The following is a 90,069-nucleotide window of genomic DNA, read 5'->3' as shown; positions in this document are numbered from 1 at the left end:
CGCGGCCTGATCGAATTGACGCGCGATCGTCCCCCTCATCCGCCCTTCGGGCACCTTCTCCCCCCTTCGGAGGGAGAAGGGAGCAACCCGTTGATGGATCGTGAAAAAGCCGGCCGCCGATCTCTCGGCTCCATCCCCTTCGCCCCCTGCAAGGGGGAGAAGGTCGCCGAAGGCGGGATGAGGGGGTGCGATGCCGCGGCATCCTTGGAACCAGCGGTCCCGACCGCGGCCTGATCGAATTGACGCGCGATCGTCCCCCTCATCCGCCCTTCGGGCACCTTCTCCCCCCTTCGGAGGGAGAAGGGAATAACCCGTTGATGGATCGTGAAAAAGCCGACCCCGATCTCTCGGCTCCATCCCCTTCGCCCCCTGCAAGGGGGAGAAGGTCGCCGAAGGCGGGATGAGGGGGCCGGAGGCTGCAGCAGCCTCGGAAGCGGCGGTTTGGACTGCGGCATGATCGCAGTCCCATCGCGGCCTGATCGAATTGACGCGGGATCGTCCCCCTCATCCGCCCTTCGGGCACCTTCTCCCCCCTTCGGAGGGAGAAGGAGATAACCCGTTGATGGATCGTGAAAAAGTCGGCCACCGATCTCTCGGCTCCATCCCCTTTGCCCCCTGGGGGGAGAAGGGGATAACCCGTTGATGGGCTGTGCAAAGGGGGTGTTCGATCCCGTGGCCTGGCTGTCCGGGCTTGGATCCGGGATCCCATTCTCCGCATCCCTGAACGCCGGGGCCTGGTTCTCCGCGTCCCCGATCCCGCGGCCCCGTCCCCTATACCCGACCGGAGCTCCGCCTGACGATTCGCCTTGCCGCCCGTGCGCCGGTTCAACGACCGGAGCCCCGCCCGCTCGGGCGGCCCGGATGGCGGCCGTCTTCCTTCCCGGGCGGCCGCCATCCCCCTTTTCGCGGAGAACCGATCCGATGACCGACAGCCTCGGCGATGTCGCCGCCACCTCCGACCAGATCGCCGGCACGCTCGGCGAGCTCGGCACCCTGTCGCGCAGCTTCGGGCTGGCGCTCTCCTCGGCCTTCCGCGGCGCGGTGATCCAGGGGCGCGAGCTCGATTCGGTACTGCGCGGCATCGCCTATCAGATGTCCGACGCCTCGCTGGCGCGCGCGCTGTCGCCGATCACCGGCGGCATCACGTCGGGGCTGGAAAGCACGGTGTCGAGCCTGTTCAAGCCGGCGACCGGATTCCGGCTCGGCGGCGTCCTCGATGGCGGACAGGTGATGCCCTTCGCGGCCGGCGGGATCGTGTCGCGGCCGACCTATTTCCCGCTTGCCGGCGGGCGCACCGGGCTGATGGGCGAGGCCGGCGCGGAAGCGATCATGCCGCTCAGGCGCGGCCCGGATGGCCGGCTCGGCGTCGCGGCGGCGGGTGGCGCCGCCCCGGTCTCGGTGACGGTCCATATCGAGACCCCGGACATCGAGGGCTTCCGCCGCTCGGAGGGGCTCGTCGCAACGAAATTAGCCCGCGCCGTCGGACGGGGACGGCGCGGGCTGTAACACCGGGCCAAACGAGGAGGGGCTCTGGCACCGGTGTGTTCGGATCACGGGACGGCTTCGAGTGAAGTCGCCCCGCTTCTCCCGAACGCGTCAATCTCTCGTCTTCGGTCGATCCCGGCGCTCAGGATGCAGGGGAAGCGCTCAGCATCGACTGGATTTCGTCGAGCAGTTTCAGCCGCTGCTTCTTGGCCTTTTCGATCTCTTCGTCGGCTGCCGGCTCGATATTGGTTTCCATGCGATGAACCTGGCGGTTCAGCTCGTGATATTCGTCCGCGAGGCGGGCGAAATGCCGATCCGACTGCTTCAGTTCGTGGATCCGGTCGGCAAAGTCGGGCAGCTGGTCCGCCAGTTCATTGTGCGTATGCGTCATCGGCTCTCCCTTGGGGCCGCTTGTCTCCGGCCCTTCACGGGATCCGGACGCGGCGCTGGTCTTGAGGCCCACCCGCTGCCGCCCGAGGGCTGCGCCGGGGCGCGGTGTCGATGGTCGATCGATAGCCCGGCGGAATGCGGCGGGCGTTGAGGAAGATCAAATCAGACGCGGAGTTTGCCCATGACGGCGCCAGTCGCCTTCCACGAGGTGCTGTTCCCGGCGCCGGTCGCCTTCGGGGCGAGCGGCGGGCCGGAGCGGCGCACCGACATTGTTCCGCTCGCCTCCGGCTTCGAATCCCGCAACCAGCGCTGGGCCGATTCGCGCCGCCGCTACGATGCCGGCACGGGACTGCGCAGCCTCGACGATCTCGCCGAACTGGTCGCCTTCTTCGAGGCCCGCCGCGGCCGGCTGATCGGCTTCCGCTTCCGCGACGGCCTCGACGACCGCTCCTGCCTGCCGTCAGGCCTGCCGGGCCCGCTCGATCAGGCGATCGGCATCGGGACCGGCGCGTTAGCCGTCTTCGTGCTCGCCAAGACCTACGGAACGGGCGAGGCGGCCTGGATCCGGTCGATCGCCAAGCCGGTGGCGGGTTCGGTCCGTGTTGCCGTCGGCGGGGTCGAACAGACCGAAGGGGTGCATTTCACGGTCGATATCACGACCGGCCTCATCACCTTCTCGCCCGCGTCCATCCCGGCGGACGGCGCGACGGTCACGGCCGGGTTCCGCTTCCATGTGCCGGTGCGCTTCGACACCGACACACTCGACATCGATGTCGCCGGCTTCCTGGCCGGCCAGGTCCCGTCCGTGCCGCTGGTGGAGATTCGCCCGTGAAGACGCTCTCCGCCGGCCTTGCCGCCCATGTCGCCAGCCCGGCGACGACCCTCGCCACCTGCTGGACCCTGACCCGGCGCGACGGCGTCCGGCTCGGCTTCACCGACCACGACCGGCCGATCACGCTCGACGGCGTTGTCCACGAGGCGGCGAGCGGGCTCGGCTCGAGCGAGGACGTGGCCGCCGCGGGACTTGCGGTCGGCGGCGCCGAGGTCTCAGGCGCGCTGGCCTCGGCGGCGATCGCGGAAGCCGACATCGCCGCCGGGTTCTATGACGGGGCGCGCGTGACGGTGACCCGGGTCGACTGGCGCGATCCGGCCGAGCATGTCGTGCTGCGGATCGCCACCATCGGCGAGATCGTCGAGCGCGACGGCGCCTTCCGAGCCGAATTGCGCGGGCTCGCCGCCGAACTCGACCAGCCGCGCGGGCGGCTCTACGGCCATCGCTGCGACGCCGCCCTCGGCGACGCGCGCTGCGGCATCGATCTCGCCGCGCCGGCCTGGCGCGGCACCGGCACGGTCGTCGCGGCATCGAGCCCGCGCAGCCTGACCGCCTCCGGGCTCGCCATTTTTGCGGCTGGCCTGTTCGACCGCGGCCAACTCGTCTTCACCGGCGGCGCCAATACCGGCCGCGCCGTCGAGGTCAAGTTTCACGACCTCGCCGCGGGTCTCGCCACGCTCGAACTCTGGCAGCCGATGGCTGCGACGATCGCCCCCGGAGACGGCTTCACGGTCACCGCCGGCTGCGACAAGCGCTTCGCCACCTGCCGCGACCGCTTCGACAACGCCCTCAATTTCCGCGGCTTCCCCCACATCCCCGGCAACGACTTTGTGCTCGCCCATCCGGGCCGGTCGCGGCTGCCCAACGACGGCAAGGCGCTGGTGAAATGACCGGTGTCCGGCGGTCCGCCGCTGGTGCGGGGTCGGCAGCTGCCGCATCCCGGCCGGTCACGACCGGTCGGGGCGGGCCGGTTCGACGGGGACGGAGGGGCCGCCTCCCTTCGGGAAAGTTCGGACGCGACCGCCGCCCTGTGGCGCCGGCTTAGCCGTCACGCCTTCGGCCAGCTCCAGAAATGCGCCGTCCTTGGCGTCGCCTTGGTGAAGTCTTTCGATGTCCAATGCGGAAGGCGATGCAGTTCGCCAGCCGAAGGCAGCTGCAGGTCCTCGAGTCGAAACTGGGTACGACTGCGGTGCCAGCCCTTGAGCCTGTCTTCCTCGGAGAAGTTGCGTCCGAGATATTTGTCTTGCGCGTGCCGAGCGCTCAGGACGATGTAATGGCGCAGGATGAAATCTTCCGAATGAAGACGCAGGGCGGCGCCGGTCAGCTTGTGGCCGGCTCTCGTCTGGTTGTCGAGACCTGCACTGCGTTTCCAGGCGCGCATGAGGCGCGGATAGGATGGTTGAAAGAAGTAATACTGAAGCATCTCCTCGTGGCAGGTTCCTGCATCGAAGTGTTGCAGGCCCGTCGGCACAAACACGAACTCATCGAAATTGATCGCGTTGGCTCCCGCCTCGTCGGCTGCGGAAATTCCCTCCAGCAGGGTCTGGCCGGGATGCGGTGAGGAGAGCCATTCATCGGCGTCGACATGCACGATCCAGTCATGGGGCACTTGCCGGCCGAGTTCCGCCTTCATCCTGAGCTGATCCGTCAGCGAAAACGACCCGCGCCAGGGCTGGTGTTCGATCGACAGCAAGCCCCGACCCAGATGGCGCGCCGCAGCGGCCCGGGTGCCATCGGCCGAATCGTGATCAATGAGAATGACGTCGATGGCGTTCTCAATCAAAAGTTGGATGGCGCGCAGAGCATGGTCTCGCTCGTTGCGTGCACAGAGAATGGCGACTGCGGAAACCACCGACGACTCCGTCACTGTTCACAACGACGCTACCGAATGCGTTCGCATGCCACGCAACAGGCGCGCTCACAGGAAGGCAAGGCGGGTCGTTTGTCCCATTTTGGGTTCGGCTGATTAAGACTGCCCCGCGTGCGCGTCAGGCGGTTCGGAACGGTCGTCCACCCGGAGGGCATGCAGGGCCGCGATCGTCTCGGCGTCCCCGCTCAGCGCATAGGTGCCGATGGTCCAGGCGCCACGCGTCTCGACCGCGCCGTCCACGACCGCCGGAAAGTAGTCCCGGATGCGCTCGTCGGAATAGTCCTCGACGACATGGCGCTCGAACGGGTTGTCGAACACCGAGCCCTGCGGACAGAAGCCCAGGGGGATGGATATGAACAAGAGCCGGCAACGCGGGAGCAGCCTCTCGACGAGCTGTTGTGCGTCCGAAGCCGACATGTGTTCAAGAACATCGCCGCAGAAACAGACATCGAAAAGGCCGAGGCGAGCGAGATCGACCCAGCGGACATCGGAAATGATCAGCTGATCATATTTCTGCGCAAGTCCGAACTGCTCGACATAGGGCGCCCAGATCTCCACGCCGACCCACTCGGCATCCGGGTGCCGCTCTCTGAAGAGCGAGGAGTAGCGACCGACGCCCACACCGACGTCGAGGATGCGGCGCACCGTGCCCGCCGCGGCGATTTTGGAACCAATCCAGCTCTTGCCGGCGATTGAGCTATACGGCATCGGTCAACCTTCGCAGATCGTCAACGGGATGGCCGCGGCCTTCGGACATCGGCCACGGACGATTGCCGTCGCCGGCGCCACGATGCCTGCAGCTTCGGGAGGGTGCCGCGGCTGCGCGACGGCTTCGCGCCGCACCGCGGCCGCTTTCGGTCGGCCGATCCATGGGATGTCTGTGCCTCCGGCAAGGCGGATGCGGCTGCTGCGGACCCGTCAGGTTGCCTCGAATCCCAAGCGAGCCCGATGACGTCTTCGAGGCGAGTGAGGACGCGCGTCGGCTGCGCGATCGCCTCTTCGTAATGCACATCGAGAGTGCGGGGAAGAGAGGCTGCCCGGCTCCCGCCGGACGGCGCGCCTGCGCTCCCGCCACAGACCGGCCGCGAACCGCCTTCCCGCCGCCTGACGAAAAGCCAGGCGATGCGTCGGCTTTCGCCTGGGCAGGAAAATCGGGAGGCGCGCCGCCCTGCAGGCGATCCGGGCCGCGGCTGTCCGGATCGCGCGGCAATCAGTGCGAGAGTTTCGGCAACGGAGGACGTCGATGGCGGGTGTGGCGCGGGAGCGGATCGTGGCGGTGGCGCGGTCCTGGGTCGGGACGCCGTATCGGCATCAGGCATCGCTGAAGGGCGTCGGGGCGGATTGTCTCGGGCTCATTCGCGGGGTGTGGCGCGAGGTGATCGGGCCGGAGCCGGAGGCGCCGCCGGCCTATGCGCGCGACTGGGCGGAGGCGGGCGGGCGGGAGGCCTTCGCGGAGGCCGCGGCGCGCCATCTGGTGCCGGTCGAGACGGCGGCGATGCGGGCCGGGGACGTGATCCTGATCCGCTGGCGGCCGCACCTGCCGGCCAAGCATGCCGGCATCCTGACCGGGCCGGACAGGTTCCTGCATGCCTATGAGGGCGCGGCCGTCGTCGAGAGCCCGCTCGGGCCCTGGTGGCGGCGGCACGTCGCCCATGTCTTCGCCTTTCCGGGAGCGACCGACTGATGGCCACAATCCTGCTTTCCGCCGCCGGGCAGACGCTCGGCGCCTCGCTCGGGCCGGCCGGCGCGATCGCGGGCCGGGCGCTCGGCGCGATCGCCGGCGCGCTGATCGACCGGGCGCTGATCCGCTCGACGCTGCCCGACCTGAAGGGTCCGCGCCTGTCGGATCTGGACATCCAGACCTCGACCGAGGGCAAGGCGATCCCGCGCGTCTACGGCCGCGTGCGCCTGACCGGCGAGATCGTCTGGGCGACGCGCTACGAGGAGACCTCGACCGAGCAGTCGACCGGCGGCAAGGGCGGGCCGACGCTGACCACCTACAGCTATTTCGCCAATTTCGCGGTCGCGATCTGCGAGGGGCCGGTCCACCGGATCGGCCGCATCTGGGCCGACGGGGTCGAGCTCGACCAGCAGGACTATGCGATCCGGTTCCATCTCGGGGCCGAGGATCAGGCGGCCGATCCGCTGATCCTCGCCCGCCAGCCGGGCGGGGCGCCGGCCTATCGCGGCGTGGCGATGGCGGTGTTCGAGCGCATGGCGCTGAAGAAATTCGGCAACCGCATCCCGCAACTCGCCTTCGAGGTGATCCGGGTGGTCGACCGGCTGGAGCCGCTGATCCGCGCCGTCACGGTGATCCCGGGCACGACCGAGTTCGGCTACCACACCGCCAGCCTGCTGGGCGGGCTCGGCGCGGCCGGGTGGGTGCGCGAGAATGCCCATTCGAGCCTCGGCATCACCGATCTGGAAGCCTCGCTCGACGAGTTGCAGGCGCTCTGCCCGAAGCTGGAGACGGTCGCGCTGGTGGTGTCCTGGTTCGGCGACGATCTGCGCGCCGGCCTCTGCCGGGTGAGGCCGGCCGTCGAGGCCGCCGACAAGGGCGGCAACGGCGTCTGGTCGGTCGCCGGGCTGACGCGCGCCGACGCAGCCGTCGTCAGCCGTGTCGACGGCAAGGCGGCCTTCGGCGGCACGCCGTCGGACGAGTCGGTCGTCGCCGCGATCCGGGCGATCCGGGCGCGCGGGCTCAAGGTCTGCCTCTATCCCTTCCTGACCATGGACATTCCGGCCGGCAACGGATTGCCCGATCCGGCCGGCGCGGCCGAGCAGCCGGCCTATCCGTGGCGCGGGCGGATCACCTGCCACCCCGCCGCCGGCCAGATCGGCAGTCCGGACGGCACGGGGGCTGCGGCCACGCAGGTCGCGGCCTTCGTCGGTACGGCGGCGGTCGGCGATTTCGACGCGGACGACGAGGCGGTCGCCTATGACGGGCCGGCGGAATGGTCGTTCCGGCGGATGATCCTGCACTATGCGAAACTCGCGTCGATCGCCGGCGGGGTCGACACCTTCCTGATCGGCTCGGAGCTGCGCGGGCTGAGCACGGTCCGATCCGCGCCGGGCACCTATCCGTTCGTGGCGGCGCTGACGGCGCTCGCCGCGGACGTGAAGGCCGTGCTCGGCAGCGCGACGGCGGTCTCCTACGGGGCGGACTGGTCGGAATGGTTCGGCCACCAGCCGGCCGACGGGTCCGGCGACGTGCATTTCCATCTCGATCCGTTCTGGGCCAGCCCGGATGTCGATTTCGTCGGCATCGACGCCTATTGGCCGCTCGCCGACTGGCGCCATGGCGGCGGCCCGGACGCGGATGCCGCCGACACGCCGCACGATCTCGGCGCGCTGGCCGCCGGCTTCGGCGCCGGGGAGGGGTTCGACTGGTACTATGCCTCAGCGGCGGACCGGCAGGCCGGCACGCGCACGCCGATCACCGACGGGGCGGCCGGCAAGCCCTGGGTGTTCCGCCCCAAGGACCTGAAATCCTGGTGGTCGAACCCGCATTTCGACCGCCCCGGCGGGGTCGAAAGTGCGACGCCGACGGCCTGGCTGCCGCAATCGAAGCCGTTCCGGCTGGTCGAGATCGGCTGTCCGGCGGTCGACCTCGGCGCCAATCAGCCGAACATGTTTCCGGATGCCAAATCCACCGAGGCCGGGCTGCCGCATTTCTCGCGCGGCGGCCGCGACGACCTGATGCAGCGCCGCATGCTGGAGGCCGTGCTGGCGCGCTTCGATCCGGACCATCCGGATTTCGAGGCCGCCCACAACCCGGTCTCTGAGCTCGACGGGCGGCGCATGGTCGATCCCGGCGGCCTGCAGTTCTGGACCTGGGACGCACGGCCCTTTCCGCACTTCCCGGCGCTCGCCGGCGTCTGGGCCGATGCGGCCGCCTGGCCGACCGGCCATTGGCTGACCGGCCGGCTCGGCGGGACCAGCCTCGACGGGCTGATCCGGGCCGTGCTGGCCGATACCGGCTTCGCGGCGGTCGCCACAAGGGCGGTGCCGGGCCATGTCGACGGTTTCGTGATCGACGATCGGATGGCGCCGCGCCAGGCGCTGGAACCGTTGCTCGCCGCCTTCCAGGTCGATGCCCACGATGCCGGCACGCATGTCCGCTTCGCCGGCCGGGCGCGGCGGCGCGACGGCAGCCTCGGCCGCGACGATCTGGTCGACCGCATTGACCGGCCGCTCGTCGAGCGGCTGCGCGCGGAGGCCGGCGACCTGCCGGGCGGCATCGACGTGACGGTGTCGGATGCCCTGCGCGATTTCCGGCGCACCACGGTGGCCTCGCACCGGCTGACCGAGGCGAGCCGGCGCGAGACGCGGGCCGACCTGCCGGTGGTGCTGCCGGTCGACGTGGCGGCGGGTTTGGCGGAGACCTGGCTGCAGGATGTCTGGTCGGGCCGGGAGAGCTGCGGCTTCGCGCTCGGGCCGGACCGGATCGCGGTCGAGCCGGGCGATATCCTGGCCTTCGAGGCCGGCGACCGAACGATGGATGTGATCGTCGAGCGGATCGAGGACGGCGGCGTGCGCACCATCGAGGCGCGCCGGGTCGACCGCGATCTCTACAGCCCGCAGCGCAGTGCCGGCCGGCTCGACAATGCCGAGGATGCCGCCGCCTGGGGGGCGCCCATCGTGCATGTGCTGGACATCGCCCATGGGGCGGCCGACGAGCGGCCCGATCGCGCCTTCATCGCCGCCGCCGTCTCGCCCTGGCCGGGTGCACTGGCGATCTGGCGCAAGACCGGCACGGCCAGCTTTGCGTCGATCGGCACCATCGAGGCGCCGGCGACGCTCGGCACGCTCGCCGAGGCGCTGGCACCCGGGCCGGTCGGGCTATGGGACGACGGCCCGGGTCTGCTGGTCGATCTCCAGTCCGGCTCGCTCGCCGCCCACGAAGACGACGAGGTGCTGGCCGGCGCCAATCTGGCGGCGGTGCGCCATGCCGGCGGCCTCTGGGAGGTGCTGCAATTCGCCCGCGCCGAGCTGGTCGCCGCCGGCCGCTACCGGCTGACCCGGCTCCTGCGCGTCCAGGGCGGCTCGGAGGATGCCTGGGCGGCGGGCGCGCCGGCCGGCAGCGCCTTCGTGCTGCTCGATGCCCGCGTCGTCGCCCTGCCGACGGCGCGCGACGATGTCGGCCGCGACGTGACGCTGAAGGTCGGCCCCGAGCCGCGCGGCTATGACGATGCGGCCTATGTCACCGTGACGGCGACGATCGGCGGGCGCGGGCTCACGCCCTGGAGCCCCTGCGCGCTGAAGGCGACGCGCAGCCGCGCCACCGGCGACGTGACGCTCTCCTGGATCCGCCGCTCGCGGCTCGCCGGGGCGGACGCCTGGACGGCGGCCGACGTGGCGCTCGGCGAGGAGAGCGAGCGCTACCGGCTGGAGATCCTGGCCGGGCCGGTCGCGGTCCGGACGATCGAGATCGCGGCGCCGTCCTATCTGTGGACCGCGGCCGCCCAGATCGCCGATGTCGGCGCCACACCGGTTTCGGTGACGCTGCGCGTCGCCCAGATCGGCACGGCGCTCGGCCCCGGCATTGCCCGACACGCCACCATCCCGATCGAAGAGGGACGCCCATGACCGCGACCGCCCGTCTCGGCCTGCCGCTGATCGAAGCCGGCCAGGCGCAGAAGCACGTCACCCACAACGAGGCCCTGGCCGCGCTCGACCGGCTGGTCCAGGCGCTGGTCATCGATCGCGATCTGGCCGCGCCGCCGGCAAGCCCGGCGGAGGGCGCCGGCTACATCGTCGCGGCCAGCCCGACCGGGGCCTGGACCGGCCAGGCCGGCCGCATCGCCACCTGGGTCGATGGCGGTTGGACCTTCACGGTGCCGGCCGCAGGCCTGCGCGTCTGGCTCGCCGACGAGGCGCGGCTCCTGGTCTGGACCGGCAGCGCGTGGGTCGACCCGGTTGCCGGGGCGATCGGGGCCATCTCGGCCCTGCAGAACCTGACCCGGCTCGGCATCGGCACCACCGCGGATGCGACCAATCCTATCGCGGCCAAGCTCAACACCATGTTGTTCGCCGCGCTGGCGACCGGGGAGGGCGGCACCGGCGACCTGCGCCAGACCGCCTCCAAGGAGGCCGCCGGCAACACGCTGTCGCTCCTGTTCCAGACCGCCTATTCGGGCCGCGCCGAACTCGGCCTCGTCGGCAGCGACGATCTCACGCTGAAGGTCAGCGCCGACGGGGCAAGCTGGATCGAGGCCCTGAAGCTCGTCGCCGCCTCGGGCGACACCGTCGCCCGGGTGGTGCGGCCGGATGCCGACAATGCCCGCACGCTCGGCACGGCGAGCGCCCGCTGGTCGCAGATCTACGCCGCCAGCGCGACCATCAACACCTCCGACCGGCGCGAGAAGATCGACATCGCCGCGGCCGATCTGGGGCTCGATTTCGTGCGCCGGCTGCGGCCGGTCAGCTACCGCTGGCGCGTCGCCGAGCAGGTCGCCGATCCGGCCGATCCGGCCGCGCCGCCGGTGCCGCGCGAGGGCCGGCGCCGGCATTTCGGCCTGATCGCCCAGGAGGTCGCGGCCGCGCTCGACGGGCGCGATGCCGCGCTCTGGGTGCGTGACGCCGAGACCGGCCTGGAAGGGCTGCGCTACGCCGAATTCGTCCCCGTCCTGGTCAAGGCGGTCCAGGACCTCGCCGACCGGTTCGACCGGCTCGCCCGCTGATCCGGGCTTCCCCTCCCTCCCGCCGCAGGAACGCCAAATGCCGACCGAAACCCAGTCCGTCACCGGACAACGCCTTCTCGTGCGCTCCGACGGGCGCGCCGTGCCGGCCGTCGTTATCGACGCCAACAGCGACCCGCTGCCGATCGTCGGCGGTGCCTCCGAGGCCCATCTCGGCGAGGTCGGCGGGCGGATCATCCGTTCGGCGCCGGCCAGCCTGCCGGCGACCTCGACCACGGCCTATGCGTCCGGCGATGCGCTCGGCGCCAAGATGCCGCTCGCCGGCGCCCTGCGCGTCGCCGGCGGTTCGGGCTACCTGCAGGACCTGACCGTCGCGCTGAAGACGGCCGGCCTGACGGCGGCGCTCGACGCCATCCTGTTCCGCGCCGATCCGGCAGCCTCGACGATCACCGACAATGCCGCCCTCGCGGTCGCGGCCGCCGATCTCGACAAGGTGATCGGGGCGGTCTCCCTCACCCGCATCACCAGCCTCGGCGGCGGCACGCTCTACGAGGCCAACCAGCTTGCCCGCTCGATCAAGCTTTCGAGCGGCCAGGACATCTGGCTGGCGCTCGTCTGGCGGGCCGCTCCGACGCTCGGCACCGCGGCCGACCTCGCCGCCGTGTCGGCCAACATCGCGGTGGACTGAGCCATGGGCCTGATGCTGCCCCCGCGTCGGCTGCTCGCCGGCGCCGCGCCCTGGTGGCGCCGGCCGGAGCACCTGCTCGACGGCGTTGCGCCGGGCTTCGTCGCCGATATCGCCGGCCGCCGGTGCGTCGTCGGCGGCGCGGCCGTGCCGCTCGCCGCGGTGCTGGGCGTCACCTCCGGCGCCGGCAAGACCTATTGCGATGCCGACGGCAGCCTGAGGGCCGCCGGCGCCAACGAAGTCCGGATCGACTGGAGCAATGGTACGCCCGAACTGCTGCTGGAGGGACCGGCGACCAACAAGATCACGGCGCGCAAGCACAATCCGGTCGACACGTCGAATGTCACCAAGACCGGCGATGCCGCCGCGGTGCTCTCGGTCGTCGACGACAGCGCCGCCCTGACGGCGGCCGGCCTGTCGGCGATCTGCACCGGCGGGACGGTCTACAGGTTAGACAATTCCGCCGGCACGGGCGCGGCCTGGGCCAAGGTCTCCGGCGCGGTCGGCAACACCAACGCCCATTCGTTCGGCATCTATGCCCGGCGCACCGGTGCAGCCGCATCCGTGTTTCTGACCGGCGGGACCGGCTCGGCCTCCGTCGCCGGCAGCGCCTATGCCTGGACCGGGTCGGCCAATGTCACCCCGGCCAGCACCGGCGCAGGGCTGGAGATCGGGGCCAATGCCGGATCGGTGGTCCATTTCATCCTGCCGCAGCTCGTCGAGGCGGTGTCGCAGGGTTCGATCATCCCGGGCGACACGCTGGCCGCCGTCACCCGCGCGACCGACCTCTGCCAGATCGCCGCCGGCGCGGCCGCGGCCATCCAGGGCGCCTCGGCCGCGATCGCCTGGCGCGGCACCATCCCGGTGGCGCAGGCCGGGCAGCAGATCGTCGGGCTCGGCGACGGTCTCAATCTCATCAGGGCGACCAATACGCCGAACACCCGCGTCGCCATCTTCAATGCAACATCGGCGCTGGCGCTCGGGGTCGGCACGGATGTCATTCCCGGCGCGCTCGGCATCTGCGCCGGTTGGGGCGCCTCGGGGGCACGGCTCGCCGTCAATGGTGCGGGCGCCTCCGCGGCGCAGACCAATTCCTGGCCGACGACGGTCTATATCGGAGCATCGACCGGACTTTCGACCGGACAGATCCTGCGGCTGCGCCAACTGGTCGGCTGGATGCTGACCGATCAGCCGTCGGCGGCCGGCGCCGTTGCCCAAGCGAGGCTCGCGGCATGAGGACGATCTTCCTGCGCTTCACCGATCGCACCGAAGCCCTGGCCCTGCTCGGCGCGGCCGGCCTGACGGCCGTGCCACGGACAGAGACAGAGACCGAGACCGGCCCGGTTCTGCCGCCGCTGGTCATGACCGCGGCCGGGCCGGTCTATCCCGACCCCGTCTTCGGCACCGGCATCGTCGCCCTGCCGACCGGCGCGCTCGATGCCGACGGCCTGCCGATCTTGGCGCCGGCCGAGGGCTGCCACGTCAACCTGCTCGCGCCGGACGGCTGGGTGGTGCCGGAACCGCTCGCCGTCAAGCAGGTGTCGCCGGACAGTCCGGCCTGCGTCTTCGCTTGACCGCGGACCGCCCGCGGTCGGCCCATCCATGCCCGGGCTGGCCATATCCCGCCTGGCCATGCCCTGCCTGCCAATTGCCTGCCCGCCAATCTGCCGGCTGGCCGATGCCGAGCCGCGCGCCATTCCGGCCAGTCCTCGCGGGCATTCGGGCCTGCGGACCCGTGCCGGCCGATCCGGCGGCTTCGGGCGGTCCAGCCCCCATTCCATCCCATCCCGTTCGTCCTCTCCCGGAGGTGTCCCATGACGTCCGCCGCCCCTTGGCATGCCCGGCTCGCCGCCACGATCGGCCTTGCCGAAACGCCCGGCCCGGGCTCGACCCCGCGCATTCTCGCCATGGCGCGCAAGGTCGCGGCCGCGCATCCGCGGCTCGACTGGATCGGTGCCTATTACGAGGACGACGACATTCCCTGGTGCGGCCTGGCCGTCGCCTGGGCGGTGGTCGACGCCGGGTTGATGCCGCCGCTGCCGAACCCGCTGGCCGCACGCAGCTGGGGGGCCTGGGGCCGGCGGCTGGAGCGGCCGGTGCCGGGGGCCGTGCTGGTCTTCACGCGCGAGGGCGGCGGCCATGTCGGGCTCTACGAGGGCGAGGACGCGACCCACTACCACGTCCTCGGCGGCAACCAGGGCAACCGTGTCAGCCGTGCCGCGATCGCCAAGAGCCGCCTTCTCGTCGACGACGCCGGGCGTCCGACCGGCATCCGCTGGCCGGACGGCGTCGCCCTCGTCGCCGATGCCGTGCCGGCCGCACGTCCGGCCGGCCTCGCCGTCTCCACCCAGGAAGCCTGAGGACCGCCATGACCGAGACCAAGACCCTTCTGCAGTCGCGCACCGTCTGGGGCGCGCTCCTCGCCATCCTGGCCTCGATCGCCGGCCTCGGCGGCTATGCGATCGCGCCGTCCGATCAGGCCGCCGCGCTCGATCTGATCGGCAGCCTGATCGAGGTCTGGGACCGGCTGATCGTGATCGCCGGCGCCGGCCTCGCCATCTGGGGCCGGGTGCGCGCCACCAAGGCGATCGGCTAGCCCGAGATGGGATGGCTCGCCCTGGCCCGCGCGCTGGTCGCGCTCGCCGCCGCACTCATCGCCCATGCGGGCCGGCGCGGCGGCGCCGATCCGCTTGCCGAGGATTGCGCCCGCCGGATGGAGGAGATGATCCGTGCCGTCGATCTTGCCCGCGCGGCGCGCCGCGCTGCTGTTCGTTCTCTCGACGATCCCGACCGCCTGCGCGCCGACGACGGCCACCGTCGCGACTGACCGCGCGACCGACCCGACGCGCCCGGCGGCGGTCTATTGCCGCCTCGCCGAGCCGATCGCCTGGTCGCAGGCCGACACCGACGAAACCATCCGGGCGATCAAGGCGCACAATGCCGTGGTCGCTGCGTTGTGCCCGCCGGGGTGACCGGCGCCGGGGGGGCCGCAATCCGGCATTCGCGCCGGGTCGCGGACTTCGAGCTCGATCCCGCCTGCGGCGGCGGATGCTGGCATCCGGGACGGAGATGCCGTATGGCGGACGTTCATCCCCGGTTCAGTCCCGCCGGACTAGATCTGCGCCCATGGTCAGGAAAATCGCCTCCCTCTGTCTCGCGGCCGTCACGGCCTGCGGCATGCTCGCGCCGGCGCTCGCCGCCTTCGCGCCGGGCAATGTCGTGGCGCAGACGCCGGTCGGCGAGTGCCTGACCTTCGGGGCGATGCAGGAGGCCCTGCTCGAAGGCCGGGCGCGCAAGCTCGCCGAAATCCGCCGCCAGCTCGAAGGCGATATCGTCAAGGCCGATCTTTGCCTGGATGCCGGCAAGCTCGCCTACCGGGTCACGGTGCTGACCCGCGACGGTCTGGTGCGCAAAGTGGTTCTCGATGCCAGCTCTGGACAATTCATGTACGATAAGCGCTGAAGTCGGACGGACTCGGGGTTTATCGAGGGGAGCACGGCGTGCGGCTGCTGGTTGTCGAAGACGATGCCAATCTGAACACACAGATCGTCGAAGCGCTGAAGGAGGCGGGTTACGCGGTCGATCAGGCCCGGGACGGCGAGGAGGGGCACTTCCTCGGCGATACCGAGCCCTATGACGCGGTGATCCTCGACATCGGCCTGCCCAAGATGGACGGGCTCTCGGTGCTCGAACAATGGCGGCGGGACGGGCGCAAGATGCCCGTGCTGCTGCTGACCGCGCGCGACCGCTGGTCCGACAAGGTCGCCGGCATCGATGCCGGCGCCGACGACTACGTGGCCAAGCCGTTCCACATGGAAGAGGTGCTGGCCCGGGTCCGGGCGCTGGTGCGCCGCTCGGCCGGCCACGCGTCGAACGAGATCGAATGCGGCCCGGTCCGGCTCGATGCCCGATCGGGACGCGTCACCGTATCGGGCCATCTGGTCAAGCTGACCTCGCACGAATACCGGCTGCTCAGCTACATGATGCTGCACCAGGGCCGGGTGGTGTCGCGCACGGAACTGGTCGAGCACCTGTACGATCAGGATTTCGACCGCGATTCCAATACCATCGAGGTTTTCATCGGGCGCCTGCGCAAGAAGCTCGGGGTCGACATCATCCAGACCATACGCGGCCTCGGCTACACGGTGGGTTTGACGGGCGATGCAGGGTAGCTCGCTCGCCCTCCGCCTGTTCGTCCTCGCCGCGATCTGGAGTGCCCTGTCTCTGGCCGCCGCCGGCTCGGTGCTGATCGCGGTCTATCGCGGCTCGGCGGAACGGGCCTTCGACGAGCGGCTCGGTGTCTATCTGAAGACCCTCGTCGGAGCGATCGCGGCGCAGTCGGACACGGCCGGATCCTTCCGCGAGCCGGACAATGTCGGCGAACCGCGCTTCGAACTGCCGCTGTCCGGCTGGTACTGGGTGGTGCGGCGCTCGGCCGACAACAAGGTCGTGGTGGCCTCGAAGTCGCTGGTCGGCGACGTGCTCGTGCTGCCCTCCGATGTCGGCATCGCGCCGGGCGCCGACCGGACCGCCAAGGGCTACATCCAGGGGCCGGACCGGCAGGATCTGCGCATCATCGAGCGCGAGATCTCCTTCGACGAGCAGAACGCCTTCCGCCTCGCCGTGGCCGGCAATGCGGGCGATCTCAACGAGGACATCACCGTCTTCTCGACCCGGACCGCGCTGATCCTGGCGCTGGTCGGCTTCGGCCTCGTCATCACCACCTATTTCCAGGTCCGCCTCGGCCTGTTCCCGATCGAGCGCATGCGCCGCGCCCTGTTCGCCATCCGCTCCGGCGAGGCGGAGCGGCTCGAGGGCACCTTCCCGTCGGAAATCGAACCGCTCGCCCAGGAGCTCAACGCGCTGATCGAATCCAACCGCGAAACCATGGAGCGGGCGCGCACCCATGTCGGCAATCTCGCCCATGCGCTGAAGACGCCGCTTTCGGTGATCACCAACGAGGCGCGCGGGACGGAGGGGACGCTGGCCGCACGCATCGCCGAGCAGGCCGGCCTGATGCGCGAATATATCGACACCCATCTGGAGCGCGCCCGCATGGCGGCGCAGCGCCGGGTGATCGGCGCGGTGACCGACGTGGAGCCGGTGGTCGAGCGGCTCGCCCGCGCGATGCGCAAGATCTTCGAGCGCAAGGGCGTGGTCGTCGAGACCGACATCCAGCCCGGCCTGCGCTTCCGCGGCGAGCGGCAGGACCTTGAAGAGACCCTCGGCAACCTGATGGACAACGCCTCCAAGTGGTGCATCGGGCGCGTCTCGGTCACCGCGCGCATCGAGGGCAATCCGCGTGCCGACGACCGCCGCTTTCTGACCATCTGGGTCGACGACGACGGCCCCGGCCTGTCGCCGGAGAAACGGCTCGAAGCGGTCAAGCGCGGCCAACGGCTGGACGAGACGGTGCCCGGAACGGGGCTCGGCCTGTCGATCGTGACCGATCTCGCGGTGCTCTACGGCGGGCGCTTCCAACTGCTCGACAGCCCGCTCGGCGGCCTGCGCTGCGAACTGGTCCTGCCGGCGCTTTGACCGGGTTCTGGGCCTCGGCGGGCGGTCGCGGGCGGCAGACGGAAGCGTCGTGTTGCGTTGCAAAATTGTATCAGCGCAAGGGCTTCCGGCTCACGGACGCGGCATCGGCCGTCGGTGGGCGCGGGACTTGTGCTATTCGTTTCGGCGCGCCCCGATGTGGGCGGCGCTGCATAATTCAGCCATAAGGTCGATGCAGAGCGCAGGTCGGTGAAGGTGACGGGAAGGTTCCGGACCGATTGCGATGAGGGTCGCGGTCGGCCGTCGGGACCGTTTGAACGAGAGGTCAGGGCGATGGCTGCGGCTCGTTTCGCCGGCGTGGTGATGGTGACGGTCTGGCTTGCCGGATGCGGCGGGGGCACGGACGAGAAGCCGTCCGGCGACCGGTTCGGCCTCGGGGCGACGCTCGGCGCACTGCTGGGCAGCGAGACCGGGCGTGCGCTCGACGACAAGGATCGTGCGCTCTCGGCGGATGCCGAATACGACGCGCTGCAATATGGCCAGCCCGGCACGGCGCGGGAGTGGAAGAACCCGCAGAACGGCCATTCCGGCAGCGTGACGCCGGGACCGGCCTATTCGGTCAACCAGTATACCTGCCGGGACTACACCCATAAGGTCGTGCTCACGGCGGCCAAGCAGGATGTGGTCCGCTCGACCGCGTGCCGGCAGCCCGACGGCAGCTGGCGGCCCCTGCAGTAATTCCAGACCGTTTCCGAGTGTTTCCCGGTGCAAGGATATTCTTAACGGTTTCTGGTCACGCTGGGGAAGAATCCAGGTCCTGCCGAGGCCCCCAGAGACATGTCCGACAACGGGCTCGTGACGTCCAAAGTCCTGGCCTACATGGAATCGCTGTCGCCGGCAGCGCGCAGCCTGATCCTGCGCGCCATGCAGAATGCCGGTGCGCGCGGCGACGAGGTGCTGGCCACCGAAGCCGTGATCGCGGCCATCGGCAATCTCCCCGACGCCGCCCGCGCTGCCGCCACGCCCCCTGCCGCCGCAGCGCCTGCCGCGCCGGTGCCGGCAGGAGCGAACTGGCGTGAGCGGCTCGAGGCCGCCGGCCTCGCCCCATTCGCGGCCATCACCATCGATACCGTCCTGCCGCTCAAGCAGACCGGCCGCATCGCGCGGGCCGCGATCGAGCCGATCTGGACCTGGATCATCCGCGACGTCGCCCGGCGCGAATGGGAGGAGGCGCTCGCCGCCGATCCCGGCGACCCGGCGGCCGATGCCGGTCCGGTTGCCCGCCGATTCCGCAAGGCCGCGGTGCCGCTGGTGCTGACCCGCCTGCGCGAAACGGAAGCCGATCCCAAGGGCTGGCAGAAACTGACCGTGCATCTCGGCGGCGAGACGGTCGCCCGCGAATTGCGCGACGTGATCTATGTCCTGCAGCGCGACGGCCAGTTCCTGACCCTGTCGGCGCAGCTGCCGAAATCCATCGGGCTCGCCGAGGCGAGCGATTCCGCGCAACTGGTCGCCGTCGTGCGCACCGCGGTCGAGCAGGTCCAGATCGACGCGGCCTTCGTCGGTGCCGCGATCCTGTCGCGCGTCACCGCCCCCTGGCTGCTCGGCCCGCTGGCACTTCGTCTGGCGGCCACCCAGGATGCGCGGCTTCTGGCCGGCAGCCGCTATGCGCGCATGATCGACATCGCCCTGTCGGAAACCGAGCGCCAGGTGACGCTGGTGCGCGGCAGGATCGCCGACCGGCGCGAGCGCATGAAGGTCGGCGGGGCGCTGCGCGACTTCCACGAGGTGCTGCGCAATCTGCAATTCGCCTTCGAGATCGAGACCGTGCCGCACTGGTTCAAGCGCATCGGTGCGGCCCGGCGCGACATGTCGGAACTGATCGGCAAGGAAATCGAGGCGGCCCCCGGCCTGATCCGGCGCGCGCTCCGGGTCGAATCGCTGGCCGGATCGTTCGGTGGCGGCTTCGATGTCTCGACCTACGAGGATGCCGAATTCGCGGTGCGGCTGCTCGGCGAGGCGCGGCTGGCCTCCGACAATCTCGCGCTCAACGACCTGATCGTGCGCACGCGCAAGCAGGTCGAACAGACGCTCGAAGTCCTGAACGGCAAGCTCTTCGCCGACCTGAAGTCCAATCAGGCGGTCGACCGCGCCGCGCTGATCGCCGCCGTGGACGGGGCGGTCAAGCTCAACGGCCTGGTCTTCGGGGAGGACTATGCGGCCGTGCTGCGCAAGTCGCGCGAGCAGGGCGTCGCCAAGGCCGCGACGCGCTTCGGCTGACGGGCCGCCTGCGGATGCATCCTGCCGGCAAATCGGGCCTGCCGTCACGCGGCCGCGTCCTGACGCCGATTTGACCGCCGTCAAACCTGCGTCAGCCGGTCTCGTGTAGGAGTTCGGCCATTGCAGCGCCGCGTTTCCGACGATACCTGAGACGGGAATGCGAGGGGAGGAGACCGGAGGGGCCGGTCATGCCGCCCCGGCGTCGCATCAGCGCAGGACCCGGCGGGACGGTCCGTCCGGCCGCAAGGTTCTGCGCCGAACCCATGGGAGCCCGATGCGCCCTCAGCGCGACGGTTCCGAAAGGCGGACGGCCGGACGACATGATGCTCTGGATCATCCTGGCGGCAATGACCGCGATCGCCGCCCTGGCGGTACTGGGGCCGATGGCCCGCGCCCGCCAGACGAACCTGTCGGCGGCCGACCGCGACCTCGCCGTCTACAAGGACCAACTGGCCGAGATCGACCGCGATCTCGAGCGCGGCGTGATCGGCATCCGCGAGGCCGAGGCGGGCCGCACGGAAATCTCCCGCCGCATCCTGAAGGCCGCCCGCGGCGCGGCGGCCGAGGCGGGCGGGGGATCGGGCCGGCGCGGCCGGATCGGCGCGATCGTGGCAGCGGTCGGCCTGCCGGCGGTGGCGCTCGGCGTCTATCTGTCGACCGGCGCCCCGGATCTGCCCGACCAGCCCTTGTCCGAACGCCTGGCGGCGCGGCCCGAGCAGGCCGACATCGACAATCTGGTCGCCCGGGTCGAATCCCACCTGATGCAGAATCCCGAGGACGGACGCGGCTGGGAAGTGCTCGCCCCGGTCTATCTGCGTCTCAACCGGCCCGCCGATGCGGCCCAGGCCTTCCGCAACGCCATCCGCACGCTCGGCGCCTCGCCGCGGCGCCAGTCCGGGCTCGGCGAGGCGCTGACGGTGGTCGCCGGCGGCATCGTCACGGCGGAGGCGCGGGCGGCCTTCGAGGCCGCATTGGCGCCCGAACCCGGTCTCGTCGCCGCGCGGATGTATCTGAACCTCGCCCTGACCCAGGAGGGCCGCCACGCAGAGGCGGTGGCGGCATGGCAGACGATGATCGCCGGCGCCGGGGCCGACGCACCCTGGCTGCCGACCGCCCGGCGCGAACTCGCCGCCGCCGAGATTGCCGCCGGACGCCCCCCGTCAGGGCAGCCGGCCCCTGGCGGCCAGCCGGCCCCGTCCGGCCAGGCTGGCACCGCGTCGACCGACAAGGCCGTCGCCGCGCCGGGGCCGAGCGCCGAGGACATGGCGGCGGCTGCCGGCATGGCGCCCGAAGACCGCACCCGCATGATCGAGGGCATGGTCGCGCGACTGTCCGAACGGCTCGACCAGGGCGGCGGCAGTGTCGACGAATGGTCGCGCCTGATCCGCTCGCTGGCCGTGCTCGGTCGCAAGGACGAGGCGCGCGCCGCCGCCCTCAAGGCGCGCGAGGCGGTCAAGTCCAGTGCCGACGACCTCGCCCGCATCGACGATCTTTCCAAGGGATTGGGGCTGGCGCTCTAGTCCTTCGGCTGCGACGCTCCAATTCACCGCCGGACGCCGTCCGGCCGACAGCCCCGAGGGGAGCATGACCCGCAAGCAGCGCCGCCTGACCATGATCGGAACCGCCGGAGCCGTCCTCGCCCTTGCGGCAGGACTGATCTTCTGGGCTTTGTCCGACTCGGTCGCCTTCTTCAACTCGCCCTCCGACGTGATGGCCAAGCGCCTGCCGCCCGAGCAGCGGATCCGGCTGGGCGGCCTGGTCAAGGAGGGATCGGTGGTGCGCGGGGAGGGGACGACCGTGCGCTTCGAGATCACCGACAAGGCGGTCTCGATTCCGGTCACCTATACGGGCATTCTGCCGGACCTGTTCCGCGAGGGGCAGGGCGTGGTGGCCGAGGGCCGCATGACCGGCGAGGGCAGTTTCCGCGCCGACCATGTGCTCGCCAAGCACGACGAGAACTACATGCCCAAGGAAGTGGCCGACAGCCTCAAGGCGCAGGGCCACTGGCAGGGCGACAAGGGTGCTGACGCGCCGAAGTGATCGGCATCGCCGGCCGGGGCCGGCACGCAAGGGAAATGCCGCGGCCTTGCCGGTTCGGCAGGGACGGCGGACGGGCGAAGAGAACGGACGGATGCGATGATCGTCGAGATCGGACACTACGCCCTGGTGCTGGCCTTCGCGCTGGCGCTGGTCCAATCGATCCTGCCGGTCTGGGGCGCCCGGACGCGCGACGCGCAGCTGATGGCGGTGGCCGGCCCGGCCGCGCTGGCGCAGTTCCTGTTCGTCGCGATCGCCTTCGGCGCGCTGACCTGGGCCGCGGTCGTCTCCGACTTCTCGGTCGCCAACGTCTTCGAGAACTCCCATTCGGCCAAGCCGCTGCAGTTCAAGATCAGCGGCGTGTGGGGCAACCACGAAGGCTCGATGCTGCTCTGGGTGCTGATCCTAGCCCTGTTCGGCGCGCTGGTCGCCGCCTTCGGGCGCAATCTGCCCGAGACGCTGAAGGCCAACGCGCTCGGCGTGCAGGCCTGGATCGCAGCCGCCTTCCTGCTGTTCATCCTGGCCACATCGAACCCGTTCCAGCGCCTGTCGCCCGCCCCGATGGAGGGCCGCGACCTCAATCCGATCCTGCAGGACTGGGGCCTCGCGATCCATCCGCCGCTGCTCTATCTCGGCTATGTCGGCTTCTCGATCTCCTTCGCCTTCGCGGTCGCCGCGCTGATCGACGGCCGCATCGACGCCGCCTGGGCGCGCTGGGTGCGGCCCTGGACGCTGGCCGCCTGGGTCTTTCTGACGCTCGGCATCGCGATGGGCTCCTACTGGGCCTATTACGAGCTCGGCTGGGGCGGCTGGTGGTTCTGGGATCCGGTCGAGAACGCGTCCTTCATGCCCTGGCTGTCGGGGACGGCCCTGCTGCATTCGGCGATCGTGATGGAGAAGCGCAACGCGCTGAAGGTCTGGACCATCCTGCTTGCGATCCTGACCTTCTCGCTGTCGCTGCTCGGCACCTTCCTGGTCCGCTCCGGCGTCTTGACCTCGGTGCATGCTTTCGCGACCGATCCTGCCCGCGGCGTCTTCATCCTGTTGATCCTGACCCTGTTCATCGGCGGCTCGCTGGCGCTGTTCGCCTGGCGCGGCTCGACGCTGACGCAGGGCGGCATCTTCGCGCCGATCAGCCGGGAGGGCGCGCTGGTCTTCAACAACCTGTTCCTGACCGTCTCCTGCCTCGCCGTGTTCGTCGGCACGCTCTATCCGCTGGTGCTCGAAGCCGTCACCGGGGACAAGATCTCGGTCGGCGCGCCCTTCTTCAACGTCGTCTTCGGCATCATCGTGGTGCCGCTCCTGCTGGTCGTGCCGATCGGACCCTTCCTGGCCTGGAAGCGCGGCGATCTCGGTGCGGTCGCCGAGCGGCTGTCCGTGGCGCTCGTGGTCGCGCTGGTGGTGGCGGCGATCACCGGCTGGATCAGCCGCGGCGCCTCCCCGGTCCTCGCGGCGCTCGGCTTCGGCCTTGCGGCCTGGCTGGTGATCGGGGCGCTGGCCGAATTCGCCTTCCGCATCCGGCTCTTCGCCGAACCGCTCGGGACCAGCCTGCGGCGCGCCCGCGGCCTGCCGCGTTCGGCCTGGGGCATGACCATCGCCCATATCGGCGTCGGCCTGTCGGTCGTCGGCATCGTCGCCGAGAGCGCCTGGAAGACCGAGCACATCCTGATCATGAAGCCGAACGACACCGTCGAGGTCGCCGGCATGACGGTCCAGTACCAGGGCTCGGCGCCGCGCAAGGGACCGAACTTCCAGGAACAGGCCGGGGTCTTCGCCGTGTCGCGCGCCGGCGTCGTCCTGACGACGCTGCGGCCGGCCAAGCGCTTCTATCCGGCCCGCCAGATGCCGACCACCGAGGCCGCGATCGGCCAGTTCGACCTCTATGCGTCGAACCTCTACATCTCGCTCGGCGACGCCCAGACCGACGGCGGCATGGCGGTGCGCATCTACTGGAAGCCCTTCGTGAATTTCATCTGGTACGGCTGCGTCGTGATGGCGCTCGGCGGCTTCGTCTCGCTGTCCGACCGGCGCCTGCGCGTCGGCGCACCGGTGCCTGCGCGTCTCGCCGGCCGCGTCCCGGCGGGAGCGGCCGAATGAGCCCGGCCCCGAAGGACCGGTCCGGGCGCCGCGCCGGACGTGTCGTTGCCGGGATTGCTGCCGGGGTCTGGCTCGGCCTTGCGCTTCTGGTGGTTCCGGCGGCGGCCGTGCAGCCGGACGAGATCCTGAAGGATCCGGTGCTGGAGAAGCGGGCGCGGGCGATCTCGGCGGATCTGCGCTGCATGGTCTGCCAGAACCAGTCGATCGACGATTCGGACGCGCCGCTGGCCAAGGACCTGCGCGTGCTGGTGCGTGAGCGTCTGGTCGCCGGCGACAGCAATGCCGCCGTCAAGGACTTCCTGGTCGCGCGCTACGGCCAGTTCGTGCTGCTCAATCCGCGCTTCGAATGGGAGACGGCGCTTCTCTGGGTGACGCCCTTCGCGGTCCTGGGCATCGGCGCCGGCGTGCTGGTCGTCGGCGCCCTGCGCCGGCGCCGGGTGCCCGCCGGGGAAGCGGCCGGCGGCGATCTGACCGCGGAGGAGCGCGCGGCGCTCGCCGAGATCCTGCGCGATCGGCCCTGAGGGCGACGCTCCCGGCGACGCGGTGCGACGGCCGGGATTCGGCGGTCCATGACATGGTTCAAGGCGCGCAGGCCGCACGCCGCTACGCTGCAGGCCGTGCAATACCTTGCGAGCGTGACGGCTTTCCGATCGAAGCGGTCATGCTCTAAAAGGGCCTTCACATGCTTCGGACCGCGGCCTGAACCGACGGCGCGGCCGGACCCCGATCAGAGAGCCCCGATGATGGACATGTCTGCCAACACGCCGCGCATCGAGCCGGTCCGCCTCGCGGACTATCGGCCGACGCATTATGCGATCCGCACGGTGGCGTTGGATTTCCGCCTCGACCCGGAAGCCACCGAGGTGACCGCCGACCTGCGCCTGGAACGGCGCGACGGCACCGCGCCCGGCACGCCGCTGGTGCTCGACGGCGACGAACTCGAGCTGGTGGCGGTCGAGATCGACGGCGCACGGCTGAAGCCGGACGCCTACGAGGCCGGTCCGTCGCAGCTCACCCTGCTCGATCCGCCGGCGGGCGCCTTCACGCTGCGCATCGTCACCCGCATCGCTCCGGCGCTCAACACCAAGCTGATGGGCCTCTACCGGACCAGCGGCAACTACTGCACCCAATGCGAGGCGGAGGGCTTCCGCCGGATCACCTATTTCCTCGACCGGCCCGACGTGCTCGCCGTCTATCGGACGCGCATCGAGGCGCGCAAGGCGGAGGCGCCCTATCTGCTCGCCAACGGCAACCGGATCGAAGGCGGCGACATTCCCGGCACCGACCGGCACTATGCCGTCTGGCACGATCCGCATCCCAAGCCGAGCTATCTGTTCGCCCTGGTCGGCGGCGATTTCGACGTGCTGCGCGATCGCTTCGTGACCATGTCGGGCCGCGACGTGGCGCTCGAGATCTATGTCGAGCACGGCAAGGTCGAGCGCGCGGCCTACGCGATGGATTCGCTGAAGCGGTCGATGAAGTGGGACGAGGAGGTCTTCGGGCTCGAATACGATCTCGACATCTTCATGATCGTCGCGGTCAGCGACTTCAACATGGGGGCCATGGAGAACAAGGGCCTCAACGTCTTCAACGACAAATACGTGCTGGCGGCGCGCGAGACCGCGACCGACGCGGACTATTCCCACATCGAGGGCGTGATCGCGCACGAATATTTCCACAATTGGACCGGCAACCGGATCACCTGCCGGAACTGGTTCCAGCTCTGCCTCAAGGAGGGCCTGACGGTCTTCCGCGACCAGGAATTCTCGTCCGACCAGCGCTCGCGCGCGGTCAAGCGGATCATGGACGTGAAGCTCCTCAAGAGCCATCAGTTCCCCGAGGATGCCGGCCCGCTGGCGCATCCCGTGCGCCCGGAAACCTATCGCGAAATCAACAACTTCTATACGGCGACCGTGTACGAGAAGGGCGCCGAGGTGGTGCGCATGCTGAAGACCATGCTGGGTCCGGACGGGTTCCGGGCCGGCATGGATCTGTATTTCAAGCGGCATGACGGCGATGCGGCCACAATCGAGGATTTCCTGGCCGCCTTCGCCGACGCGACCGGGCGCGACCTGACCCAGTTCATGCTGTGGTACCGGCAGGCCGGCACGCCGGAACTCGCCGTCTCGACGGACTACGATCCCGGTGCCAAGACCCTGCGGCTGACCTTCGAGCAGACCTGCCCGCCGAGCCCGGGCCAGGCAGCCAAGGAACCGATGGCGATTCCCGTCCGCTTCGGACTGGTCGGGCCGAACGGCGAGGACATGGATTATGGGTCGATCGAAGGCGTCGCGGTCGCCGGCGACGTGATGCTGCTGACGGCGCCGCGCCACGAGGTCGTGGTCAGCGGCGTCGGCGCCCGTCCGGTTCCCTCGCTGCTGCGCGGCTTCTCCGCGCCGGTCAAGCTCTCGGTCAATCTCGACACCGACGACCAGCTGTTCCTGCTCGCCCACGACGCCGATCCTTTCAACCGCTGGCAGGCGGCCCAGACGCTGGCGACCCGGACGCTGGTCGAGGGCAGCAAGGCGCTCGGCGACGGTCGCGCGATGTCGATCGACACGCGCCTGATCGATGCCTATCGGCAGATCGCTGCCGACGACCGGCTCGACCATGCCTTCCGCGCCCTGGTGCTCGGTGTGCCGGGCGAGGCGGACATTGCGCGCGAGATCGGCTCCGAGGTCGATCCGGATCGCGTCTATGCGGCCCGCGAGACCCTGCGCCGTGCGATCGCGACGGGGGCCGAGGATGTCCTCGCCGGGCTCCACGACGGCCTGGCGTTGTCCGGCGCCTATGCGCCCGATGCGGCCTCGGCCGGCCGCCGGTCGCTGCGCAACATGGCGCTCGAGCTTCTGCTTCTGGTCGGCGGGCCGGACGCCGAGGCACGCGTCGTCGCCCACTACGAGGCGGCCGACAACATGACCGATCGCTACGCGGCCCTGTCGGCCCTGGTGCTGAACGGCTCGACGGCAGCGGGTGCGATGCTGGCGGACTTCTACCGGCGCTTCGAGGGCGACAGCCTGGTGATCGACAAGTGGTTCGTCGTCCAGGCCATGGCACCGGTCGCCGCCACGCTCGACAGGGTGCGGGCGCTGACCGGGCATCCGGCCTTCTCCTTCACCAATCCGAACCGGTTCCGGGCCCTGGTCACCACCTTCGCCACCGGCAACCAAACCCAGTTCGCGCGGGCCGACGGCGCCGGCTTCGGCTTCGTCGCCGACATGGTCCTGGACATGGACAAGCGCAACCCGCAGGTCGCCGCGCGGCTGCTCTCGGCCTTCCGCTCGTGGCGGGCGCTCGAGGGCCGGCGTCGGGCGCAGGCGGAGGTCGAACTGAAGCGGGTGGCGGCCGCACCGGGCCTGTCCCGCGATGTCGCCGACATCGCCGCGCGCTGCCTGCAGTAGCGCGCTCAACATCTTGAATTGGAACGCGAAACGCCGCCTTCGGCGGCGGCCCGGGCATGGCCGTGGCCGGAAAGACTCGACCCCGCCACAATGGTTAAAAAGGTGCTAACGAGGCTGGACAAGCGAGTCCGCCTGGATTCAAATCGGGGTGATTCGAAGGTCGTTCCGAAGTCTTCGAAATAACAATCACAAGCATCGAAGGGCCATTCCATGGCGTGGGCGGGGGCTGCCCAGGCATCGTTGTGGATTCGTTCACGGATGACCGTAATGTTCGGGCGAGACTTGCGATTGGCCGGACATATCCGTCTCCTGGCGGGTCCGGCCTACTACCAACTCCTCAAGGCTGAGCCGATCCTGAAGCGATCCATTCCGGTTTTGATCATTCTGTTCATCGCCTATGTGGCGATCGTGCGGGCGGCCGGTCTGTTCGACGAGTATCAGATCCGCCATACCTTCGCGCGCGACGAGACCGGCCTGATTGCCGCGACCGTGTCGGCTGCGCTCGCGCGGCCGGAGAACCCGATCGTCGCGGAGGGCGCTGCGACGGCGCTGCGTACGGCGGTCGCCGAGGCGGCGCCGCCGAGCGCGGATCCCGAGCGTCGCATCGTGCTGCTGGCCGATGCCGGCGGACGGGTTGTGGCGAGCCTGCCGCGCGCCCAGCGCTTCGAGGGGCGCTCGCTGATCGAGATCTTCGGTGCCGCCCAGCCGCTGACCACGTTCGGCACGCGCGCCGGCGTCATGGAGTTGAAGCTCGCGACCGGCGAGACCGCCTTCGCCGCCGTCGCCCATCTGGACCCGAAGCTCGGCTCGGTCGCGGTGATCGAGACCTTCGAGGCCGTCTTCGCGGACTGGCGCGCCAGCCTCGGCTCGAACGTGGTCATGTTCACCTGCATGGCGCTGATCCTCTTGGTATTGACCTATGCCTATTTCGCCCAGATCGAACGGGCGGCCGCGACCGACAGTCTGCATCGCGACACGACGGCCCGCGCGGAGACCGCCTTCCGGCGCGGCCGCTGCGGCCTGTGGGATTGGGACCTGTCGCAGGATCGCATCTTCTGGGCCTCGTCCATGTTCGAGATGCTGGACTGGCGCTCCGAGACCGGGATCATCGGCTTTGCCGACATGGCGAGACTGCTGCACCCCGACGATATCGACATCGTCGCCCTCGCGCGCCGCCTGCGCAGCGGAGAGACGGACACGGTCGACACGATCGTGCGGATGCGCCGTTCGGACGGTCAGTGGCTGTGGTTCCGCATCCGCGCCGAAGTGGTGGAGCGCCCGGAGACCGGCGCACGCCATCTGATCGGCATCGCCACCGACGTGACCGAGCAGCGGCAGATTGCCGAGCGCAATGCGACCGCGGATCTGCGCCTGCGCGATGCCATCGAGACCATCTCGGAAGCCTTCGTGCTCTGGGACGCCGACAATCGCCTGGTCATGTGCAACAGCAAGTACCAGCAACTGCACAATCTCGCCGATGCCGCGGTCCAGCCCGGGACCCCCTATTCGGACGTGATGCTGTCGGCGCGCCAGCCGGTGGTGCATACGCCGATCCCGGCCGACGGCCCGCCCGAGGACGGCTCGCGCACCTACGAGGCGCAGATCGAGGACGGACGCTGGCTGCAGATCAACGAGCGGCGCACCAAGGACGGCGGCTTCGTCTCGGTCGGCACCGACATCACCCAGCTGAAGCGCCATGAGGAGCGGCTGACCGACAGCGAACGCCGCCTGATGGGCACCGTCTCGGATCTGCGCCAGTCGCGCCAGGCCCTGGAGCGTCAGGCGCAGGAATTGGTCGAGATGGCCGAGAAATATGCCGGCGAGAAGGCGCGGGCCGAGGAGGCGAACAAGATCAAGTCGGACTTCCTGGCCAATATGAGCCACGAACTGCGTACGCCGCTGAACGCCATCATCGGCTTCTCCGACATCATGACGCAGGGCGTGAACGGCGCCTTCGGGCCGAACAAGTTCGTCGAGTATTCTCGCGACATTCACGAAAGCGGGACCTTCCTGCTGCGCGTCATCAACGACATTCTCGACATGTCGCGCATCGAGGCCGGCGCGCTGGCCCTCGAGCCGCAGGAGATCAGGCTCGACGAGATCGTGGAGGACTCCACCCGCGTCCTGCTGCCGCTGGCCGAGGACAAGCGGATTGCGGTCGAAACCGAGATCGAGCCCGGCATCACCTTCACGGCCGACCACCGGGCGATCAAGCAGATCCTGATGAACCTCCTGTCCAATGCGGTGAAGTTCACGCCGGCCGGAGGGCGCGTCGCCATCAAGGTCCGGGCGGTCTCGGGCGCGATCACCATGTCGATCCAGGATACCGGCATCGGCATCCCGCGCGACGAGGTCCGCAAGCTCGGCCGGCCCTTCGTCCAGGTCGCCAACCAGTTCACCAAGACCCACAAGGGATCGGGCCTCGGCTTGGCGATCGCGCGCTCGCTGGTCGAACTGCATGGCGGAGCGATGAAGATCTCGTCGACCGTCGGCGTCGGAACGATCGTCTCGCTGCGTCTGCCCAAGGCGCCGGCGGTGCGCCGGGACCGCCGCGCGGCGTGATCCCGGTCCCCGCACGACAATCCCCGTCGCGCCCGCGTCATGCCGGCTGGCCGGTGCCCGCCCGGCCGATGAAGGGCGGCATGGCGAGGCCCAAACGAAAAGGGCGCCCCGAAGGACGCCCTGCCGTGTCTCGTCGATGTCTCATCGGACAGGACGGCGATCAGCCGGCCTTCTTGGCCTTCTTGGCCGCCTTTTCGGTGAGGCGGGTCAGGGCCTCGTCCCGGGTGACCTTGCCGTCGTGGTTGAGGTCGAACTTGGCGAAGCGATGCGTGGTCTTCGCCTCGATCTCCTCAAGGGTGATCGCGCCGTCATGGTTGGCGTCGAGCTTGTTGAAGGTCTTCTCGCGCTTGGCCGGGCTCGCCTTGGGGCGGGCCGCGTCATATTCGACCTTGGTGAGCTTGCCGTCGTGATCGGCATCGGCCTTGCCGAAGGCGAGCTTGACGCGCTGGCGGACCTCGTCGAGCGTCACGGTGCCGTCCTTGTCGGTATCGTAGCGGGCGAGCAGGCGCTCCACCTTCACTTCCGGGCTCTTCTTGGTGCCCGTTGCGGCGATCGCCGCGCCGGAGCCGAGGCCGGCGAGAACGGCCGCCGACACCACAAATGCCGAAATCCTATTCATGCGGGTGACTCCCTGCTCCGGCCGCCTGACGGCCCGGCATCTCTCAAATTCGTCGCGGATCGGCCAATTGGATGGGCCCGATCCCGCCACGATGGTTCTATCCGAACTGAAGGCACTTCGGCGAATCCTTCGCGCCCGTCCAGTCGAACTCAGTCTCGACGGCATTGTGGGCGGAAGTTCGACCGGATCCTTTCGGTTCCGTAGAATAACCCGTCATGGGCGGCCGGGTTCCGCATGGCATGCGGATAGGCCCGATCCGGACCGCCCGCTGACGGGCGGCCCGCGTCGTTCCGGGCCTGTCACGCGGCCCGGTTCGGTTCAGTTGCCGTAGCCCCAACCGCCGTGACCCCAACCGCCGGGAGCATTGCCCCACGGACCCGGCCCCCAGGGTCCCGGTGCTCCCGGCCCGGCGCCCGGACCCCAACCGGGGCCAGGACCCCAACCCGGGCCAGGACCCCAGCCGGGGCCAGGACCCCCGGCGGGGCCGCCCCAGCCCTGATGGCCGCCGCCGTGGCGGCCCCAACCGCCCGGACCCGGTCCGAAGCCTTCGCCCGGCCCGAAACCCGGACCCGCAAGGCGAAGTTCGTCTTTGGTGACCTTGCCGTCGTCGTTGCGATCGAAGATGGCGAAGCGCTTCTTGAACGGCTTCTCGGCTTCCTCCTTCGACACCTTGCCGTCGCCGTCGACGTCGAAGCGGGCGATCATCCGGTCGACCATCATCTTGCGGATGGCAGCATCGACCTCGGCACGGTCGACGAAGCCGTCCTTGTTGGTGTCGGCATCGTCGAACTTCAGATCGGGCAGCGCCAGAGCCTCCTTGATCGTCACGACACCGTCCTTGTCCGTGTCGAGACGGTCGAACATGCGCTCCAGCTTGGCGCCGTGCATCATGCCCGGACCGAACTGGCCGAACTGGCCTTGCGCGTAGGCAATCCCGCCGGCGGCGGTCGCGGCCAATCCTGCGCCAATTATCACTTTTGCCCAGGTTTTCACGGATTCCTCCAAATTTAACATTTTCCGCCCCTTCGGCGGCCTGCTGGCCGACTCCCGGTTGGAGCCTCAGCGTCGAAGCGGAGATTAAGGACACTGACCTTACGAGCTGCTCTCTGCAATATTACGGTTCGTTAATTTGGTAACTGGCGTTTTCTGGCAAACCGCTTTTGAAGTATCATTCGGAACAGGAGGCACCTGCACCTTTGCGTAAACCTACGATTCGGAAAATGACGGAGCAAGCGATGGCGGCTGAAGCCGCAGGTCAAGTGGAGGAGCCGGAAGGCGGTCGGAAGGCCCTCGGCAAGGCGGCGCGCCGGCGTTGGAGACCCGGTCTGCGGGGGGGCTGGAAACGGGCACTGGCGCGGTGGTTCCTTCCGCTGCAGACCTCGCTTCTGTTCTGCGGCGACAGCCATCTGGCTCCTATTTGGAAGGGCTACAAGGCGGGACTGTTCGGCACGCGGCACGCGCGCTGCGTCCTGGTCGCCGGTGCGACGGCGCGCGGTCTCGGCAATCCGCGCTCGGCCACGGGGGCCCGACAGAAATACCTGGAGGTGCTGTTGCCGCCGGCGCCGCGCGTGGTGCCGGTCTTCCTGCTCGGCGAGGTCGACTGCAGTTCGGTCGTCTGGCTGCGCTCGGCTGCGGCCGGCACCGATCCCGCCGACGAACTGGTCCGCTCGGTCACCGTCTATCTGTCCTTCCTGGACGAGGTGCTCGCCGCCGGATACCGCAGGATCCTGGTCCTGGCCGCGCCCCTGCCGACCGTGGAGGGGAGCGACCACCACCGTGCGCATTCGATCCTGCGCCGGGACATCACCGCCACCTTGCGCGAACGAACCGAGCTGACGCGGCGTTTCAATCAGGCCGTCGCGGAGGGATGCCGCCTGCGCGGCATCGATTTCCTGGATCTGACCGCCGCCTGGACCGATCCGACGACCGGTCTGGTGGCCGACCGCTTCCGGGCGCGCGACCCGCTCGACCACCATCTCGACGAAGAGGCCGCCGCGCCGGTCTGGGTGGCGGCGATCCGGCGAGCCCTGCGGTGGCCGCGCTGGCGCGATGCCAGGCGCGGATGATCCGCGTGCCGGCCGGATCAGCGGCGGGCGATTCGGTCGTGGGCCTGTCCGCGGTGCGGCCGGCTGCCCGCCGCCCGGTCATGCGCGCGGGCGGCCGATGATGCGTTCGAAGCAGCCGCGAACCGCCGCCTCGCTGTCCTGCAGGCGCGCGGCGAGCACGCGCAGGTCGGGCGCCTCTCCGGCGCGCGCGATCAGGTCGACGAGGCCGCCCGGTGCCGTCTTCGGATCGAAGGCGCCGTCCTGGGCGAGCCGCAGCCATTGCGTGAGCGCCTGATAGAGCCGCAGGGCCGATTGCAGCACCTCGGCATCGCCGGGCGCGAGATGGCCCCGGGCGGCCAGGCGCTCCAGCGCGACCGCCGTGTTGGTCGCAAACAGCGCCGGCTCGGCCGGGCCGTGGCGCAGCATCAGATACTGGGCGATGAATTCGAGATCGACCAGGCCGCCGGCATGTTGCTTGATGTCCCAGATGTCGCGCGTGCCCTTGTCCGCCTCGATCAGACCGCGCATCTCGGCCACGTCGGCGCGCAGCCTGTCCGGGTCGAGCGGGCGGGCGAGGGCCTCGCGGATGGCGTCTTCGACCACGGCGGCGAAGGCCGGCGGGCCCGCCACCACCCGGGCGCGGGTCAGCGCCATCCGCTCCCAGGTCCAGGCCTCGCGGGCCTGGTAGTCGCGGAAGGCGGCGAGGCTGGTCGCCACCGGCCCCTTGTTGCCGGATGGACGCAGGCGGAAATCGACCGCGTAGATGGCCCCTTCGGCGGTCGGGGCCGACAGGGCGGCGATCAGGCGCTGGGTCAGACGGGCATAATATTGTCCGGCCATCAGGGGTTTCGGGCCGTCCGACATGTCGGCATCGGCCGCGAAGTCGTAGACCAGGATCAGGTCGAGATCGGAGGCGGCCGTCATCTCGCGCCCGCCGAGCTTGCCCATGGCGACCACCGCCGCCGAACCGCCTGCGATGCGCCCGTGCACGCGGGCCATCTCGGTCTCGACATGGCCGAGCACCGCGGCGACCAGAAGCCCCGCCAGGGTCGCATAGGCGACGCCGGCCTGACCGATCGACAGGGTGCCGGTCAGGATGCGCACGCCGATCAGGAACATCTGCTCCTGGGCGAAAATGCGCGCGCGGTCGAGCAGATCCTCGTAGGACGCGGCCTCGGCGAAGGACTGTTCGAGCCGGCGCTTCAGTTCCGCCTCGTGCGGTACCACGTCGAAGAAGGCCGGCTCGAGGACGGCGTCGATGACGCGCGGGCGTCGCGACAGGGTTTCGGCGAGCTTCGGTGCCGACCCCATGATGACGGCGAACAACGACAGCAGGCGCGGATTGGACACCAGGATCGAGAAGATCTGGATGCCGGCCGGCAGGCGCGCCACGAAGCGGTCGAAGGCCAGGAAAGCCGCATCGGCATTGGCGGTGGCGGCCAGCGCCTCGACCAGGGCCGGCGTCAGTTCGGTCAGCCGCTCGCGCGCGACGGTGGAGCGTGTCGCGGCATAGCGCCCGAAATGCCAGGCCCGGATGGCGGCGGTCACGTCCGCCGGGCGGGCATAGCCGAGCCGCGACAGGGTCTCGATCGTGCCGGGATCGTCGTCGTCGCCGGTGAAGACGAGATTGCCGCGGCCTGAGGAGAGCTCGGGCGCGCTTTCGAACAGATGCGCGTAGTGGCCCTGCACGGTGGCGAGCCGCTGCCGGAGGGCTGTGGCGAAGTCGGCGCGATTGCGGAAGCCCATCATCCGGGCGATGCGGCCGACACCCTCCGCCGTCTCCGGCAGGGTGTGGGTCTGCTCGTCGGCGACCATCTGGATGCGGTGCTCGACCGCGCGCAGGAACAGATAGGCCTCGGCCAGCTCGTCGCGCACGCGGGCACCGATCCAGCCGAGGTCGACCAGTTCGTCGAGCATGGCCAGGGTTGCGCGCCCGCGCAGGCGCGGATTGCGGCCGCCGGCGATCAACTGCTGGGTCTGCACGAAGAACTCGATTTCGCGGATGCCGCCGCGGCCGAGCTTGACGTTGTGGCCCTCCACGGCGATGTCGCCATGGCCGCGATGCGCGTGGATCTGCCGCTTGATCGAATGGACGTCGGCGATCGCGGCATAGTCGAAATACTTGCGCCAGATATAGGGGCGGATCTCGTTGAGGAAGGCCTCGCCGGCCGCGATGTCGCCGGCACAGGGGCGGGCCTTGATCAGGGCCGCGCGCTCCCAGTTCTGCCCCATGCTCTCGTAATATTGCAGGGCGGCATCGACCGACATGGCGATCGGCGTCGCGCCCGGATCCGGCCGCAGGCGCAGGTCGACGCGGAACACGTAACCGTCGGCGGTGCGCTCCTGCATGATCCTGACCATGCGCTTGGTGATGCGCACGAAGAGGTCGACGGCCTCGTCCGGATCGGCCAGCCGGTCGCGCACGCGGGCGTGGTCGAAGAAGACGATCAGGTCGACATCGGAGGAATAGTTGAGCTCATAGGCGCCCTGCTTGCCCATGGCGAGCAGGATCAGGCCGGACCCGCGCGCCGGCTCGTCCGCATCGATCAGCGCGATCTTGCCGCGGCCGGCCGCCTCGCGCAGGGCATGGTCGACCGCAGCCGACAGGCAGGCGTCGGCGAAGCGGGTCAGCCCCTCGGTGACCGCCAGTGTCGGCAGCGCACCGGCCAGGTCGGCGAGCGCCAGGGCGAGGGCCGTCTCCTGTTTCAGATGGCGCAGACGGGCCATCAGGGCGGCCTCGTCCTCGGCCCGTGCCGTGCGGGCCGCGGCGACCAGATCGTCGATCAGCCGCTCCGGCTCGGCGGTCAGGATGCGGGCGAGACGGCCCGGATCGCGCGCGGCGAGATCCGTCAGATAGGGCGAGGAGCCGAAGACGCCGGTCAGGAAGGTCCCGACGCGCGCGTCGGCCTCGAGCAGGGTCGCGAGGGCGGCTCCCTCCGGCTCGTCGGCTGCGCGGCTGCGCACCCGGTCGAGGGCCAGCTTGCCGGCCTTTTTGGAATCCGGGGCGAAGACCGTCGCAATCCGCGCGATCAGCCGGCGGTCCGTCACGCTCCTGGCGCCCGCCGATCCGGACTTCGACATGCGGCTCCCCCGTCTTCTTGTTCCCGCCCTGCGGGTCGGTTGGAGGCCGATGTGGGACCGGCGCCGCGGCGCGGTCAAGTCGGGGGGGCCCACGAAACGCAAACGGCCCGGTCCGGCGTACCGGAACGGGCCGTCTGATCTTGCGGATAAGCCGATCAGGCCAGGAATTCGACCTTGCCCGATGCGAGGTCGTAGCGGGCCGCGACGACCTTGACCTTGCCCTTGGCGACCAGGTCGGAGACGACCGGGCTGCGCGAGGGCAGGCGGGCGGCGGAGCGCTTGGCGCTCTCGCGGACGGTGGCGTCGACGAAGTCGCCGCCCTTGTCCTTGACGGCGAGCGCCGCGGGCACGATCGGCTCGATCATCTGGCCGATCGAGCCGGGATAGGTGGCGTTCTTGGCGACCACGTCGCAGGCGGCGGCGACGGCGCCGCAGCTGGAATGACCCATCACCACGATCAGCGGCGAACCGAGCACGGCCGCGCCATATTCGATCGTGCCGAGCACATCGAGATCGACCAGGTTGCCGGCGTTGCGGCAGACGAACAGTTCGCCGAGGCCGAGGCCGCCGAACAGCAGTTCCGGCGGCACGCGGCTGTCGGCGCAGGAGATGATGGTCGCCCACGGCGCCTGGCCGTGCGAGACATGCTCGCGCTGATGGGTCAGGTCGGCGGCGCAAAGCTGCGCATTGGCGACGTAGCGCTCGTTGCCTTCCTTCAGCTTGGCGAGCGCCTGGTCGGCGGTCAGCGACGTGGTCGGTCCGCCCGCCGCGCGCGCCTCGGACATGGTCAGTCCGGTCGCGACGGCCGCCGCGCCGATGCCGGCCAGCGTCAGGAAGGAACGACGATCAAGTCCGGTCTTGCAATTCTCGCACATGGTTTCCCCCGTCCCGCTTCCGTAAGCGCCCCGGTTGCCGAAAACCCGGACCGGTCGCCCCATCTCCCTGATACCGAAGCGGCTTGCCCACGCGGCTGCGTGCCCGCGATGCGCGGTTGCTCCAGAGGAAGCGCCCGCGGACCGTAGCGGAATGCGATTAAGAGTTTAAGTGTTCGGCGCTAGGATGCCCTGAAATTCGAGCCAATTGCTTGCGCATCCCTTCTGATATCTAAAAATTAATAGATGTTTTCCAGGGAAAATGACAGAAAGCTGACGATATATGCGCGCTATCCCTTATGGGGCGCGGCCGCTTCGCTCGAAGGGAATCGCAGGTCGACCTTGAGGCCGGGTCCGGCGTCTCCGAGCACCATGCTGCCGCGATGGTGGCGCATCACGGCGGCGACCAGCGACAGTCCCAGCCCGGACCCGGGCTTGGAGCGGCTCGCCTCCAGTCGGACGAAGCGCGACAGGACGCGCTCGCGGTCGCTCTCCGCCACGCCCGTCCCGTTGTCGGCGACGGTTGCGACCACAAACGCACCGTCGCGGGCGACGGCGACGCGGATGACGGCGGCGCGACCCTCGACGCGGCCGTATTTCAGGGCATTGTCGATCAGGTTGCCGAGCGCCTGAGCGATCAGTTCGCGACTGCCCAGGACCGGTGCCGCCAGATCGGCATCGACCGCGATGCGCACGCCGTCCTCCTCGGCGACCGGCTCGTAGAATTCGGCGACCTCGCGGGCGATCTCGGCGAGATCCACCGTGGCAGTCTCGGCCGGCTGCCCGCCCGATTCGACCCGCGCGATCATCAGAAGTGCGTTGAAGGTCCGGATCAGCGCATCGGATTCCTCGATCGTCGCCTCCAGCGCCGAGCGGTAGCGGGCCGGATCGGGCTCGCCGCCGAGCGCCTCGTCGACGCGGTTGCGCATGCGCGTCAGCGGCGTCTTGAGGTCGTGGGCGATGTTGTCGGAGACCTCCTTCAAGCCTTTCATCAGGTCGTCGATGCGGCCGAGCATGTCGTTGACCGCGAGTGCCAGCCGGTCGAACTCGTCGCCCGATCCGGTCACCGGCAGACGGTCCGTCAGGTCGCCGGCGACGATGCGCGCCGAGGTCGCCGAGACCTGATCGATCCGGCGCAGCACCCGGCGCGACACGAACCACCAGGTGACCAGCGCCAGCACCACCATGACGCCCATCACGACCCGGAACGAGCGCCCGAACAGTTCGCGAAACCGGTCCCGCTCGCCGATGTCGCGGCCGACCAGGGCCCGGAACCCGCCGTCGAACTGCAGCACGCGCACCAGCGCGACATGGTTCTGCTTGCGGTCGCCGTCGAAGCGGGCGTAGCGGATCGGGTGCGCCGTCTCCGCGGCATCGTCCAGGATGGCGGGCGGTATGTCGGCGATGTTGCCGACGACCGGATTGCCGGAGAAGTCCGCCAGCAGGTAGAGGCCGGCGCCGGGGGCCCGGCTCTTCTGGTCGATGGCGGTCAGAAGCCGCCGCAGCCCGCCGGCCTGATACTGTTCGTCCAGCTCGGCGACCTCCTGGTCGATCGCCTCGCGCAACTGGCGCGTCAGCAACTCGTTCGTGGTCCGGGTGACGTAGCCGATCAGGAACACGGTCACGATCGAGAACACGACGAGATAGACCAGGGTCAGCCGGAACGCGGTCGTCCGAAGGAAGCGGCCGAGGGCGGAGACCATGACGCTATGTCCTCAGCGCGCGGAATCGCGGATCATGTAGCCGGCGCCGCGCACGGTGTGCAGCAGGGAACGCTCCTGTCCCTTGTCGACCTTGGCGCGCAGTCGCGACATGTGCACGTCGATGACGTTGGTCTGCGGATCGAAATGATAGTCCCAGACATTCTCCAGTAGCATGGTGCGGGTGACCACCTGGCCGGCATGCTTCATCAGATATTCGAGCAGGCGGAACTCGCGTGGCTGCAACGGCACGTCCTGGCCGGCGCGGGTGACGGAGTGCGACAGCCGATCGAGCACCAGGTCGCCGACCCTGAGCGTCGTTTCCGCCTCGCCGGGCCGCCGTCGCCGCCCGAGCGCCTCGACCCGGGCCAGCAGTTCGGTGAACGCATAGGGCTTGGCGAGATAGTCGTCGCCGCCGGCGCGCAGGCCCTTGACCCGGTCGTCGACCTGACCGAGCGCGGACAGGATCAGGACCGGCGTCTCGTCGTGTTCGGCGCGCAGGGCCTCGACGATCGACAGGCCGTCGCGCTTCGGCAGCATCCGGTCGACCACCAGCACGTCGTAGCCGCCGCCCGACGCCATGTGCCAGCCGTCGTCGCCGTCGGCCGCGTGGTCCGGCACGTGGCCGGCTTCGCGAAGCGCCTTCAGAAGATATTGGGCCGCCTCGCGGTCGTCTTCGATGATGAGAATCCGCATGGCTCGATCATACAGCCGGAGGGGCGCCGTCGTCAGGTCGCAGCTGCCGGAGGCAGGCTCGGGCCGACCGACATGTGCGAGCCGCGACGGGCGCGCGATGGGGCATGGAAGCGCCGAGAGCGGCGCCCGGCGCGGGGAGGCGCGTCGGACGCCGCTCTGGCGCGGCCGGAAGCCCATTGGGTGGGGTGGCCCACGGGGAGGGGCGACCCCACGCGGGGTGGGGCGGGGATGGGCTTCCGGGTTGGGCCGCCGCATCACACGGGGGAGGATGTGCGGCGGCCCCGAGGGAGATGCGGATCAGGACGAGGCGAGCGGCAGCGGCACGAAGCGGGTCTCGCCGTTCTTGACGACGCGGGCGAGCACGCTGCGGCGGCCGTCGGCGCGGGCCTTGCTGATCGCGGTGCCGAGATCGCGCGCGGTGGCGACCGGCGTGCCCTGGATATCGAGGATCAGGTCGCCGACTTCGATGCCGCGGCTCGCCGCGGGGCCGGCCGGGTCGACGCGCACGACGGCCACGCCGCGTTCGCCCTGGCCGACTTCGGAGGCCGGCGACACCATAACGCCGAGATCGGCGAGCGAGGTCGAACTCGGGGTGCCGTCATCGCCGCTGCGACCGGCATCCGCGCGCCGCTGCTCGTTCGGCAGCTTGCCGAGCACCACCGACACGTCCTGTTCCTTGCCGGCGCGCAACAGCGTCACGCGGACGGTCGAACCCGGATCGTAGCCGGCCACGGTACGGGCGAGATCGCGCGGGTTGCGCACCGGCTTGCCCTCCACGGCCAGGATCACGTCGCCGGACTTGATGCCCGCCTTGGCGGCCGGGCTGTCGGTTTGCGGTTCGGCAACCAGCGCACCGCGCGCCTGCTTCATGCCGAGGCTGTCGGCGATGTCGCGGTTGATGCCCTGGATCTGCACGCCGAGCCAGCCGCGGACGACCTGGCCGTTCTTCTCCAGCTGGGCGATCACCCGCTCGACCGTGGAGGTGGGGATGGCGAAGCCGATACCGACCGAGCCGCCCGAGGGCGAGAAGATCGCCGTGTTCATGCCGACCACTTCGCCGGCGAGGTTGAAGGTCGGGCCGCCGGAATTGCCGCGATTGATCGGGGCGTCGATCTGCAGGAAGTCGTCATAGGGGCCTGCGCCGATCTCGCGGCCACGGGCCGAGATGATGCCGGCGGTGACCGAACCGCCGAGGCCGAACGGATTGCCGACCGCCAGCACCCAGTCGCCGACGCGGATTTCGTTGCGGGCGAAGGGCACGGTCGGGAAGGTCTTGCCCTTCTCGTCGATCTGGACGAGGGCCACGTCGGTCTTCTCGTCCGAGCCGAGCACCTTGGCGCGATACTCGCTGCCGTCGGTGGTCACCACGGTGACCTCGCGGGCGCCCTTCACGACATGGAAGTTGGTGACGATCTTGCCTTCCGGGGCGATGATGAAGCCCGACCCCTGCGAGGTGACCTGGGTGCCGCCGCCGCGCGGGCCTTCGCCGCGCCGGTTGCCGCGTTCGCCCGGGCCGCCGTTCGGACCGCCGCGATCCTGCCATTCGCGGAAGAAGCGCTCGAGCGGGCTGCCCTCCGGCACGTCCGGGAAGATGTCGCCCATGAACTGGCGCGGCTGGTCGGCCTTGACGCGGATCGAGACGACCGCGGGGGCGACGCGGTCGACCACGTCGGCGAACGAGAAGGTGTTGATCGCATGCCCGTTCTGCGGCACGCCCGGCGCCGTCACGGTCTGCGCCTTGGCGGTGGGCGTCCCGACGAACAGGCTCTCGGCGGCCAGTGTGCCGACGAGGCCGAGCGACAGGACGCCGGCCAGCAGCGTCTTGCGCCGCGCCGCGATCAGACTGCCGGTCTTCTTCACGTCTTCGAGGGTCATGGGGGTGAGCTCCGTCCAGTGTTTCGATGAACGGCGGGCTGCAGATGCGCGCCGTCGATGGACTGGACAATCGCCGAACGGACCTAAACGTGCCCTGTCGAGCGGATTAATTATTCGTAATATTGCGGAGGGACCGGCGGGCGGCCATGCCGGGGGGATGCAGCCGCGAGGTCGGGGTGCGGTCGCGGGACCGGGGGATGCGGGATACCATCCAAAAGAGCGGAACCCACCCGGAGCTGCTCCGGACTCCGCGCCCCTGTCTCACGGATTGGCGACCATCCCGCAGCGCATTCCCGGCCGGAGCGGAGCGGAGAGCCGGGACCCACTCTGCTGGCCACATCCGATAAGCTATTGTACCGATTGCTGATCTTGACGCCGCTGCGAGGCGAGTAGGCCCCGGATCGGCGGCCCTTCGGGCCTTGTCCGGGGATGCGGCCGCGGGATTGGGGATGCGGCCGCGGGATTGGGGATGCGGTCGGGAGATCGGGAAGCGGCCGGGCGATCGGGGGGCGGCCTCGGAATTGGGCGTGCCCTGGGATCTGGGAATCGGTCGCCATCCCGCAGCGCATTCCCGGCCGGAGCGGAGCGGAGAGCCGGGACCCACTCTGCTGGCCACATCCGATAAGCTATTGTACCGATTGCTGATCTTGACGCCGCTGCGAGGCGAGTAGGCCCCGGATCGGCGGCCCTTCGGGCCTTGTCCGGGGATGCGCGGAGAGATCGGCGGGCGACCGCGGGATCGGGGTGCGGTCGCGGAACTGGTCGCGCCCCGGGATCTGGGAACCGTGCCGCCATCTCGCAGCGCTTTCCCGGCCGGAGCGCAGCGGAGAGCCGGGACCCACTCTGCTCGCCACTCGCGATAAACTCTTGTGCGGATTGCTGATCTTGATGCTGCTGCGAGGCGAGTAGGCCCCGGATCGGCGGCCCTGCGGGCCTTGTCCGGGGATGCGCAGAAAGATCTGAATGCGGCCCCCGGGATCTGGGGATGGACCGCCATCTCGCAGCACACCCCCAGAGGGCGAGCCGTGCGCGTTCCGGGTCGCCCGGCGCGCCGGCGACCTGTCAGAAGGCCAGGTAGCGTTCGATCGGGCCGCCGGGGGCCTTCAGGTCGGTGGTGGTGCCGGTCCAGACGACCTCGCCCTTTTCCAGGATGGCGTGGCGGTCGGCGAGGCGGGCGAGGGCTTCGAGATTCTTGTCGACGACCAGAATGGCGAGGCCTTCGCGCTTGAGGGCTTCGAGCGCCTGCCAGATCTCCGCGCGCACCACCGGGGCGAGGCCCTCGGTCGCCTCGTCGAGCACCAAGAGCTTCGGATTGGTCATCAGCGCGCGGCCGATCGCCAGCATCTGCTGTTCGCCGCCGGAGAGCTGCGTGCCGAGATTGGCGCGCCGTTCCTTCAGGCGCGGGAAGAACTGGTAGACCCGCTCCAGCGTCCAGGCCGAGCGGCCCTGCCGGCCGGCGGCGGTGGCGACCAGGTTTTCCTCAACGCCGAGGCGCGGAAAGATGTGGCGGCCTTCCGGCACATAGCCGAGCCCGGCCTGGGCGATGCGGTAGGGCGGCGCGCCTGCGAGGTCGCGGCCCTCGACCTGGACGCGGCCGGCCTTGGGCCGGATCAGGCCGAAGACGGTGCGGATCGTGGTCGTCTTGCCCATGCCGTTGCGGCCGATCAGCGTCGTGACCGAGCCGGCCTCGATGTCGAGCGTGACGCCGAACAGGACCTGCGCGGCGCCGTAGCCGGCTTCCAGGGCCTCGATGCGGAGGAGGGGGGCGGTCATGCGTGGGCATCCTCGCCGAGATAGGCCCGGCGCACGACCGGGTCGTTGCGGATGGCCTCCGGCGACCCGCTCGCCGCGACCGCGCCTTCGACCAGCACGGTGATCCGGTCGGCGAGCGCGAAGACGGTGGCCATGTCGTGCTCGATCAGGAGCATCGGCAGGCGGCCGCGCAGGCCGGCGAGCAACTCGGTCAGCCGCTCGGTCTCGGCCTTGCCGGTGCCGGCCATCGGCTCGTCGAGCAGCACGATCCGCGGCGCCTGAACCAGCGCCATGGCCAGTTCCAGCGCCCGCTTCTCGCCGTGGGAGAGGAGTGCGGCGGCCACGTCGGCGCGCCGGGCGAGGCCGACGGCGGCGAGGCTTTCCGCGGCCTTCTCCTCGATCACCCGGTCGGCCCGGGCAGGCTTCAGGAAGCGGAACGAGGAGCCGGCCTTGGCCTGGGCGGCGAGCGCGACATTCTCCTGCGCCGAGAAGCCGGCGACCACGCTGGAGATCTGGAAGATGCGGGCAAGGCCGAGCCGCGCCCGGGCGGCGACGCCGAGACGGGTCACATCCTGGCCGGCGAACAGGACGCGGCCGCGGTCGGGCTTCAGGACGCCGGAGATCTGGTTGATCAGCGTCGTCTTGCCGGCGCCGTTCGGGCCGATCACCGCATGGATCTCGCCTGGCATGACCTCCAGCGAGACATGGCGGGTGACCGGCAGGGCGCCGAAATTCTTGGAGAGATCGTCGAGCTTGAGGATCGGGTCAGCCACGGCGCCCTCCCAGGAGACGGGCGATCAGGCCACCGCGCAGCAGCACGATCAGGATCAGGAGCGGGCCGAAGATGATCTTCCAGTGCTCGGTCAGATGCGACAGCGTCTCCTCGACGACCAGCACCACGGCCGCGCCGACGATGGCGCCATGCAGCGGACCGAGCCCGCCGAGCACGACCATCACGATCAGGTCGCCCGAGCGCTGCCAGGCCATGTAGGCCGGCGAGACGAATTCGGTCTGGTTGGCGAGCAGCGCGCCTGCGACCGCGGCGACGCCGCCGGCCAGCGCATAGGCGACCAGGCGGACCGGATAGGCGTCGTAGCCGAGGGCGGCGAGCCGGCTCTCGTTCTCCTTCAGGCCGCGGAACACGCGCCCGAAGCGGGAGGCCAGCACCCGGTTGCCGAGGACCAAGAACAGGGCCAGCAATCCGATCGCCAGATAGGCGAAGGTGAGGTCGTTCTTCAGCCACTTCTGCCCGGCGACCGTGGAGCGCGCCCACAGCGTCATGCCGTCGTCGCCGCCATAGGCCGACAGGCTGGTGAAGGTGAAGAAGGCCATCTGGGCCAGCGCCAGCGTGATCATGATGAAATAGACGCCGCGGGTTCTGAGCGCGACCGTGCCGGTCACGCCGGAGAACAGCGCGCCCGCCAGAAAGGCGACCGGAAAGGCGACCAGCGCATCGGCGATGCCGAGATCGGCCAGGATCAGCACCGCATAGGCGCCGATGCCGAAGGGCGCGGCATGGCCGAAGCTGACCAGCCCACCCTGGCCGAGGATGAAGGCGAGCGACAGGGCGGCCAGCGCGAAGATGGCGACGCGGGTCGCCATGGTCAGCCAGAAGGGCTGGCCGAGCAGGATGGCGGCCGCGGGCGCGGCCGCCAGCAGGGCGACCAGCACCAGCCCGAAGGCCGGCGAGCGCAGGAACGGACCGAGGCGGCTCGGGCGGGTGTTGTCGTTGGCGGCGGGCGCGGTGGCCATGGTCAGCGGCGCTCCGCCGGAAACAGGCCCTGCGGCCGGAAGAACAGGATCAGCGCCATGACCACGTAGATCAGCATGGAGGCGAGCGCGGGCCCGGCCTTGGCGGCGGAGGAATTGGCGAAGAACAGTTTCAGGATGTCGGTCATGAAGGCCCGGCCGAGCGTATCGACCAGCCCAACCAGCAGGGCGGCCAGGAAGGCGCCGCGGATCGAGCCAATGCCGCCGATGACGATGACCACGAAGGCCAGGATCAGCACGCCGTCGCCCATGTTCGGTTCGACCGACAGGATCGGCGCGGCCATCGAGCCGGCGAAGCCGGCCAGCATCGCCCCGAAGGCGAACACGATCATGAACAGGCGGTCGATGTCGACGCCGAGGGCGGAGACGATCGGCGCGTGGGTCGAGCCGGCGCGGACCAGCATGCCGATCCGGGTGCGCGCGACCAGGAGCCAGAGCAGCAGCGCCACGCCGAGCCCGGAGGCGATGATGGCGATGCGCCAGACCGGATAGAGCAGGCCCGGCATCAGCACCACCGAGCCGGACAGGATTTCCGGGGTGCGCATGGCGATCGGCGAGGCGCCGAACACCATCTTGACGCCTTCGGTCATGAACAGGATCAGCCCGAAGGTGGCGAGCACCTGTTCCAGATGGTCGCGGCCCGTCAGATGCCGGTAGACCAGGATCTCCAGCACGAAGCCGGCCGCCAGCGTGGCCAGCATGCCGAGCGCCAGCCCGAGCCCGAAATGGTCGGTCCAGGCGATGGCGGTCGCGGTCAGATAGGCGCCCAGCATGTACTGAACGCCGTGGGCGAGGTTGATGAAGTCCATGACGCCGAAGACCAGCGTCAGCCCGGCCGCGACCAGGAACAGAATCACCCCGAGCTGCAGCCCGTTCAGGGTCTGGACGAGGAGGAGGGTGGTGTTCATCCGCTGAACCTCAATGCGGCCGACGGGAGCCGGGGCGCCCAAGAGCAGCCGGGGCGGCCGACGGGAGCCGGGCGGCCGGCAACCGCCCGCCCGGAGGGAGACTGCCTGACCTGCCGGCCCGGCCGCTCACTTCAGCGGGCAGTCGCCCGCATAGGCGTCCTTGGCGTCGTCGAACACCTTGGCGACGATCTCAGTGGCGAACTTGCCGTCGGCGCGCTTCACGGCCTTGACGACGTAGAAGTCCTGGATGGGGAAGCCGTTGGTGTTGAACTTGAAGTCGCCGCGGATCGACTTGAAGGAGGCGGCCGCCAGCGCCTTGCGGAAGGCGGTCTTGTCGGAGACCTTGCCGCCGGTCACCTTCAAGGCGCCGTCGATCAGCTTGGCGGCCTCATAGCCCTGCGCCGCGTAGAGCGACGGCACCACGCCATATTCCTTCTCGTAGGCCGCCACGAAGGCCTTGTTCTCGGCCGTGTCGAGGCTCGGTGCCCACTCGGCACCCGAGAACAGGCCGATCGAGGCATCCTGGATCGCCGGCAGGGTGGTTTCGTCGATGGTGAAGGCCGACAGGAACGGGATCTGCCCGGCGAGGCCCGCCTGGGCATATTGCTTGACGAGGTTCACGCCCATGCCGCCCGGCATGAAGGTGAAGATCGCATCCGGCTTGGCGGCGGCGATCTTGGCGAGCTCGGCGGAGAAATCGAGCTGGCCGAGCTGGGTGAAGATCTCGTCGGCAACCTCGCCCTTGAAGTGGCGCTTGAAGCCGGCCATGGAATCCTTGCCGGCCTGGTAGTTCGGCGTCATCAGGATGACGCGCTTGTAGCCCTTGTCCTGGGCGAACTTGCCCATGACCTCGTGGTTCTGGTCGTTCTGATAGGAGGCCGAGAAGAAGAAGGGCGAGCATGCCTTGCCGGCGAGCGGCGAGGGGCCGGCATTGCCCGAGATCAGGAAGGTTTCGGCGTCGAAGACCGGCTTGGCGACGGCCATCATCACGTTGGAGAAGACCACGCCGGCGACCACGTCGACCTTGTCGCGCTCCAGAAGCGCCTTGACCTTGGTCACCGCCACGTCGGGCTTCAGCTCGTCGTCGACCACCACGACCTCGGTCGGCTGGCCGCCGAGCTTGCCGCCGAGTTCCTTGACGGCGAGCTGGAAACCGTCGCGCATATGCACGCCGAGCGCAGCCGACGGGCCCGACAGGGTGGAGACGAGCCCGATCTTGACCGGGTCGGCCGAGGCCGCGGAAGTGCCGAGCAGAACCCCGCCGGATGCGAGCAGGGCACCGAGCGCGACCGTAGCCGCCAGTTTCAGTTTCATGGTCTGGCTCTCCCAAACGGATGACTGCCGCCTGACCGGGCGGCTCCCGGCGGACATTATCCGAATTCACAGCCCGCGCATCTCCCGTGCCGGCCGTTCGTGAAGGCAGATTAACTCCAGTCTTCAAAATTTCAAGATTAAAACAACTGCGCGCACTGCCCAACGCTTGGGCTGGCGATCCGTCGTCGCAGCCTCTATCAAGACGCCGCTGCGGAAAGCCGGAGACCGCCCCGTGACCCGTGACGACGCCGCCCTGGTGCGGGCAAGCCTCGAGAGCCTCAGGCCCGATCCGATCCCGGTCGTGAACAATTTCTACATGCGCCTGTTCGCGATCGCCCCGCGGATCCGGGCCGTGTTTCCCGACGACATGAGCGCGCAGAACCGCAAGTTTGCCGACATGATCGACGCTGCGGTTCAGATGATCGACAATCCGGCGATCCTCGAGGCGGAGCTTGCCGCGCTCGGGCGTCAGCATGCCGCGCTCGGGGCCGGCAGCGCCGACTATGCGCTGGTCGAGGAGGCGTTGCTCTGGGCGCTCGGGCGGCATTTCGGACCCGCCTTCACGCCGCAGACCGCCGCCGCCTGGCAGGCCTTCTACCGCCGCCTGTCCGCAGCCATGCTGCAGGCCGCGGCGGCCTGATCCCGACTGGCGTTCAGAGCAGTCCCGCCGCCATCGCGATGCCGGCCGCCGCGACCGACAGGCCGGCGGCGTTCGATGCCGCGCGGCCCAGGCGCGACGCCATCAGGCCGAGCCCGATGCCGGCAGCATGCAGCAGCGCGGTCGCCAGGGCGAAGCCGGCGAAATAGGCCGCCGCCGGGCCGGAGGCCGGCATCTCCATGCCGTGGGCGGCGCCGTGGAACACCGCGAAGACGGCGGTCAGCGCCAGGGCCGCACCGGCCGGTACCAGCCTGCCGACGCCGGCCGCGAGGCCGAGCACGACGATGGAGGCCAGGATGCCCGGCTCGACCGCGGGCAGGCCGCCGAGGACCGCCCCGAGCAGACCGCCGGCCAGCATCGCCGTCACGAAGGCGGCGGGCAGCAGGACGAGCGTGCGACCGCCGAAGCGGGCTGCGAGCAAGCCGACCGCCACCATGGCGAGGACGTGGTCGGCCCCCAGAAGTGGATGCGTCAGGCCGCTGGAAAAATTCGCCACCACCTCATGGCCCGGATGGGCGGTAGCGGCCGAGGCGAGGACGGGCAGGGCGGCGAGCGCGAGGCCGGCGGCGGAAAGGGAGCGGGAGACGAGTTTCATGGCGACGACCTCGACGAGGGGCGGCGGATGGGAGGCGCCCCGGCATACGGAATCTGCGTCATGCTAGCCCTGATCCGGCGCTCCGGTCATGCCCCTTCGCGGGGCGTCCACTGCCTGTTTTGTAGGCGGAAGGGGCATGGTCAGCGCTACAGTAGCTTTCGGGCTCTCCAACGAGCGGGTCATTGACAAGGTCTGCCGCCGGGCGGTTTCTCCGCGTCAGTCTCGACACACCAAATCAGGGAGAGAAATCCATGCGTCTCGACGAGATCAAGGCGGCCGTGATCACCGGTGGCGCCTCCGGCCTGGGCGAGGCGACGGCCAGGATGCTGGCCGCCGGCGGGGTCAAGGTGGCGCTGTTCGATCTCGACCAGGCAAAGGGCGAGGCCCTGGCGGCGGAGATCGGCGGCCTCTTCTGCGCCGTGGACGTGACCGACGAGGCCAGCATGGTGGCGGGCTTCGCGGCCGCGCGCGCCGCGCATGGGTCCGAGCGTCTGCTGGTCGCCTGCGCGGGCATCGCGCCCGGTGCGAAGACCACCGCCAAGGGTGCGCCGCATCCGATGGGCCTGTTCGAGAAGGCCATCGCCATCAACCTGACCGGCGCCTTCCGGGCCATGGCGCATGCCTCGACCGGCATGGCGGCGCTCGACCCGGTCGGCGAGAATGCCGAGCGCGGGGTGATGATCGCGACCGCCTCGGTCGCCGCCTTCGACGGCCAGATCGGCCAGGCGGCCTATTCGGCCTCCAAGGCGGGGCTGGTCGGCCTGACCCTGCCGGTGGCACGCGACCTCGCGCCGCTGGGCATTCGAGTCATGACGATTGCGCCGGGTCTCTTCGAGACGCCGATGCTCAAGGGCCTGCCGCAGGAGGTTCAGGACAGCCTCGGCCGCCAGACGCCGTTCCCCTCGCGCCTCGGCCGGCCGTCGGAATATGCCGCCATGGTCCGTTCGATTATCGAGAATCCGATGCTCAACGGCGAGACGATCCGCCTCGACGGGGCCATCCGGCTCGCGCCGCGCTGATCACCATTCCCCGTGCGAAAACCGGCCGCCGGGCTTGATCCGGCGGCCGAACTGTTTCCTCAGCCATAACTCCCGCTCATCGCTGGAATGATCATAATTCCAGGCGCGCCGGGCATAGCCAGGAGCTATTTTCCCTCCGCCACACCGAAGGGTCCGGAGGCGGGCCATCTTGTTCTGGCCGCATCTCGGGCCGATCCTTGGGTCGTGGACGCCGCGTCCGGCGCGTCCCGGGCTTCGGTGGCCGATACCGGCCCGGTTCGCCCGGTCCGATCGCGGCAGCCGGCAACCAAGAACGAGACGCTGAGGGGGAAACCTTGAACATCCAGCGCAAGATCACGGGCGGCCCCGGCAAGGGACGCGACATCTCCAAGCCCAAGGGTCGGCCGATCGACGAGTTGGCCCTCGCGGAGGTGCGCGCGCTGCTGATGGATCGGCCCCGCCGGCGCGACCTGCTGATCGAACACCTGCATCTGATCCAGGACATGTTCGGCTGCCTGCATGCGCGCCACATCAACGCGCTCGCCCACGAAATGCGCCTCGCCCAGGCCGAGGTCTTCGAGGTGGCGAGCTTCTATCACCATTTCGACGTGGTCCGCGAAGGCGAGCCCGCCCCGGCCAAGCTGACGATCCGGGTCTGCGATTCGCTGTCCTGCGCGCTCGCCGGCGCCGAGACGCTGACCGCGGCGCTGAAATCCGGGCTCGATGCCGCCGACGTGCGCGTCGTCCATGCGCCCTGCATGGGCCGCTGCGCCGAGGCGCCGGCCGTGATGGTCGGCCGCCATGCCTTCGGCCATGCCAGCGTCGAGACCGTGACCGCCGCGGTCGAGGCCGGCCGTACTGTCCCCGAGGTGCCCCACTACCGCAGCTTCCACGACTATCGCGCCGCCGGCGGCTATCGGCTGCTTGAGGCCTGCCTCAAGGGCGGACGCAGCCCGGAGGAGCTGATCGCGATCCTGTCGGATGCGGGCCTGCGCGGCCTCGGCGGCGCCGGCTTCCCGGCCGGCCGCAAGTGGCAGTTCGTGCGTGGCTACAAAGGCCCGCGCCTGATGACCGTCAACGGCGACGAGGGCGAGCCTGGCACCTTCAAGGACCGCCACTATCTCGAAACCGACCCGCACCGGATGATCGAGGGCGCGCTGATCGCGGCCTGGGCGGTCGGGGCGGAGCGCATCTACATCTATATGCGCGACGAATATCCGACCGTGCTCGACATCCTCGCCAAGGAGATCGCCGCCGTCGAACTGTCCGGCCTCGCCACCCATGCGCCGATCGAACTGCGCCGCGGCGCGGGCGCCTATATCTGCGGCGAAGAGTCGGCGATGCTGGAATCGATCGAGGGCAAGCGCGGCATGCCGCGCCACCGGCCGCCCTATATCGCCGAGGTCGGCCTGTTCGGCCGGCCGACGCTCAACCACAATGTCGAGACCCTCTACTGGATCCGCGACATCGTCGAGAAGGGCGCGGCCTGGTTCTCGTCGCAGGGCAAGGAAGGCCATAAGGGCTTCCGGTCCTATTCGGTCTCGGGCCGCGTGCGCCAGCCGGGCGTCAAGGTCGCGCCGGCCGGCATCTCGGTGCGCGAACTGATCGACGAGCATTGCGGCGGCATGCTCGACGGCCACGCCTTCGCGGGCTTCCTGCCGGGCGGCGCCTCCGGCGGCATTTTCCCGGCCACGATGGGCGACCTGCCGCTTGATTTCGGCACTTTCGAGAAGTTCGGCGGCTTCGTCGGCTCGCACGCCGTGGTGATCCTGTCCGACCAGGACGACATCAAGGCGGCGGCCCTGAACCTGATGTCCTTCTTCAAGGACGAAAGCTGCGGCCAGTGCACGCCCTGCCGGGTCGGCAGCGAGAAGATGGTCGCGCTCCTGAAGAGCGGCGCGCCGATCGAGGAGAGCGCCATCCGCGACCTGATGCAGGTCATGCGCGATGCCTCGATCTGTGGCCTCGGTCAGGCCGCCTCCAACCCGGTCAACCATTGGTTGACCTATTTCGCGGGCGCCGGGAAGTGAGCGCCCGGCATCAGGGCCGCCCGGCCGGCGTGCGGGCGAGCGAGGGCGAGAGGCTATTCGGCGGCTTCGCGTCCGGGCCCGGTCGCGATCGGGGAGACGCTCATCTCGATCTGCTCGATCCGGGCGAGGCCGCGCAGAACGGCGAGCGCCAGACCGTCATCGCCGACGCCGTTGCCGGCGAGATAGTCACCGACGGCCTGCTCTGTCAGGCCGGCGGCGGTCGCCACGTCGCCGGTCGCGTAGGCACCGAGGATCAGGTCGCGCAGCAGGATATGGGCCGCGCGCGCTTCGCCGCCGATCAGAAGTCCTGCGGCTTCCGTGATCGTGTGCCGCCGATGCTCGGGGTCTTCCCGCGCCAGATCCTGGAAGAAGGTCCCGATCGGTTCGGCTCCCACCATGCTGTCAGCCTCGTCGGTTTGCGCTGTAGGTTGCCCAGCGATGCTTGGCGGTTCGAATGTCGTCCTGTTGGCGGGACTTCGTGCCACCGCCCAGAAGAACGATCAGTTCATGGCCGATCCGGCCCAGATATAGCCGATATCCGGGTCCCCAGTCGATCCGATACTCGAGAAGCCCGTCGCCGACGGACTTTAGCGAAGCGAGATTGCCGGCGCCCATGCGCGCGATCGCGGTCGCAATCTTCGACCGCGCCGGGCCCGGCAGGTCGCGGATCCACTCCGCGACCGGCTTGCGCCCATCCTCGTCGACAAAGAACAGAATCTCCATCGCGTAACGCTACATCCGGCCGCCCGGCGGCTGCAACCAGACCAACATGCGTCACAATCCTTGAATGCAAGGGCGGGAGACACCCATGACCGACACCATCACCTTCACCCTCGACGGACGTGAAGTCGAGGCGCGGCCGGGCGAGACGATCTGGCAGGTGGCCGAGCGGGTCGGAACCGAGATTCCGCATCTGTGCTGGCTTCCGGAGCCGGGTTATCGGGCCGATGGCAACTGCCGGGCCTGCGTGGTCGAGATCGAGGGCGAGCGCGTGCTGGCCGCCTCCTGCGTGCGCAAGCCGGCGCCCGGCATGGTGGTGAAGACCGCCTCGGAACGCGCCAAGAAGTCGCGCGAGATGGTGTTCGAGCTCCTCCTCGCCGACCAGCCGGCCCGCGAGGGTCACCGCGACCCGGATTCCTCGTTCTGGAAGTGGGTCGATACCATGGGGGTGGAGGCTTCGCGCTATCCGGCCGGCCATGCGCCCGCGCAGGATGCCTCGCATCCGGCGATCGCGGTCAATCTGGATGCCTGCATCTCCTGCGGCCTGTGCGTGCGCGCCTGCCGCGAGGTCCAGGTCAACGACGTGATCGGCATGGCCTGGCGCGGCCACGCTATGAAGCCGGTCTTCGACATCAACGATCCGATGGCCGAATCCACCTGCGTGGCCTGCGGCGAATGCGTCCAGGCCTGCCCGACCGGCGCGCTCTATGAGAAGAGCCTGATGGATGCCGAGGCCAAGTCGCGCACCGTATGGGCCGACAAGGTCGTCAATTCCGTCTGCCCCTATTGCGGCGTCGGCTGCCAGACCAAGGTCGCCGTCAAGGACGACCGGATCGTCCAGGTCGACGGCCGCGACGGCCCGTCCAACGAGAACCGGCTGTGCGTCAAGGGCCGCTTCGGCTTCGACTATGTGCGCCATCCGCAGCGCCTGATGAAGCCGCTGATCCGCCGTGAGGGCGTAGCCAAGTCGCTCGACAACCTGCCCGATCCGTCCAATCCCTGGACGCATTTCCGCGAGGCGACCTGGGAGGAGGCGCTGGAGAAGGCGGCCTCCGGCCTCGCCCGCACGCGCGACACGCACGGTCCCCATGCGCTCGCCGGCTTCGGCTCGGCCAAGGGCACCAACGAGGAGGCCTACCTGTTCCAGAAGCTGGTCCGGGTCGGCTTCGGCTCCAACAATGTCGACCATTGCACCCGGCTGTGCCATGCCTCCTCGGTCGCGGCCCTGATGGAGGGCGTCGGCTCCGGTGCGGTCTCGGCGCCGTTCATGGCCGCCGCGGATGCCGATTTCATCATCGTCATCGGCGCGCGCCCCGAACAGAACCACCCGGTCGCCAACACCTATTTCAAGCAGGCGGCCAAGGCCGGCAAGAAGATCGTCGTGATGGACCCGCGCGGCCAGGGTCTGTCGCGCTTCGCCTGGCGTTCGCTGCAGTTCAAGCCGGGCGCCGACGTGGCGATGCTCAACGCCATGCTGAACGTCATCGTCACCGAGAAGCTCTATGACGAGCAATATATCCAGGCCAATGTCGACGGCTTCGAGGCGCTGAAGGCCAAGGTGGCCGACTTCACGCCGGAGGCGATGGAGCCGGTCTGCGGCATCGCTGCCGCGACGCTGCGCGAGGTGGCGCGCACCTACGCGACCTCGGAACGCTCGATCATCTTCTGGGGCATGGGCGTCTCGCAGCATACCCACGGCACCGACAATGCGCGCTGCCTGATCGCCCTGGCGCTGATCACCGGCCATGTCGGCCGGCCCGGCACGGGCCTGCATCCGCTGCGCGGCCAGAACAACGTCCAGGGCGCCTCGGATGCCGGCCTGATCCCGATGGTCTTCCCGGACTATCAGTCGGTCGAGAATCCGGACGTGCGCGGGCGGTTCGAGGATCTGTGGGGCCGCACGCTCGATCCGAAGCGCGGCCTGACCGTGGTCGAGATCATCGACGAGGCCTATGACGGCAAGATCAAGGCGATGTATGTGCAGGGCGAAAACCCGGCCATGTCGGACCCGGACCAGAACCATGCCCGGGCGGCGCTCTGCCGGCTCGACCATCTGGTCGTGCAGGACATCTTCCTGACCGAGACCGCGCTCTATGCCGACGTGGTCCTGCCGGCCTCGGCCCATGCCGAGAAGCTCGGCACCTACACCAACACCAACCGCCAGGTGCAGATGGGCCGCCCGGCCCTCAACCTGCCCGGCGAGGCGCGTCAGGATTGGGAGATCCTCTACGACATCGGCCGGCGCATCGGCGTCGGCTGGACTTACGAGACCGTCGCCGACGTGTTCGCCGAGATGGCCTCGACCATGCCGTCGCTCAAGAACATCTCCTGGGACCGCGTGATGCGCGAGGAGAGCGTCACCTATCCGGCCGACGCACCGGACCGGCCCGGCAACGAGATCATCTTCGCGCAGGGCTTCCCGACCCGCGACGGCCGCGCCCGGATCGTGCCGGCCGACGTGCTGCCGCCCGACGAGATGCCGGACGTGGAGTTCCCTCTGGTCCTCTCGACCGGGCGCATGCTGGAGCATTGGCATACCGGCTCGATGACCCGGCGCGCCGGCATGCTCGACGCGCTCGAGCCTGAGCCCGTCGCGTTGATGAACCCGCGCGAGATCCTGCGCCGCGAGATGCGGGCCGGCGAGGTCGTGCAGGTGTCCACCCGGCGCGGCGAGATCGAACTGACGCTTCGCGCCGACCGTGACTGTCCGGAAGGCTTCGTCTTCGTCCCCTTCTGCTTCAACGAGGCCGCCGCCAACTTCCTGACCAACCCGCAGCTCGACCCCTTCGGCAAGATCCCGGAATTCAAATACTGCGCCGCCCGGGTCGACAAGCGTTCGGTGCGCGAGGCGGCGGAGTAGGGGGGGCTGTCGCCTTCTGAATCAACCGGATCGCGCAATGGTGGTGCGATCCGGTTGACATTGATTTGAAATTGTTGAAATCTCAATCCCTGTGTTGCTCGACTGACTGATCTTTCCAGCTTGGGGGGACGGTATGAGGCGCAGGCGCATTACCATACAATTGGCTTGCCTCTTTGTTTTGTTCTCGGGCGCCACTTTGGCGGCGGATGGTGCCGTCGTTTCTGGGTCTCTATCGCCCGAAGCAGAGTGCGAGCTTCTTTGTCGGCGCTCATTCAACGAGAAGCTTTCTGCCGAAGACAAAACGAAGCTGGCAATTTGCCAAAGCAGCAGCAATTGCAGTGCGCAAAATGAAGGTGGCCTGAATTTTGGTTCAACAATCAAGGCGCCGTTTAAGATAGAAGCTCCAAAATTTGGAGAATAGAAATGCGCAGCGAGATTTCAACGCTCTATGTTATGATGCGACCGATCGCGTTCGCTGTATTATTTTCAGGTCTTCTTGTATTTTTTAGTTCTTTTGAATCAAAGAAAGAAGTTGAATATGGTGGTAAAAGGAATTTGTTTTTTCACTACCTTTCATTGGTTCTGCCAATTTCCATTGCCGCATTCTTCTGCGGCTTCATCGCCGCTACAAGCCGGATCGGGGTCGCCGGCCAGCTCGTTACGGGTGTCCTTGGTGTAACCAGTGCCGCGCTGGTTTATTTTTATTCTTCGAATGCCCACAAGACCTCGATTGCCGGCCTCGGGACGGTCGTGATTGCTATCGCGGTCCTCTATGGCTCCTTCTACGGTACGGAAGTTCGGGATGGCTACCGGCTGCAACGGCTTGTCGATGCCGCCGTTCAAGAAAAGAAAATCCGAACGTTCCGCGAGAATCTTGATTTGCCCACGTCGGCGCTCGAAACGGAGATCTTCAAGGTCATCCACTCGTTGGAGCCGAAATAAGATCGTCCGACGGATTGGGCATATCGCTTCTCGTCAGTTGTGATCCTTGCTCCAATTCAGGCGCAGGCGAACGCGCAAATTCGCCACCCTCACCCGTCCCGCCGGACCGGTCGGTCCATCATCGCGACCTCCTCGGGGGTGCAGTCGCGGGGTTGCTTGCCGTAGGTGCGGAAGCGGCGCATGACCTCGGTCATCTCGGTGTCGTCGAGGATGACGGGCGTGCCGAGCGTGCGGACGATGGCGTATTGGCGGCACAGATATTCGACCTCGCCGGCGACCGAATAGGCCTGCGCGAGCGTCTTGCCGTAGGCGATCTGGCCGTGATTGGCGAGGAGGCACGCGGTGCGGTCGTCGGCGAGCGCCTCGATCATGGCGTCGGACAGTTCAGCCGTGCCGAAGGTGGCGTAGCGCGCGGTCCGGAGCGTCGGGCCGCCCTGCTTGCCGATCATGTAGTGGAAGGCCGGGATCTCGATCCTGAGGCAGGAGAGGGCGGTCGCGTAGGGCGAGTGGACATGGACCACCGCCCGGGCGGCCGGCAGGTTCAGATAGATGTCGCGGTGCAGCCGCCATTCCACCGACGGCATCCACTCGCCTTCGTAGCCGCCTTCGAGGTCGCAGAACACGATCTGATCCGGCGTCGTCTTCTCGTAGGGGATGCCGGACGGGGTGACCAGGAAGCCGCCGTCGACCCGGACCGAGACATTGCCGGCGGTGCCGAAGGTCAGCCCCGTGCGGGCCATGTCGCAGGCCACGGCGATGATTTCGCTGCGCAGGGCGACATCGTGCTTGGTCGGCATGCGGGCCTCGGATCTGGGGGTGGAAGCGCTGCCATTTCCGGCCGCAGCCGATTTTCGCGCGGCATCGCGCCGATCGCCTCTGCTCTAGCCCAATGCAGGGTCCCGCTCAATGGCGGCGCGCCATCCGGGAATTGACGGATCGTCCGCGCAGGTCTATATGGGTGATGAATTATGAAATTCGTCAGCAATCAATTGCTGCAATCTGGACCGCCCCATGACCGCGCATGCCATCGACGAGGCCCGGCAGGATACGAGGACCCGAATCCTCGAAGAAGCCGAGCGCCTGTTCCGCCACTATGGATATACCAAGACGACGGTCGCCGACATCGCCCGCGAGTTGGGCATGTCGCCGGCCAACGTCTACCGGTTCTTTCCCTCCAAGGCGGCGATCAACGAGGCCATCGCGGACCGGATGCTGTCGGCGCGCGTCGCCCACTGCCGCACGATCGCGCGCGGAGCCGGCACGCCGACCGAGCGCGTCCGGGCGCTGCTGCTCGCCAACCATCATCAGACCGTCGAGGTCTTCCTCGACGAGAAAAAGGTGCACGAGATGGTCTCCGTGGCCATCCACGAGCAGTGGCAGGTGGTTCGACGCTTCATCCAGGAGACCACCGCGGTCTTCGCCGAGGTAATTGCGGAGGGCATGGCGACCGGCGAGTTCGCGCCCGGCGATCCGGTGCGGGTCGCGCGACGGACCCACCAGTGCTTCGTCACCCATATCCATCCGGAACTGGTCGTGCAGTGTCTTCAGGACTCCGATCGCGCCGGTCCCGAGGAGATGGCCGACTTCATTCTGCGTGCCTTGCGGCCCTGACCCGACCCTCGCGCGGACGCCCCGGGCGCCCGCGTGTTTTTTTGTCCGCGGACTGAGGAAAATTAGAATATGTCAGCGATCATTCGTTCGTCGGTGCTCGTTACGGTCCCGGCCCTCGTGGCGGCCGCCCTTCTGCTCGCGGGTTGCAAGGAGCAGGCGGCGGCGCCCGATCCGATCCGCCCGGTGAAGGCGATGGTGGTCTCGACCGCGGCATCGGAGCGGCATCTGAGCTATTCGGGGGCGGTGGAGGCGCGCATCAGCGCGGGCCTGGGCTTCCGGGTCGGCGGCAAGATCGTCGCGCGTCTGGTCAATGTCGGCGATCGCGTCGAAGCCGGCACCACGGTCGCGCGGCTCGATCCCGCGGATCTGCGTCTGGCGCTGCAGGCGGCGGAGGCGGCGGTCGAGGGCGCGAAGGCAAGAGTGCAGGTCGCCCGCGACGCCCTGGAGCGCAACCGCAGCCTCTTCGAGAAGGGCCATGTCGCCAAGGCGGCGCTGGACAAGGCGAGCCTCGAAACCGATCAGGCCGTGGCGGCGCTCGGCAGCGCCGTCTCGTCGCGCGACCAGGCCCTCAACCAGATCGGCTATGCCGACCTGAAGGCCGACGGTCCCGGCATCGTCACTGAGGTGCGCGGCGAGGCCGGTCAGGTCGTGGCGGCCGGCGCCGCCGTGATGACCATCGCACGCGACGGCGAAAAGGAAGCGCGCATCGCCGTGCCCGAGCAGGAGATCCGGCATTTCCGCAAGGGTGACATCGTCGAGGTGCGTTATTGGGCCGAGCCCGATCTCGTCCAGACCGGCCGCATCCGCGAGGTCGCCGGCAGCGCCGATGCCACCTCGCGCACCTTCGCGGTGCGCATCGCCCTGCCGGAGGACGAACGCCTGCGTCTCGGCCAGACCGCGACCGTCACGGCCTCGGTGCCGAGCGGTCCGCCGGCCGTCGTCGTCCCGCTCGCCGCGCTCTCGCAGCGCCCCGACGGGACCGTCGTCTGGGTGGTCGATCGGACGAGCGAGACCGTTTCGGCGCGCCGCGTCACGATCGGACCGACCGCACCGGCGGGCGTGCGCATCGTCGAAGGCCTCGGCGCGGGCGATCTGGTCGTTACCGCCGGCGCGCAGTTCATGACTGAAGGCCGCAAGATCCGGCTTGCCGGTTCCGAGATCGCCACGGCGCACGTCGCCCCCTGATCCGGCCCGCCCCACCCCGATTGCTGCCCGTTTCGTTCGCCCTGCGGCCCGGCCGGAGTGCGCACCATCCCTCCTGACTGTTCCTGGAGGCCGCCATGGCCCGTCCCGATTCCCGTTCCGGATTCAACCTGTCGCGCTGGGCCATCGAGCATCCGGGGCTGACGCGGTTCTTCTTCGTCATCACGCTCGTGGCCGGCATCCTGGCCATGGTCCGCATGGGGCAGAAGGAAGATCCGGACTTCACCTTCCGGGTGATGGTGGTGCAGGCGGTCTGGCCGGGCGCGACGCTGGAGGAGATGCAGAACCAGGTCACCGACAAGCTGGAACGCAAGCTGCAGGAGACCCCCAATCTCGACGTGCTGAAGACCTACACGCGCGCCGGCAGCACGGTCATCATGGTCAATATCAAGGGCTCGGCCGCCGGTCGCGACGTGAGCGACGCCTTCTATCAGGTGCGCAAGAAGGTCGGCGACATCGCCGGAGATCTGCCGTCCGGCGTGCTCGGACCCTATTTCAATGACGAATTCGGCGACACCTATATCGCCCTTTACGCCTTTACCGGGCGCGGCTTCTCGGCGCCCGAGCTGGAAGACTACGCCAAGCGGGCGCGGGACGTCGTCCTGACCGTTCCGGGCATCGAGAAGGCGCAGGTCCTCGGCGCGCAGGACGAGCGCGTCTATATCGACATCGCCTCCCGGGCGCTGGCCGAACGCGGCCTCACGGTGGCGGCAATCTCCAGCGCGCTCGCCGCCCAGACCTCGATCGACCCGGCCGGCCGGGTCGAGACGGCGGAGCGTTCGGTGCGGCTGACCGTCGGCGGCACCCTGGTGACCGTCGAGGATCTGGCGGAACTTCGCCTTTCGGTGGGCTCCCAGGTGGTCCGGCTCGGCGACATCGCCACCGTCTCGCGCGGGCTGATCGATCCTGCGGATCGCAAGTTCCGCTTCAACGGCGAGGATGCCGTCCTGCTCGGCATGGTGATGGCCAAGGGACAGAACGTCACCGTGGTCGGCGAGGCGCTGCACGTCGCCCTCAAGGGTGTGGAGGCCAATCTGCCGATCGGCGTCAAGCTCGGCCGGATTTCCGATCAGGCGTCGGTCGTCGAGGGCTCGATCCACGAATTCGCCGAGGCGCTGATCGAGGCATTGGCCATCGTGCTGGTCGTCTCCTTCATCTCGATCGGCTGGCGCGCCGGCATCGTGGTCGCGGTGACGATTCCGCTCGTGCTGGCGGCGACCTTCGCGGTCATGTCCCAGATGGGCATCGACCTGCAGCGCATCTCGCTCGGCGCCCTGATCATCGCACTCGGTCTGCTGGTCGACGATGCCATGATCGCGGTCGAGATGATGGAACGCAAGTTGGAGGAGGGGCGGGACAAGCTGTCGGCGGCGAGCTTCGCCTATACGTCGACCGCCTTCCCGATGCTGACCGGCACGCTGATCACGACGGCGGGGTTCATACCGGTCGGCTTTGCAGCGTCGACGGCGGGCGAATATGTCAACTCGCTGTTCTGGGTGGTCGGCATCGCACTGGTCACCTCGTGGATCGCGGCGGTTTATTTCACGCCCTGGATCGGCACCCTGGTGCTCAAGGAGCGCCGGCATCCGGAGGGCGGCCATCACGATGTCTATGACAGCCGCTTCTATCGCGGCCTCAAGGCGAGCATCGGCTGGGCGGTCCGCCACCGCATCGTGGTGCTGATGGTGACCGGTCTCGTCTTCGCGGGCAGTCTCTACGGCTTCAAGTTCATTCCGAAGAGCTTCTTCCCGGAATCCACCCGGCTCGAACTCCTGGTCGACCTCTGGCTGCCGGAAGGCAGCGGGATCGGCGAGACCGAGCGCCAGGCGGCTGCCCTGGAGAAGCGGCTGGCCGCCGATCCGGATCAGAGCTACGTGGCCAGTTTCATCGGCGAGGGCGCCCCGCGCTTCTACCTGCCGCTCGATCAGCAACTGCGCAATCCGAATTTTGCCCAGCTGCTGATCGTCGCCAAGGATCTGCCGGCCCGCGAAAGGCTGATCGCCAAGACCCGCACCTGGCTGGCCGAGGACTTCCCGTCGGTGCGCTTCAAGGTCGATCGCCTGTTCAACGGGCCGCCGGTGGGTTGGGCCGTGCAGATGCGCGTCTCGGGTCCCGACAGGGCCGAGGTGCGGCGGATCGCCGATCGCGTCAAGGAGGCGTTCCGCGACGATCCGCGCGTGTCCAACGTCCATGACGACTGGCTCGAGCCGGTGCCGACGCTGAAGCTGTCGATCGACCAGGACCGCGCCCGCGCCCTCGGCATCTCCTCGCAGACGATCCGGCGCTCGCTGCAGGGGGCGCTCTCGGGCGCTCAGATCGGCACCTTCCGGGATGGCGAACGCACCGTCGCCATCATGGTGCGCGAACCGGCCGAGACCCGAAGCCTCCTGTCGGCGATCGACGGCATCTATGTGCCGACCGACCGGGGCGGCTCGGTCCCGCTCGCGCAGGTCGCCAAGCTGGAGACCCGGCTGGAGTCGGGCATCGAATGGCGGCGCAACCGGCTGCCGACGATCACGGTGCGCGGCGTGGTTCCCGACGGCATCCAGGGCAACGACGTGACCCCGGCCATCTACCAGGCCTTGAAGCCGGTGCGCGAGGCACTGCCGGCCGGTTACGGCATCGAGATGCAGGGCGGCATCGAGGAATCGGCCAAGAGCCAGGATTCGATTGCCGCCAAGGCGCCGGTCATGATCCTGGTCATGATGGTGCTGCTGATGATCCAGCTGCAGCATTTCGGCAAGGCGATGCTGGTCTTCATGACCGCTCCGCTCGGCCTGATCGGGGCCTCGGCGGCGCTTCTGGCCACCAACTCGGCCTTCGGCTTCGTCGCCATCCTGGGCGTGATCGCGCTCGCGGGCATCATCATGCGCAACTCGGTCATCCTGATCGACCAGATCGAACAGGACCGCGCCGCCGGCCTGTCGCCCTGGGAGGCGACCGTCGGTTCCGCCGTGCGCCGGTTCCGGCCGATCATCCTGACCGCCGCCGCGGCCGTGCTGGCGCTGATCCCGATCGCGCAGTCGGCCTTCTGGGGGCCGATGGCCTACGCGATGATGGGCGGCATCGTCGCCGCAACCGTGCTGACCCTGTTCGTGCTGCCGGCCTCCTATGCGCTCGCCTTCCGCGTCCGCCCGGACGCGCCGGCCGAAGACGGGGCCGCCGCCGTCGCAGCGGACCGAGCCGGCGCAGCGGCGGCTGTAGTCCGGCCGGCCTTCGGGCGCACGGATTCGGCGACGCGCGCGGACGACCGGCGCGAAGCCGCCGAGTAGTCGGCGATCCGGCTCAAGCTGCGTGAGTTGTGCCGGATATCACAACGCCGCCGTGCCCGCCCCGCTAGTCTCGGATCATCATCCAGACAACGGGGGCGGACATGGCGATCGGCGGGATCAAGGGCGGCAACACCGAAAACATCCAAATCCGGCGCAACGCGGTCACGGAAAAGACGACCGGGCCGCAGGTCGGCACGGGCGTCGACGCGCCGACGACCCCGAGGACCATGCCGAAGTCGAGCTTCGGCGCCTCCATCGTCAAGGCTTTCGCCGATCTCGGAACGCGTTTCAGCAAGTGGAACGCTGAACTGAAGCAGGCGCGCGCCGAGGCGCGCGAGATCGCCCGGCACGACGGCGCCAACAGCCGCCTGGAACGCCAGGACAAGGCCCACACCAAGAGTGCGGGAAAAAAATACACTCAGGCGACGCCGGACGACATCTTCAAGAAGTCCACCGCACTCGCCCAGGACAAGGACCCGGCGCAGCTGCGCTGCAACGTCAAGCAGCTGTTCGACCAGATCCAGAAGGAAGCGACCAAGCAGAAGGTCGACTGGAAGGAACTGGCGGTGCAAAAGATCAACGCCTCCCTGGACGGCACTTCGCTGATGGCCATTCAGGACATGTCGATCGACAACATCCGCAACGCGATGTCGTCCTACGACAAGGACGGACCGAAGAGTCAGGGCGTGCGCGATTTCGCCGAACTGATCTGTGACGGTCTGACCCGGGCGCGCGATCCGGAGGGCGCCAAGGCGTTGTTCAGCAAGAGCCTGAACGAATACCTGAACGATCCGGAGATCGGCAAGCCGACGGCGTTCCGCTCCAATGGCTCGGGAGCCACGGCGCTTGGCAAGCTGATGGAGGCGACGAGCCCGTCGAAGGGGCGCGAAACCTACCAATTGGCGTCCAACAGCATCCTGGAGAAGCATTCCGGGGGGCTGCAGGCGATCACCAAGCACTTCGAACGTATTATCTCTGCGGACAAGAGGGAGTTGGACGATTTCGAGAATCGTCGGCAGGCTGCCAAGGAGAAGAACCAGCCCTTCACCGAGCAAATGCCGCCTGGCAGCGGCACCAACGGGAACTGGTCGGAACTCTCTGATCCGGGGCACGTCAAGACGTTCAAGGACGCCGCCATGGACGTCATCGACGGTTTCTATGGCAATCCGAAAGCGGCTGCGAGCCAGGTTCCGGAGAGCTCGCGCCAACTGCTCAAGGAGTCGGCCGAGGTCATCCTGAAGCGCACGGACCTGTCGAAGGAGCAGAAGGAAACGGCGATCTTCACGATGTACAACAACTTCCTGGTCCTGCGCGATATCTCCGTCGGCATCGGCGAGGGCGGCCAGCGCTACGACAACGGTCATGAGAACGAGATCATGATCGGCACTCAAGTGGGCAATGCCATCCAGAAATGCGCCAACGGCGTCGCCAGACCCGGACAGGTCACCCCGGAAATGCGAGTTGCCTACAAGGAGATCTTCGATCACACCCAGACGAGCCTGAAGGCATTCTTCCTGGAATGCGGCATGCCGAAGGTGGTGTAGGGTCCGGGCGATAGCGAAGGCGACGATTTTGGGGTCAGGTCGACCGGCTCCCGCCGGTCGACCTGCCGCGCGACAGGGGGCGACGAATGCACGACGTGAACCATCTGCTCGATATCCTGAAGGCCAAGCTCGGACTGCCGCACCTGGCCTTCGACGACGACGGAAGGGCCGAGATCATCCTGCCCGACGCCGGTTCGATCTATCTGGCCCGCATCGAGCCGCAGATTCTGGAGCTGTCGTTCCGGCTGCCGGGGCTCGACAATCCGGATCTCGCAATGGCCCGGGCGATGCTGCAGGCCAACTGTCTCGGCATGGGTGTCGGTGCGGGTCGGCTGGCGCTCGATCCCCAGCGCGGCCGGGCCTTCTATTGCCTGCGCTGGAACGTGGCGCCGATGTCGGCGGCCGATGTCGAGCAGGACTTCGATCGCTTCGGCCAACTCGTCGCGTTCTGGGCGACCGAAGGCACCGACCTGATGCTGGCGGAAGCGGAGCCCGACACGAGCGGTCCGGAAGACTGGGCGGACGAAACCGCCGATACCGAAGATGACGAGGGTCCGCTGGTCGCGCCGTCGTCCTTTCCGATCCGGGTCTGACCGATAGCCGGCCGGTCCGTCCGCACCCGGCGGGAGTGAGTGGCCGGCCCCCGTCCGAGGCGGCTTACGCCGCTTCGCGCGGGGCCGCGGGATCAGACGGCGAGCGGCAGGTCGCTCGCCAGGCTGCGGCCACGCGGAGCCGCGGTGCTTTCGCGGACGATCAGTTCGGTCTTCCAGATGCGGGTCAGCGGCGCGTCCGCACGATCGCGGCGCGCGAGCAGATAGTCGACCGCATGGGCGGTCATCGCCTGGACGGGAATGGAGATCGCCGTCATCGGCGGGTGCATGAAGGCCACCACCGGATTGTCGCCAAAGGTTATGACCGACATGTCGGGCCCGACCGTCAGACCATGCTCCCGTACGGCGCGGACGGCGCCGATGCCGATCCGATCCGTGATCGAGATCGCGGCGGTCGGACGGTCCGGCCGGGCGAGCAGTTCGGACATCATCGCGAAGCCGCTGGCCTCGGCGAGCTTGCCGCACAGGATCGTGGTGCTGATGCCGAGCCCTGCGGCGGCCTTCAGGAAGGCGGCCTCGCGGGAGCGCGCGAACACCATCGGCTCGTCGCTGCTCAGCAGGGCGACCGACCGATGGCCGAGTTCGGCCAGATGCCGCATGGCTTCGGCAGTTGCCGCTTCGGTGTCGATATCCACATAGGCATAGGCCTTGGGATGGCTCGGTTCCGCACCGAAAGCGATGAACGGGAAGCCGACTTCGCACAGATAGTCAATTCGGCTATCGTTTTCACGAATACGCGGGACCAGAAGACCGTCAACGCGACCGCCTTCGACGATGCGCCGATAGGTCAGCGCCTCGGTCGGGCCCTGATCGGACGACAGGACCAGAAGGTCGACCTCGGTGCCCGAGAGGCGCCACCACGCGCCTTCCACCATATTGAGGAAATAGCGGTCGTCGAAGCCGCGGGCGCCGCCCGGGACGATGAAACCGATTCCATCGGCGCGACCGCGCTGCAGACGCCGGGCGACCTCGTTCGGAACATACTTGATCCGGTGCGCCTCGGCGACCACGCGTTCCCGGGTCGCCGCAGACACGTCGGAATAGCCGGCGAGCGCCCGGGACACGGTCGTAATGCTCACGCCAAGGCTCTGCGCGATCTGTCTGAGTGACATATTCCCATCCCGACCCGGATTCTGTCGACACAAGCAAGGTTGACTCGCCCGTGCCGACCGTCAATGACCATAGCAGGAAATCGCTATAACGGTATCGAATAGCATACTTCGAAAAGGCAATGTTTGCAGGCCTGCAGCGGTCATCTCGTACTTTGTGCTATCAGCGTTTCCGCAGACAAATGCCAGGAGGAAAGCCGTGCCGATGCCGAACTTCGATCTCAGCCCCGATTCGATCCTGCCGGCCGATGCCGCCAATGCCAGCCTGGTCGGCCGCGTCTGGCGCCCCGGCATCGGACCGGCCGTCGTGACCCTGCGCGGCGAGACGGTCGTCGACGTGACCAGCCGGGCCGTGCCGACGGTCCGCGACCTCATGGAAGCGGCCGATCCGGTCGGCCTGATCGCCGAGGGCGGCGAGCCGATCGGCTCGATCAGCGACATCCTGGCCAATTCTGACGAGAGCCGCCAGGATCCGAACCGGCCCTGGCTGCTGGCGCCGATCGACCTGCAGGCCGTCAAGGCTGCCGGCGTGACCTTCGTCATCTCGCTCCTGGAGCGGGTCATCGAGGAGCATGCGCGCGGCGCGCCCGAGAAGGCGGCTTCGATCCGCACCGAGATCGACAGCATCATCGGCCACGATCTGCGCGCGCTGCGGCCGGGTTCCGAAGAGGCCGCCCGGGTGAAGGACGTGCTGGTCGCCCGCGGCGTCTGGTCGCAGTATCTGGAGGTCGGCATCGGGCCGGACGCCGAGATCTTCACCAAGGGCCAGCCGCTGTCTTCGGTCGGCACCGGCGCCTCGGTCGGCCTGCACCCGATCTCGACCTGGAACAATCCCGAACCGGAAGTGGTCGTCGTGGTCAGTTCGACCGGGCGGATCGTCGGCGCGACGCTCGGCAACGACGTGAACCTGCGCGACGTGGAAGGGCGCTCGGCGCTGCTCCTCGGCAAGGCCAAGGACAACAACGCCTCGGGTGCGATCGGACCCTTCGTGCGCCTGTTCGACGGCAGTTTCGGGCTGGATACGATCAACCGGGCCGAGGTGACGCTGAACGTGGCCGGCGAGGACGGCTTCGTCCTCAAGGGCCGGTCCAACATGGCCGAGATCGCCCGGCCGGTCGAAGACTTGGTGACCGCCGCGATCGGGCCGCATCACCAGTATCCCGACGGCTTCGTGCTCTATCTCGGTACCATGTTCGCGCCGATCGAGGATCGCGACGCCCCCGGCAAGGGCTTCACCCACAAGCTCGGCGACGTGGTGCGCATCGCGACGCCGAGCCTCGGCGCTCTGGTCAACCGGGTCCGCCTGTCGACCGAATGCCCGCCCTGGACCTTCGGCCCCGGCGCGCTGATGCACAATCTGGCCCGGCGCGGCCTGCTCTGAGGACGTCGCCAGCGATCCGCGCCGGCTCGTTGCGCGCCGGCGCGGCCTCACGACGAGGCGTTGCGAAAGGCCTGGACGAGCATGTAGGCGACGAAGGCGAGGCCGAGCAGGACCCCGGCGGCGATCGTGCCGCCGAAATACCAGCTCGGCCCCATCCAGTAAGTCGCAATCAGGGCCGCCACGCCGAGCCCGGCCAGCATCAGGGCGATCCGCAGGAACAGGGTGGCGAGCTTGGACATGGCCGGCGATCCTCTCGACAGAACCGGGCGGATAGGGGGCAGCCCGGAGGCGGATGTCAGTTGGTCAGGCTGCCCGGATAGGCGAAGACCGCCCGGCGGGTTTCCTGGGTATAGAGACCGTCGACGCCACCGCGATAGAGCCCGCGGCGCTGCAGGATGCGCTGCACGGCCTTGCGCGTCTCCTCGCCGAACACGGCCATGTCGCCCGACAGTGCATCGACCGCATTGGCCTCCCGCCGCGCAAAGGCGGTCAGGAGCCAGCTTGCCGCCTTGTTCGGGTCGGCCGGGCCACCGCGCCCGCTGTCGAGCAGGAGCGCGGCATTCCACATCGCCGACAGATTGCCGGCATTCGCCGCCTTGTCGAACCAGCCGAGCGCATCGGCCTCGCTGACCGACCGGCCCAGGCCGTTCAGTGCCAGCCAGCCCAGCTGGTTCATGCTCTCGCCGTAGCCCTGATCGGCCGCCCGGCGGTACCATTCCGCGGCACGGACATAGTCGGTCGGCCGGCCGCGCCCGGATTCGTAGTGCCAGCCGATCTGATGCATGCTCGGCGCATAGCCGAGGCCGGCCGCCCGGTTGTACCAGTCGAAGGCCCGTGCGAGATCGACCGGCCGTCCGAGGCCGTTCTCATAGGCCCAGCCGATCTGGTGGATGCTGCCGGGATCGTTGGCGCGCGCGCCCTTCTGGTACCATTCGAAGGCGCGGGCATAATCCTGCGGTACGCCGGTGCCGTTCTGATAGACGAGGCCGAGGCGGAACATGGATTCCGAGCGGCCGATCGCGGCGGCGCGCTCGAACCAGACGATCGCCGCGGCCGCGTCGGCCCGCCGGCCGAGCCCCTCCAGGTTGATCACGCCGAGCTGGTGCATGGCCGCCGACGAACCTCCCGCGGCGGCGCGCTCGAACCAATCGGCCGCCTTGTCGTAGGAGACTGGCCGGCCGATGCCGTCCAGATTGAAGGTGCCGAGCACCGCCATGCTCTCCGCTCGCCCAAGCTGGGCGGCGCGGGAATACCAGTCGTAGGCCTTGGCGAGATCGGCGGGCCGGCCGAGGCCGTTCTGGTTCAAGGTGCCGAGCTGATGCATGGCCAGCGTCGAGCCGAGCTTGGCGCCGCGCTCGTACTGGTCGGCCGCACGCTGATAGTCGATCTTGCGGCCGAGACCGTATTGGGCGAGCCAGCCGAGCTGGGTGTAGCTCTCCGCCACGCCGAGCGCCGCGCCGCGCGTGTACCACTCCGCCGCCCTGACCGGATCGAGCGTCCGGCCGAGGCCGTTCTCGTACATCCAGCCGATCGCATGGGTGGCGGCCGGGCTGCCGAGCGCGGCGGCGCGGTTGTAGAGCTCGAAGGCCTGGGCATAGTCCTGCGGCAGGCCGAGCCCCTCGCGATAGGCGCCGGCGAGCAGCGTCAGCGCGGTCGGGTCGTCGGCCTCGGCGGCGCGGCGGTATTCGCGCGAGGCCTCCTGGTGCTGGCCGCGCTTCTGCAGCGCATAGCCGAGCGCCGTGTAGAAGCGGCGCACGTTCGGGTAGGTCTGCACGGCGGCCTGACAGGCCGGAACCGCGCGCTCGGCGTCGATCTGGCTGAGATCGAGCCCGGTCTCGCCGACCGGCTTGTCCGGATGGTCGACCGGCAGGGCTAGTCGATCGCAATCCTGGGCCGGCACGTCGTCCGACCGGGCGCCGACCGTGACCCGCGCGATCGTGATGCCGCGCGGAACGGCATTGCGGCTCGCCTCCTTGAGCGGCTTCAGATCGTCGATGGTGCGGATCGTGCCGTCGATCGACAGGTTGCCGTCCTCGAGCGCCACCCGACCGGAGGCGAGACGCCCGGCCTGGGCGACGCCGAAGCGGACCGCGATCAGGAAATTCTCCGGCGCACCGTCGCCGAGCTGGGTCTCGTCGACCACGCGGATGCCGGGCAGGCCGGCCGTGACCGCGGCCACCACGTCCTTGCGCAAGGCCTCCGACGGCACGAAGCCGGTCAGCCGGGCGATGCCGGAACCGAGCGAGATGGTGAACGGATAGGGCGAGATGCGCGGCGCGTTGAGGGCCGTCTGCGCCAGCCGGAAGCCGCCCGGCACCGAACCGGCGAGGGTCTTGGACAGGGCGGCGAAATCGGCGGGATTGCGGGCCGCACCGTCGATCGTGATGGTCTCGCCGGAGATCGCGACCCGGCCGCGCGCGAGCCGCGGCACTATGTCGAGCGCGAAGCGCGCCGCGCGGGCGAACTCGCCCGGCGCGCCGTCGGCGATCTCGGTCTCGTCGCGTGCCGGCGTGCCCGGCTGAACCTGGGCGACGGCATTGAGCAGGTCGCGCCGGACCTCGCGCGACGGGCTGTACCCGCGCAGCACGATCGACTGGCCGTCGAAGGTCGCCGACCAGTCGTAGGGGCTGGCCACGGGCGGCCGGACGGCCAGCGAGACGCGCGGATTGCCCGGCACCGAAGTGGCGTCGATGGCGCTGGCACGCTCGAAGGCCTGGGTGGAGCGCGCGCGACCCTCGATCTGGACCGTCCCGGATTCGTACTGGATGCGCCCGTCGGTGAGATCGGCCAGGCGCGGAAGCAGCAGCGCGGCAGCCTCGGCGAAGCCGGGCGGCTCGCCTTCCGCCACCCGGGTCGCGTCGCGGACCGGGACATTGGGCAGGCCGCGTTCGGCGGCTGCGCGCAGTTTCGCCTTGACCTCCGGGGAGGGCACATAACCCGCCAGGGCAAGCCCCTCGCGACCGACCTGCGCGGTCCACAGATAGGGAGCCACGACGGCCGGCCGGATCGCCGTCTCGGCATGGCCGCCGCCCGGCAGGGCCGTCGCGAAATCCCGTTCGAGCGCGCTCCAGCTGTCCGGATCGGCTGCCGTGCCCTCGATCCGCACGGCATCGTTCTCGACCCGGACGCTGCCGCGGTCGAGCCTGCCGATGCGCTCGATCGCGAAGGCGGCCCGTTCCGCGAAACCGCCGGGAGCGCCGGCCGCGATCTCCAGGCGATTGTCCACGCGCGTGTCCGAGGCGCCGCGCCGGACCGCGTCGCCAAGCGACTGCCGGACGGCCTCGGACGGCGCGTAGCCGGTCAACGTCACGGTGCGGCCGTCGATGCTGGCGGTCATGGCGAAGGGGGCGACGATGCGCGGCCCGGCCTCCATCTGCCGGACGATCTGCGGCCAGAAATAGGCGACGCCGCCGCCGGCGGCCACGAAGACGAGGGCCGCCGCTGCCAGGGCCGCCTTGCTGCGCTTCTTCGGCTCCTCGTGGATCGGGAAGGCCGGGCGGGTGTCGGCGGCGCGGAAGCCGCTCGATGTGGCCCGATTCTCCGTCGGGGCCGACCGTCCGTGGTCCTGTCCGAAGGCCGTGAGCGGCCGCGAGCGCGGCGACAGGACACGTGTGCCCTCGTGGCCGGACACCATCATGGTCGAGGCGTCGCGCATCGACATGAAGGTCGTGGCCTCCTCGATCGAAGGCGCGCCGGTCCAGCCGAGGGCCGTGCGCAATTCGCCGATCGACTGAGGTCGCTGCTGCTCGTCGAGGCGCAGGGCCTGATCGACGCCGGCCAGGAACTGCGGCGAGTAGCGCGTCCGGTCGGGGACCGCCTCGGCGGCCGGGACATGCGGGTCGTTGCCTTCGAGGAAGCCGCGCCGGCCGAGCCGCGACAGGCGCGTCATCGGGGCGACCGGTGGCTTGCCGGTGATGGTGCGATAGAGGACGCCGCCGAGCGAGAAGATGTCGGTATAGCGGCCGTGCTGCCCGGGGCCCTCGGAATCGGTCTGCTCCGGCGGCGCATAGCGCATCTGGGCGACCATCTTGGACGAGCGGCCGCGGTCGATGCCGTGGCCGGCGGCGCCGAAATCGATCAGCACCGGCTCGCCATTGCCACGGATCATGATGTTGCGCGGCGTGATGTCCCGATGCATCACGTTCTGCGAGTGGACGTAGTCGACCGCCTGGAACAGCTTTTCGAACAGCGGCCGGATTTCGGCCTCGCTCGGCGGCGTCGGATGCGCGGTCAGCCACTCCTCCAGGCTGCCGCCCTCGACATATTCCATGATCACGTAGGAGGTATTGTTGGCCTTGATGAAGTTCTCGCCCTTGATCACGTAAGGGTGGCTGAAGCGCGAGACGACCGACTGCGCCTCCTCCTGGAACTTTCTCAGCGCATATTCGTAGGTGCCTTCCGAGATGTCGGTATCGACCACCACGGACGAGCCGCTCCGGGTGGAGATGTCGCGGACGTAGAATTCCTTGATGGCGACGGTCTTGTGGGTGACTTCGTTGAAGGCGCGATAGGTGATGCCGAAGCCGCCCGCTCCGAGCACGGCCTCGATCCGATAGCCGCCGACCTCGCTGCCGAGATCGAGCGCGTATGGGTAGCGCGGATCCTTCATCAACCCCTCGAAGCCCGGCCGCCGGACCGACGCGACGTCCGACCCGGCAGGGCCGCGCGATGGTATCGCGCGCCGGGCCGGAGTCCAGCGTGCTGCATCGCACCGTCAGTCCCGCGGGGCAAGGCCCGACGGGGCCGGCGCGATCGATCCTGCGACATGACCGATGCCCACTGAACCGTTGCTGAACAAGGCTTTTTTGCGGCCGAGCCGGGACTCGGCTCAGGCGACCGCGCAGGCGAGCCTGGTCAGCGCCGACCAGGCCTCTGCAATGGCCTCGATCGCCGCGTCGATATCCGCCTCGGTGGTGCCGCGCCCGAGGCCGATCCGAATCGAACCGAGCGCTGCCGCGTCGTCGAGGCCGATGGCACTCAGCACCGGGGAGGGTTCCAGGCTGGCCGAGGCGCAGGCCGAGCCGGCCGAGACCGCCAGACGGTCCTTCATGCGATGAATCAGGTCGATGGCGGCGATGCCGGGCAGGGCGAGATCGAGATTGCCGGGCAGGCGCCGTTCCAGGTCGCCGTTCACGCGCAGCCCGGCAATCCGGGCCGCGAGCCCGGCCCGAAGGCGCTCGCGCAGGGCCGTGAGCCGCAAGGCTTCCCCGGCCATTTCGTCGAGCGCGATGCCGGCCGCCGCGCCGAAGCCGACCGCCAGCGGCGCCGGGACGGTGCCGGAGCGCAGGCCCCTTTCCTGGCCGCCGCCGAGGATCAGCGGCTCCAGCGCCACACCGCGCCGGACATAGAGCGCGCCGATCCCCTTGGGGCCGTACATCTTGTGGGCGGAGAGCGACATCAGGTCGACCTGCGCGGCGACCACGTCGAGCGGCACCTTGCCGGCCGCCTGGGCGGCATCGGAATGGAACAGGACGCCGCGCGCCCGGGTCAGGGCGCCGATCGCCGCGATCGGCTGCAGGGTGCCGATCTCGTGATTGGCGGCCATCACGGTGACGAGCCCGGTTTCGGGGCGCAGGGCCGCCGCGATCGCCGCCGCCGGGACGATCCCGTCCGCTCCCGGGCCGACACGCGTCACCGGGAAACCTTCCGCCTCCAGCCGGTCGACCACGGCGGCGACGCAGGGGTGCTCGATCATGCTGGCGACCAGGTGCCGGCGGCCTGCAGGCAGGCGCGCGGCGGCGCCGCGCAGGGCCAGATTGTTGGCCTCGGTCGCGCCGGACGTGAACACGATCTCGCCCGCCGTGGCACCGATCAGCCGCGCGATCGACCGCCGCGCCGCCTCGACGCCGGCCTCCGCCTCCCAGCCATAGGCGTGGTCGGCCGAATGCGGATTGCCGAAGGCTTCCAGGAAATAGGGCCGCATGGCCTCGAACACGCGCGGATCGAGCGGCGTGGTGGCATGGTGGTCGAGATAGATCGGGCGCGGCATGGCCTGACTATCGGTCCGGCGCGGCCCGTCGTCCAGCGGGGTCAGTTCGGGCCTGCGAAACGGGAGTTCGGGCTTGTTCCCCGCGCTCCAAAGACTAGAATCGCTCCAGGGCCGGCGGGACCCGACGCCGTGGCTGCGCAAGCGGCCGGTCGTGTCCCGGCGCGTCGTGCCCCGTCCAAGCCAGCAAGCCGCCGGCCCGTGGCCGCGCCGAACGATCGGCGTTTCCGCCGGGCCGCGGCCGGGAGACCATCCTGACCCGTCGCATCCTGTCCCTGACGCCGCTCGACGCGATCCTGGAGCGGATCCGCGCGCGCGTCGCACCTGTCGCGGCCGAGACCGCGCTGATCGGCCATGCCATCGGCCTGGCGCTGGCCGCGCCGCTGCGTGTGCCCGCCAATGTTCCGACGCGCGCGCTCGCCGCCGTCGACGGCTGGGCCGTGGCGGCCGACATGGTCGTCGGCGCCGGCCCCGGCGCCCCCGTCTTCCTGGCCGAGCGGCCGGCGGCGGTCGAGATCGGCGATGCCATGCCGGACGGCACCGATGCGGTGCTGCCGCCCGAGGCCGTCGCCGAGGCGGCCGGCTTCGTTGAGATTTCAGCCGCTGCCGGGGCCGGGGAGGGCGTCCGCCCGGCCGGCTTCGACGGCGAGGCCGGTGCGGTGGTGCTGGCCGCGGGCCGCCGCCTGACGCCGCTCGCCGCGGCCGCCGCACGGTCCGTCGGCCTCGCCGAGGCGGTCGTGCGCCGCCCCTATGTGCGCATCCTGGTGATCGGCGACGGCCTGGAGCCGCAGGACGTGACCGGCCGACTGATCGCCGATCTGGTCGTCGCGCGCGGCGCCGAATTGGACCGGCCGGCGGCGCTCGCCGACGATCCCGCCGTCATCGCCGGCGCACTCGCCGAGACTGTCGCGGACCTGATCATCACCGTCGGCGGCAGCGGCGTCGGCACCACCGACCGCACGCTCGACGGCATCGGTCTGGCGGCGGCGAGCGAGGTGCTGGCCCACGGCATCGCCATCGCGCCCGGCGAAACGACGGCGCTGGCCATGATCGGCGACGCGCCCGTGCTGGTGCTGCCGGGCCGGCCCGATGCCGCGCTGGCCGGCTTCCTGCTGGTCGGCCTGCCGCTGATCGACCGACTTGCCGGCGCCGACCCGGGCCTGCCGGATCTCGGCCTGCCGCTCGCCGGCAAGGTCAGTTCCGCCCTCGGCATGACCGAACTGCGCTTCATGGCGCTGGAGAACGGTCAGGCCGTGCCGCTCGCCGCTTCCGGCCTGCCGCTCGGCCGGCTCGGCCGCGCGGACGGCTATCTGGTCGTGCCGGCGCGCAGCGAGGGCTTCCCGGCCGGCGCGCTCTCCGGCATCTACCGCCTGCCTGGAGGCCGGTCTTGGTGAGCCCCACCGCAGCCGCGCCCGCCCGTCCGGATCTCGCCGCCATCGCCCGCCAGGAACAGTTCCTGGAGGTGGTCGACCGCGACGAGGCCATGCGCCGCTTCCTGGCCGCGATCGAGCCCGAACCGCTGCCCGCCGAAACCGTAGCCCTTCTCGACGCGCTCGGCCGCGTGCTGGCCGACGACATCGCCGCGCCGGTCGATGCGCCGCCCTTCGACCGCTCGGTGGTCGACGGCTTCGCGCTGCGCGCCGTCGATACGGTCGGCGCCTCGGAGGCCGTGCCCAAGCGCCTGGTCCTCAACGGCGAGGTGCTGGCCTGCGGGGTCGTCGCGCGGATCGAAGTCGAGCCCGGCACCGCGACCGTGATCGCGACCGGCGCCGCCCTGCCGCGCGGCGCGGATGCGGTCGTGCTGGTCGAGGAGACCGAAATCGAAGAGACCGATGCGGCGACCGTCCTGGTTCTGCGCCGCCCCGCCGCACCCGGCCAGTTCATCGGCTCGGCCGGATCCGACATCGCCCGCGGCGAGACCCTGCTGCGGGCCGGCACGAAGGTCGGTGCGCGCGAGGTGGCGCAACTGGCCGCGGTCGGCATCGACCGGGTCGCGGTGGTGCGTCGGCCGGTGGTCGCGGTCCTGTCGACCGGCGACGAACTGGTCGCCCCGGGCGCCGTGCTGCGGCCGGGCGCGATCTATGACGCCAACGGCGCGGCCGTCGCCGCCACGGTGATCGAGAATGGCGGCGTCGCCCTGCCGTTCGGGATCGTCGGCGACGACGCCGAGGCCCTCGCCGCCGCGATGGAGCGGGCGCTCGACGCGGCCGATCTGGTCGTGCTGTCCGGCGGCACGTCGAAGGGCGCGGGCGATCTCTCGACCCGGGTGATCGCCCGGCTCGGCAGCCCCGGCATCCTGGTCCATGGCGTCGCCCTGAAGCCCGGCAAGCCGCTCTGCCTCGCCAAGGTGCGCGGCAAGCCGCTGGTCGTGCTGCCGGGCTTTCCGACCTCGGCGCTGTTCACCTTCCACAGCTTCGTCGTGCCGGTGATCCGGACGCTGGCCGGGCTCGGCGCCCGGCGCGAGGCGGAGGTCGAGGCCGTGCTGCCGGCACGCCTCGCCTCGGAGCGGGGCCGCTCGGAATTCGTCATGGTCTCGCTGGTCGAGCGGCCCGAGGGCGGGCTCGCCGCGGTGCCAACCGCCAAGGGCTCCGGCGCCGTGACCGCCTTCACGCAGGCGGACGGCTTCGTCGAGGTGCCGGCGCTGACCACGGCGCTTGAGGCCGGCACGCCGGTCACGGTGCGGCTGTTCGATGCCGGGGGCCGTGCGCCGGATCTCGTCGTGGCCGGCAGCCATTGCCTCGGGCTCGATGTGGTCGCCGGCCATCTGGCGCGGCGCGGGCTCGCCACCCGCATCCTGGCACTCGGCTCCGCCGCCGGGCTCGCCGCCGCCCGGCGCGGCGAATGCGATCTCGCCCCGGTGCATCTGTTCGATACTGCGACCGGACGCTACAACACGCCGTTCCTGGTCCCCGGCCTCGGCCTGATCCCGGGCTGGCGGCGCATGCAGGGCGTCGTGTTCCGGCCGGGCGATGCCCGCTTCGAAGGCCGCGAGGCCGCCGAGGCGATCGCGGCCGCGATCGTCGATCCCGCCATGGTGATGGTCAACCGCAATCCGGGCTCCGGCACGCGCGCACTGATCGATGCCCGGCTCGGCGCGACCCGCCCGAAGGGCTGGTGGAACCAGCCGAAATCGCACAATGCGGTCGCCGCGGCGGTCGCGCGCGGCTCGGCCGACTGGGGTGTCTCGATCCGCACCGTCGCCGACCTCTACGGCCTCGGCTTCCTGCCGCTCGCCGAGGAGCACTACGATTTCGTCTCGGTCGACGCGCGGTCCGGCCATCCGGCGGTTCTCGCCTTCCGGGAGGCGCTGGCCGACCCGGGCGTCCGGGCCCGCCTCGCCGCCCTCGGCCTGGAGCCGGTCGGATCATGAGGGACGCCGGGTTGATGCCGAGGGCCGTCGCGGTCGCCTGCTTGCGCGCGGCCCTGCCTTTCGTCCTCTGGCTCGCGGCGCTGCCGGCGGTCCTTCTTGGCGTGGCCTCGCCGGCCGGTGCCGAAATCCTGCGCGGCCATGGCGGACCGGTGCGCGCGATCGTCGAACCCGCCACCCCGGGACAGCTGGTCACCGGCAGTTTCGACCAGAGCGTGATCCGCTGGCGGCTGCCCGAGGCGCGCGCCGAGGCGGTGCTGCGCGGCCACGAGGATGCGGTCGCGGCTCTTGCCGCCCTGCCGGACGGGCGGTTCGTCTCGGCCGGCGCCGACGGGCGGATCGTGGTCTGGCCGGTTGCCGGCACGGCGCCGGAGCGCAGCGTCGCGGCCCACAAGGCGCCGGTCGCAGGCCTCGCGGTCTCGCCCGACGGGCGCCTCGTCGCGTCGGCCTCCTGGGATCGGACCGTGGCGGTGACGCCGATCGGGGCAGGGACGGCGCGGGTGTTCGAAGGCCATGCCGACAACGTCAACGGCGTCGCCTTCCTGCCCGACGGGCGCGCCGTCGTGTCGGCCGGCTACGACGCCACGCTGCGCCTCTGGCCGCTCGGGGACGGCGAGGCGCCGTCGATCCTGACGCTGCCGACGCCGCTCAATGCCGTGGTCGTCGCACCCGACGGCGAGATCGTCGCGGCCGGTGCCGACGGCGCGCTCTATGTCGCCGGTGCGTCCGGCGGCAGCCTGGCGACGAGGGGGCGGCTTGAGGTCATGCCCGGGCCGGTCGTAGCGCTGGCGATCACGGTGGACGGCTCGCGGCTCGCGGCCGCGGGTCTCGGCGGCGCCGTGGTGCTGGTCGACCGGATGGCGCGCCGACCGGTCGCCACGCTGGTCGGGCCCGGCCTGCCGGTCTGGTCGCTGGCCTTCGCGCGCGACGGCCGCAGCCTGTTCACCGGCGGCGCCGACCGGCTGGTCCGGCGCTGGGACGCGGTCACCGGCCGCCCGGTCGACGCCATCGCCCCCAATCCGCGCGATCCGGCCGCGGAGACCTCCACCGCCCGCGGCGCGATCGTGTTCCGGGCCTGCCGCGCCTGCCACGGCCTGGAGGCCGACGACACCAACCGCGCCGGCCCGACCCTGCACGGCCTGATGGGCCGCCGCATCGCCACCGCCGCCGGCTACGACTACTCGGCCGCACTCAAAGGCATGGACATCGTCTGGACGCCCGAAACCGTCGCCCGCCTGTTCGAGGTCGGCCCGTCGGCCTACACCCCCGGCACCCGCATGCCCGAGCAGGTCATCGCCGACCCCGACGACCGCCGCGCCCTGGTCGAATGGCTCGCGGAGGTGACGCGGTAGCGCTGCTACGCCTCGTCGTTGCCTGAACCGGATCGCTTCTCCCGTTCCCGGTCGCGCAGATAGTCCTCGGTGGTGCGCGGGCGGGGGCGTTCGGTGGTCGCGTAGGGGTCGATGCCGGCATTGGTGACGGCAGAGACGCGGCAGTCTTCGCACATCTTCAGGAAGGCCAGTCGGCCGGCATGGGCGCCGGAGAACATCCAGTGCCGGCCTTCCAGCTTGGCCACCACCCGATCGATGCTGGAGCGCGTGCCGAAGGGCTTGCCGCATTCCACGCAGCAGAACGGCTCCTCCTCCTTGACGACCACCGGCGGCGCGCCGAAGGCTGCGAAATTCACGCGCGGCTCCAGCGTGATGACCTTTTCCGGGCAGGTCGCCGCGCACAGGCCGCATTGCACGCAGGCCGCCTCGTCGAAGCGCAGCATCGGGCGCTCGGCATTGTCCTTGAGCGCGCCGGTCGGGCAGGCCGATACGCAGGCGAGACAGAGCGTGCAGCCCTCGGTGTCGACCGCGACGCGGCCGAGCGGCGCGCCGGCGCCGAGGGCGATCACGTCGACCGGCATCGGTGCGACCCGGTGCATCTCGCGCATCGCCAGCCCCATCAGGTCGCGCTTGCGTCCGGCGGGAACGAAGGTCGAGGGCGGCTCGGCGGTGCGGTCGCGCGGCGTCAGGGCGAGCGCCTCGGCGAGTTGGTCGGGATCGTCAGTGGCGATGATCGCGGCCGTGCCGGTGCCGTAGCCGAGACCGGCGGCGAGCGTGCCGGCCAGTTCGGCCGTGGTCGCGAGCCCGGCCGTGTCGTGCTTCGGCCGCGCGCGCGTCAGAAAGCGGATCGCTGACGCCCCCCAGGCAAAGGCCGCTGCGGCCAGTTCGGGGCCGGCGGCGGTGACCTCGTCGATCTCGAAGGGCAGCACGTTGGCCGGCAGCCCGGCGCCGTAGCGGGCGAGAGCGTCGATCAGGTCGGCGCCGTGGCGGCCGTCATGGACCAGCATCACGGGCCATTCGCCGCCGGCCGCGCGATAGGCGGTCAGCATGGCGCGCAGCCGGGTCAGGGTCGCGTCGGCGGCCGGCGCGTCATAGGCGGCCGCGCCCGTCGGGCAGGCCGCCGCGCAGGAGCCGCAGCCGGCGCAGATGCCGGCATCGATCGCCACATGGTCGCCGGCCGGGCTGATCGCACCGGTCGGGCAGAGATCGAGGCAGCGCCGGCAGCCGACCTTGCGCGAGCGGGAATGGGCGCAGAGATCGTCGCGGAAATCGATATAGCGCGGCTTGTCGAAGGTGCCGACCAAATCGCCGGCCTTGAGGCAGGCCTCCGCGACCGCGGCCGGACTGGCCGGATCGGCGCGCAGATAGCCGGCCCTCAGATCCGCGGCCGACACCAGGGCCGGGCCGCCGGAGAGATCGAGGACGATGTCGGCCTTGGCAACGGCGCCCTGGCGCGGCGGGCCGAAGGCGAGCGTGCCGCGCGAGGACGGCGCCGGCGCGGCATAGCCGTCGAGCACGACCTCGAAGCTGCCGAGCACGCCCTTGAGCGCCCGGACCGTACCGCGCCGGATCGGGAACTCGGTCAGTCGTGGCGGCTCGATCGGGGCGGACCCGGTCAGCACGACGCTCACGTCGAGCCGCTCGGCCAGGCGCCGCCCGGCTTCGATGGCGACCGCGTCGCGCCCATAGATCAGAACGACGCCCTCGCTCTCCAGCGTCACCGCCTTCGGCACCGGCCGGTCGACCGCTGCGGCCGCGATCAGGGCGGCCATCTTCGGCCCCGACCGGTTCGTCTCGGCCGACCAGCCGGCGGTCTCGCGGATATTGGCGAAGGCGAGCGTCGCCGGCAGGCTTTCCGCGCCGGCGATCTCGGCGAAGAGCGGCGCCTCCTGGGTGCAGGCGACCAGCAGCGGACCGGATTCGCCGGCGGCCGCCCGGAAGCGATCGAGTTCGGAGCGGCACAGATGACGCGCGCCGACGACCTTGCGGGCCCCGCAGCCGCGGGAGACGGCAGCCGAATCCGGCGCCATCGTGTCCTCGCAGCTGCACAGGATCACCGTTCCGCGGCTCAAATCCATGAAGGCCCCCGTCAGGTCGCGTTGTTCTTGGGCCGGTCGGCTCGACGGGCCATAGGCACAGCTTATATATCGTCCAGTTCGAACAAGCCCAGCGGTATCCAAACCGCGGGGGCATCGCAGGGCGGAGACGGCAATTGCGCAGAGTGCGACGGGACGGGACGGCGGCGGGCAGCGGAGGCCGGCCGTGAGTCCGTCGATGCCCGAACTTGTCCTGCCGCCGGTCTATCGGCTGATCACCTTGCGCGAGCATCGCGATGCCTTCGCGCATGCCATGGCGGTCGGTGCCGAGGCCGGCGCCGGGACGCTGGTCTGGGTGCGTCGATTCGATCTCGTCGAGGTTGCCGTGGTGTTCGAGCCCGAGGAACCGCTCGTCTCCGCCCGGCGCATCCTCTATGCCGGCATGAACGCGCTCGCCGACGCGCTCGCCGCCCATGCGCCGCCGGAAAAGCCGGTCGCCTTCCGCTGGCCCGATACACTGCTGTTCGACGGCGCGATCGTCGGCGGCGGCCGGATCGGCTGGCCGGAGGGGGCCTCGGAGGACGAACCGCCGCCGTTCCTGGTCTTCGGCGCCATGTTGCGCACCTTCGTCGGCGCCAGGAGCGAATCGGGCGACTGGGCTTTCGGCACCAGCCTGGAGGCCGAGGGCGTCGACGTGATCGACATGGCCGAGCTGGTCGAGAGCTTCGCCCGCCATCTGATGGTCCATGTCCACGACTGGATGGATCGCGGCTTCCGCAAGGTCGGCGAGACCTGGCTCGCCCGTCTGCCGCGCGAGGGGGCGGGACGGCGCGGCATCGACGGCAACGGCGACTTCCTGTTGACGCCGGCGGGCGGCGGCGCGCCAATCCGTCACGCCCTGCTGCCCGTTCTGGCGGCGCCCGGCTGGCTCGACCCGGAGACCGGGCTGCCATGGCTCTGAAGCTCCTGCGCACCATCCGGCTCGATCCGTCCGATACCTTTGTCTTCGACCGCGCCGCCGAGCCCGGCGAATGGGCCGTGCCGGGCGGCTTCCGCTTCTTCGATGTCGATCCGGAGCAACTCACCGGCAAGGCCCGGCAGGTGTTCCGTGCCGGCTTCCTGGGTCTGTCGAGCTTCGGCGCCTCGACCCTCGCGGTCGTCGTCGAAGCGACCGGAGCCGAGCGCGAGGCGGCGATCGGCGCACTCGCCGCGCATCTGGTCGCGGCGCATGGTGCGCCGTCCCTGGCCGTCGCGACGACCGCGGCGGAAGACGAGATCAGCTTTGCGGCGTCGCTCGCCGACCAGCCGGACGGCACGATCGTGGCGTTGCACCGGACGGTCGAGGATGGTGCGTTGCGGGAACGCTTCCGCACGCTGAAGCCCGGCACCCGGCAGGATCGGGACTTCTCGAAGGGCGGCTTCCGCGCCTTCGAGTTCCTGGAGGTGGTCGGCGATGAGGGGCCGGACGAAACCCTCGACATCACCGCATTGGGGCGCGAACAGCCGTGACCGATTTCTGGGTTTCCTCCGGCCATCACCTGCTCGACCGCGCCGAAGGCGGCGGGCTGGTGGCGACCGACGAGTTCCTGAAGGCCTACCTGGCCCGCCCCGAATTGGTGCCGCCGCCGGAGGCTTGCGCGGCAGAGCGGAACCTCTGGGCGCGCCTGCGCATCGCGCCGCGCGATCCCGTCGAGCCGGCCGAGATCGCCGCGCTCGCCGATCCGGACGCGCGCGAGAATTGGGCGTTCATGATCGGCTTCCGCGACCGCCTGATCGCCGGGCCGACGCTGGAGGCCGCCTACCGCCGGCTCGTCCTGTCCCGCAGCGCCGGCGGCGTCCCGCCGCTGTTCCTCGACCAATTGGTTCACGTCATCCTGCGCAACGCGCTCGACGGCGAGACGGATCCCTTCGTGCTGCGTGCCGCCGAGATGTTCTTCCGGCCACAGCGGGTGACCCTGCACGAGGGCATGTTGCTGGTCGCCGACGAGGAACGCGTCGACGGCGCGGTGCGCGACCACGCCTCGCCGCTGGTCGCGATGTTCGGCGAGGCGCGCGCCCGCGAACTCGACGTGATGACGGAGGACAATGCGGCGCACTGGTTCCACCATTCCGACGCCTTCGACCTGGTGCAGGATTTCCGGCCCGGCGGTCCGGCCCGGCGCGGTCTCGCGCGCGCCATGGAAATCTGGGTGCGCCACATGCTTGCGCTCGAGGTGCGGATCGAGCCGGTCGAGCGGATCGAGGACGAGGCCTGGGCCTGGTTCGTGGGTCTCGACCAGGAGGCGACGCGGATCGGCAACGCGCTCTGGAACGGGGCCGAGTTGGCGCCACAGGATGCCGAACGGGTCGTCGCCCTGTTCCGGATGGACATTCCGGGCGACACGCGCATCCTGCCCAAGGTCGTCGGACGTCCCGTCTGGCTGATCCTGGCGGCGGATGGCGCACGGATCCTGCGCATGAAGCCGCAAAACCTGATCACCGGCCTGCCGCTGACGGCCGAGGCCGATCCGAACTGACCCGGGAGTGCGATGCGATGGCGAACGATAGCGCCGGTTTCGGCGAAACCCTCGAGGTCGGCCTGATCGTCGGCCGCGTTCAGCCCTCGAGCCGCTGGGCCGATCCGAGCTGGCGGCCGGTCGCGATTCTGCCAATGCCGGCCGCCGCGGCGCCCTGGACCCCGCTCGGCACCGAGGGCCTGACCGAGCGCTTCTATGCCGGCCCGGTCGCGCTCGCCTTCCATCGGTCCGAGACCGCCAACTATCGCGACAACCTTGCCACCGGCCGGCCTCTGCTCTGGGTCGCCCTCGGCGCGGCCGGGGCCGAGCCGCCGATCGAAATCCGCGTCGTCACCGCCGATCCGGCCGAAGGCGAGGCGCTGGCCGGGATCGCGTCGGAGAATGTCGACACGGTGCCGATGCCGGTCGAGATCGCGGCCGCCTTGGAGGCCTTCGTGGCTGCCCATCATGTCGAGCGCGCCTTCTACAAGCGCCGCCGCGACGAGGCGCCCGCCGCGCCGGCCTGCGGGATCGACGGCGAATGAGCCCGCCCGACCCGGCGTCCTTCCTGGAGCGCTGGTCGCGCCGGAAGCGCGCCGTTGCGCGCGGCGAGCCGCCGGTGGACCAGGCGGACGAAGCCCTGCCTCCGGCCCCGGCCGGCGGGGCGGCGTCGGCCGTGCCGGCAGCGGACGATCGGACCGGCATCGTCGATGCCGCCGGACCCGAGGCGGGCGCCGATCCCGTGCCGGACCTGTCCGATCTGCCGTCGCTCGATGCGATCACGGCCGAAACCGACATGAGCCTGTTCCTGCGCCGTCACGTTCCCGACGACCTGCGCAATGCCGCGCTTCGGCGCGCCTGGTCGGCCGACCCGGTCATCAGCACCTTCGTCGAGATGGCCGACTATGCCTGGGACTTCAACACGCCGGAGGGCAACCCCGTCTACGGGCCGCTCTCGGCGGCCGTCGATGCCGGCAAGATGGCCGCCGACATCCTGGGCATCGGAATGCCGGAGAAAACCGGGCCGGCATCTTTGCCGGAAGCGGAAGGATCGCCGGCGACCGACGCGATGCCGTCGCCCGCGGGGCAGCGGGAGACCGTCCCGGATGTCGATTCCGTCCCGGACGGCCGTGCCGGCGAGGGCGGCGATGCGGCCGGGATCCGGTCGGAAACGGCGGGGGCGGTCGGGTCCGGCGGGGGTACCGCCGCCCTGGACGCGCAGGCGCCGCGCGGGCTTGAGCCGTGCGACGCGCGGTCGCAGGTCGAGGCGGGCGAAAAGGACCCGCAGATCGGGACCCCGATCGATTTCGGACGCGGGGCGACCTTCGGAGGCCCGGCTCACGGTGCCCCTGTACCGCTGGCCGCGCGCCGTCGCCACGGCGGAGCCTTGCCGGCCGGGGATTCATAGGGCGAGGCTATTGCCTGATCGGCCCGTTCCGGCATAGTCTCCGCGAACTAGAATAACTACAATCGGATAGGGATGGAATGTCGATGCGCGATGACGGGCTCCGTCAAGCGATCGTGGCGATCGGGGGTGTCGGCGCCTTGGCGCGCGCCCTTGGCATTTCGCAGCCATCTGTCTCGAACTGGGCGCGTGTGCCGGCCGAGCGGGTTCTGACCGTGGAGTTGCTCACCGGCATCCCGCGCAGCGATTTGAGGCCCGACCTCTATCAGTCCGGGATCGTCTCTGCCGTTCCGCCCACCGCCACATCAGGGAACCCAGTGGTCGCCATCCACGCTGATCCGATCGACCGTGCCCGTGCGGAGGAGTATCTGCTGCTCGCGACGCTTCTGCGCGCGCCGCCGGCAGCAGCGTTCATGGAGCGGTTGGCGATGCTCCAGGGCGATGATTCCGCATTGGGGCGGGCCCATGCGGCCCTGGCGCAGGCGGCCCGCCGGGCCGATCCGGAAGATCTGGAAACAGAGTTCTTCGATCTCTTCGTCGGTGTCGGGCGCGGCGAACTGCTGCCCTACGCCTCCTATTACCTGACCGGCTTTCTCAACGAACGTCCGCTCGCCAAGGTGCGTGAGGATATGGGCCGTCTCGGCATAGCGCGTGCGGAGGGGAGCTTCGACCCGGAGGACCATGTCGCCACCCTGATGGAGGTGGTCGCGGGTCTCCTGGCAGGCACCTTCGAGGGCGGGCCGGAGGAGGCCGACCGGTTCCGGGAGCGGCATCTGGCGACTTGGGCGGCGCGGTTCTTCGCCGATCTGGCCAAGGCCAAATCGGCGACCTTCTACAGGGCGGTCGGCGATCTCGGCCGCCTCTATCTGGACATCGAAGACGAAGCCGGCCGGCTCTCGTGAGCCGGGTGGCGGGCAGAATTCACGGGCCGGATGGCCCGAAGGAGCGGGAGAACACCGATGGCTGACGAAAACCGGGCATTGGATCGGCGCGGCTTCCTGACGGCGCTCGGCGTCGGTGCTGGTGCTGCAGCTGCGGGCGTGGCCGGCGCCGCCGTCACGGCCGGACCTGCCGCCGCCGCCGAAACCGCGGACGAGAAGACCAAGTCGCGCTATCGCGAGACCGATCACGTCAAGGCCTATTACCGGGTCAACCGGTACTGAAGGGGAGGGGCGACCGATGCTGACCAGACGCAACGCGACCGAAAAGCGCGCCGCGCGCCTCGGCGAAACGCTCGTCGAAGCCGCCGCACCCGTGGCTGCGATGGATCGCCGAAGCTTCCTGAAGCGGTCTGGACTGACGGCCGGCGGCCTTGCGGCGCTCGGCTCGATCGGTGTTTCCGGCGTGCGCAAGGCGGAGGCCGGCTTCGCCGCGCCGAACGTGCCGGTTCAACTGAAAAAGAACATCTGCACCCATTGCTCGGTCGGCTGCTCGGTCGTCGCAGAGGTTCAGAACGGCGTCTGGGTCGGTCAGGAGCCGGCCTGGGACAGCCCGATCAACCGCGGCTCGCACTGCGCCAAGGGCGCGTCGGTGCGCGAGCTGGTGCATGGCGACCGGCGCCTCAAGTATCCGATGAAGCTGGTCGACGGCCAATGGACCCGGATCGACTGGAAGACGGCGATCGGCGAGATCGGCGACCGCATGCTCGCCATTCGCGAGAAGTCCGGTCCGGACTCGGTCTTCCTGCTCGGCTCGGCCAAATTCTCCAATGAAGGCGCCTACCTGTTCCGCAAGTTCGCGGCCTTCTGGGGCACCAACTCGGTCGACCATCAGGCGCGCATCTGTCACTCCACCACGGTGGCGGGCGTCGCCAACACCTGGGGCTATGGCGCCCAGACGAATTCCTACAACGACATCCGCAATTCCAAGACCATGATCATCATGGGCGGCAATCCGGCCGAGGCGCATCCGGTGTCGCTCCAGCACGTTCTCTCCGGCAAGGAGCTGAACCGGGCCAACGTGATCGTGATCGATCCGCGCATGACCCGCACCGCCGCGCATGCGACCGAATATGTCCGCATCCGGCCCGGGACCGACATCCCGATCATCTGGGGCATCCTCTGGCACGTCTTCAAGAACGGCTGGGAGGACAAGGAGTTCATCCGCCAGCGCGTCTACGGCATGGACGACGTCCGCGCCGAGGTGGCGAAATGGACGCCCGAAGAGGTCGAGCGCGTCACCGGCGTGCCGGGCGCGCAGCTCGAGAAAGTCGCCAAGCAGTTCGCGACCGAGAAGCCGTCGACGCTGATCTGGTGCATGGGCGCGACCCAGAAGACGGTCGGCACCGCCAACGTGCGCGCCTACTGCACGCTCCTGCTGGCGACCGGCAATGTCGGCAAGTTCGGCACCGGCGCCAACATCTTCCGCGGCCATTGCAACGTGCAGGGCGCGACCGATCTCGGCCTCGACGTGACCAGCCTGCCGCTCTACTACGGCCTGGTCGAGGGCGCCTGGAAGCACTGGGCGCGCGTCTGGGAGGTCGACTACGACTATCTGGCCTCGCGCTTCGACACCAATACCGGGGCGGACGGCAAGCCGGTCAAGATGATGGAGCAGCCCGGCATCCCGACCACGCGCTGGTTCGATGCCGTGACCATGCCGAAAGACAAGCTGGCGCAGCGCGACAACATCAAGGGCATGTTCGTCATGGGCCACGGCGGCAACACCGTGACCCGCATGCCCGAGATGGTGAAGGGCCTGGAAGCGCTCGATCTCCTGGTCGTCTGCGATCCGCATCCGACCACCTTCGCGGCCATCTCCAACCGACGCAACGGCACCTACCTGCTGCCGGTCTCGACCCAGTTCGAGTGCTCGGGCTCGCGCACGGCGTCCAACCGCTCGATCCAGTGGGGCGAGAAGGTCGTCGAGCCGATCTTCGAGAGCGCCAACGACTACTGGATCATCTACGAGTTCGCCAAGAAGCTCGGCTTCGCCGACAAGATGTTCAAGAACATCACGATGGTGAAGGGCAAGTATGGCGACGAGCCCGAGGCCGAGTCCATCCTGCGCGAGATCAATCGCGGCGGCTGGTCGACCGGCTATTGCGGCCAGTCTCCCGAGCGCCTGAAGGCCCATATGGCCAACCAGGGCGATTTCGATCTGGTCACGCTGCGCGCCAAGTCGGGTCCGAATGCGGGCGACTATTACGGCCTGCCCTGGCCGTGCTGGGGCACGCCGGAGATGAAGCATCCCGGCACCCATACGCTCTACAACACCAACCTGCATGTGAAGGACGGCGGCGGCACCTTCCGCGCCCGCTTCGGCATCGAACGGGTGGTCAAGGTCAAGGAGAAGGACGCCGAGGGCAAGGAGATCGAGAAGGAGGTCAAGCAGAACCTCCTCGCCGAAGGCTCCGCCTCGCTCGGCTCGGAACTGACCGACGGCTATCCCGAATTCACCCTGGCGCTGCTGAAGAAGAACGGCTGGGACAAGGAACTAACCGAGCAGGAACTGGCGGTCATCCAGCGCGTCGGCGGTAACAACCCCGACACCGTGTCCTGGGCGACCGACCTTTCGGGCGGCATCCAGCGCGTCGCGATCGCTCATGGCTGTCTGCCCTACGGCAACGGCAAGGCGCGCGCCAATGCCTGGAACCTGCCCGATCCGGTGCCGGTGCATCGCGAGCCGATCTATACCCCGCGTACCGATCTGGTCGCCAAATACCCGACCCGTCCGGACTTCGCCTCGTTCCGCATGATGAATGTCGGCGCGTCGGTGCAGAAGAAGGCGGTCGACGAGCGGATTTCCCTGCGCTTCCCGATCATCCTGACCTCCGGTCGGCTGGTCGAATACGAGGGCGGCGGCGAGGAGACCCGGTCGAACAAGTGGCTGGCCGAACTGCAGCAGGACATGTTCGTCGAGATCAACCCGTCCGACGCCGGCGAACGGGGCATCAAGGACGGGCAATGGGTCTGGGTCGACGGTCCGGAAAGCCAGTCCAAGGCCCGCGTCAAGGCGCTGGTCACCGAGCGCGTCTCCAAGGGCGTCGCCTTCATGCCGTTCCACTTCGCCGGCTGGTTCATGGGCGAGGATCAGCGCAAGAACTATCCGCAGGGCACCGACCCGATCGTGCTCGGCGAAAGCGTCAACGCCCTGACCACCTACGGCTACGACCCGGTCACTGCGATGCAGGAGACCAAGGTCACGCTCTGCCAGATCCGCGCGGCGTGAGGGGGAAACCATGGCTCGATTGAAGTTTCTCTGCGACGCCGACCGCTGCATCGAATGCAACGCCTGCGTCACCGCCTGCAAGAACGAGAACGAGGTTCCGTGGGGCATCAACCGGCGCCGCGTCGTCACCATCAATGACGGCAAGCCGGGCGAGCGCTCGATCTCGATGGCCTGCATGCATTGCACCGACGCGCCCTGCAAGGCCGTCTGTCCGGTCGACTGCTTCTACACGACTGCCGACGGGGTCGTGCTGCACTCGAAGGACACCTGCATCGGCTGCGGCTACTGCTTCTATGCCTGCCCGTTCGGCGCGCCGCAGTATCCGAAGGTCGGCAACTTCGGTTCCCGCGGCAAGATGGACAAGTGCACCTACTGCGCCGGCGGGCCGGAGGACGATCTGTCCAAGGCCGAGTTCGACCGCTACGGCTCGAACCGTCTGGCCGAAGGCAAGCTGCCGCTCTGCGCCGAGATGTGCTCGACCAAGGCGCTGCTGGCCGGAGACGGCGAGATCATCGCCGAGATCTACAAGGAGCGCGTCATGAAGCGCGGCTACGGCTCGGGGGCCTGGGGCTGGCAGACGGCCTACAAGCAGACCATCGCGGTCTGAGCGCCGCCGTTCGCCGCAGGGCGGCCTGACCGGCCGCCCTCGGCCGGTCCGGTTCTTGAAATTGCGCAGGTTCCTTTCCCCGGACGGGGTCCGTCCGGACCGAGCCTCGGCGAGGCCGCCCTCTTCGCGGTGCGGCGCCCGGGCTCCGGACTTCGGGAGACAGTCCATGTTCGATATGCCGCTCACCGTCCTGTCGCGCCGCCTTCGCGCCTTGGCCCTCGCCGTTGGGCTCGGCCTCGGCCTCGGCCTGGCCGCATTGCCTGCCGATGCGCAGAGCGTCAATCCGACCGCGCTGTCGGTGCAGGAACAGCAGCTGCTGCAGACCCTCCAGAAGGTCGAGGGCCGCGTCTCGATCCCCGACGCCAAGTCCGGGGTGCTGATCCAGCCCGAGGGCCAGGCCTGGCGCGACTTCCACGAGAAGACCCTGCCGCAGGTCGGCACCTGGGGGCTGCTCGGCACGCTTGGCATCGTCCTGCTGTTCTGGGTGGTGCGCGGCCGGATCCGGATCGAGGCGGGGCCGTCGACCCGCACCATCACGCGGTTCAACGGCTTCGAGCGCTTCGTGCACTGGCTGACGGCCTCGTCCTTCATCGTACTGGCGCTGTCCGGGCTGAACGTGACCTTCGGCAAGCACCTGCTGCTGCCCTTGATCGGCCCGCACCCCTTCCACATCGTGTCCGAACTCGCCAAGCTGGCGCACAACTATCTGAGCTTCCCCTTCACGCTCGGCGTCGTGCTGATGCTGCTCATCTGGATCAAGGACAACATTCCTACCGGGGTGGACGTCGTCTGGTTCCTCAAGGGCGGCGGCATTCTCGGCAAGGGGCATCCTGCGGCGGGGCGGTTCAACGGCGGCCAGAAGCTGATCTTCTGGGCGGTCGTGCTCGGCGGCGGCGCCATCGCGGCGACCGGCTACCTGCTGATGTTCCCCTTCTACGTCACCGACATTGCCGGCATGCAGACCGCCCAGATGGTGCACGGCCTGCTCGCGGTGGCGGTCGCGGCCGTGATCATCGGCCATATCTATATCGGCTCGGTCGGCATGGAAGGCGCCTTCGACGCGATGGGATCGGGCGAGGTCGACCTGAACTGGGCCAAGGAGCATCATTCGCTCTGGGTCGAGGATGCGACCCGCAAGAATCCGGGCATCGTCCACAATCCGGGCCGGATGGCACCGGCCGAATAGCCGGCCGTCGCTCCGACAGAGCCATAACGGCAGACGACGACAGCGGGCGGGTCCTCCGGGAGCCGCCCGCTTTCGTTCTGCCGGGCGAGCGCAAGGTCCGATTGGAACGACCAATTCCGATCGGAAAAGTGGGCGCCGACAGAACCAGCAGAGCGCATCCGGTTCCCTCGGATCGGGTGACGCTGTGGTGCGGACCGGCCGCCACGCCGGGCTCGATCGACGCCGATGCCGTCCGTCGTGTCGGGCTGCCTCCGTCGGCGATCGCCCGCGTCCGCCCGCTGCGTTCCGCCCCGCCCGGAGGCGGCGGGGACATGCGTTCGGGATGATGAAGTGCGGGCCGCAGCGATGCGCCGCTCCCGGCTTCGGTCCTGCGCCGACCCGGCAAGGCGGCCCCGGTCAGGTCAGTCGGTCCGGGTCTGGCAAAGACGGCCCCGGTCCGACAAGGCTGGCACCGGTCTCGCCCCGGCACCGGTCTGGCCCCGACCCCTGTCGGTTCCTCGCCCTGGCCGGGCGCCGGCGATGGGGCTGTGCGGGCCGTGGTCCGGCGTTGGCCTCGAGTCCTGCACCGGCCGCGCGGTCTGTCCCGGCTCCGGTCCCGCAATCGACGGCCGCGAGGGCGAGGTGTGCAGCGGCCCGACTAAAACGCCGCGGGTCCGGCATGGAGCCCGCGGCGGTGGTCGTTGGTTTCGAATCGCCGGCCCTTGTCCGGGCGGAGCGGTGACCGCGTTCCGGCGACGGTCCCCGACGCCGCGGCGGGGCCGCGGGGCAGGCGGGGGCGGGATGGCGCCCTGGGCAGGGCAATCGAGGGGGCGCCGTCGACACCCTCTGGAGCCTGTCCCGGTCGGATCGAAACGATCGGACCGGAAAGGACCGGCTCAAGCCATTGTATCGGGATCATTTCCTTGGCGATCGGATGAGTCCATCCCATCGGGAAATGCTCTGGTGGTCAAAACCTGACATTGGCGGCCCGCAAATGTCAGATCGAAATGACCACGGCGTCAAAGGGTGAGCGGTTCGGAGTCACGAGACGGATGGGGACCATCCGTCTCGATCGAACCTCTCGACTTCCTCAGCAGACCTTGCCGGGCGCCGGAACGCAGTTCTGTCCGTTGTTGCGCTTGATCACACCCGGAGGAGCATTCGGCGGCGGGTTGTTGACCTTTCCGCCCTGACCGCCGCCCTGGAACTGGCCTCCGCCCTGGCCGCGGTTCGGATTGCCGAAGCCCTGGCCGCCCTGGCCCTGGAAGCCCTGGCCTTTGCCACCGCCTTGGCCTTGGAAACCCTGACCCTGACCCTGGCCTTGACCCTGACCCTGCTGGTTGCCGAAGCCCGGACCGCCCGGCTTGCCCTTGCCGCCGAACTGACCGCCACCCTGGCCCTGGAAGCCTTGTCCGCCCTGACCCTGGCCCTGACCGCCGCCCTGACCCTGCTGATTGCCGAAGCCCGGACCGCCCGGCTTGCCCTTACCGCCGAACTGACCGCCACCCTGGCCCTGGAAGCCTTGTCCGCCCTGACCCTGGCCCTGACCGCCGCCCTGACCCTGC

74 protein-coding genes are annotated in these 90,069 nt (G+C 69.5%); 50 read left to right on the top strand and 24 right to left on the bottom strand.

Annotation, left to right across the window (positions count from 1 at the left end; genetic code table 11):
- The first annotated feature begins 921 nt into the window (after positions 1–921).
- Positions 922–1,506 (top strand): phage tail tape measure protein, encoded by a 585-nt coding sequence (locus KL771_RS06660; protein ID WP_261967769.1) that lies wholly within the window; start codon positions 922–924, stop codon positions 1,504–1,506.
- A gap of 121 nt (positions 1,507–1,627) precedes the next feature.
- On the opposite strand, the gene KL771_RS06655 is transcribed toward KL771_RS06660, so the two are convergent.
- On the bottom strand, positions 1,628–1,948 hold the full coding sequence (locus KL771_RS06655) for a YdcH family protein (RefSeq protein ID WP_315901483.1): 321 nt from the start codon (positions 1,946–1,948) through the stop codon (positions 1,628–1,630).
- Between the two features lie 108 nt (positions 1,949–2,056).
- On the opposite strand from KL771_RS06655, the gene KL771_RS06650 reads away from it, so the two are divergent.
- The gene (locus KL771_RS06650; RefSeq protein ID WP_261967768.1) at positions 2,057–2,707 is read left to right on the top strand and encodes a DUF2460 domain-containing protein; all 651 of its coding nucleotides are present in this window, start codon (positions 2,057–2,059) and stop codon (positions 2,705–2,707) included.
- On the top strand, positions 2,704–3,597 hold the full coding sequence (locus tag KL771_RS06645; RefSeq protein ID WP_261967767.1) for a DUF2163 domain-containing protein: 894 nt from the start codon (positions 2,704–2,706) through the stop codon (positions 3,595–3,597). The genes KL771_RS06650 and KL771_RS06645 overlap by 4 nt, the downstream gene beginning before the upstream one ends.
- A 158-nt stretch (positions 3,598–3,755) precedes the next feature.
- On the opposite strand, the gene KL771_RS06640 is transcribed toward KL771_RS06645, so the two are convergent.
- Both KL771_RS06640 and KL771_RS06635 read right to left on the bottom strand, forming a co-directional pair.
- Positions 3,756–4,559: a glycosyltransferase family 2 protein gene (locus tag KL771_RS06640; RefSeq protein WP_261967766.1), complete on the bottom strand. Its 804-nt coding sequence runs from the start codon at positions 4,557–4,559 to the stop codon at positions 3,756–3,758.
- A 114-nt stretch (positions 4,560–4,673) separates the two neighbouring features.
- Positions 4,674–5,285 carry a class I SAM-dependent methyltransferase gene (locus KL771_RS06635; protein WP_261967765.1) on the bottom strand — a complete coding sequence of 204 codons (612 nt, stop codon included), beginning with the start codon at positions 5,283–5,285 and terminating at the stop codon, positions 4,674–4,676.
- Between the two features lie 535 nt (positions 5,286–5,820).
- On the opposite strand from KL771_RS06635, the gene KL771_RS06630 reads away from it, so the two are divergent.
- The 21 genes from KL771_RS06630 to KL771_RS06530 all read left to right on the top strand — a co-directional run bounded on the left by KL771_RS06630 (position 5,821) and on the right by KL771_RS06530 (position 29,776).
- The gene (locus KL771_RS06630; RefSeq protein WP_261967764.1) at positions 5,821–6,261 is read left to right on the top strand and encodes an NlpC/P60 family protein; all 441 of its coding nucleotides are present in this window, start codon (positions 5,821–5,823) and stop codon (positions 6,259–6,261) included.
- Complete coding sequence (locus KL771_RS06625) at positions 6,261–10,166, top strand: baseplate multidomain protein megatron (RefSeq protein WP_261967763.1); 3,906 nt, start codon at positions 6,261–6,263, stop codon at positions 10,164–10,166. Before KL771_RS06630 ends, KL771_RS06625 begins: the two co-directional genes overlap by 1 nt.
- Entirely contained in the window at positions 10,163–11,260 is a 1,098-nt protein-coding gene (locus KL771_RS06620; RefSeq protein ID WP_261967762.1) for a DUF2793 domain-containing protein, read from the top strand. Before KL771_RS06625 ends, KL771_RS06620 begins: the two co-directional genes overlap by 4 nt.
- A gap of 37 nt (positions 11,261–11,297) precedes the next feature.
- Positions 11,298–11,906, top strand: coding sequence for a hypothetical protein (locus KL771_RS06615; protein WP_261967761.1), 609 nt, complete (start codon positions 11,298–11,300; stop codon positions 11,904–11,906).
- A gap of 3 nt (positions 11,907–11,909) precedes the next feature.
- Entirely contained in the window at positions 11,910–13,139 is a 1,230-nt protein-coding gene (locus KL771_RS06610; protein ID WP_261967760.1) for a hypothetical protein, read from the top strand.
- On the top strand, positions 13,136–13,477 hold the full coding sequence (locus tag KL771_RS06605; RefSeq protein WP_261967759.1) for a hypothetical protein: 342 nt from the start codon (positions 13,136–13,138) through the stop codon (positions 13,475–13,477). The genes KL771_RS06610 and KL771_RS06605 overlap by 4 nt, the downstream gene beginning before the upstream one ends.
- A 240-nt stretch (positions 13,478–13,717) precedes the next feature.
- Positions 13,718–14,263 (top strand): TIGR02594 family protein, encoded by a 546-nt coding sequence (locus KL771_RS06600; protein WP_261967758.1) that lies wholly within the window; start codon positions 13,718–13,720, stop codon positions 14,261–14,263.
- 8 nt (positions 14,264–14,271) lie between these two features.
- Positions 14,272–14,499, top strand: coding sequence for a hypothetical protein (locus tag KL771_RS06595; RefSeq protein WP_054360697.1), 228 nt, complete (start codon positions 14,272–14,274; stop codon positions 14,497–14,499).
- A 6-nt stretch (positions 14,500–14,505) separates the two neighbouring features.
- Entirely contained in the window at positions 14,506–14,730 is a 225-nt protein-coding gene (locus tag KL771_RS06590) for a hypothetical protein (protein ID WP_261967757.1), read from the top strand.
- On the top strand, positions 14,633–14,875 hold the full coding sequence (locus tag KL771_RS06585) for a hypothetical protein (protein ID WP_261967756.1): 243 nt from the start codon (positions 14,633–14,635) through the stop codon (positions 14,873–14,875). The genes KL771_RS06590 and KL771_RS06585 overlap by 98 nt, the downstream gene beginning before the upstream one ends.
- 154 nt (positions 14,876–15,029) lie before the next feature.
- A complete protein-coding gene (locus KL771_RS06580; protein ID WP_261967755.1) occupies positions 15,030–15,365 on the top strand; it encodes a PepSY domain-containing protein in 336 nt (111 codons plus the stop codon).
- Between the two features lie 38 nt (positions 15,366–15,403).
- A complete protein-coding gene (locus KL771_RS06575) occupies positions 15,404–16,075 on the top strand; it encodes a response regulator transcription factor (RefSeq protein ID WP_054360700.1) in 672 nt (223 codons plus the stop codon).
- The gene (locus KL771_RS06570) at positions 16,065–17,441 is read left to right on the top strand and encodes an ATP-binding protein (protein WP_261967754.1); all 1,377 of its coding nucleotides are present in this window, start codon (positions 16,065–16,067) and stop codon (positions 17,439–17,441) included. Before KL771_RS06575 ends, KL771_RS06570 begins: the two co-directional genes overlap by 11 nt.
- Positions 17,442–17,732: 291 nt before the next feature.
- Positions 17,733–18,137 (top strand): RT0821/Lpp0805 family surface protein, encoded by a 405-nt coding sequence (locus KL771_RS06565; RefSeq protein WP_261967753.1) that lies wholly within the window; start codon positions 17,733–17,735, stop codon positions 18,135–18,137.
- A gap of 117 nt (positions 18,138–18,254) precedes the next feature.
- The gene (locus KL771_RS06560; protein ID WP_261967752.1) at positions 18,255–19,679 is read left to right on the top strand and encodes a hypothetical protein; all 1,425 of its coding nucleotides are present in this window, start codon (positions 18,255–18,257) and stop codon (positions 19,677–19,679) included.
- A gap of 320 nt (positions 19,680–19,999) precedes the next feature.
- Positions 20,000–21,199 carry a c-type cytochrome biogenesis protein CcmI gene (ccmI, locus tag KL771_RS06555; RefSeq protein ID WP_261967751.1) on the top strand — a complete coding sequence of 400 codons (1,200 nt, stop codon included), beginning with the start codon at positions 20,000–20,002 and terminating at the stop codon, positions 21,197–21,199.
- A gap of 64 nt (positions 21,200–21,263) precedes the next feature.
- Positions 21,264–21,719 carry a cytochrome c maturation protein CcmE gene (ccmE, locus tag KL771_RS06550; protein WP_261967750.1) on the top strand — a complete coding sequence of 152 codons (456 nt, stop codon included), beginning with the start codon at positions 21,264–21,266 and terminating at the stop codon, positions 21,717–21,719.
- Between the two features lie 96 nt (positions 21,720–21,815).
- Complete coding sequence (locus tag KL771_RS06545) at positions 21,816–23,813, top strand: heme lyase CcmF/NrfE family subunit (RefSeq protein WP_261967749.1); 1,998 nt, start codon at positions 21,816–21,818, stop codon at positions 23,811–23,813.
- Positions 23,810–24,334: a cytochrome c-type biogenesis protein gene (locus tag KL771_RS06540; RefSeq protein ID WP_261967748.1), complete on the top strand. Its 525-nt coding sequence runs from the start codon at positions 23,810–23,812 to the stop codon at positions 24,332–24,334. The genes KL771_RS06545 and KL771_RS06540 overlap by 4 nt, the downstream gene beginning before the upstream one ends.
- Positions 24,335–24,562: 228 nt before the next feature.
- Positions 24,563–27,214, top strand: coding sequence for an aminopeptidase N (gene pepN / locus KL771_RS06535; RefSeq protein ID WP_261968086.1), 2,652 nt, complete (start codon positions 24,563–24,565; stop codon positions 27,212–27,214).
- 288 nt (positions 27,215–27,502) lie between these two features.
- The gene (locus KL771_RS06530; RefSeq protein WP_261967747.1) at positions 27,503–29,776 is read left to right on the top strand and encodes a PAS domain-containing sensor histidine kinase; all 2,274 of its coding nucleotides are present in this window, start codon (positions 27,503–27,505) and stop codon (positions 29,774–29,776) included.
- A 160-nt stretch (positions 29,777–29,936) separates the two neighbouring features.
- On the opposite strand, the gene KL771_RS06525 is transcribed toward KL771_RS06530, so the two are convergent.
- Both KL771_RS06525 and KL771_RS06520 read right to left on the bottom strand, forming a co-directional pair.
- Positions 29,937–30,395: an EF-hand domain-containing protein gene (locus KL771_RS06525; RefSeq protein ID WP_261967746.1), complete on the bottom strand. Its 459-nt coding sequence runs from the start codon at positions 30,393–30,395 to the stop codon at positions 29,937–29,939.
- Positions 30,396–30,713: 318 nt separating this feature from the next.
- Positions 30,714–31,352: an EF-hand domain-containing protein gene (locus tag KL771_RS06520; protein ID WP_261967745.1), complete on the bottom strand. Its 639-nt coding sequence runs from the start codon at positions 31,350–31,352 to the stop codon at positions 30,714–30,716.
- A 278-nt stretch (positions 31,353–31,630) separates the two neighbouring features.
- Here KL771_RS06520 and KL771_RS06515 point away from each other — a divergent pair, with 278 nt between their 5' ends.
- The gene (locus KL771_RS06515) at positions 31,631–32,461 is read left to right on the top strand and encodes a hypothetical protein (RefSeq protein ID WP_261967744.1); all 831 of its coding nucleotides are present in this window, start codon (positions 31,631–31,633) and stop codon (positions 32,459–32,461) included.
- 78 nt (positions 32,462–32,539) lie between these two features.
- On the opposite strand, the gene KL771_RS06510 is transcribed toward KL771_RS06515, so the two are convergent.
- The 10 genes from KL771_RS06510 to KL771_RS06465 form a co-directional block, all read right to left on the bottom strand.
- Positions 32,540–35,521, bottom strand: coding sequence for a bifunctional [glutamine synthetase] adenylyltransferase/[glutamine synthetase]-adenylyl-L-tyrosine phosphorylase (locus tag KL771_RS06510; RefSeq protein ID WP_261967743.1), 2,982 nt, complete (start codon positions 35,519–35,521; stop codon positions 32,540–32,542).
- A 155-nt stretch (positions 35,522–35,676) separates the two neighbouring features.
- Complete coding sequence (locus tag KL771_RS06505; RefSeq protein ID WP_261967742.1) at positions 35,677–36,396, bottom strand: carbonic anhydrase; 720 nt, start codon at positions 36,394–36,396, stop codon at positions 35,677–35,679.
- A gap of 287 nt (positions 36,397–36,683) precedes the next feature.
- Positions 36,684–38,096, bottom strand: coding sequence for a sensor histidine kinase (locus KL771_RS06500; protein WP_261967741.1), 1,413 nt, complete (start codon positions 38,094–38,096; stop codon positions 36,684–36,686).
- 12 nt (positions 38,097–38,108) lie between these two features.
- On the bottom strand, positions 38,109–38,789 hold the full coding sequence (locus tag KL771_RS06495; protein ID WP_261967740.1) for a response regulator transcription factor: 681 nt from the start codon (positions 38,787–38,789) through the stop codon (positions 38,109–38,111).
- Between the two features lie 297 nt (positions 38,790–39,086).
- Positions 39,087–40,664 (bottom strand): Do family serine endopeptidase, encoded by a 1,578-nt coding sequence (locus tag KL771_RS06490; protein ID WP_261967739.1) that lies wholly within the window; start codon positions 40,662–40,664, stop codon positions 39,087–39,089.
- Between the two features lie 1,062 nt (positions 40,665–41,726).
- Positions 41,727–42,437: an ABC transporter ATP-binding protein gene (locus KL771_RS06485; protein WP_261967738.1), complete on the bottom strand. Its 711-nt coding sequence runs from the start codon at positions 42,435–42,437 to the stop codon at positions 41,727–41,729.
- On the bottom strand, positions 42,434–43,189 hold the full coding sequence (locus KL771_RS06480) for an ABC transporter ATP-binding protein (RefSeq protein ID WP_261967737.1): 756 nt from the start codon (positions 43,187–43,189) through the stop codon (positions 42,434–42,436). Before KL771_RS06480 ends, KL771_RS06485 begins: the two co-directional genes overlap by 4 nt.
- Entirely contained in the window at positions 43,182–44,168 is a 987-nt protein-coding gene (locus KL771_RS06475; protein WP_261967736.1) for a branched-chain amino acid ABC transporter permease, read from the bottom strand. The genes KL771_RS06480 and KL771_RS06475 overlap by 8 nt, the downstream gene beginning before the upstream one ends.
- Before the next feature lie 2 nt (positions 44,169–44,170).
- Entirely contained in the window at positions 44,171–45,094 is a 924-nt protein-coding gene (locus KL771_RS06470) for a branched-chain amino acid ABC transporter permease (RefSeq protein ID WP_261967735.1), read from the bottom strand.
- A 126-nt stretch (positions 45,095–45,220) separates the two neighbouring features.
- Positions 45,221–46,408 carry an ABC transporter substrate-binding protein gene (locus KL771_RS06465; protein ID WP_261967734.1) on the bottom strand — a complete coding sequence of 396 codons (1,188 nt, stop codon included), beginning with the start codon at positions 46,406–46,408 and terminating at the stop codon, positions 45,221–45,223.
- A gap of 232 nt (positions 46,409–46,640) precedes the next feature.
- Here KL771_RS06465 and KL771_RS06460 point away from each other — a divergent pair, with 232 nt between their 5' ends.
- Complete coding sequence (locus KL771_RS06460) at positions 46,641–47,048, top strand: globin domain-containing protein (protein ID WP_261967733.1); 408 nt, start codon at positions 46,641–46,643, stop codon at positions 47,046–47,048.
- A gap of 13 nt (positions 47,049–47,061) precedes the next feature.
- Here KL771_RS06460 and KL771_RS06455 read toward each other — a convergent pair whose 3' ends face one another.
- Positions 47,062–47,661 carry a HupE/UreJ family protein gene (locus tag KL771_RS06455; RefSeq protein ID WP_261967732.1) on the bottom strand — a complete coding sequence of 200 codons (600 nt, stop codon included), beginning with the start codon at positions 47,659–47,661 and terminating at the stop codon, positions 47,062–47,064.
- 251 nt (positions 47,662–47,912) lie between these two features.
- Between KL771_RS06455 and KL771_RS06450 the strand changes: the two genes are divergently transcribed.
- Together KL771_RS06450 and KL771_RS06445 are read left to right on the top strand one after the other, a co-directional pair.
- Entirely contained in the window at positions 47,913–48,680 is a 768-nt protein-coding gene (locus tag KL771_RS06450) for an SDR family NAD(P)-dependent oxidoreductase (RefSeq protein WP_261967731.1), read from the top strand.
- 425 nt (positions 48,681–49,105) lie between these two features.
- Positions 49,106–50,689 carry an NAD(P)H-dependent oxidoreductase subunit E gene (locus KL771_RS06445; protein WP_261968085.1) on the top strand — a complete coding sequence of 528 codons (1,584 nt, stop codon included), beginning with the start codon at positions 49,106–49,108 and terminating at the stop codon, positions 50,687–50,689.
- 53 nt (positions 50,690–50,742) lie between these two features.
- On the opposite strand, the gene KL771_RS06440 is transcribed toward KL771_RS06445, so the two are convergent.
- Positions 50,743–51,087: a hypothetical protein gene (locus KL771_RS06440; protein ID WP_261967730.1), complete on the bottom strand. Its 345-nt coding sequence runs from the start codon at positions 51,085–51,087 to the stop codon at positions 50,743–50,745.
- A 4-nt stretch (positions 51,088–51,091) separates the two neighbouring features.
- On the bottom strand, positions 51,092–51,412 hold the full coding sequence (locus tag KL771_RS06435) for a type II toxin-antitoxin system RelE/ParE family toxin (protein WP_261967729.1): 321 nt from the start codon (positions 51,410–51,412) through the stop codon (positions 51,092–51,094).
- 85 nt (positions 51,413–51,497) lie between these two features.
- Here KL771_RS06435 and fdhF point away from each other — a divergent pair, with 85 nt between their 5' ends.
- Complete coding sequence (fdhF, locus tag KL771_RS06430) at positions 51,498–54,269, top strand: formate dehydrogenase subunit alpha (RefSeq protein ID WP_261967728.1); 2,772 nt, start codon at positions 51,498–51,500, stop codon at positions 54,267–54,269.
- Positions 54,270–54,692: 423 nt separating this feature from the next.
- Positions 54,693–55,211 carry a hypothetical protein gene (locus KL771_RS06425; protein WP_261967727.1) on the top strand — a complete coding sequence of 173 codons (519 nt, stop codon included), beginning with the start codon at positions 54,693–54,695 and terminating at the stop codon, positions 55,209–55,211.
- An 89-nt stretch (positions 55,212–55,300) separates the two neighbouring features.
- Here KL771_RS06425 and KL771_RS06420 read toward each other — a convergent pair whose 3' ends face one another.
- Positions 55,301–56,008 carry a class II aldolase/adducin family protein gene (locus tag KL771_RS06420; RefSeq protein ID WP_261967726.1) on the bottom strand — a complete coding sequence of 236 codons (708 nt, stop codon included), beginning with the start codon at positions 56,006–56,008 and terminating at the stop codon, positions 55,301–55,303.
- A gap of 214 nt (positions 56,009–56,222) precedes the next feature.
- Between KL771_RS06420 and KL771_RS06415 the strand changes: the two genes are divergently transcribed.
- The 5 genes from KL771_RS06415 (at position 56,223) to KL771_RS06395 (ending at position 63,434) form a co-directional block, all read left to right on the top strand.
- A complete protein-coding gene (locus tag KL771_RS06415) occupies positions 56,223–56,822 on the top strand; it encodes a TetR/AcrR family transcriptional regulator (RefSeq protein WP_261967725.1) in 600 nt (199 codons plus the stop codon).
- Between the two features lie 69 nt (positions 56,823–56,891).
- Positions 56,892–58,007, top strand: a complete 1,116-nt coding sequence (locus KL771_RS06410; protein WP_261967724.1) for an efflux RND transporter periplasmic adaptor subunit — start codon at positions 56,892–56,894, stop codon at positions 58,005–58,007.
- Positions 58,008–58,102: 95 nt separating this feature from the next.
- Positions 58,103–61,297, top strand: a complete 3,195-nt coding sequence (locus KL771_RS06405; RefSeq protein ID WP_261967723.1) for an efflux RND transporter permease subunit — start codon at positions 58,103–58,105, stop codon at positions 61,295–61,297.
- A 101-nt stretch (positions 61,298–61,398) separates the two neighbouring features.
- Positions 61,399–62,841 carry a hypothetical protein gene (locus KL771_RS06400; RefSeq protein WP_261967722.1) on the top strand — a complete coding sequence of 481 codons (1,443 nt, stop codon included), beginning with the start codon at positions 61,399–61,401 and terminating at the stop codon, positions 62,839–62,841.
- A gap of 86 nt (positions 62,842–62,927) precedes the next feature.
- On the top strand, positions 62,928–63,434 hold the full coding sequence (locus tag KL771_RS06395) for a type III secretion system chaperone (protein WP_261967721.1): 507 nt from the start codon (positions 62,928–62,930) through the stop codon (positions 63,432–63,434).
- A 92-nt stretch (positions 63,435–63,526) separates the two neighbouring features.
- On the opposite strand, the gene KL771_RS06390 is transcribed toward KL771_RS06395, so the two are convergent.
- A complete protein-coding gene (locus KL771_RS06390; RefSeq protein WP_261967720.1) occupies positions 63,527–64,564 on the bottom strand; it encodes a LacI family DNA-binding transcriptional regulator in 1,038 nt (345 codons plus the stop codon).
- Between the two features lie 202 nt (positions 64,565–64,766).
- Here KL771_RS06390 and KL771_RS06385 point away from each other — a divergent pair, with 202 nt between their 5' ends.
- Positions 64,767–65,942, top strand: coding sequence for a fumarylacetoacetate hydrolase family protein (locus KL771_RS06385; RefSeq protein ID WP_261968084.1), 1,176 nt, complete (start codon positions 64,767–64,769; stop codon positions 65,940–65,942).
- Between the two features lie 47 nt (positions 65,943–65,989).
- Here the strand turns inward: KL771_RS06385 and KL771_RS06380 are convergent, their stop codons facing one another.
- From KL771_RS06380 to KL771_RS06370, 3 genes are all read right to left on the bottom strand, one after another.
- Positions 65,990–66,181: a hypothetical protein gene (locus KL771_RS06380; protein ID WP_261967719.1), complete on the bottom strand. Its 192-nt coding sequence runs from the start codon at positions 66,179–66,181 to the stop codon at positions 65,990–65,992.
- A 56-nt stretch (positions 66,182–66,237) separates the two neighbouring features.
- Positions 66,238–70,551 (bottom strand): protein kinase domain-containing protein, encoded by a 4,314-nt coding sequence (locus KL771_RS06375; protein WP_261967718.1) that lies wholly within the window; start codon positions 70,549–70,551, stop codon positions 66,238–66,240.
- 219 nt (positions 70,552–70,770) lie between these two features.
- Complete coding sequence (locus tag KL771_RS06370) at positions 70,771–71,931, bottom strand: cysteine desulfurase family protein (protein ID WP_261967717.1); 1,161 nt, start codon at positions 71,929–71,931, stop codon at positions 70,771–70,773.
- 248 nt (positions 71,932–72,179) lie between these two features.
- Between KL771_RS06370 and KL771_RS06365 the strand changes: the two genes are divergently transcribed.
- From KL771_RS06365 to KL771_RS06355, 3 genes are read left to right on the top strand one after another with little or no spacing between them, the layout of a single operon-like run.
- On the top strand, positions 72,180–73,322 hold the full coding sequence (locus KL771_RS06365) for a molybdopterin-binding protein (protein ID WP_315901490.1): 1,143 nt from the start codon (positions 72,180–72,182) through the stop codon (positions 73,320–73,322).
- A complete protein-coding gene (locus KL771_RS06360; RefSeq protein WP_261967716.1) occupies positions 73,319–75,298 on the top strand; it encodes a molybdopterin biosynthesis protein in 1,980 nt (659 codons plus the stop codon). The genes KL771_RS06365 and KL771_RS06360 overlap by 4 nt, the downstream gene beginning before the upstream one ends.
- Positions 75,299–75,312: 14 nt before the next feature.
- Positions 75,313–76,647, top strand: coding sequence for a c-type cytochrome (locus tag KL771_RS06355; protein ID WP_261967715.1), 1,335 nt, complete (start codon positions 75,313–75,315; stop codon positions 76,645–76,647).
- Positions 76,648–76,652: 5 nt separating this feature from the next.
- Here KL771_RS06355 and KL771_RS06350 read toward each other — a convergent pair whose 3' ends face one another.
- Positions 76,653–78,704: a 4Fe-4S dicluster domain-containing protein gene (locus KL771_RS06350; RefSeq protein WP_261967714.1), complete on the bottom strand. Its 2,052-nt coding sequence runs from the start codon at positions 78,702–78,704 to the stop codon at positions 76,653–76,655.
- A gap of 196 nt (positions 78,705–78,900) precedes the next feature.
- Here KL771_RS06350 and KL771_RS06345 point away from each other — a divergent pair, with 196 nt between their 5' ends.
- The 11 genes from KL771_RS06345 to KL771_RS06295 form a co-directional block, all read left to right on the top strand.
- Positions 78,901–79,623, top strand: a complete 723-nt coding sequence (locus tag KL771_RS06345; protein WP_261967713.1) for a biotin/lipoate--protein ligase family protein — start codon at positions 78,901–78,903, stop codon at positions 79,621–79,623.
- Positions 79,614–80,171 carry a DUF6505 family protein gene (locus KL771_RS06340; RefSeq protein WP_261967712.1) on the top strand — a complete coding sequence of 186 codons (558 nt, stop codon included), beginning with the start codon at positions 79,614–79,616 and terminating at the stop codon, positions 80,169–80,171. Before KL771_RS06345 ends, KL771_RS06340 begins: the two co-directional genes overlap by 10 nt.
- Positions 80,168–81,178, top strand: a complete 1,011-nt coding sequence (locus KL771_RS06335) for a DUF6352 family protein (protein ID WP_261967711.1) — start codon at positions 80,168–80,170, stop codon at positions 81,176–81,178. Before KL771_RS06340 ends, KL771_RS06335 begins: the two co-directional genes overlap by 4 nt.
- Positions 81,179–81,195: 17 nt before the next feature.
- Positions 81,196–81,702 (top strand): DUF3305 domain-containing protein, encoded by a 507-nt coding sequence (locus KL771_RS06330; protein WP_261967710.1) that lies wholly within the window; start codon positions 81,196–81,198, stop codon positions 81,700–81,702.
- Entirely contained in the window at positions 81,699–82,565 is an 867-nt protein-coding gene (locus KL771_RS06325) for a DUF3306 domain-containing protein (RefSeq protein ID WP_261967709.1), read from the top strand. The genes KL771_RS06330 and KL771_RS06325 overlap by 4 nt, the downstream gene beginning before the upstream one ends.
- 83 nt (positions 82,566–82,648) lie before the next feature.
- Entirely contained in the window at positions 82,649–83,464 is an 816-nt protein-coding gene (locus KL771_RS06320; RefSeq protein ID WP_261967708.1) for a Cro/CI family transcriptional regulator, read from the top strand.
- 57 nt (positions 83,465–83,521) lie between these two features.
- Positions 83,522–83,725 carry a formate dehydrogenase gene (locus KL771_RS06315; protein WP_261967707.1) on the top strand — a complete coding sequence of 68 codons (204 nt, stop codon included), beginning with the start codon at positions 83,522–83,524 and terminating at the stop codon, positions 83,723–83,725.
- 16 nt (positions 83,726–83,741) lie between these two features.
- Positions 83,742–86,732, top strand: coding sequence for a formate dehydrogenase subunit alpha (locus tag KL771_RS06310; RefSeq protein WP_261967706.1), 2,991 nt, complete (start codon positions 83,742–83,744; stop codon positions 86,730–86,732).
- Positions 86,733–86,742: 10 nt separating this feature from the next.
- Positions 86,743–87,339, top strand: coding sequence for a formate dehydrogenase FDH3 subunit beta (gene fdh3B / locus KL771_RS06305; RefSeq protein ID WP_261967705.1), 597 nt, complete (start codon positions 86,743–86,745; stop codon positions 87,337–87,339).
- 175 nt (positions 87,340–87,514) lie between these two features.
- Positions 87,515–88,525, top strand: a complete 1,011-nt coding sequence (locus KL771_RS06300; protein ID WP_261968082.1) for a formate dehydrogenase subunit gamma — start codon at positions 87,515–87,517, stop codon at positions 88,523–88,525.
- Between the two features lie 1,267 nt (positions 88,526–89,792).
- Positions 89,793–90,069: hypothetical protein (locus tag KL771_RS06295; protein ID WP_261967704.1), on the top strand; the 277-nt coding region annotated here is incomplete at its 3' end.

This window comes from Prosthecodimorpha staleyi, from assembly GCF_018729455.1.
Taxonomy (GTDB): domain Bacteria; phylum Pseudomonadota; class Alphaproteobacteria; order Rhizobiales; family Ancalomicrobiaceae; genus Prosthecodimorpha; species Prosthecodimorpha staleyi.
Note: the sequence above shows the minus strand (reverse complement) of the source record. Positions and strands in the feature narration are given on the sequence as shown.

What these genes read in the sequence shown, in the direction of transcription:
- KL771_RS06660 (WP_261967769.1), top strand. Translation starts at nt 922, where the DNA reads ATGACCGACAGCCTCGGCGATGTCGCCGCCACCTCCGACCAGATCGCC.
- KL771_RS06650 (WP_261967768.1), top strand. Translation starts at nt 2,057, where the DNA reads ATGACGGCGCCAGTCGCCTTCCACGAGGTGCTGTTCCCGGCGCCGGTC.
- KL771_RS06635 (WP_261967765.1), bottom strand. Translation starts at nt 5,285, where the DNA reads ATGCCGTATAGCTCAATCGCCGGCAAGAGCTGGATTGGTTCCAAAATC.
- KL771_RS06630 (WP_261967764.1), top strand. Translation starts at nt 5,821, where the DNA reads ATGGCGGGTGTGGCGCGGGAGCGGATCGTGGCGGTGGCGCGGTCCTGG.
- KL771_RS06625 (WP_261967763.1), top strand. Translation starts at nt 6,261, where the DNA reads ATGGCCACAATCCTGCTTTCCGCCGCCGGGCAGACGCTCGGCGCCTCG.
- KL771_RS06620 (WP_261967762.1), top strand. Translation starts at nt 10,163, where the DNA reads ATGACCGCGACCGCCCGTCTCGGCCTGCCGCTGATCGAAGCCGGCCAG.
- KL771_RS06615 (WP_261967761.1), top strand. Translation starts at nt 11,298, where the DNA reads ATGCCGACCGAAACCCAGTCCGTCACCGGACAACGCCTTCTCGTGCGC.
- KL771_RS06610 (WP_261967760.1), top strand. Translation starts at nt 11,910, where the DNA reads ATGGGCCTGATGCTGCCCCCGCGTCGGCTGCTCGCCGGCGCCGCGCCC.
- KL771_RS06605 (WP_261967759.1), top strand. Translation starts at nt 13,136, where the DNA reads ATGAGGACGATCTTCCTGCGCTTCACCGATCGCACCGAAGCCCTGGCC.
- KL771_RS06600 (WP_261967758.1), top strand. Translation starts at nt 13,718, where the DNA reads ATGACGTCCGCCGCCCCTTGGCATGCCCGGCTCGCCGCCACGATCGGC.
- KL771_RS06595 (WP_054360697.1), top strand. Translation starts at nt 14,272, where the DNA reads ATGACCGAGACCAAGACCCTTCTGCAGTCGCGCACCGTCTGGGGCGCG.
- KL771_RS06590 (WP_261967757.1), top strand. Translation starts at nt 14,506, where the DNA reads ATGGGATGGCTCGCCCTGGCCCGCGCGCTGGTCGCGCTCGCCGCCGCA.
- KL771_RS06580 (WP_261967755.1), top strand. Translation starts at nt 15,030, where the DNA reads ATGGTCAGGAAAATCGCCTCCCTCTGTCTCGCGGCCGTCACGGCCTGC.
- KL771_RS06570 (WP_261967754.1), top strand. Translation starts at nt 16,065, where the DNA reads ATGCAGGGTAGCTCGCTCGCCCTCCGCCTGTTCGTCCTCGCCGCGATC.
- KL771_RS06565 (WP_261967753.1), top strand. Translation starts at nt 17,733, where the DNA reads ATGGCTGCGGCTCGTTTCGCCGGCGTGGTGATGGTGACGGTCTGGCTT.
- ccmI (WP_261967751.1), top strand. Translation starts at nt 20,000, where the DNA reads ATGATGCTCTGGATCATCCTGGCGGCAATGACCGCGATCGCCGCCCTG.
- ccmE (WP_261967750.1), top strand. Translation starts at nt 21,264, where the DNA reads ATGACCCGCAAGCAGCGCCGCCTGACCATGATCGGAACCGCCGGAGCC.
- KL771_RS06545 (WP_261967749.1), top strand. Translation starts at nt 21,816, where the DNA reads ATGATCGTCGAGATCGGACACTACGCCCTGGTGCTGGCCTTCGCGCTG.
- KL771_RS06540 (WP_261967748.1), top strand. Translation starts at nt 23,810, where the DNA reads ATGAGCCCGGCCCCGAAGGACCGGTCCGGGCGCCGCGCCGGACGTGTC.
- pepN (WP_261968086.1), top strand. Translation starts at nt 24,563, where the DNA reads ATGTCTGCCAACACGCCGCGCATCGAGCCGGTCCGCCTCGCGGACTAT.
- KL771_RS06525 (WP_261967746.1), bottom strand. Translation starts at nt 30,395, where the DNA reads ATGAATAGGATTTCGGCATTTGTGGTGTCGGCGGCCGTTCTCGCCGGC.
- KL771_RS06515 (WP_261967744.1), top strand. Translation starts at nt 31,631, where the DNA reads ATGGCGGCTGAAGCCGCAGGTCAAGTGGAGGAGCCGGAAGGCGGTCGG.
- KL771_RS06510 (WP_261967743.1), bottom strand. Translation starts at nt 35,521, where the DNA reads ATGTCGAAGTCCGGATCGGCGGGCGCCAGGAGCGTGACGGACCGCCGG.
- KL771_RS06505 (WP_261967742.1), bottom strand. Translation starts at nt 36,396, where the DNA reads ATGTGCGAGAATTGCAAGACCGGACTTGATCGTCGTTCCTTCCTGACG.
- KL771_RS06500 (WP_261967741.1), bottom strand. Translation starts at nt 38,096, where the DNA reads ATGGTCTCCGCCCTCGGCCGCTTCCTTCGGACGACCGCGTTCCGGCTG.
- KL771_RS06495 (WP_261967740.1), bottom strand. Translation starts at nt 38,789, where the DNA reads ATGCGGATTCTCATCATCGAAGACGACCGCGAGGCGGCCCAATATCTT.
- KL771_RS06490 (WP_261967739.1), bottom strand. Translation starts at nt 40,664, where the DNA reads ATGACCCTCGAAGACGTGAAGAAGACCGGCAGTCTGATCGCGGCGCGG.
- KL771_RS06485 (WP_261967738.1), bottom strand. Translation starts at nt 42,437, where the DNA reads ATGACCGCCCCCCTCCTCCGCATCGAGGCCCTGGAAGCCGGCTACGGC.
- KL771_RS06475 (WP_261967736.1), bottom strand. Translation starts at nt 44,168, where the DNA reads ATGGCCACCGCGCCCGCCGCCAACGACAACACCCGCCCGAGCCGCCTC.
- KL771_RS06470 (WP_261967735.1), bottom strand. Translation starts at nt 45,094, where the DNA reads ATGAACACCACCCTCCTCCTCGTCCAGACCCTGAACGGGCTGCAGCTC.
- KL771_RS06465 (WP_261967734.1), bottom strand. Translation starts at nt 46,408, where the DNA reads ATGAAACTGAAACTGGCGGCTACGGTCGCGCTCGGTGCCCTGCTCGCA.
- KL771_RS06455 (WP_261967732.1), bottom strand. Translation starts at nt 47,661, where the DNA reads ATGAAACTCGTCTCCCGCTCCCTTTCCGCCGCCGGCCTCGCGCTCGCC.
- KL771_RS06450 (WP_261967731.1), top strand. Translation starts at nt 47,913, where the DNA reads ATGCGTCTCGACGAGATCAAGGCGGCCGTGATCACCGGTGGCGCCTCC.
- KL771_RS06445 (WP_261968085.1), top strand. Translation starts at nt 49,106, where the DNA reads ATGGATCGGCCCCGCCGGCGCGACCTGCTGATCGAACACCTGCATCTG.
- KL771_RS06440 (WP_261967730.1), bottom strand. Translation starts at nt 51,087, where the DNA reads ATGGTGGGAGCCGAACCGATCGGGACCTTCTTCCAGGATCTGGCGCGG.
- KL771_RS06435 (WP_261967729.1), bottom strand. Translation starts at nt 51,412, where the DNA reads ATGGAGATTCTGTTCTTTGTCGACGAGGATGGGCGCAAGCCGGTCGCG.
- fdhF (WP_261967728.1), top strand. Translation starts at nt 51,498, where the DNA reads ATGACCGACACCATCACCTTCACCCTCGACGGACGTGAAGTCGAGGCG.
- KL771_RS06425 (WP_261967727.1), top strand. Translation starts at nt 54,693, where the DNA reads ATGCGCAGCGAGATTTCAACGCTCTATGTTATGATGCGACCGATCGCG.
- KL771_RS06420 (WP_261967726.1), bottom strand. Translation starts at nt 56,008, where the DNA reads ATGCCGACCAAGCACGATGTCGCCCTGCGCAGCGAAATCATCGCCGTG.
- KL771_RS06415 (WP_261967725.1), top strand. Translation starts at nt 56,223, where the DNA reads ATGACCGCGCATGCCATCGACGAGGCCCGGCAGGATACGAGGACCCGA.
- KL771_RS06410 (WP_261967724.1), top strand. Translation starts at nt 56,892, where the DNA reads ATGTCAGCGATCATTCGTTCGTCGGTGCTCGTTACGGTCCCGGCCCTC.
- KL771_RS06405 (WP_261967723.1), top strand. Translation starts at nt 58,103, where the DNA reads ATGGCCCGTCCCGATTCCCGTTCCGGATTCAACCTGTCGCGCTGGGCC.
- KL771_RS06400 (WP_261967722.1), top strand. Translation starts at nt 61,399, where the DNA reads ATGGCGATCGGCGGGATCAAGGGCGGCAACACCGAAAACATCCAAATC.
- KL771_RS06395 (WP_261967721.1), top strand. Translation starts at nt 62,928, where the DNA reads ATGCACGACGTGAACCATCTGCTCGATATCCTGAAGGCCAAGCTCGGA.
- KL771_RS06390 (WP_261967720.1), bottom strand. Translation starts at nt 64,564, where the DNA reads ATGTCACTCAGACAGATCGCGCAGAGCCTTGGCGTGAGCATTACGACC.
- KL771_RS06385 (WP_261968084.1), top strand. Translation starts at nt 64,767, where the DNA reads ATGCCGAACTTCGATCTCAGCCCCGATTCGATCCTGCCGGCCGATGCC.
- KL771_RS06380 (WP_261967719.1), bottom strand. Translation starts at nt 66,181, where the DNA reads ATGTCCAAGCTCGCCACCCTGTTCCTGCGGATCGCCCTGATGCTGGCC.
- KL771_RS06375 (WP_261967718.1), bottom strand. Translation starts at nt 70,551, where the DNA reads ATGAAGGATCCGCGCTACCCATACGCGCTCGATCTCGGCAGCGAGGTC.
- KL771_RS06370 (WP_261967717.1), bottom strand. Translation starts at nt 71,931, where the DNA reads ATGCCGCGCCCGATCTATCTCGACCACCATGCCACCACGCCGCTCGAT.
- KL771_RS06355 (WP_261967715.1), top strand. Translation starts at nt 75,313, where the DNA reads ATGCCGAGGGCCGTCGCGGTCGCCTGCTTGCGCGCGGCCCTGCCTTTC.
- KL771_RS06350 (WP_261967714.1), bottom strand. Translation starts at nt 78,704, where the DNA reads ATGGATTTGAGCCGCGGAACGGTGATCCTGTGCAGCTGCGAGGACACG.
- KL771_RS06345 (WP_261967713.1), top strand. Translation starts at nt 78,901, where the DNA reads ATGCCCGAACTTGTCCTGCCGCCGGTCTATCGGCTGATCACCTTGCGC.
- KL771_RS06340 (WP_261967712.1), top strand. Translation starts at nt 79,614, where the DNA reads ATGGCTCTGAAGCTCCTGCGCACCATCCGGCTCGATCCGTCCGATACC.
- KL771_RS06330 (WP_261967710.1), top strand. Translation starts at nt 81,196, where the DNA reads ATGGCGAACGATAGCGCCGGTTTCGGCGAAACCCTCGAGGTCGGCCTG.
- KL771_RS06325 (WP_261967709.1), top strand. Translation starts at nt 81,699, where the DNA reads ATGAGCCCGCCCGACCCGGCGTCCTTCCTGGAGCGCTGGTCGCGCCGG.
- KL771_RS06320 (WP_261967708.1), top strand. Translation starts at nt 82,649, where the DNA reads ATGCGCGATGACGGGCTCCGTCAAGCGATCGTGGCGATCGGGGGTGTC.
- KL771_RS06315 (WP_261967707.1), top strand. Translation starts at nt 83,522, where the DNA reads ATGGCTGACGAAAACCGGGCATTGGATCGGCGCGGCTTCCTGACGGCG.
- KL771_RS06310 (WP_261967706.1), top strand. Translation starts at nt 83,742, where the DNA reads ATGCTGACCAGACGCAACGCGACCGAAAAGCGCGCCGCGCGCCTCGGC.
- fdh3B (WP_261967705.1), top strand. Translation starts at nt 86,743, where the DNA reads ATGGCTCGATTGAAGTTTCTCTGCGACGCCGACCGCTGCATCGAATGC.
- KL771_RS06300 (WP_261968082.1), top strand. Translation starts at nt 87,515, where the DNA reads ATGCCGCTCACCGTCCTGTCGCGCCGCCTTCGCGCCTTGGCCCTCGCC.